The organism is Saprospiraceae bacterium (genome assembly GCA_026129545.1).
GTDB lineage: Bacteria > Bacteroidota > Bacteroidia > Chitinophagales > Saprospiraceae > M3007.
The window spans coordinates 1227411-1342753 of record JAHCHX010000001.1 but is presented as its reverse complement, the minus strand read 5'-3'; the positions used below and the strand labels follow the sequence as shown (position 1 = coordinate 1342753).

Sequence of the window (115343 nt, the reverse complement as noted above, 5' to 3'; positions counted from 1 at the left end):
TTTCATACTGCGCAAAGCGGTCGAACGGTTCAAAAGTCTTGTCGGCCCGGTCCGAGAGGATGAGCGTCGCCCTCGGTATCCAGTCCGTTTTTTCTCCGTGGAGTAGGTGGCCGACCACATCAAACACCGACCAGGTGTCCGGTCCTTCGTTTTGATAGGTCCAATCCTCAGAAATTTGATGGAGCATGGTGTGTAGCGCATCGGGAGTTCTTTCGAGGATTTCCAGCGCTTGTGTTGTGGAAAATGTCATGGCTGTAATTAGTGATGTTGTATTTGGACCTTTGGCATGCCTTACTCCGCCAAGTTTTGAGCATGATTAAAAACGCAATCTGTTCAAAGCCAAAAACATCAATCATGGTGAAATGACAAATCTTGGCGAATCAAGATATATATTAAGCGGGCGTCTGCGTTGGCTGCCGCGCATAGACGCAGGTAGCGTTTGAGGCAAAGATAAGAAGTACGGTGTATGGCTGGGAGTGAGCGAAAAAAGTAGAGGCGTATGTGATACCTACATTGAGTTTTCTTGCTGCTGTTGCCTTGCCATGCTTAGCACACTACCTTTATCACAACAAAATATGCGGGAGTTTGAGTATTGCCGCACCGCACCCAAAACAGAGGAAATACGCCCACGCTTGCCGAAAAGTGGTAAAAGAAGTGGGCACATCAAAAACTTCTCACAATGAAACAATCATATTCTCAAGCCTAGGAGATGGTACGGTTTCTTCACGACCCGTTCAAACTCCTGTCAATCTAGCTTTTTGCGTTATTTTTGACCGTCACAACCTCTGACGCGCAGCAAGCATCCCAAAGGTTAAAGCCAGTGCCCCAAAATGTCTTAAACCTCAAAGAGCACAAAGAATTCTTCCAAAGCGCTAAACCGTTTTCAAGCGTTGTGGACGTGGACGGCATGGAAGCCTCTTTGCGCGAGCAGAGTCAGGCAGTCGGTTTTCAGCCCGATTTGGCAGTGCTGGCTAAAACACAGCGAGAAAAACCAGATTTTCTAAGTATTCGGCTGCCGGAGACCTCCTCCGAAGCAATTGAACTTCACTTGTACCGTATGGCTACCTTTTGTGGCAACAGTTACCTAGGATGGGGAAGAAATTGATCTATTCCCATTCAATCATGATTACAGGGGGACGACGAATTATAGATTATTGGCAACCGCTGAAGGAAATTATTTGACATCGTATATTTACTGTCCGGAGCCGGGTTGCAACGGTTACAATACCACAGGGGGGGCTGATGCTCATGAACCCCTACGGAGGGGTCATTTGGCGCAAGGAACTGTCGACAGTATTTGCGCCTTACACCTGCAACGTTGAGCAGATTGGCGCAGACGATTACATCTATCAGTGGTATCACACGCAGTACCTCAGCCCTCAATGGGAGATACATCCGCCCGGGCTGTATTATATGAATGCACAGGGAATAGTGTATGACTCTCTGATTTTCCATAACCAGACGGGCAAGGACGTGCTTTACACCCATGCTATCTGGGATAAAGGCATAGTGGGTTGTGGCTTCCAGACGCTCAACAAGACCAACCCGAATTCTGCGACCTGGATTCGCTCGGGCTGGATATTCCGGGTGGATGAGCACAAGCAATTGCTCTGGGAGCGCAATTATGCCGACACGACAAATTCCGGGTTTGTGCATGGGATTTATCACATCAAAAAAACAGGAGATGGCGGCTACATCGCCTGTGGCGACATCACTAATCGCATGACGGGGGTGATTGAGACACACGCCTAGCTGTTGAAGCTGGATTCTCTGGGCTGTCTGACGCCCGGCTGCGGGGAGGTTAACATCATTACGGGCGTGGAATCGGCGGTCTTCGCGCAGGAGGCGGAAATCCGCTGTGCCCCCAACCCTGCATCGGTTGAGACCTACGTCACCCTGCCCGCCGACCTTCCCGAACGGGATGTGATAGTCGTACTGCTCTCGCCGGAGGGCAAGCCGCTGTACCGGCAGGCCTACGCGCATCCGGGCATCCGCATACCCTTACACGGCGCGAGCAGCGGGATGCACTATGTGGCGGCGTATCGGCAGGGGCGGCTGCTGGGGGTGGCGAAGTTGGTGGTGCAGCGGTAGAAAGAAGCCCTACAGACAAAGCTGGAAGGGAACTCAGAGAGGTCGTTCTTCATACCTTGATTTGTCAAAATTTGTCAGACGACTATGATTTTCGTTGCTTTGAACAGATTGCGGTTTTTATCACGCTCAAAACTTGGCGGCACGAGGTATAAGTCCCTCGCCCCTTTGTGCCTCTTTGGAAAAATTTAGTATAGCTTTACCACCGCCCCTTCCGCAACCGCTCTTCCAAATTCCCCGCACCTTCCGGCTTCGCCCCCGTCTCATGCCCCCGCTCGAATGCCGCTCGGTCGAGTAGCGGGATGGGTGCTTGCTTGGCCTTTTGCAAGGCGGCGTTCAGCGCGGCCAAGTCTTTGCCGAAATAACCGTCGGCCTGAGCGCTGGCTTGTTGGAGCTCGCCGCGCACAACCTGCATTTTGTCGAGCACAGACTGCGTAGGCAGTTCGTCGGAGATTTCCGTGAACACATACAGCCGCCCAAGGCGGGCGCGGAGCTGCTGTTCACCGGTGATGCCTTTGGATTCGATGGTCTCGGTGAGTGTTTTGCGGAATGCTTCGAGGTCGGCGCTAAAGCGGTCGAGTTTGGTTTTCAGGGCCTTGTCTTTCACCACGGCGGCGCGGCGGTCGGCGCTGTCTTTGGCGTTTTGCACCTGCGCCACCAGCAGGCCGAGGGTTTCCACCATGCCGAACAGTTCGTCGGACAGGGCGCGGCGCTTGGCGTAGTCAAGGTCGGGCTGCACGGGGTCGGGGATGAGCGTGAGGGTGCCCGTGTCGCTGTACTCGCCGACTGTGAGGCGTACAGTGTAGGTACCCGGCATGGCCATTTGGCCGAGGAAACCCGCGTACACCCCGAACTCGCCTTGCAGCAACAAGCCCTTGGCGGCCTTGGGCGGCGCGGTGCGCAGGTCCCAGCGCACCATGTTGATGCCTTTGCGCTTGGTGCCGGGCATGGAGGCCACTTTTTTGCCGGAGGGGTCGAAGATTTCAAGGGTCACGTCGCCCGTGTTTAGACGGTCTTTGAGGTAATACTGAATGACGGCGTTCTCCGTGGGGTTGGGGCCAGCGTAGGCATCCGTGTTAGGGAATGCCTGCCCGTAGTGGCCCGTGGTGACGGGCGTGGGCCGCGTGGGCAACAGGGCCACCGGGCGCTGGAGCAGGTCGGGCGTAAGGCGGCGGAAGGGGGAGATGTCGTCGAGAATGAAGATGCCGCGCCCGTGCGTGGCTACGACGAGGTCGTTGGTGCGGGGCTGGACGACAATGTCTCGCACGCCCACATATTCCGGGAAGTTGGACTTGTACAGTACCCAGTTTTGGCCTCCGTCGTTGCTGATGTACAGGCCGAACTCGGTGCCGAGGAACAGCAGGTCGGGGTTTTCCAAATCCTCGATGATGACGTGGGCGTAGCCTTGCAGCACGTCGTCGGTGCTGATGGACGACCAGGTGCGGCCGCCGTCGTCGGTGCGAGCAGCGTAGGTGCGCATATCGCCATAGGCGTGGCGGTCGAAGGTGGCATAGACGCGGTTGCGAGCGTGGCGGCTGGGGGTCACGCGGCTCACCCAAGTGCCGGGGGGCACGCCGGGGATGTTTTGGGAAATGAGGGTCCAAGTTTTTCCACCGTCGCGGGTGACCTGGATATTGCCGTCGTCGGTGCCCACGAAGATCAGGTTTTCGTCGAGCGGCGAGGGGCCAATGGAGTAGATGGTGCAGTGGTTTTCGGCAGAGGTGTTGTCCACGGTGAGGCCGCCGCTGGCGTACTGCTGCTGCTTGACGGTGTCGTTGGTGGTCAGGTCGGGCGAGATGCGCGTCCAAGAGTTGCCGCGGTCGGTGGTTTTGAACAGGAACTGGGCACCGCAGTAGAGCGTGCCGGGCTTGGCCGTGCTTTTCACCAAGGGCGTGTTCCAGTTCCAGCGGTACTTGGGGTCGCCCTGTTTTTCTTGGGGCTGGATGAACTTGTTCTGCCCGGTTTTTAGGTTGACGCGGTTGATGTTGCCGCCCTGGCTTTCGGCGTACACGATGTCGGTGTCGGTGTCGTCAGGCTGCACCCAGAAGCCGTCGCCGCCGTTGAGCGATTCCCAGTCGCGGTTTTCGATGCCGCCCTTGCTCTGGGAGGGGCCGCGCCACGAGCCGTTGTCTTGCAGGCCGCCATAGACGTTGTAGGGCGTTTGGTCGTCGGTGGCCACTTGGTAGTACTGCGACACGGGCAGGTTTTTCAGGTGCGTCCACGATACGCCGTGGTCGAGGCTCATGTACACGCCGCCGTCGGTGCCGAGGTAGAGGTGATTGGTGCTGTTGGGGTTGATCCAGAGGGCGTGGTGGTCGGCGTGCACCCAGCCGCTGGTGCGCCCGCCGTCGGAGAAAGAGTAGCCGCCGTCGGTGCTGATGGAGAGGGAGAAGGCGGGGCGATAGACGCGCTTGGGGTCTTTGGGGTCCACTACGAGCGTGCTGAAATAGAAGGGCCGGGCCGTCACGTTGGACGTGGCGCTCTGGTATTTCCACGATTCGCCGCCGTCGGCGGAAATGAGCAGGCTGGTGTTTTCGCTCTCGACGATGGCAAACACGTTGTCGGGCGCGCTGGGCGCCAAGGCCAAGGCGATGCGGCCAAATTCGCCGGTGGGCAGGCCGTTGGTGATTTTGCGCCAAGTTTTGCCGCCGTCGGTGCTCTTGTGCAGGGCACTGCCGGGGCCGCCCGACGCGAAGGAATAGGGCGTGCGACGCACCTGCCACATGGAGGCCAACAGCACGTCGGGGTTGCGCGGGTCTTGGAGGATGTCCGCGCAGCCGGTCTTTTCGTCGGTGTAGAGGATTTTCTCCCAAGTCTTGCCCCCGTCGGTGGTCTTGTAGAGGCCGCGGTCGGGGCTGTCGCTCCACAGGGGGCCGGGCACGGCCACATACACGGTGTTTGGCTCGGTGGGGTGGATGACGATTTTGGAAATATGCTCGCTTTTTTCGAGGCCCATGCGGTTCCAGTTGCGCCCGCCGTCGGTGCTCTTGTAAATGCCGAGACCGATGGACACGCTGTTGCGCATGTTGCTCTCGCCAGTGCCCACCCACACGGTGTTGGGCTTGACGGGGTCAATGGCCAAAGCGCCGATGGATTGCGGGTGCTTGTCGAACACCGGGTCGAAGGTCATGCCAGCGGTATTGGACTTCCACACGCCGCCGCCCGCCGTGCCGACGTACAGCACCTTGGGGTCGGTGGCCACGCCTTCGATGGCCGTGATGCGCCCGCTCATCACCGCTGGGCCAATGCTGCGTGCCTCGATGGCACCAAAGGTGGCGGAGGTGAGTTGGGTTTGGGCGTGTGCGTTGGAAAGGAGGGAAAGGGCAAAAAGGAGGAGGAAGTGCTTCATAGATGAAAATGTATGCTATTCAGGCGGTGGTTAGCAATCACCGCCTGAATATGTGCTTTAATATCTGATGCTCAAAAATTTCAACCCGTGATTTGCATCACTATTTATACCTCGCGTCGCCAAGTTTTGGGCATAGCTGCAATCGCAATCTGCTCAAAATCAGGGGTTTAAATCATGTTCATCTGACAAATCCTAGCGAATCAAGGTATAACAATCACTTCTTCGGCATTTCAAAAATCTTCTCGTCCACTGTTGGGTTGAGCGTGACTTTTGTCAGAGAAATAGTGGTGCTGCCCATCATTGGGTTGGCTTGTTGCATGGTATAGGGCATCGTGATGCCGTCCACAGCCTTGAAATTGGAATATATTGTGGCGGTTTCGACCTCTTGGCCATCCACGTTGTCCACCCGGACGTTTTTGATTTCGTAGTAGCTTTCCGGGTCGTAGAGGAGATACTCCAGTTTTCCTTCGCCCTTGTCCACCTTGATTTTGAGCGCCTCGGTGCCTTCCACGTCTTCTTTGCCGACATATTCCACCTTGTAGCCTTTCTCCTTATATCCAATGATAGTTCCGTCAATGTCGGTCTGGTCCATCATGTTTTTGACTTGGTCGGGGGTGAGCGGTTCGGCAGAGGTCTGGCCAGCAAAAGGATTGATGGTCCAGCCTTTGTCGCCGTTGACGACAGAAACTTGGTTCATGCCCATCACCGACACGTCCATGCGAGCTGCTTTGTCGCGGATGGCCGTCATGGAGTAGCTAATAGTCATTCCGGCGGCTGCTTCAGCAGCAATGGTGGCCTCCATTTTTATGGAGTTCACTTTACTCCAATTGTCGCCACCAATGGCTTTGATGTGTTTGGCAATGATGTCCTCGGCGCTTTGAGCAAAAGCAAAAGCGTTGAGCAAAAAAAGAGATGCTGCGAGAAAGAGCGATTTTTTCATGACAGAAATTTGATTTGAGTGAATATTATTCGTGAAGGTTTTCAAAATTGAATTGCAAAACAACGGGAAGCAAGAGCCGATGTTTAGAAAAATTCGATAAGCAGAAACAGGAAAACGATGCAAACCTCATTTGAGGGGCAAATGTCAAAACGTAGTCTGCATCAAGCCAATGTTTGCAATAGCTGTCGTTCAAGGAGCTCGCTGCCACTCAATACGGATTTTTTATCCAGCATTGCCAGTGCCTGTTGAGCCAATCGCTTTGCTTCGGCCAATTCTCCATTTACTTTTGACAGTGCGGACTTGATACGCAGCGCCGACACATCCTTCCTTCGGGCCAATTGCTTTTCGATTTTTTTCCAACAAGCATTTGCGCCTTCCGAGTCATTTTTCAAAAAAGCGGCAGCAAAACACACTTCTTTCAACAATTCGGCTTGAAAAATTGGAGGCATCTCGTCGGGCAAATCGCTCAATCGTTCGGCCACTTGCAAGGCTTGTTCTGGCTGATGAGTGGCCAAGTAGTGGGAGTAAGCGTAGAGGTCGGCGTAGATGGCGTAGTCCTTGTCTTGTCGCACGGTGTCAACATCGGTCATGTCGAGCGTCGCCAAGGATTTGCCCGAATGGGCGTGCGCTATCAGCGAGAGCATGGCTCGTTCTATCTCGGATGTTTGGCCTCCGGCGGTCAGGCGAAAATAACGCGCCCGATCCGTGAAAAACATTCCGGTTCGGCTTGGTACCGTGGTGGCCAGAAACAAAAAAAACGAGGTGATGGCGCTGACAAGGAAAAATACCGCGAGCCATCGCAGTCCAGCCGATTCGGCGCCCGTCAGGTGCCATCCAGCCCAAGCGCCCACTACCGTCAGCAGCAAGGAGCCTATTGGCCCCGCTACGACCAGCCGGGCAAAACGTCGGGTGAGGTCAGGTGTGTTCTCGACAGGCAGGGTCGCTGCCACACCGCCGAAGAGTTGTGGGTCGGTGTTGAAATACACGACCACACGCTCCGTTTCCGGGTCGCGGCGTATGCCCAAGAATCCAGCTACATAAAGATGAAATCGAAACCCCTGCCGCAGACCTGTGGCCAGATGCGCCATCTCGTGGAACGCCAGCGCAAACCACAACGCAAAAAACGCCGTGGCGATGGTCACGACCTTTTGAAACAGGTTGTCAGTAGGGGCGAAATGCCCCAAGTGCTTGCCCATCTTCATGCCGACATACCCCCCCAACGCGCCCAGCATTAAGCCAGCCAACATTTGTGTGAGATGCTTCTTCTTGATTTTCATATTTGCCAATTGTTTCCCTGTCAGTGTTCGCGGGATAATCGCAAATTACATAGGCATTGGATATTTTTTGTTTTTCACAAAACAAGCAACCGCTCAAACTTCCGCCGTTTTGCCACTTTTGGATACCATGTTTGACCGAGCATCTGTCCGGCGCAATCAAATTTTATTTTTTTTTGAAAAAAGGAAAAAATTTTCTCCGATAAGTTGACTTAGTTTGCCCCTCTGTTTTTCACTCATCGTTTTATCGCTCAAAAAAATGCCCACACGTCGCCGCGTACTCAAATCCATGCTCGCCGGAGCCGCCGCCCTGACAGCTTCGCCCGCGTTTTCTTTTACAAAAATATCTGAGAGCGAACGAACGATGGTGCGAAAAGGCAATATCCGCCATTCCGTCTGCCGATGGTGCTTCAACGACACGCCGCTCGACGAGCTCTGCATTTTCGCTAAACAAATCGGCATCACGGCCATTGACCTCGTGGGGCCGAAAGATTGGGACACGCTGAAAAAACACGGCCTCGACTCCTCCATGTGCAACGGCGCGGAAATCAACCTTGTGGACGGCTGGAACGACCCGAAATTCCACGACAAACTCGTGCAGAATTACTCAGAAATGATACCACTTGTGGCGAAGGCGGGCTATAAAAACCTGATTTGTTTTAGCGGCAATAAGCGCGGCATGGACGACGAGACGGGGCTGAAAAACTGCGTGATGGGGCTGAAAAAAATCATGTCGCTGGCGGAAAAACACGGCGTGGTGCTACAAATCGAAGTGTTCAACTCCAAAGTGAACCACCCCGACTACATGGCCGACAACACTCCCTGGACAGTGGAACTTTGCAAACGCCTCGGCTCCGAAAATTTCAAAATCCTGTGGGACATCTACCACATGCAAATCAACGAGGGCGACGTGATTCGCACGATTCAGAACAATCACCAGTACTTCGGCCACTACCACACCGCCGGGGTGCCGGGCCGTCACGAAATTGACGAAACGCAGGAACTTTACTACCCCGCCATCATGCGGGCCATTGCAGCTACGGGGTTCAAAGGCTATGTGGCGCAGGAGTTTATCCCGGTGGCAACGGATAAATTGGGTTCGCTGGCGAAGGCGATTGATATCTGTGATGTGTAGTTTGGTTGTTTGTTGTTCGTTGTTTGTTGTTCGTTGTTTGTTGTTTGTTGTTTGTTGTTTGTTGTTCGTTGGTGGTTGTTCGTTGGTGGTTGTTCGTTTTTGGTTGTTGGTTTGTAGAGTTGACCACGTTTTTGAAAAGGTTTTATTATGGCAAAACTTACTCACTTTGAAGAATTGGAAGCGTGGAAAGCCTGCCGTGAGGTCGTGCGATGGGTGAGGAAAATCGTCAAGGAAAATTTCCCGAAAGACTACGATTTGAAAGACAACATGAGCCGTGCTGCTCGCTCCACTACTCGAAATATTGCCGAAGGATTTGGAAGACATCATCACGGGGAGAATATTCAATTTGTGCGAATTTCACGAGGTTCGCTCTACGAAGTTTGGGACGATGCCATTTCAGCCAAAGAGGACGGCTATCTGACGTCAGAAGAATTTTCAGAAGGCGTGAAAAAAATTGAAACTGCTATCACCATTGTAAACGGCTACATTCGTTATTTGAGTTCTTTGCTCTAAAAATCAACTTTTAAACTCTACTCTACCAACCACCACCCACCAACAAACAACCACCAACGAACAACCACCAACGAACAACCACCAACGAACAACCACCAACGAACAACCACCAACGAACAACCACCAACGAACAACCACCAACGAACAACCACCAACGAACAACCACCAACAAACAACGAACAACGAACAACCACCAACGAACAACCACCAACGAACAACCACCAACGAACAACCACCAACGAACAACCACCAACGAACAACCACCAACGAACAACCAACAACCAACAACGAACAACAAACAACCAACAACAAACAACCAACAACCAACAACGAACAACCAACAACCAGCAACCAACACTATAACACTCATGGCAGAGAAATACGACGCAATTGTGGTCGGCTCCGGTATCGCCGGAGGCTGGGCGGCAAAAGAACTCACCGAAAAAGGTCTCAAAACCATCATGCTAGAACGCGGCAAAAACGTCCGACATGTCGTGGACTATCAAGCCGCAACGAAGAAAATCTGGGAATTCCCGCACCGGGGCAGGCTCACCAACGAGATGAAAGCCACCCACCCCGTGCAAAAGCGCGACTACCCCTACAACGAGTTCACGCCCGACTGGTGGGTCAACGACCTCGAATGCCCATACACCGAGGTGAAGCGTTTCGACTGGTATCGTGGCTTCCACGTCGGCGGCAAATCGCTCATGTGGGGTCGCCAAAGTTATCGCCTCAGCGACTTCGACTTTGAGGCCAACGCCAAAGAAGGCATCGCTATTGACTGGCCGATTCGCTATGCCGACATTGCGCCGTGGTACGATTATGTGGAAGAGTTTGCTGGCATCAGCGGCTCGTTGGAAGGACTGCCACAACTGCCCGACGGCAAGTTTTTGCCGCCGATGGAACTCAATATCGTGGAAAAAGAAGTGGCCGCCCGCATCAAGGCGAAATGGGAGCATCGCCGCATGATAATCGGTCGTGTGGCCAACCTGACCCAAGAGCACAAAGGGCGTGGCTCTTGCCAGTATCGCAACCTGTGCGCACGCGGTTGCCAGTTCGGGGCGTATTTCAGCACCCAATCGTCCACCTTGCCTGCCGCTGTCGCCACCGGGAATTTGACCTTGCGGCCATTCTCCATCGTCAATCAAATTCTTTATGACAAAGACAAAAAACGGGCGAAAGGCGTGCTGGTCATTGATGCCGAAACGATGCAAACCATTGAGTACGAAGCCAAAATCATCTTCGTCTGCGGCTCCACGCTCGGCTCTACACAGCTGCTTCTGAACTCCATCGAGATGGGCGGCCTGCCCGACGGCATCGGCAACTCAAGCGGCCAACTCGGCCACAACCTCATGGACCACCACTTCCGCTGCGGCGCTGGCGGCATCGTGGAAGGCTACGAGGACAAAATCACTTACGGCCGCCGCGCCAACGGCATCTACGTCCCGCGTTTCCGCAATCTTTTCGGCGATAAACGAGATTACTTGCGTGGCTTCGGCTATCAAGGTGCTGCCAGCCGTCAGGGCTGGAGCCGCGAGGTGGCCGAACTCAGCGTTGGCGCTGCTTTCAAAGAAGCGCTTTGCGAACCCGGCCAATGGAGCATTGGCATGGGTGGCTTCGGCGAAATGTTGCCGTACTACGAAAACAAGGTCACGCTCGACAAAACACGGAAAGACAAATGGGGCCAGTATGTCCTTGCTATTGACTGCGAACTCAAAGAAAACGAGTACAAAATGCGCAAAGACATGATGGCCGACGCCGCCGAAATGCTCGAAGCCTCTGGCGTGAAAAACGTCAACACCTTCGACAACGGCTCCTTCCCCGGCATGGCCATCCACGAAATGGGCACGATGCGAATGGGCGCCGACCCGAAAACCTCCGTGCTCAACCGCTGGAATCAGATGCACGATGTGCCCAACGTATTCGTCACCGACGGCTCTTGCATGACCTCCATCTCCTGTGTCAATCCCTCGCTCACCTTCATGGCGCTCACGGCGCGGGCGGCGGATTATGCGGTGGGGGAGTTGAAGAAGGGGAATTTGTAGCGGCGGATTTGCAAATCCGCAGTACAACCTTGTGTCGTTCCTTTCTGCTGGCTGGCGGAGAGGAATGACCAATTGGAAAACTCAGTGCCGTTGTCAACTGGATGCCAACAACGGAAAAAATAACTCTAAAACCTTGAAACCTATTCACTCACTCGCACATTCACTCACTCAACATGAATAGAAGAGAACTTCTCCAACGCACATCCCTCCTCATCGGCGGCAGCCTGCTCGGCGCCGACAGCCTGCTGGCAAAAAACATTGACTGGGATGCCCTCGACGACCTGCCCGAAGACTACGCGGGCATCGGCCTGTTCAGCAAAAGTCAAATCAAGCTCATGAACGAAGTGGCCGACACCATCATCCCCACGACCGACACGCCAGGTGCAAAGGCTGCCAAAGTCGGGCAGTTCATGGCCGTCATGGTGAGCGACTGCTACGAACCCGACGACCAAAAACGCTTCATAGACGGCCTTGCCACTTTGGAATCTGAGTGCCAAAAACGATACGGCAAAAAGTCGTTCACGAAACTCTCGTCGGCGCAACGCACAGAGTTTTTGACAGCTGTGGACAAGGAACGCCGGGAATTTCAGAAAAACAAAAAGAAGCGGGAAGACCCGAATCACTACTTTCAGGCATTCAAAGACCTCGCGCTGTGGGGCTATTTCACCTCCGAAATTGGCGCGACACAGGCGCTGCGCTTCGTCGAGTATCCCGGCAAATACACGACGGTTGACTACAAAAAAGGCGACCGCGCGTGGGGAGGGTATTGAGCTTTGAAGGCTTGCCCAGCCGCTCCGCTTGGCCGGGCAAGCCTTCAAACCACTTGAAAACCATGCACATACGGGTCATCATCGTCGAAAAGGATGTGATTGAACCCATGAACAATTGCCCAGCCTTCAATGCTGGGCACAATGGCCGGGCGGGCGGCCAAGGTCGTTTCTTCTTCTATTCGGCCTATGAATTGTGAGCCGATGATGCTCTCGTGTATGAATTCCTGACCCAGTTTTAGTTTCCCTTTCGCGTGCCATTGCGCCATGCGCGCCGAAGTACCGGTGCCGCAAGGCGAGCGGTCAATCGCTTTGTCGCCATAAAAAACGGCGTTGCGAGCTGTCGAGTTGGCGTTCAAGGTTTTACCCGTCCACTGTACATGGCTCATGCCTGAAATCGTCGGGTTTTCAGGGTGAACGAACGTGTGTTTTTCATTCACTCTTTGGCGAATTTCCCGTGCCCATACGACGAGCTGTTCTGCCGTAAAATGCTCCATACCGGGAAAGTTTTCCTGCGGGTCAACGATGCCGTAGAAGTTGCCGCCGTAGGCCACATCAAGTTTCAGCCTTCCCAAACCCGAACAGTCGACTTCGATGTTTTCGGAGTGCAAAAACGACTTTACGTTCCTGATTTTCACCGACTTAATTTTTTTACCCTCCTGCTTATACTCAGCCAAAATTTCCCCAGCCGGAACTTCAAGTTTCAAAAAACCGGGCTGCTTCGGCATTACCAAACCCTGCTCAATGGCGACGGTGACCGTGCCGATGGTGCCATGCCCGCACATGGGCAGACAGCCGCTCGTTTCGATGAAAAGGATGCCTACGTCGTTTGCCGGGTCACTCGGCGGGTAGAGGATGCTGCCTGACATCATGTCGTGACCGCGTGGCTCAAACATGAGTCCACGCCGAATCCAATCGAATTCGCGCAGGAAATGCTGGCGCTTTTCGCTCATGTCGGTGCCTTCGAGCACCGGGCCGCCGCCCGCGACGACGCGCACGGGGTTGCCACAGGTGTGGGCATCAATGCAGAAGAATGATTTGATAGCCAAAATCTGGTGATTTGTTGATTCTGTTATCTGTTAGTCTGGTTATTTCACTCGTTCGAACAAGGCCATGTAGAATCCGTCAAAACCTTCGTCTTGGGGCAAAATTCTCTTTTCTTCCAAAAGTTTGAAGTTTTTGCCCACCTCGCCCGTCAAGAATGTCTCCACTTGTTCTTGATTTTCCGAAGGCAGAATGCTGCAAGTGGCATAGACCATGCGCCCGCCGGGCTTTACGATGGGGCTATACGCTTGTAGGATGTCTTGTTGCGCCACGCGCAGATTGTCAATGGACTCGGTCGTGAGTTTCCATTTTGCGTCGGGGTTGCGGCGCAGCACACCGAGACCGCTGCACGGCACATCGAGTAGCAGGCAGTCAGCAGAGCCATAGAGTCGTTTGATGGTTTTGCGATTTTCGATAGGGCGGGTTTCGATGTTGGTGGCTCCGGCGCGGCGGGCGCGGTGTCGGAGTTCGTCCAATTTCCATGCGTGGGTGTCGAGCGCGATGAGGCTGCCGCGATTTTGCATGAGGGCGGCGAGGTGGAGCGTTTTGCCGCCACCTCCCGCACAAGCATCCACGACACGCATCCCTGGGGCGGGGGCAAGCATGAGCGCAACTTGCTGACTGCTATAATCTTGCACTTCAAACAAACCGCTTTTGAAGGCTTTGGTCTGGAACACGTTTTGGCGACGAGTCAATAGCAAGGCATCGGCATCGCCTACTGGAAGTGTCTCTACGCCTTCCTCGCGCAAGGTTTTTTGCAAGGCGGCGCGGTCGGTTTTCAGGTGGTTGGCACGAAGCACGACTTGGGCGGGCTGATTGAGCGCGGCGAGCGTGTCGTCCCAAAGGAGGCCGAGTTCGCGGCTGCCCATTTCGTCGAGCCAATCGGGGATGCTTTCGCGGAGCGCCCTAATGTGTTGGGCTTGTTCCAACTTGCTTTTTATCTCGTTCATTTTCAGGGTTTTGAATTCTGTCCAGTGGGGTAGGGGAGTGTCGTTTTTCACCAGGTGCACGCCGATGGTTTTCCAAAAATCAACTTCGGAAAAAGGTGTCTCCCCCAAAACTTCGCAGTAGAGGCGATAGTGTCGCACGACTTCGTAGGTGGTCTCGGCGATGAACGCACGGTCGCGGCTGCCTGCCTTGGGGTTTTGCTTGAGCGTCTGCTCAATCACTTTGTCGGCGTGGCGATTTTCCCTAAAAACACTCAGTAGCGCCTGTGCGACGGCGCGGACGAGGAGCGGGTGAAGTCTGGTCGGATGGTGCTGCACTTAATCTTCCTTTTTCCGCACGGTGGCGAAGGTGGCTAGCATTTTTCTGTACAGGCGCTCGTGTTGGGATTTGGGATATATCGCGTTGATATTGAGGGTGCTAAGTTTGTCCCATGAACGGATGTACATAATGCCGTAGAAATGTTCTTGCTCCGGCTCGTCGGCAGGTGGGGTTGCTTCGGTGACCATTAAGTAGCCTGCAAGCCCACCAACGGACATGGTATCTTTCGAAATCAGCTTGATGTCGTCTGGCATCGTGATTTCCATAAAATCCGCCAATACGCGCTCGTAAGGTGCCGGCAAGGCCGAGCAGACCAATTTGGCGCGTGTCGCTTCTTCTTCCCAGCCTTGCTCTGTCGCTGTAAAAGTGGCATCGGGTGCCGCTATTTCAAACTTCATGTTGAAAATAGCCAGCATTTTTTCTGCGGTCATTTCCTCTTCCTGTCCGCGAACGGCCAAGCAGAGACACAACAGCAGAGGGGCAATTATCAACTGTTTGACTGAAAAGTTTTTCATTGAGATTGTGATTTTTACCACGGTTCGACAGGATTTGTCGGACGGCCATGATTGATGTATTTGATTTTGAGCAGGTTGCGGTTGTTGCCATGTTGAAAAAAAACGTCGTGCCGAACTTGTGAGTCAACCTTTCCACCGCACGAACGCTTCCATTGCCTCGTATTCCGCCAAGCCAAGTGCCCGGTAGGTGTTGGCAGTTTCTTTGTTGCGGTATTCCGCTCGTTGCCAGAATTCTCGGTCGTCGCCACCGGGGAATGGCGGATGGTCTTTTTGGCTTTGGTGCATGAAAATCGCCTGTCGCTTGCGGCGCAGCTGTTGTGGACTCATCGGCACAGCCATTTCAATTTCGTGGACGGCCCATTCGTGCCATGCGCCTCGGTAGAGCCAAAGCCAGCAGTCCTTTATCCAAGATTCTTTTTCAAGCTGTTGGTATGCGCCAAAGATGGCGTCAAGGCAGACTCTGTGGGTGCCGTGCGGGTCGGCCAAGTCACCCGCGGCATACACTTGGTGTGGTTTCACGCGCAACATCAAGTCCGCGATGATGCGAATATCCTCCTCTCCAAGCGGTTTTTTGCGGGTGCGCCCTGTTTCGTAAAATGGCATATCGAGGAAATGAATGAACTCGTCGGTCAGCCCTGTGAACCGAGCGCCCGCACGGGCCTCACCCCGGCGTATCAGCCCTTTGATGCTCCGCACTTCGGGGCTGTCAGCATCGCCGGAATGTTTGTTCCGCAAGAAATGGATGACGCGCTCATAGCGTTGGCGCTCTGCGTCGCTGACGCTGCCGTGATGTTCGGAAAACTCGAGCATGAATTCCGCGTAGCGCAACGCATCATAGTCGTGTACTGCAATGTTGCCGGAAGTCTGATATGCCACATGCACCTCATGTCCTTGGTCCACCAGACGCTGAAAGGTGCCGCCCATCGAAATCACGTCGTCGTCGGGGTGGGGGCTGAAGATGATGACGCGCTTTTGGGCAGGTTTGGCACGTTCGGGGCGGTTGCTGTCGTCGGCGTTGGGCTTGCCGCCGGGCCAGCCTGTGATGGTGTGTTGCAGGCGGTTGAAAATGCGGATATTCAGTTCATAAGGTTTAGCCTCCTCTATAATCAACTCGCTGAGACCGTGTTCGTTGTAGTCCTCATCAGTGAGTTTCAGGATGGGCTTGCCGGTCTGTTGTGAGAGCCAGACGACGGCTTTGCAAATCAAATCGTCCGTCCAATTGCAGATACCAGCGAGCCATGGAGACTTCATTTTGGTCAGGTCACTTGCGGCGCTTTTGTCCAAAATCACCTTGACGTTGGGGTGTTTTTGCAAAAACGAGGCGGGCACCGAATTGCTGATGTCGCCCTCGATGGCCTGTTGGATGATGCTGGCCTTGTGAGGCCCCCAAGCCATCAGATAGACCGTGCGCGCCTTGAAGATGCTGCCTACGCCCATCGTGATGGCGCGGTATGGCACATCATCCTCGCTCTGAAAATCCTTGATGGCATCGTGGCGCGTGAGGTGGTCGAGTCGCACCATGCGGGTCGGCGATGTTTCCCAAGCGCCCGGCTCGTTGAAGCCGATATGTCCTGTGCGGCCAATGCCAAGCAATTGGATATCAATGCCTCCGGCGAGGTCTATCAACTTTTCGTAGCGTTCGCAATACGTCGCCACTTGCTCCATGGGCAAAGTGCCGTCGGGGACGTGAATGTTTTCCGGCTTGATGTCCACATGGTCGAAAAGATACTCGTGCATGAAGCGCCAGTAGCTCTGTTGCGCCTCTTTGGGCATGGGGTAATACTCGTCGAGATTGAACGTGACCACATTCTGAAAACTAAGCCCTTCCTCCTTGTGCAGCCGCACCAATTCTTCGTACACTTTGATGGGAGTGCTACCAGTAGCTAGCCCCAACACGATTTTTTCGCCTTCCTGCTGACGCTGCCGGATGGCCAATTCGATGGAGCGGGCTACAGAGCGGGCGGCGTCTATGGCATCGTCCCAGATTTTCACGGGCATTTTTTCGTAGCTTTTGAGCTCGTATTTCAGGTAGCCGGGAGAGGTTTTGTCTTTGGTAGTGGGCGTTGTGGCGGCAGAGGAGGTAGGCATCTGAACGGTGAATTTGTTGACGACAAGGTGTTAACATTCGGGGTCAAATGTAGTGCGTGTTTGGGTGTGGAAAAAGAATTTTGCGCGGCGGAGGAGAATGTTGCGGCCCTGCTCTACCTTCCCAAAATCGCATCCCTTTCTTCTGGCGTGTTGGCGTTTGTCAAAGATTCGGGCGAGGGCGCGTCGAGTAGGTGGATGAAAGAATTTATCAGCACTTTGCGCGGGCAACTCACTCCCTGCGCGAGGAACCGGAGCAGGCGCGCATAACTTTTCGGCTCCCATAGAGCGACCAAAGGCTCGGGAAATCCCGCCTCGTCAGACGGTTGGCGAAAGGCCGTCGCCACAGCCGACGAATTGCGATTGGAAAGTAGAAATTGGAGTGTCGCTTCGTCGAACAAAGGCAGGTCGCAGGCCAACACCAGCCACGCTGCGTTAGGGTCGTGGCGAAAAGCAGAGAGGATAGCGCCCATCGGCCCTAAATCTGCAAATGAGTCGGTTATGACTTTTTCTCCCACAAAATACTCGGCCTGCTCCAACCGGCAGGAGATGTAGACCTCGAGACCATTTTTGCTCAATAAATTTTTCAAAAACTGCCAGTGCGGTTGCTCGTGATAAGCAATGGCGAATTTATCCTGCCCCATTCGGGTACTTTTCCCACCCGCGAGGACTAATGCTCTTATAGCGGGAACCCCGATGTTTTTTTCTAAAAAAATAGCGATACGATTGGCCGCGGCTATGTCGAGCACGGGAATACCTGCCCAATCAGGTAAATGATTTTTTAGAAACTCCGGCATTTCGGCTGGTATCACGAAATGCGAGTCGCTGCTTTTTGTCAACAACAAATCCACTTGCTTCAGGCGTTCTAATTTGCGCGTCAGGCTGTCGAATTTCCGGCTGTCGAGCGCCAAAATTTGCCGAGCGGCTTCAAAATGGTTGCCGTTTGCCAACACTATGTCCAATTCGCTCATCAAAGCGCGTTGCTCCCACAGGTTGGGCGTTTGCAAAAAATCAAGGCGGTGAAAGCCGATTTTATCCGTCCAGCCAAGCGAGAAGGGCGAGTTTTGTTTGCTCTCATTCACTTCTTTGTGGTCGGCATCCACATATCCCGTCTTCCAGCGCGGCGACAAATGTGCGCATACTTCTTTTGCCAGCGATTGGATATTGCCGCACGTCGTTCCGAGAATGGCCCATTCCGCTCGCGCCCATTGACCGAGGGCAGGCTTGGCGAGTTTGCTGTGTTTTTGATGTTTCATTCACGAAAGGCAATTTCTAATTTTTTTAAATGCTCGTTTATCGGCCGAGATGGGTAAAGGTGGGCGAGGATGAGAAAGTATTGAAAACAAAAGTCTGTAAAAAGCGTCACATTCGCGGTGTTTTCATTTAAGACAGCCTTACCCTTTTTTCAAGTATCAACGCCATGCTCAGCGTCGCCGAAGCGGAAAAAATCATTTTGCAAAATGTCTTCTCGCCTGCCGCGGAAGAGGTGGAGCTGATAAATTCTCTGGGGCGGGTTTTGGCTGAAGACCTCGTGGCTGACCGCGATTTTCCGCCGTTCGACCGCGTGGCAATGGACGGCATTGCCATTAGCCATGCGGAATGGGATAAGGGCCGGCGGCAATTCGCCTTTGAGGGCGTTCAGGCTGCAGGAGCGCCTCGCATGACGTTGGGGGACCTCGCCAACTGTTTAGAAGTCATGACGGGTGCGATGCTTCCCGATGGTACCGACACGGTTGTTCGCTATGAAGATTTGCGAATTGAAAAAGGAATGGCGACCGTTTTATGCGAGACAGTATTTCCTCGACAAAACATTCATTTTCAGGGAATTGATAGGCAGGCTGGCACATTGATTGTTCAAAAGGGACAAAAAATAGGCCCTGCGGAAATTGCCGTCGCCGCCACTGTTGGGAAAACAAAACTTCGGGTGGCGCGCCTTCCCCGAACGGCCATTGTGTCCACGGGCGACGAGTTGGTGGATGTCGGCCAAACACCTTTGCCACACCAGATTCGCTCATCCAACGTGTTCGCTTTGCGCGCGTTGTTGGAATGTGAATTCAAAATGGAGAGTCAAATTTTTCATTTCCCCGATGATAGGGAAGTGATTGCGAGGGGATTGGAGAAGATTTTACGCGAATTTGAAATTGTCGTTCTAAGTGGCGCGGTCTCGGAAGGCAAGTTCGACTTTGTGCCTCAGGTGCTCAATGCACTTGGTGTCGAAAAGTGCTTCCACAAGGTGTCGCAGCGACCCGGCAAGCCTTTTTGGTTTGGGCGGATAACCGAACGGGCGGTCATTTTTGCCTTGCCAGGCAATCCCGTTTCGGCGTTTTTGTGCGCTTGTCGCTATTTGTTGCCGTTTTTGCACAAAAGTATGGGCGAAGCACCGCGCCTTCCCGAAATGGCTGCATTGAATGAAGCAGTTACGTTCAAACCCGCGCTGACGTATTTTCTGCCTGTCCGGCTGACTTGGTCAAACGACGGCTTGATGCGGGCGCAACCTTCGCCGGGGCACGGCTCTGGCGACCTCGCCAATCTCAGCGATGCCGACGGTTTTTTAGAGCTACCTATGGAAAGAGATGTTTTTCAGGCTGGCGAAGCGTTTCCGGTTCATCGTTACCGATTTTATACTTCGCGCCGTTAGGTTTTGGGCATGGCTGCAATCGCAATCTGCTAAAAATCAAGAACATCAATCATGTTCATCTAACAAATCATAGCGAATCAAGGTATAAATGTATCGCTAACGTGCGCAAAGTGCTCACAATACCCCCTCCATCAACCCATCTGCTTCATTTACAAACGGCTGGTGTCTGAATCGTTTGCCCATCGCTTTGTAAAAAGCGTTCGCTACCGCGCCGCTCAGCGGGGGCAGCGCAGGCTCGCCGAGGCCCGTCGGGTCAATGCCGTTGTCCACAAAATAGACTTCCACTTCGGGGATTTCGTGGATGCGAATCAGGCGGTAAGTGTTGAAGTTCTTTTGCTCCGGCTCGCCGTTTTTGAAAGTGATTTGCCCGTACATCGCGTGTCCGAGGCCGTCCACCACGCTTCCCACCACTTGGTTGAGTGCGCCGCTCATGTTCACAACGATGCCGCAATCCACCGCGCAATAGACTTTTTGCAGGGTGAATTTGCCTTTGCGTTTTACCACTTCGGCCACCTGAGCCACATACGACAGATGGGAGTAGTAGATGCTGAAGCCCAGCGAAACACCTTTTTTCCGTTTTTTGAACCAGCCCGATTTTTCGGCAGCCAGCTCGATGGTTTTGATGAAACGTTCCGGGTCGTAGGTCGGCCTGCCCTCATTGTTGAGTGGCGGTTTGGCTTGTCGGAACAGTTCGAGCCGCATGGTCACGGGGTCTTTCCCGGCGGCTTCGGCCACTTCGTCGAGGAAAGTCTGCTCCGCGCCCGCGAGGAAATTGGTAATGGGTGCACGCCAAGGGCCTGTTGTGATGGGCGAGCTGTGTTCCACCGATTCGATGAGCACATTGGGCACTGCGCCTGCTGGGAAGTTGTGCTCCCGCACAGGGTTGCCGGTGTTGATGCCCACGCCGCGGAGTTCGTAGCCAGTGATGTTGCCTGCTTTGTCCAAAGCCGCACGGAAGCGATAGCGCGCCGCCGGGCGATAGATGCCGCCCGTCATGTCGTCTTCGCGGGTCCAGATGACTTTCACGGGTGCTTTGATGATGCTGGAAATTTCTGCGGCTTCCAGCGCGAAGTCGGGGCGTAGCCGCCGCCCAAAACCGCCGCCCATGCGTGTCATTTCCACCGTTATTTTTTCTTCGGGTATGTCCAATAGTTTGGCGACTTGTGTGCGGGTGGAAGCGGGGACTTGTGTGGGGCCGATGAGTTCCACTTTGTCGGGACGCACATCGGCGAAGAAGTTCATCGGCTCCATCGGGGCGTGGGAGAGGAAGGGGCATTGGTATTCTGCCTCGACGATTTTGGCAGCGGCGGCAAAGGCAGCGGCGGTATCGCCGTCCTTGCGGCGCGTTTGAGCCTCGCCTTTGGCCATCAGTTCCTTGAAGATTCGGTCGTGGTCGGCGCTGCTTTCCAATGCAGCGGCTGGCTCATATTCCGCTTTGAGCACTTCGCGGGCTTTCATCACTTCCCAAGTGGACCTACCGACGACGGCCACATTGTTTTTGAAAGAAACCACGTCCACGATGCCGGGCATGGCCTTGGCTGCCGCGCTGTCGAAAGATTTGAGCTGCAGCCCAAACGCGGGTGGGTGCTGCACCATAGCGTGCAACATTCCCTCGCGGTAGAAATCCATGCCGAAGAGGGGTTTGCCCGTGATAATCTCGTGGTTGTCAACGCCTCTGACGAAGGTGCCGATGATTTTGAAATCTTTGCGGTCCTTGAGTGGCACGTCGGTCGGTGGTGTGAGTTGGGCGGCATCGGCGGCCAATTCTCCGTAAGTTGCCTGTTTGCCATTGGGGTGACGCACCACACCATTGTCGGTTGTCAATGTATGGGTATCCACGCCCCAACGGTTGGCAGCGGCTTCCATGAGCATTCGACGGGCGGTGGCGCCAGCTTGGCGCAGCCGCATCCAAGAGTGTGGGGTAGAGTAGCTGCCTCCTGCCACTTGGCGGTCGAATTTGATGGTGTCCAAGGGCGCTTGCACCACTTTTACTTTCGTCCAGTCGAAGTCCAACTCTTCGGCCACCGTCATCGGGAACGAGGTTTTGACCCCTTGGCCGACTTCTGGGTTGGGCGAAAAAATGGTCGCCGTGCCGTCGCTGTTGATGGAAAGATATGCGTTGAAATCGAACGCGCCTTCGAGCGCGGGGTTGGCCACCGCTGCGTTGAATTTGCCTGCGCCTAGCAGGTCGAATCCGAGGAATAGCCCGCCGCCGATGAGGGCTGAGTTTTTGAGGAAGTCGCGGCGGCTATATGTTGTGGAGTAGGATTGCATGGCAGAATGATTTTGAAAACCTGAAAAGGGTTGATGAATGTTGATAAAAGTTGATAGGGTTGATGAAATTGACAGGCCGTGGTTCACTTTACGTTATCAACTCCATAAACCTTTATCAACCCTCATCAACTTTTCTTCGCGGCCAACTTCACCGCATCGCGTATGCGATGGTAAGCGCCGCATCGGCAGAGGTTGCCGAGCATGGCCTGTTCTATTTCTTCGTCGTTGGGATTGGGGTTGCGACGGAGCAGAGCGGCAGCGGACATGATTTGACCTGCTTGGCAGTAGCCGCATTGGGGCACATCCACTTCGTCCCAAGCGCGCTGAACAGGGTGGTCGCCTTTTTCGGAAAGTCCTTCGATAGTGGTGACTTTGGCCGATTCGACGGAAGAGACAGGCAAGACACAGGAACGGACCGCCGCGCCGTCGAGATGGACGGTGCAAGCGCCACACGCCGCGATGCCGCAACCGTATTTGGTGCCAACGAGGCCGAGGTGGTCGCGCAAAACCCACAGCAGGGGAGTGTCGGGCGCCACGTCAGCGCGATATTCACGGCCATTGATGTTGAGTGTGTAAGTTGCCATGTTCGACAGAATTTTGACTTAAAAGTGGCGAAAGGTAAAGTTTTTTGAGGGATAGGGCAAATTTAGTTTGCTCTCATTTGTCAGAAAAACAACTCTATACTTTACGCCGTCAAGTTTGGGGCATCGCTAAAGGTGCAATCTGCCCGAAATCAGGGAGCAATCATGTTCATCTGCCCAATCCTGTGGCCTTTTCTCTACTAAAATCTCCTTTTCAGCACTTCAAAGTCCGCTGCTGTGTCGGCATCCCTCAAAATCGAATCGCTCGAAACGGGGACGCGCACCACGCATTCCCGGTTTATTTGCACTACGGGTTTGCAGCCTTCGGGGTGTTCGAGCGCCAAAATTTCATTTTTAAAAACGGCAGAAAAGATGACAGGGTTGCCCGGTGTGCCTTCAAAGACTGGCTGGACGATAATTCGCGGCTCTCTTCGGGCCTCTTCAAAAAAAATCTTTACTAATTGGCTATATATCGTTGAGGTAATAAGCGGCATATCCGACAAACAAATCATAAAGCCAGCAGCGTGCGGCAACGCGGCTCGAACACCTGCCTGAATGGAGGAGGTCATGCCCGTTGGGTGGTCGGGATTGTGAACTGTTTTTACCGACCTGTCGCCCAAGATGGCTTGGATGCGTTTGCTGTCGTGTCCCAAAACGACTACAATATCCTCTAGCCCTGCGGCGAGTATGTGGTCGAGTGTGGTTTCCAACATCGTTTTGTCGCCGAATGGAAGCAGCAGTTTATTTTCGCCTTCCATTCGCCGCGACATTCCGGCGGCTAATACGATTGCTGTGAGCATTTTATACCCTGATTCTATGGGATTTGTCAGATGCCCATGATTGATGTTCTTGATTTTTACCAGATTGCGCGTTGGGTCGTGCCCAAAGCTTGGCGGTGCGAGCTATATGCCTTGATTCGTTAGGATTTGTCAGATGCCCATTTTGATGCACTTCTAAAACAATGGTTCGTCAAGAATTCAGGGCATTTAAATAACGGGAAAGCAGCCTTTTGAGCCTTTTGGTATTTTTTATGAGGTCTGGGGACTTCCCAGACACGCAAAAAATTCGACAGAGATTAAAACCCGAACTCTACGCCTCTTTAAATCATTGAAAGTCAGGCATTTTTTCGTAAAATGCCGCATCTAAACTCTTTACGAACCATTGTAAAACATCGTTGGAATGTTATTCCGGCGGGCAATCAACAAAGCAAATGATAGAAGATAAACTTGCTGAACTCGGATTGTCGCTTCCATCACTTCCTGCCTCCAAAGGTATTTACAAAAGTTGTCTTGAAGTCGGCAAACTGCTCTACGTCTCCGGTCATATCTCCGTTAACACTGATGGCTCCTACATAACGGGCAAATTGGGGAGAGATTTGGATGAGGCGCAGGGACAAATTGCCGCCCGACAATGCGGCCTCGCCATGCTTGTGTCCATCAAAAAACAACTCGGCGACTTGGACAAAGTGAAGCGCGTGGTCAAAATACTCGGAATGGTGAACGCCACACCGGAATACGAAAAACACCCCGTTGTCATAAACGGTTGCAGTGAACTGTTCGTGCAACTTTGGGGTGAAGACAACGGCAAAGGTGTGCGCAGCGCGGTGGGCATGGGGTCTTTGCCCGGCAATGTGGCGGTGGAAATCGAGGCGATTTTTGAACTCGAGTAACGTCAACTTTTAGTTGGCGTGTCGTGTCCTCGCCAACTGGAAGTTGGCGTTACTGTGTCGCATCCCGGCAACAAAAAAGTTGGCGCTAACATGAATCATGGCTTGGTATCAAATCTCTGAAATCGAACAATTGGACTCTCCCGCGCTTGTCGTTTTCCCCGACAAGGTGCTAACCAATATCCAAACGGCCATCCGAATGAGCGGCAATGTGGCGCGTTTGCGCCCTCATGTCAAGACCAACAAATCGCCCGACGCGACCCGGCTGATGCTCGAAGCGGGCATCGAGAAATTCAAATGCGCGACCATTGCTGAAGCCGAAATGTTGGGAATTTGCGGTGCGAAAGATGTTTTGTTGGCTTACCAGCCGCTCGGCCCGAAGTTGAGAAGGTTTGTCGAACTCATTAAAAAATACCCGGCCACGAAATTTTCCTGCCTTGTGGACAACCTCGCGGCAGCGACGGAGCAGTCGGCGGTTTTTACTGAAAATGAATTGATTGTACCGGTTTTTATTGACCTGAATATCGGTATGAACCGCACGGGCATCGTGGGCGAGGAAGCGGCGATTCGTCTTTACAAGGCTTGTTCGGCTTTGCCGGGCATCGAGCCGGTGGGTTTGCAAGCCTACGACGGGCACATTCGCCAGGCAGATTTTGCTGTTCGAACTGCCGCTTGCAACGAGGCGTTTTCCGTGGTTGAAAAAATAGAATCCGAATTGGGAAAAGCGGGGTTGCCTACCCCCACGATTGTTGCGGGTGGCTCGCCGACTTTCCCCATTCACGCCAAACGCCCCAACGTGGAGTGCAGTCCCGGCACCTTCGTTTACTGGGACAAGGGTTACGGCGACGCTTGCCCGGAACAAGACTTCTTGCCCGCCGCCGTGCTTGTCACAAGGGTCGTTTCCTTGCCTCAAAAAACGCGCGTTTGTACCGACCTTGGCCACAAGTCCGTTGCTGCTGAGAACGACCTCGACAAACGTCTCTTTTTTCTGAATGCAAACGACTTGACCCCTGTCGGGCAAAGCGAGGAGCATTTGGTGTTGGAAGCGCCGGAAGGCCACGCTCATAAAGTCGGGGAGGTGTTGTATGCCTTGCCCTATCATGTATGCCCCACCGTTGCCCTATATGAAAAAGTGTTTACGGTGGCTAATGGCAGACTGACGGGCGAGTGGAAAAATATAGCACGAGACAGGAAAATTAGTGTTTGACGGGATTCAGCTGATTTGAAGGATGTCGAATGAATCAAACCAATGAAAAAATCAAATCAATTGCCCATGTTCACCATAGACGCTCATCTTGACCTTGCCATGAACGCGATGGAATGGAACCGCGACTTGCGGCAGCCCATTTCGGCCATTCGTGCACGAGAGCAGGGCATGACCGATAAGCCCGACCGGGGCAACGCGACGGTATCTTTTGAAGAATTGAGAAAAGGGAACGTTGGCTTCGTGGTCGCCACACAAATCGCTCGTTATGTTGCGCCGGAAAATCCCTTGCCGGGTTGGCATTCGCCCGAACAGGCTTGGGCGCACACGCAGGCGCAACTCGCTTGGTATCAAGAAATGGAACGCCAAGGCGAAATGTTTTTGGTGAAAGATTTGTCTTCGTTGGAGACGCATTTAGCGAATTGGTCTGATGAAAAAAGTCTTGTGAAAAACCCCGTGGGCTTCATGCTCAGTCTCGAAGGTGCCGATTCGCTCGTGACTTTGAAGCATCTCGAACGCGCTTGCGAATACGGTCTTCGTGCGGTTGGACCAGCACACTACGGCCCGGGACGCTATGCCAACGGCACGGATTCCACAGGCAAAATGGGGGTAGCGGGGCTTGCCCTGCTCGATGAAATGGAGCGGCTGGGCATCATTCTCGATGTGACCCACTTGTGCGACGATGCCTTCTGGCAGGCCATCAAGCACTTCAAAGGGAATCTGTGGGCGAGTCATCAAAATTGTAGGAGCCTCGTGCCGCACAACCGCCAATTCAGCGACGAACAGCTCAAGGTTTTGATTGAAAGAGAGGCGGTCGTGGGCTTGGCGCTCGATGCTTGGATGATTGTGCCCGGCTGGGTGCGCGGCCAATCCACCCCGCGTTCGATGGGGTGCGACTTGGAAAAAGCACTCGCTCATCTCGACCATATTTGCCAACTGGCGGGCAACAGTTTGCACGTTGGCATTGGCTCGGACTTGGACGGCGCGTTTGGCACGGAACAATGCCCTTCCGACTTGGAGACGATCGCCGATTTGCGGAAAATACCCGATTTGCTGCACCAACGCGGATTTTTGGAAAAGGACATTGCAAATGTCATGCACGGCAATTGGCTGCGATTTTTAGAAAAGGCGTGGGCGCAACAATAAAATTCCGTTCATTTGCCAAACAATAAAATATCTATCCGAAAACCATTTTTTTTAAAAAAAAACACTTCAACCATGAGCTCACTCAGACTCGGCGTATGCGACAGCGGCGCCATTCCCGGCAACAAGGCCCAATTCCTGTCTATTTATCACGACACTTTTGGGGAAAAACTCAAACCCAAACTCGAGTTCCGCGACGAGTCGGGGTGGCGGGGCTTCACTCAATTGGAGACACAGGGCTCGAGGGTCAAGGAATTGCAACGGTTTTTGAAAGACACGGGGTTCATGCCCAAGGCAAACGTGGATGGCGTTTTTGGGTATGCTACCCAATCCGCCGTGCGGCTTTTTCAGGAATACTTGCGCACGGTGGAAGGAATCGCGGCCATCGGCGCGCCAGACGGGGTGGTGGGGCCAAACACGATGAAATATGTCGAACAATGGAAAAAGGAAAAAGCAGGCACGGATGCCTTCGTGTGCGAATGGGGTAGGGCGAGCGCCCGCAAGCCAAGCCCGGAGTTTAGTCGTTGGATAGAGATATTGAGGCGGGCAAAGGAAAACTTCCTTAATGAGGAAAACCCTATCGCGGACTTGGTAAACCGATACAACAAACCCACAGACACGCGAAAAGTGGCTGATTGGGATACTTCACCAGATACCATTCACCTGATTGGGTTGCGGTCCAACGAGTTTATCGGCGACGAAAAGCGGCTCAACGACGACTTGTTCATCCTGCTTATCAATGGCATGATGTTCAAGTTTTGGGGCTCAACCGACCCAAACCCCAATTTGGCCAAACGCTCGGACATTCCTTTTTTGGTGGAGGGCCAACACGCCTACCAATTCGGCTGGCACCACATCAACGACCCGTTGAAAATACAACGCGCCATGCGCCCTGCCACGAAGGGTGTGCTTGTGTTCCGCGACCAAAACAAAGACCGCCGACTGACGGACGAAGATGTGGTGAAGGGGCTTGACCCCAATCCCAACACGACCATCAACATTCACTGGTCGGGCTTGGGCGGCTACAATTTCTCGTCCGGCTGCCAAGTAATCGCGGGAAAAAGCTACGTCAACCATCAAGGTAAATTGGTGGACTGCTCGGCTTATACGGCGAACAACGACGCGGGATTGGGAGGCACCAAAGGGCGGGGCGCTTTCAATGTGCTGGGCGACCTCATCTTGACGTACGCACCGCCGGGCGTGCGCACCATCGCCTACACGCTGGGACGCGACCGCACCCTTGCTCGGTTGGACCCCGGCAATACGGATTTCGTGGCAACCTCCGTGTCACGGATGCAAAATAGCAGGGTAGGGTAGGGCAAGACGGGAGACTGTATGACAAGTCAAATTTTGCTCGGCCTGACCAGATTTGCAGGATTAGCGCCCTTTTTCGGGAAAAGCCCTGTAAATCTTGCCGAGCCCGCCAACCAAAATCGCTTGTGAGGCATTCTCCCTCAATTGTTCAGCATCACGGGCATCACGAGCATCAATATCTCGCGGTCTTTGTTTTCCTCCTCCACTGGCGTGAGAATGCCCGCACGGCTGGGCGTGCTGAATTCCATTTTCACTTCGTCGGAAGCAAGCACACTCAGCATTTCCACCAAAAATTTGGCATTGAAAGCGATTTTCATAGGGGTGCCTTCAAAGGTGCAGGCCATTTGTTCGGTTGCTTCATTGGAGAAGTCCAAGTCTTGGGCACTGACGGTCAGGCTTTTGTCGGTGATGTCCAACACCACTTGATTGGTGGTTTTGTTGGCGTAGATGGCGATGCGCTTGAGCGAGTTTTGGAGGTCCATGCGGTTCACCGTCATCATGTTGGGGTTTTCCACCGGAATCACGGCATTGTAATCCGGGTAACGCGCATCAATGAGGCGGCACACCAAGCGGATATCGGCAAATGCGAAAAAGGCATTTGCTTTGTTGAACGAGAGCGTGACACCGTCGTTGGCGGGGAGGGCATTTTTGAGCAGGTTGAGGGCTTTTTTGGGCACGATGAATGAAGTGCTCACATCGCCTGCAAGATGGTGCGTGGCGAATTTTACCAATTTGTGCGCGTCAGTTGCCACGCAGATTAACTTGTTCTGTTCCACCGAAAAATACACGCCAGTCATAGCTGGCCGCAATTCGTCGCTCGAAGTGGCAAACACCGTATTGTTGATGGCATCCAATAAATACTGACTGTTGATTTTTACCGTCTCCACCGAGTCTGGCTCCGGGATGTTGGGAAAATCCGCGCCGTTTTCGCCCGCCAGTTTATACTTTCCGTAGGAAGAGGTGATTTCGATACCCCAGTTTTCCTCGTTCACCGTGAAAGTGATGGGCTGTTGCGGCAGCGCCTTTAACGTGTCAAGCAGGATTTTTGCAGGCACGGCCACGGAGAAATCGTCGTCAGCGAGCACCTCAATGGAAGTGGAGATGCTCGTTTCGAGGTCAGTAGCGGCGATGGTAAGTTTTTTATTTTCGATTTTGAACAAAAAATCTTCCAGAATAGGCAGCACTGGGTTGGAGCCAATGGCACCGGAAGCGATTTGGAGTTGCTTGAGAAGCTCGGAAGAAGAGACGCTGAATTTCATGGATAAGAAGTTTTGCAGGTTCTCGGCATGCCCACTTTGAGTTGCCGCAGGGACGTCGGCGCAGGCTCAGTTATTCGCGGCAAATGTATGCGCAACCTTTTGCCTTTTTATTTGAAAAAACTAACAACTTGTGGAAAAATGGAAAAAACTACCTTTGACCCCCGTTTGCGATAGCAGCGCCTCAAAAGCGTGGCGCGACGCTCTAAACCAGTGAGTCCCGACACTCCCATCATCACTTCCGTTTGGCATGATACTCAATCGAAAATCCGCTCCGCATATTCATCAGGTTAGCAATTTGGTGCTGCCCGACCCGCGTTTGGAGCGGCTCGACAATGGCATACCCGTATATGTGCTCCATTTCCCTGAGCAGGAGATTATAAAATTGGAGGCCGTTTTTCGAGCTGGTCGCCCCGAGGAAGACAAACGGCTGGTCGCACGCGCCACTTCGCGGTTGCTGCGCGAGGGCACCTCGACCCATTCGGGTGCCGATATTGCCGAGCACATAGATTTCTACGGCGGCTCCCTGAGTGTGCCCACCAATCTGGACACAGCAAATTTCATCCTGTTTTCCCTCAAAAAGTACGCTGCCGAGCTCATCCCGGTTTTTGCGGAATTGCTTCAAGAGCCTTCCTTCCCCGAATCAGAACTGGAAAATTTCAAGCGAACCAGCATTCAGGAACTCTTGGTCGAGCTCGAAAAAGTGGAAGTGCTGGCTTATCGGAAAGTGACCGAGCTGATTTTTGGGGAGGCGCATCCTTATGGCTACAATTCTATGCCCTCCGACTACGAGGCACTTCAACGCGCTGATTTGCAGCAGTTTTTCGATACATGGTACACCCCCTCCAATCTCACGCTTTTTGCCAGCGGCAGTGTGGACGATGAGACGCTGACGCTCCTAAACCGTTATTTTGGACAAAACAAAAAAACAGGCAAAACACCTGCCCGCGTATTGTCGCAAGCCGCTCCGTCGTCCCCAGCTCAACCCGTACGGATGAGCCATGCTGGCTCCCTCCAAACGGCGATAAAAATCGGTCGCCGCACATTCAATCGCCACCATCCTGACTTCAATGGTTTGTTCGTGCTCAACACCGTGCTTGGTGGCTACTTTGGCTCGCGCCTGATGATGAACATTCGAGAAAAAAGAGGCTTTACCTACAACATTTACTCCACCTTGGACACCTATCTCTATGATGGTTGCCTCTACATCGCCACAGAGGTGAATCCCGACAAGGCGGCCGCGACGGAAAAGGAGATTTATTCGGAAATGAAAAAACTGCGCGAGAAGCCCATTCCTTCCGATGAATTGGACATGGTGCGCAATTATTTGCTCGGGATGCTCCTCAACGGTCTCGATGGGCCGCTCAACACTTCCGATGTGGTGCGCGGTCTCATCACGGAAAGCCTCCCTCGCAATGCTTTCGACGCGCTCGTGCACACCATCCGATACATCGCTCCCGAGCAGCTGCAATCTTTGGCCGACCAATATCTTCGCTCGCAGGATTTCTGGACCGTGACTGTCGGGTGAGAGACGATGTGCGCATTAGCGGCGCGTTAATTTTTTTCCGGGTTTTATTTTCACAAAAAATCCTCAACAATCTGCGTAGTTTTGCCCGATTTTTGGAATAAACACCAATACACACCTCACTTTTTAAAATAATCAAGCATTGAACTTCTTTAAGTTTTTCAGACAGGAATTAGCTGTTGACCTAGGAACCGCAAATACCCTCATCATGGTGGACGACCAAGTGGTTGTGGACGAACCCTCCATCGTGGCAATGAACCGCCGGACGGGAGAGACCATCGCCGTCGGCCACCGGGCGATGCAGATGCACGAAAAAACCCACGAGAACATCAAGACCGTGCGACCACTCAAAGACGGCGTGATTGCCGATTTTCAGGCAGCGGAGGCGATGATTCAACACATGATAAAGATGGTGGGGCGAAAAAACAGTTTTTTCAGCCACCTGAAAATGGTGATTTGCATACCCAGCGGCATCACAGAAGTGGAAAAACGCGCCGTGTTTGACTCTGCTGACCATGTGGACAGCAAGGAAACCTACCTCATACACGAGCCAATGGCAGCGGCACTTGGCATTGGCCTGAACATCGAGGAACCTGTGGGCAACATGATAATTGACATCGGCGGCGGCACCACCGAAATTGCCGTGATTGCCCTTTCGGGCATCGTCTGCGACGAGAGCATCCGCATCGCAGGCGACGAACTGACCAACGAAATCATGGGCTACATGAAGCGCGAGCACAATATCCTCATCGGCGAGCGCACTGCGGAGCAAATAAAAATACACGTTGGCTCAGCCCTCCACGAGATTGACAACCCACCGCCGGACTATGCCGTGAATGGCCGCGACCTGATGACCGGTATTCCCAAGCAAATAAAAATCAGCTATCAAGAGGTTGCCTACGCATTGGACAAAAGTGTGAGCAAAATCGAGGATGCCGTATTGCGCGCCCTTGAGTCCACGCCACCAGAGTTGGCTTCCGACATTTACAAGACAGGCCTGTATCTCACGGGCGGTGGCGCATTGCTGCGTGGCTTGGACAAACGACTCGAGCAAAAAACAAAACTTGCCGTACATATCGCCGACGACCCCCTTCGCGCAGTGGTGCGAGGCACTGGCATGGCTTTGCGCAACACCCACCAATACTCATTCCTCATAGACCGCAAAAGTGTATAATCACGAAAGATGAGCAACGGGGAACTGACCCACCCATTCCTCGTCGCTCATCTTTCGTTTTGTTCTCCCTTACATGGGCCAGCTGCTCCGACTAATTCTCCGCAATGGCGGCTTCCTCACTCTATTGTTGGTGGAAGCCTTTGCCTTTTATATTATTGTGCAATGGAACACGAAACAAAATGCCATCTTCACGCACTCTATGGGGCTTTTTGCAGGCAGAGTGTTGGATAAACGGCAACAGATGTCGGACTATACATCCTTGAAAGAACAGAATAGAAAATTACATGATGAAAACACAAAGCTGCACGAACAATTGAGGTTCCTTAACTCAATAGAGACATCTAAAAAGGATACTTCTTTTATCACTGTCAAGTTAGATACTATTCGATTGGGCGACTCGTTGGCTGTCTCCAAAATTGTGCGACCACAATATCGCTACATCGCAGCAAGGGTCATCGGCAACTCCATTGATGGTGCCAACAACTGGATTTACCTCAATCGTGGCAGCGACGACGGGCTTCGCCCGAATATGGGAGTGCTGACGGGCGACGGGATTGTTGGCATAGTCAGACATGTTGACCGCCATTTCTCCGCAGCGATGTCAGTATTGCATCGCGAGGCCAAAATCTCTGTGAGTTTGAAAAAACAAAAAGCCTTAGGCTCACTGATATGGGATGGCGGCGACCCAACCATCGCGTTTCTTAAATTTGTGCCCAAGCATTTTGACGTGAAGGAGGAGGATGAAATCGTCACGAGCGGCTTTTCCGATGTTTTCCCCAAAGGCATCCCTGTCGGCAAAGTGTTGGGCGACCCGCGACCAGACAAGGAGAACCAATACTTTTGGGACATAAAAGTGCGCCTTAGCCAGGATATGTCGTCTATCAACGATGTGTATGTGGTAGCCAATATCTTCTCTGTCGAATTGGATAGCCTGAAACAGAAAGTACAAAAATGAGCAACAGTATTTTTCCGAATATCTGGCGATTTTTGGGACTGGTGGCGACACAAGGCTTGTTGCTGCATCAGGTCGGATTGGCTGTCAGCGAGTACTTCAATATCATCCTGTATCCCCTTTTCATTTTGCTGCTGCCGATTCAGTTGTCCACCACTGCGGCAGTGCTTTTAGGCTTTTTGGTGGGCTTGGCAGTGGATATGTTCTATGCCACACCGGGGGTGCATGCCAGCGCGGGAGCGTTTTCGGGCTATGCGCGCTCCATCATTTTGAAAGGCTTCAAACCCAAGGGCGATTACACAGGCAAGGAGCCGATTCCTTCGCCAGTGTATTTTGGCTGGCCTTGGTTTTTGAAGGTGTCGGGCGCGTTTTTTGCCGCGCATTTGTTTTGGTACTTTTCGGTTAGCGAATTTTCGATTATCTACTTCACAACCATCAGCGCGAAAACAATTGCATCTTGGCTGCTGACCATGCTCTTTGTGATACTGTATTGCATTATGTTTGTACCTAAAAACTGATGTCATGAACATAGGGGCGCTAAAGCAACGCTACATTCAAATAGTGTTTATCGGAGCCGCTGTGGCTCTGGTGGCACAGGCTGCATATTTGCAACTTATCAATGAAACTTACCGACAGCGTGCCGAGCGAACCACTGTTGAAAAACTCACCGTTTATCCGCCTCGCGGCTTGGTTTATGACCGCAAGGGCCGCCTCATCGTGAACAACGAGGCCATGTTCGACCTCATGGTGATTTACAATCAGGTGGACTTCAATAATATCAATATCAAAAAATTTTGCCGCTTGGTAGGCATAGACGAGGCTGGGTTTTGGAGTCGCTTGGACAAGGATTTCAAAAGTGGGCGATTCTCGCGCTCCGTCCCTTTTGTTTTTGAGAAAAAACTTTCCATAGAGCAATATGCTCGCTTGCAGGAGTGCCTATATGAATTTTCGGGATTCTTTGTGCAACCGCGCAATATCAGGGGCTACCCATATAACGCTGGTGCCCATGTGCTGGGCTACATCAATGAGGTGGACCCGCGCGACATCGAGCGATTTAAAGACAAAGAAACCGGCATCTCCAAATACGAATCGGGGGACTATATCGGCGCGGCGGGCCTTGAATCGCAGTACGAGGATGATTTGAAGGGCAAGAAAGGGTATAGCCTGTTGCTCAAGAACAACTTGGGGCGCATCGTGGGGAAATACGCAGGTGGCAACTTTGACTCAACCGCAGTGCCGGGGCGCGACCTCATTTCATCTATTGATATTGACTTGCAACAGTATGGCGAGTTTTTGATGCAAAACAAGACTGGCAGCGTGGTGGCCATAGAGCCTCGCACGGGTCAAGTGCTTTGTATGCTCAGCGCCCCCTATTACAACCCCAACCGGCTGGCTATGACGCAGGAACGCGGGAAGATTTTTAGCGAACTGCTCAACGACACGCTCAAACCGTTCTTCGACCGCACCGTGATGGCCAAGTATCCGCCCGGCTCGATTTTCAAGACCGTCGTGTCATTGGTTGGGATGCAAGAGGGCACTTTAAATCCCAACAGGGGCATGAGTTGCGGAGGCGGTTATTTTTACGCGGGGCGGCTCTATAAGTGTCACGGTCATGGACATATTGGCAATGTGGTGGACGCATTGGCCTACTCGTGCAACACTTATTATTTCAATGAATTTCGCAATGAGATAGACAAGTTCGGGTTTTCCAACTCTGACAAAGGGCTGGATATGTTCGTGGACTATTGTCGGCAAATGGGGCTTGGCGTAAAACTTGGCATTGACTATCCGAACGAAAACGGCGGCAACGTCCCGACCACTGCTTACTATGATAAAATATATCCCAAAAAACTTGGTGGTTGGCGCTCGCCCACCATCATGTCGGTTGGCATCGGGCAGGGAGAGCTTCAGTTGACTACTTTGCAAATGGCCAATCTCGCGGCCTGCATTGCCAATGGAGGACACTGGTACACACCCCATTTGGCAAAGGAGTTCAAGGATGGCCCCATTCCCAAGAAATATGTGGAGCGACACGATGTGAACATTGACAAGCAATGGTTCAAATTGGTGCAAGAAGGCATGGCCGAATGTGTCAACAGGGGCACTGCGCGTATCGCCCAGGTGCCCGGCATCCAGGTATGTGGCAAAACGGGCACCAGTCAAAACCCACATGGGAAAGACCACTCGGTTTTTTATGCCTTTGCGCCTAAGGAAAACCCAAAAATCGCTATCGCAGTCTATGTGGAGAATGCGGGCTGGGGGGCTTCTTACGCTGCGCCCATCGCGGGTTTGATGATTGAAAAATATCTCAACGATACCATTGCCACCGCTCGATTGCCCGTGCAAGACCGAATGGTGAGAGCAGACTTGATAGGCAGAGGCAATGCCGACAAAATCCAAGCGCAGGCACCCAAAAAGCCTGAAACGCCCGAAACACCCACTGATATGCCGGACAGGTCTCCGGCCTTAGGCGTAAACACGGGTGATGGGCAAAGGCGGCGGTGAGGGCAGTTGTATTGCCTCATTTCGCCCACAACACCGTCCCTGCCCGCTTGGCAATCTCGTTGCGCGTCTCGTTGAGTTTTTGCTGGATTTTCATGTACCGAATCATGGCTTCCATGTCACCTGCGTCCGAAGCGGCTTTCACACGCCCCAGATTGAGGTCGCACATCTTCTGGATTTTGCGCAGTTTGAATCGGTCGAGCGCCTGTCGCATATCAAGGTCGAAATTCAGGTCGGGTATCACCTGATTTTGCAGCGGATAGTTCCATTTTTCCTCCCAGTTGGGCGATAGTTCCCACGGAGATGCCAGCAGGTCAATGGCCAAGTCGCTAAACTCCTTTTCTGCGTGATGAAGAAAGTAGTTTTGGTCGAATGATTGGCCTGCCACTAACAGCGCGTGACATTCGGCTGCGATTTTGCCATAGAGCAGGTTGTCGAAGTCGCCCAACGACTCCTCTATGTCAGCGAGCACATACTCTGCCACGGTCAGCCCTTCCTTGTCGAGCATTTGGTGGCCGTATTGTACCAGTAGCCTGATGATGTCGCGTTCTTGAAACTCGTCGCCGCGCACAAGTGGCTTTTCTTTGGCCAACGGGACAAATGACTCGTTTTCGGGCGTGCCGGGCGGCATCTCGGTAGCCCAACCGAAGTCGCCGTCGGCGGGGCCGGGCGAGTCGCTGGCAGCGCCCGGTTGGCGTGCCGCTTTTTCCTCGCGTTTTTTGAGCGTGGCCGTTATCAGTTTGTTCGTCTCGCTGTGCAGGGCTTTCTCATCCACCTCAAGCAGCGATGCACATTCTTTCAGATAAACGCTGCGCTTGATGGGGTCGGGGATTTTGGCGATGCTCGACACGATGTCTTTTATCAAAGCCGCCTTTTTCACGGGGTCGCTCCGCGTTTCCGCCACCAACAACTGTGTTTTGAAAAGGATAAAATCCTTGGCGTTTTCGCCCACATACTGCTTGAAGGCATCCCCGCCAAACTGCTGCACATAGCTGTCAGGGTCGTGTCCGTCAGGTAGCAGACAGATTTTCACGTTCATATCCTGCTCGAGCGCGAGGTCGAGGCCTCGCAAGGCGGCTTTGATGCCTGCGGGGTCGCCATCGTAGAGGATTTTCAGGTTGTTGGTGTTGCGTTTGATGAGTTGCAGCTGCCCCTCCGTGAGGGCGGTGCCAGAGGATGCCACCACGTTTTCGATGCCTGCCTGATGGAGCGATATCACGTCCATGTAGCCTTCGGTGAGCAGACATTCGTCGTGCTGGCGAATGGCTTTTTTGGCTTGAAAAAGGCCGTAGAGCGTCTTGTTTTTTACATAAATCTCCGTCTCGGGGCTGTTCACATATTTGGGTGTCGTCTTGTCTGACGACATGGTGCGCCCAGCAAAGGCGGCGATTTTCCCCGACAAGTTGTGAATGGCGAACATCACACGGTCCCTGAAAAAATCGCGGGTGCCATCCTGACTGCACAGGCCATTTTTTTTCAGCAAATCAAGGTTGTGACCAGCGGCTTTGGCGCGTCGCAGGAGCAGGTCGCGCTGGTCGGGCGCATAGCCAAGTCCAAAGGTGCGGATGGTCTCTTCGCGCAGGCCGCGCTGCTTGAAATAGCCCAATGCCACCGACCGACCCTCGTCAGTATCAAAAAGTTGTTGCTGAAAATGTTCGAGCGCAAAATCGTTGACGATGTAGAGCGATTCGGCCAATTGTTGCTCGGCCACCTGCTCGGGCGTGCGCTCCACCTCCCTAACCTCGATGTTGTATTTTTTGGCCAACCAACGCAACGCCTCCGGGTAGGTCAGGCTCTCATGCTCGCGCAAAAAAGTGACCGCGTCGCCGCCTTTGCCGCAGCCGAAACATTTGAAGATGTTGCGCGTGGGATTGACGTTGAACGAGGGTGTTTTTTCGCTGTGAAAAGGGCACAGCCCAATCAAGTTCACCCCGCGTCGCCGCAGATTGACGAATTCGCCAACGACATCCTCGATGCGCACCGCATCGAGGATATCTTGCACCTGTTTGGGTGAAATCATGTCGGCAAACTTACATGAAGTTGATGAGGGTTGAGAAAAAAAATTGGGCCGTGTGCCCAGTTGGCCGACAGGTTTTCTTTTCAGTGTTTTGGACAACTTGACAGGGACAGTTGCTTGGGTGGAAGGTGGAGGTAAAAGGTTCACGGCCCTTTACCTTCCGCCTTCTACCCTCCGCCTTAGTTTTTGGTAGGTACTGTGCTCACATTTTCTTCAAAATCAGCACATCATCGCTGCCGCGCCCCTCGCAGGGGTCACTTACTTTGGTGAAAGTGAGCGTGTCGCCATCCAGCGCGTAGGTATAGACCCCCTTTTGGTCGCTGGGGCAAGCGAACTCGCCACTGACGTCCCACACCGTGACGCGATTGCCCTCGGTGACGTGCTTGCCGACGACATCAACCTTCCCTTTCATGCCCATGTCAACTTCATAACCGTCCTGGCTGATGGACATTTTGAATTTGACCACTTGGCCATCGGGCATCTTGCTTTCGCCGACCCAGTCACCAGCAAAAGCCGTTTGGGAGAATCCAGTGAACGAAAAGGCTAAAAGGAGCAACGCGGACAAGAGTGATTTTTTCATCTAAATCAAAAATTTGGTGAATAAAATAGTTTGAAGTGCGAATATAATTTCAATATCCGTGAAAAAATCAAAATAAAGCACATTTTTAAATGAAAAAAGGGTGCTTGAAATTGATACGGGCTGATTTTCAGCGCGATATGTCCAATGCGATATATATGCCTCGCCCCGTCAGGTTTTGTGCATTCGGTTGGCGACGTTTACTAAACTTTCAAAGTTGAAGTGCTGAGACAAAATTATTCAAGCATTTCACACGACGACACAACGGCACAAAGAATTGATTATCAGAAAAATAAAATCGCAATGTCGCCGTGTCGTTGTGTGAAATAAATCTGTCCGGGTACTTAGTAAACGTATTTTCGGTTTGGACCATGCACAAAACCTAGCAGCGCGAGGTATAGCATTCTTCTCCAACTATCTCCAAAAGGCGAGCTATGCCGCCATGAATGGCAAAACCCCGATTGTCTCGTTGGGCTTTTGAGGTTCGCCTTATTTTAGCGGCTGTAATCACAATTTTGCTTGCATGAAAAAAACAACACTACTTGCCCTCGCTGTGCCCGCGTTCGTTGGTGCTTTGGCATTTTTTCCTGTCGAAAATCAAAAGCCAAACTTCCATACAGCGGCGGAAATGGCATTTTTCAAGCAACATTTCAGAAAAAGCGCCCATGCGCCACATACTGACCCTTCCGCACACGGGATGCTGGTGCCCATTGACTCAAATATCCTTTTTCCCACGGCCTCTCTCTGCTCTGGGTGTCATGGTCACGACCCCAACGGCAAGGCGATGGTGCTTTCCGATGGCACCGACGTGAATATATACGACGACTGGCGCTCTTCCATGATGGCCAATGCGGCACGCGACCCTTTCTGGCGGGCCAAAGTGAGCCATGAGATACTGACCAACCCGGCGCACAGCCTTGAATTGCAAGATAAATGCACCTCATGCCACGCACCGGCTGGCCATTACCAAGCTAAACTGCGTGACCATAAAATGGTCTATACGCTTGCCGATTTGTACGCCGACACTCTGGGTTTGGATGGCGTGACGTGTCAAACCTGCCACGCGCAAGCGCCTGCCCTGCTGGGCAGCCTGCATTCGGGCAAGTTGAACTACGACACCAATTACATCCGAGTCGCTTATGGGCCTTTCGAGTTTATTTTCGAGCCACCCATGCGGGAGTTTGTAGGCATCACACCCGTCTATGGCGAACACATTCTCGATGCGGGGCAATGCGCTGGCTGCCACACGCTTATCACCAAAACGGTGGACAACAGCGGGACTTATACAGGCAATACTTTCGTGGAGCAGGCGACCTATCACGAGTGGCTCAACAGCCGATACGACAAAGACCACGACAACGTCACATGCCAAAACTGTCACGCGCCATACCTGCAAGAGGCGGTGGTGATTTCCGCGAATTACCAGTTCCTGACCAACAAATTCCCCTTTGCGGTGCACGAAATGGCGGGCGCCAACGTGACCATGCTGAAACTGATGAAAGAGCATCGCACGACACTCGGCATCCCGGCGGAACCCCAACACTTTGACAGCACTATCGCCGCCACTTTGCGTATGTTGCAGCACCAAACCCTCGACCTCTCGATAGAAACAGGTGCCTTGCACGGCGATTCCGCGCTGTTCAAAGTTAAAGTGGCGAACAAGGCGGGGCACAAGTTTCCCTCTGGCTACCCCGCACGGCGGGCTTGGTTAGAGTTTGAAGTAAAAAACCAAATTGGCCAGGTGGTCTTTCATTCGGGGCGCTGGAACCCCGACTTCAGCCTGCCCGACGAGGACAGTAACTTCGAGCCACACCATGACCTGATAGACCAGCCCGGCCAAGTCCAGATATACGAATTAGTGCCGGGAGACGTGAACGGGCAATTCACGAGTGTACTTGAGCGAGCGCACATTGCCCTGAAAGACAATCGTCTCGTGCCGCAAGGCTTCTCGCTGAGCGACCCTGCCTATGACACCACGCGCATTGTGGGGGCTGCCCTGCAAGACCCTACTTTCAACCTTTCCGAAGGCTCCGATGTGGTGCATTATCGCATCTCGACCCACGGCTACACGGGGCTGCTGTTCGTGACGGCGCGTGTGTGGTATCAGAGCCTGCCGCCCAAATGGATGGCACCGATGTTTGCCTTCAGTTCGCCAGAGATTGATGCCTTTAGGGCGATGTTCGATGCAGCCGACCGTTCGCCTGTCTTGGTGGCCGAGCATGTGTTAGACCCTGTTTTCGTGTCGCCAGTTTCAATAAAAGACATTGATAAACAGGAACTTGTAAAGATTTATCCCACGCTTAGCCGCGATGGTCGGGTACTGGTGGAGGCCGCTTCGGGTGTTCGGGTGCAGCGAGTGCAGGTCTGGGATACAGCAGGAAGGCTGGTCTGGGACAAAACCGATGCGCAACAGCCGCTTCATCTGCCCGAAAAGAGAGGGCTTTATTTTGTGTTGGTGACCACCCAGCAGGGTAGGGTAGTGGAGAAGGTGGTGCGGGAGTGAGTGGGGGATGCCTAACCGTTAGGCCCCCATTCACGAGGCATACGGCGAATCATACCCTAAAATTCGTAGCATAGAATCGGCATCCTGCTCCTGGAAAACTTCCCAGTCGGTGAACTCGCCATAGTAGTTTTTGTCAATGAGGATATGCTTGGGGGATGGGAGGAGGCAGTGTTTTAGCCCACCGTAGCCGCTGAGTGCCTCTTGGTAGGCACCCGTGTGGAAAAAACCCAAGTAGAGTGGCTCGTCCTTTTCCTCATTGTAGGCTGGCAGATAGACTTGGTTGATGTGCGCTTCGGAGTTGTAGTAGTCCGCGTTGTCGCAACTGATGCCGCCGATGTTCACCTTTTGGTACTCCTTGTCCCAGTGATTTACTGGTAGCAGAATAAATCGCTCCTTGATGCCCCAACTATCAGGCAGGGTATTGATGAGAGAGTTGTCGAGCATATACCACTGTTCGGCATCGTTTTGTTGTTTTTTGCCAATGACGGAGAAAATCGTGGCGCCGCTCTCGCCCACGGTGTACTTGCCAAATTCGGTGTAGATGTCAGGTTCTGGCACCCCTTCGTCGTCACAATACTCCTTGATGAGGCGCACGATTTCGTTCACCATGTATGGATAGTCGTATTCAAAGCCCAGCGAGTTTCGGATTGGCATGCCGCCGCCGATGTTCAGGCACGATAGGGTAGGGCAGACCTTCCGAAGTTGGCAGTAGGTCTTGATGCCTTTTTTGAGTTCCGTCCAATAGTAGAGCGTATCCTTGATGCCAATGTCCACAAAAAAGTGGAGCATTTTGAGTTCAAATTTTGGATTGGGTGCCACTTTTTCCTGATAAAAATGCACCACCTCGCTCTGCCGGATGCCCAACCGCGAGGTGTAAAACTCAAAATTCGGCTCTTCCTCGGTCGCCATGCGGATGCCTATGTTGCACTTTTGCTGCTTTTGGAGCAATTCGTCATATAGGGCCAATTCATTGGCGTTGTCGCACACCGGGATGACGTTCTGGAATCCTTCCTCAATGAGGCGCACGATTTTTTCGGCGTAGGCGCGAGGCTTGTAGCCGTTGTTGACGATGGTCGTGCTTTTGTTGATTTTCCCCAACTTGTAGAGCCGCCATATCAGGTCAATATCAAAGGCAGAGGAGGTCTCCAACTGGGTGCCGTTTTCCAGCACCTCGTTGAGGACGAAGGCGAAATGCGAGCTTTTGGTGCAGTAGCAATAGACGTATTTGCCGTTGTAGTTGTATCGCTGGATGGCATCACGGAAGAGTTTTCGGGCAGTCTGTATTTTTTCGCCAATCTTCGGCAGGTAGGTGAGCTTCAGCGGCGTGCCATATTTTCGGATAAGTTCATAGATGTCAATCTCATTGAACAGAAGACGGTTGTCTTTCAGGCTGAAGCCGTCTTGCGGGAAATCAAAGGTTTGGGCGACGAGGTCGTAGTATGAGTTTTTCATTGAAAACCAATCAACAGAGGGATAGCGCAAATTCCTTTAGCCGAAAATGCGCACAAATGTAACGGATGGCGCGAAATTGGGGGGGGGTAAAGTTTTTGCGCTTTTATTTAACATAATATAAATTATAGGAAAATTTGGAAAACAAAAAGTCAACTCTTTTTCTTGAACCAGTTGGTCGCGCCCGCAATCATGTCGCTGAACGAATCGTAGTCCTTGCGAAAACTGATGCCGAACCCGTACCGCGCCCTGCGTTGGCCGCCTGCTATGTCCGGTTCTGTGCGCTGATACACTTTGAGGCGCCATTGGCGATTCTCGGTGAGTTGAATCTCGACAGTGACATCCTCACCCAAGAATCCTTCTTGCACGGCGGTGCCGGGCTGGCCCAAGCCGAACTGTGAGCCAAATTGTACCGTCACGCGGTCGTTGGCAAATCCGCTGGTAAGGCGCAACTGCAGCTCACGGCCCACTTGGGTCGTTTGGCCGGGGTCGGTCAAGGCATTTTGATACTCATTGTAGGCAATGTCGAATTCGATACTCGAAACCGCTCCCCCAAACCATTCAATGGCCAATTCAGACAAATAGTTTGATAATTGGTTGCTCAGCACTTGGGTCAGGGTATTGAACGCGGATGCCAGATAATCAGAGTTTTGAATGAAGCCGCCAGCATTGGACGGAAGGAACGACCCTACCACCACCAACCCAAATACTTGTCGGTTGAGTTCGTTCTGGTCTTGGCGCAAGAGGCGCACCTTGTTTTCCACCAACGACCGGAGCTGACTTGAAATATTGGGGAAATCCAAGTCAAAACTGATGGTGGGTTTCATCAAATCGCCTTTCAAGTGCATCGTCACAACGACCCGTGTGGCTTTGCTCGCCTCATTAGCGGCGTTGGGTATCAATTCAATCACATCTCGCAACAGGTTGTATAGCGACGTGTTTTCCTCGTAAGTAGCGTCAAGGCTGATTTGAGCGCCATAAGGGTCGCCATACCAATTGATGGTACCTCCGTTCAGCACGTTGAAGGGTTTATTGACCCAGTTGAGCAAAGTGAATAGGTATTCCCCTCGTCGAATTTGATAACTGCCGTACATCTTGAACTCCCCTGCTCGTGTCATCACCAAAGTAATGTCGCCCTCTCCCCTACCCTTTATGATGTCGCCGCTTTTTTCGTCGAAAATCAATTGAACCTCGGCATCCTCTGTTATGGTGAGATTCATCTCGATGTTCAGCCCATCGTCATTTGATTTGACACTTTTTATTTCTTTTTCGACATCTTCTGCTTGGCGCTTGGGTTTGTAGTTGATAAAATTCGCTCCTTGTGCATCGCTTGCCGAAGTGATGGGGATGTATAGCCGTGTATCCTTCCCGGTCGTGGCATCCACCACGATGTTCGTTCGCACAAACGTGCCACTGAATACGGCCTTGAATTTTCCTATTCCCTGTCCGTAGTAGAGCGCGTTGTCGTCGGGCAATGTATTGAGTACCAAAAAGTTGTTGTTGACAGAAGCCACTTCACAGGCCACAGCCCAATCGTGAAAATGATTGTGAATCAGCCCGCCATTCACGATGGCCAAGTTTTTTTCTGTGGCATCCCATATCTCCACGCTGTCTGCCCATATTTTGTATTCCGTCAGGCTTACTTGCTGATTTTTGATGTGGAACATGGAGCCTAGGTAATCCATCTGGAATTGGCCATTTAGGATTTGGGCACTGCCCCGCACACCAATTTGTTCAAAAGTGCCAAAAAGTGTGGCATCGGCATTGAACTTGCCTGCCGTTTTCGATATGCCGGGTACGATGGTCTCGAGTATGGCTAGTTGGAAACTGTCTGCCACCACCCTTGCTCTTACTTCGCCGGGCGCGATGTCAATGCGTTGTTGCAAGAACTCGATTGTTTGCGGTTCGTTGCTCGGGGGTAGCCATGTGCCCAAAAAACGCAAAGTGGGTTGCTCGATGCCTTTTTGTGTCACAAACCGCCATTGAAGCGGCGCTTTTATGTGTGGCATTCTCACAAATCCGTAGAAACTGCTGTAAGACTTTTCCTTTATGAAGAGCTCGTCAATATCTATGTTGGCCTCAATGTCCTGCAATTGGTATAATTCCTTGATGGTGACATCGAACCCGGCTATCCTGCCCTTAATGTTCAAGGTGGTGTCGTTGATGAAATCGTTGACAAACTTGACATCGAAATTGGCCAAGCTGAGCCGGAGGCCTCGCCCTTCGTTGTGCTTTTCCACACTCAGGCGCAGGTTGCCGCTCATCAAGTCAAAGTTGTATGGCTCGAACACATCCTTGCCAAAACGAATGTAATTATTTTCGTCCATGTACCAAGATGTGTTGAACAATGCAATCTCGGACGCATTGAATTTGACTTGCCAAAGCGAGTCCACTATGTTGAGCAACCCGTTGAGGTGAATACTTTCCACAATGGCGCTGCTATCTTTTGCGTCAAAGTTGAAAGCCAAGTCCTCGTCGGTCACAAAGCCGTCGAGTCGGAGTGGTGGCAACTCGTATTTGCCTGACAATGTGGTGATTGGAATGCGGAGGTTGTAGAAAGATGTGTCAGGTTCACCTGTCCATTTGAAATAAAGGTCTTGTATCTGGACACCGCTGTATTTGATGGAAGGGGCGGTTATTAGCATATTTGTCAGTCCTTTTCTCGCCTCTACCGCTGCGGTGGCGCGTACCCCCCGCAGCGTGTCGAGGTCGTCGGAAAATAGCCGCGTAAAGCCCTTAGTGTCTTTGACTTGAAGCCACATCGTGAAATTGTCGGTAAGCACCGTGCTATCGGGCAACAATCCAATTCGCTCGGCAAAGGCCGGGTGTTGGCGCGCAAACAACTGCCCCAAGGTGTTAGGCAAGGTCGGCATATCGAAGTAGCCGTTCATGTCCCCATCCAATATATCGGAGCGAATAGAGAAAAAGCGCGTGCCATCGGGGCGGTAGCCCGACGCAAATCGCAAGTCGTCCATGCGATGAGTTTGCTCCCTGTCTTGCAGAATCATAAAATCGCTCAACTCGATTTCGCCTACCACGTCTTCTATACGCCTCGCTTTCAAGTAAATACGTTCAATATCGGCGGAAAGCACCCAATCTTCGTCGAGTAGGTTGAGGGCGCCGAGGTCGAGGCGGGAAAGTTTGGCGCTAAAGTCGAACAGGGGCACCGAGTCGCGCAGGTTGATGTTGCCTTTCAGGTCAAAACGGATATTGTCGTCGTTCACGCCGAGGTCGCCTTTGAACACATATTCCTTGAAATTGCCGTTCAGGCTGATATTCTGGTAGTTGTAATTTCGGAAGCGCACGGAATCAACCTTCCCTATCACGCTCGCATCCAAAGTTTTGAGGGTTAGGCCACGAGAAGGTTCTTTGATTCGTATGTCGAAACTCGTTGGGCCAAAGTCGGGGTTGTCTGTCCAAGTGGCGAGGTCAAAATTGGCCATGTTGATATGGCCCGAGTAAACGGCGTTGTCACGGCCTGCCGAAAGGTCGAGCTTCAAGTCAACTACTCCTTCGCCAAGGTCTGTGAGCAGTTTGCCTTCGAGGATGTGGTCGTGGCCATAAAAGTTGTCGTAGTGGCCACTGAACCCTATCTGACCAAGCCGATAAAAATAGTCTGGCGCGGAGAAGCCCGGAATGATACGAGTGATGGTGGTGAAATCGGAACGCAGGGTTTCAAATTTTAGGCTAATTATCTGAGGGCCGGGGTCGCTGCCCGTCAGGTTGTTCCCATCGAATTTGCCCTTCATGTAGGTTCGAGCATCCAATTTGATGTCCAATTCGCGGCCTTTCAGGTTGTTCACCTTGTCGTAGATGAACCCCGATATTTCAGCCACCTCTTCCGCGTTTTGAATAAAAAACGGGTTGTTGGCCACAGCCTCACTAAAATAAGAAATATCCCCAATGCGCAGTTTGGAGCCTTTGTCCAACTGTATGTCGAGCCGCACTTTGTCGGGAAATCTTATGAAATCCCGGTAGGTATTGTAGTGGAGCGCGATAGTGTCGCCCAAAGAGGTGCCCGGGGTTTGCAAGGTCGCGTTGTAAAGCCCGACCAATGTGTCGCAGACCACTACCCTCTCTGCTTCCACATGGCTTAGGTGGAAACCCGATTTTTCTTTGGCGGACAAGTTTTTGAGAATGCCGCGAAACACCAAGTCGTCGTCGAAAACAATGCTGTCTGCTTGGAGGCTGATGTCGTGCACTCTCAGATGTTCATAATCCATCACATCCGGTCTAAGGACATAATCCGGCACCGCATCGTACTTGTCCAAAGAAAACCGCCCGTCTGTGAGCGAAAAGCGCCCAATGGAGAATCGCAATGGTCTCTTGGGTTGTGCATTTTCGATGGTGTCAATGGCGGATGCTATGGCTTGCGCGACGGGGACGACGCGTTCGGGCAATGGCCTCGAGGGACTTTCTTCCAGCGCAAAGGACAACCCCTTGATATCGGCTGAGCGAACGTCCACGATTTTTGATGACAAATCAAGATTGTTGACCCGAATGGTGGCGGATGGCAGTTTGAAATGCATTCGTTGCCCTCGCACTTCGTCGTCCTGTAAAAACTCTACGTCGCTTAAGTGCAGATTTTGAATGCGAACCCGAAAAGGCGTGGGCTTCTTGGGCGGCGTTTTAGGCTCGGAGTCAAAATAGTCAAGGATGAATTGCAGGTTGTTGTGGTATTCTCCCGTTTTTCTGCGAATGTTGAAGCGTGCCTTTGTGAGGCTTATTTCGTTGAATTCCAACTTGTTGCTGAACAAGGTAAAAACGTTGGTGTTCAACCCCGCGACCAGTTCGCCGGCGTAGAGGAGGGTGTCGCCTTTCAAATCCTGAACATAAAATCCTTCCAACACCAAATTGTCGAAAAAACTGATGTTGATATTGCGCACCTGTACGGTGGTGTTCAATTCGGAAGAAAGGTAGGCCACCACCTTGCGAACCAGCCAGTTTTGCACTGCGGGCATTTGCAAAACCAAGTACAACACGATGAGCGTCAGCACAATGCCAAACACGATGTTTTCAATGCGCCGCCACACCATTTGCGAGAGCGCCAGTATGCGCTGCAATGGTCTTTTTTGCATTGGAGAATCTTGTGTTTGAGGCTGCTCGGCCATTTGCTTGAGAAAAAATCAGGCAAAGAAACGTCGAATCTGCCCGATATGTGATGAATATCCCCAGATTAAAGAGGATTTGAGCCTGCCCATTGGGCAAGGCATGAATATCTTTGATTGATTTGCATGATTTTCAAATGGTTGCAAGGGTTGTTTGTTAAAAAAACACTTCATATTCCAAGGGCTTGCTCGACCAAGTGAAGCGGACGGGGCTGATTTGTGTTGACAGCAAAATGGTTTTATAGAACACACCTACCTTCGCCTCTATGTCCATCATACTCAAAACAGACGTTCTCATTATCGGAGCAGGTCCGGCAGGAGCCACCACCTCTCTTTTTTTGGCGAAAATGGGCATTCCCCACCTCATTTTGGATGCCGCTGTTTTTCCCCGCGACAAGGTCTGTGGCGATGGCCTCGACCTCAAGGTGGTGCGGGTGCTGCGTCATCTCGACCCTAACATCGTGGAGCATGAGCTCCCCAACAACCCAAATTTCACTCCGTGTTGGGGCACACGATTCATAACGCAGAATGGCCGCCGTGTTGATTTTGTTCATCGCTCCCATCCGCAGGCCCCCCTACCCCACCCTCTCTTTTGGACGGCCAAACGTCTTTACTTTGACGAGTATTTGGTGAAAAAGTTTGACGAAACCTGCGCCGATTTTCGACAAGGCACCCCGGTGAAGCATCTTGTTCGAGATGGTAATGTTTGGCGGGTATTGGCTTCTGCTCAGTCGGGCGAGGAATTGGAAATTAGAGCGCCCTTGCTTATCGGAGCGGATGGCGACCATTCGGTGTTGCTCAGGCATTTGGGCGAGCGAAAAATTGCCCGGTGCCACTATGCGGGCACACTGCGACAATACTGGCATGGTGTAGCGGAGATGTCCCCTCAGAACCTCATCGAAGTCTATTTTCCGCCTCGCTTGCCTATGTCTTACTTTTATATTTTTCCGCTGCCCAATGGTGAGGCCAATGTAGGTTATGGTATGGTGAGCAAAGTGGCAGCAAAAGGGGGGCATAAGTTGCGCGATATTTTCCAAAAACTCATTCTGGAGGACCCGGTGATTGCGCCGCGTTTTCAAAGCGCCACACCTTTGGAGAGGCCTGTGGGTTGGGGGCTGCCGTTGGCGTCGCGTCGGCGAAAGGCCTTTGGTGATGGCTACTTGTTGGTGGGCGATGCCGCGTCTTTGGTGTGTCCCACGAGCGGCGAAGGGATTGGGACGGGCATGATTTCGGGATACATCGCTGCGAAGTTTGCCCACAAAGCATTGACGGACAGGCGCTTTGATGCCGAGCAGTTCAAGCACTACGACCGCGAAATATATCGTCGGCTACATGCCGAAATCAGATTGTACCATTTGATGATGGCGCTTTCTCCTAAAATCTATGATGCGGGTCTGAACTGGCTGGCTCCCAACCCTCTCTTCCGGTGGACATTCAAACATCGGGTAAATGGCTGGCTGAAGACTGCGTATCAGCGCGAAATTGAGGTGTTTTTTTGAAGACAAATTCGCTGGTCAGTTCTTCATAACGAATTCGTCCAAATTCATCACCGCATTTGCGACCAATACCAACGCCGCTTTTTCGGGTGTGTCGTGTCGCGGGTCGCAGCCGACCATTTCGCCGCGAGCGGCTGGGTTGCCCCGATATGCTTGCAGCGCGGTGTCGTAGAGTTTTTGCAAATGCCCCAATTTGCCTGCCGTGATGGGTTGTCCGGTGGCTTTTTCATAAAGGCTTGCTATGAGCGTCTTGGCCTCTCGATTTTCATTTTTATCCCATGTTTTCAAGGCCAGATGCAACGCCGTCTCCACATAAACGGAGTCGTTGAGTGTAACCAATGCCTGCAAGGGAGTGTTGGTGCGAATGCGCCGAGCGACACAAACTTCTCGCGCCACGCCGTCGAAAGTGAGCATGGAAGGGTAAGGGCTGCTGCGCTTCCAATATGTGTAAACTGCCCTTCTATATTGGTCTTCTCCTTCGCTTTGTTGCCAAGAGGTGCCATTCCACGGGGACTGCCACACACCATGAGGCTGGTAGGGGTAAACGCCTGCACCGTACATTTTCTCGCAGAGTAAGTCGCTGACTCGCAGCGCTTGGTCTCGAAGTTGCTCTGCTCCAAGTCGTACCCGACTACCGCGAGCGTATAGATGGTTTTCAGGGTCGTGCTCAAGTAGTGTCGGCGATGTTTTGGACGACTGCTGATAGGTGGCAGACAAGACTATTTCGCGGAGCAGCCGTTTGATACTCCATTGATAATCATTCATTAACTGCCACGAAAGCCAGTCCAACAGATCTGGATGAGTGGGCGCTATGCCCTGCGAGCCAAAGTCTTCAAGGGTCTCCACGATGCCGTGCCCGAACATTTGTTCCCAAAGGCGATTGACCAAGACACGGGCAGTCAGCGGGTGTTTTTTATCGGTAAGCCATTGCGCAAGCCCCAGACGATTGGAGGGGGCGTTTGCCGGGAATTTTGGAAAAATATCCGGCACGTCCGGTGTCACCTTTGCTCCCTTCACCAGCCAATTGCCGCGTTCAAAGACGTGGGTCTCGCGCATCATGTCTTTTGGATTTTCGAGCATGATGGGCGTGAAGGCTGATTCCGCACGAAGCAGGTGCCAGAAATCGGCCTCGACTGTTTTGTTTTTGACTGGAAAAGATTCGGAGAAGTGAAACCAATCGAAACTCATCCCTGTGTCTTCCTGCTTTTTCAGGTTGGGGTTTTCGTAAAAAAACCAGAGGTCGTGGGTTTTTAGCCCTTCGTTATCAAAATCAAGTGACGTGATTTCCCGCTTGCCTTTTGTGTTTTTCACTAAGGTCGAAAACAACACCGGGCCGTCGGGTCGGTCGAGTCTGACCGTCCATCGTCCGCCATTCACGTTGCTCCAATAGCGCCAGAGCAGTTGGTTTTTTCCGGCGAGCGCGACATTTTTCAGGCGGCTTACGGCATGGTTGCGCATGGTGAGCCATTTGGTATCGTACAGCTCGCAATTGGTAAAGGAATCTGCCGCGATGGAATAGATGGCCGGCTGCCAAGTTTTGACAAACAATTTTATTTCGGCTGCCTTCTCAGGTGAAAGGTTTTCCCCAAGCCATCCAGCGAACTTGAGATACTTCACGCTATCTGCTTCGATGGTGAAGTGGCGCAAGGCTGGGTAATCTTCCCAAGTATCCTCGTCGCGGGTGTTGTTGAAAAACGCCATGAATCGGTAATAGTCTTCGTGGCGGAATGGCTCGTAAGGATGTCCGTGACATTGGGTGCAGGCAAATGTGGTGCCCATCAGCGCCTCCCAAGTCGTGTTCACGCGGTCGAGAACGGCGGCGATGCGAAACTCCTCATTGTCGGTGCCTCCTTCGTCGTTGGTCATTGTGTTGCGGTGGAACCCCGTGGCGATGTATTGGGCATCGGTGGGATTGGGCAACAAATCACCCGCAAGTTGTTCTGTCAAGAATTGGTCATAAGGCATGTCGTCGTTGAACGCCCGGATGAGCCAATCTCGATAACGCCAGATGAAGCGCGCTGCGTCGCGTTCATAGCCCTTCGTGTCGGCGTAGCGGGCGAGGTCGAGCCAGACGGCGGCCCAGCGTTCGCCGAAGCGCGGAGAGGCGAGCAGTGAATCCACCAGTTGGGTATATGCCGCTGAGGATGTGTCGTTTAGGAAGCGTTCGGCCAACGAGTCGGGCGCTGGTAGGCCAAGCAAATCAAGGCTGACACGGCGCAACAAGGTGCGTTTGTCGGCACGTTCGGAAGGCTCCAATCCTTCTTTTTTCAAACGAGCGAGGATGAACCAGTCAAGGTCGCTTGCTGCCCAATCGTTTTTATCGGGAGCCAACAGGCCGAATAAACGGCGCGACGGCTTGGGGACTTCCGGCCGTTCCACGGGCTTGTAGGCCCAATGCGTTCCCCATTCGGCACCTTCCTTTATCCATTGTTTCAGAATGGCTATTTCCTCGTCGAGAAGCGGCTCTTCATGATAGGGCATTCGCTCCTCTGGGTCGTGGCTCATGATGCGCCGGATGAGCTCGCTCTGACTTGGTTTGCCCGGCACAATCGCTGGTTTGCCCGATTCGGTGGGCGCAAGCGCATCCGCGCGGGTCATCAGGCTGAAACCCGCTTTTTGCTTTACTCCGCCGTGACAGGAGATGCACTTTTTGTTGAGGATAGGTTTGACCTGCGTGTTGTAATCTATTCGGTTGGTTTTCAGCAGGGAAGGCAAAATGAAAAGTGCCGCCACGAGCAAGGCCGCAGCGAGGATTTGTTTGTGGCGAAGCCTTTTTAGCCAGAGATTCATCGTCGCAATTTTCAAAAAATGAATTGGAAACGATGTGTTTTCGTTTCCAAAAAATCAAAGTTTACGATGACTACGCTTCGGTCGGCGCTTCCTTTTAAAAAGTCAATTACATTTTGAAGATAGGTGGCAAAGGCAAGCGCCATTAGGAAAAGGACAGAAAATGGTTTCATAACAAAGAAGGATTGTGGAAATGACCTACTTTTCGCCCAAAAGTAATCAAAATGGATTTTGGAAAGTTGCCTTCCGTTGACAAAGTGGATTTTGCCCTTGCGCCAGAGCCACCTCAAAACGCGGAATTGTTGGCTGCCCTGCCGCCGCTCGCCAAACCAACGATTTATCTCGGCGCGACTGGCTACAACATGAAGTCTTGGGTCGGCCAATGGTATCCGCATGGAACCAAGGAAAAAGATTTCTTGCGCTGTTACGCCACGCAGTTCAATACCATCGAACACAACACTACGCATTACCGCATTCCCGATGCCGCCACAGTGGCACGTTGGCGCAAGGACACGCCCGCCGATTTTCGATTTTGCCCCAAAATACCCCAAACCGTCAGCCACGCCCGCGATTTGGGGCTGAACGGCAGGGAACTGTCCCTTTTTTGCGAAGTCATTGCTGGCTTGGAGGAGAAATTAGGCTGCTGTTTTTTGCAGTTGCCGCCTCATTTCAGTGTGCGAGAGTTGAATTTGCTCGCTCTTTTTTTAGACCATTTTCCTTCGGATGTGCCGCTTGCCGTCGAGGTGCGGCACGAGTCGTTTTTTCAAAAAACAGCTGCGGCGGAAAGTTTTTTCCAATTACTTCAAAGCCGTAACATTGCGACCGTCATCACCGACGTGGCAGGTCGGCGAGATGTGTGTCATCTCCGATTGACCCACCGACAAGTGTTGATTCGTTTTGTGGGGAATGCTCTCCATCCGACGGATTATCAGCGGGTTGCAGATTGGGCGAACAGGTTGAGAACATGGCTCGATGGCGGCTTGCACGAGGTTTATTTTTTCGCCCATGAGCCAGACAATTTACTTGCGCCCGACTTGGCTGCGTTTTGCGCCGACAAATTTTTGAGTAAAATTCCCGGCGTGACTTTGCGCGGGCCTCAAAAAGTGGGCGGGGTGCAGGGGGTGTTGTTTTAAGCAACCCATTTGTTCGGTGTTAAATTTACGTTAGCCTTCAAGCATTTTTTTTGAGCGTCTTCGATATTCTCTTCGAAAATCTCACATTTGCACGTTTTCAAAATTCATCAAATCCAGCTTGACTCTTACATCTCCGCAATGGAATCCCTGCCCTACGTCCACCGTGATATTTCTTGGCTCTCGTTCAATTACCGTGTGCTTCAAGAAGCCAAAGACCCCGCCGTGCCCCTCTTGGAGCGTTTGAAGTTTTTGGCTATCTATTCTTCCAATCTCGACGAGTTTTTTCGCATTCGCGTGGCGGGCATTCGGAACCTCAAAAAGGTGGGCAAAAAAACCAAGGCGCAACTTGACTTTGACCCGCGCGTGGTGCTCAAGGAAATACACCGCATCGTCAATCGGCATCAAGAAGAAATCTCGGAGATATTCGAGCAACAAATCGTGCCGGAGCTCCGCAAGCATCACATCCACATTTTGCGCAGGCTCGACCTGAGCCTCGAGCAGCAGCAATTCGCCGAAGGTTATTTCCGCGACAATTTGCTTCCATTCGTGATGCCCGTGCTCTTGGTGAAGCGTCGCATCCGGCCTTTTCTGGCCAATGCGCACCTCTATCTTGCCGTGCATCTGCGCCAGAAAAAGAGACCGCTCGCCGATAGCGAGTATGCGTTGGTGAAAATACCATCCGACCAGCTTCCCCGATTCATCCAGCTCCCCTCATCCGGCGACCGGCACGATTTGATTCTGCTCGACGACATTGTGCGCAACTCGGTGTCGTGGCTTTTCCCGGGTTACGAGATTCAAGATACCTACTCTATCAAACTTACCCGCGACGCGGAACTCTACATTGATGATGAATACTCTGGCGACTTGGTTCAAAAAATAAAGTCGAGCCTTCAGAAACGGCAGGTCGGCCCAGCCAGCCGTTTTGTCTATGACCGTGAGATGCCATTGCATCTACTTGAATATCTGCAAGATACTTTTGACTTGGGCAAAAATGACATGCTGCCGGAGGGCCGTTATCACAACAATTTTGATTTTTTCAAATTTCCCGACTTCGGGATGACCCACCTCAAAAACAAACCGCTTCCAGCCCTCCACCACCCTGCCCTCCACGACGCGGAAACCCCTTTTGCCGTTATCAGCAAAAAAGACCAACTGCTTCACCCCCCATACCAATCCTATCAGTCGGTCATCCATTTTTTTGAAAAAGCTGCGGACGACCCCGCCGTGACGCACATCAAAATCATTCAGTACCGGGTGGCGCGGCACAGTCGGATATTGGAAGCCTTGATGAAAGCCGTTCGACATGGCAAACAAGTGTCTGTTTTTGTGGAAATCAAGGCTCGGTTCGACGAGGCTGCCAACCTCGAATGGGGCGAAAAACTCGAAAAAGCAGGCGTGCGTGTCCATTATTCCTTTCCCGGCGTGAAAGTACATTCCAAGTTGGCCCTCGTCCGTCGTGTGGAAAACGAACAGCCAAAACTGTATGCGTATCTCGGCACTGGCAACTTCCACGAAGAAACCGCCAAAATTTATTCGGATTTCAGCCTCTTCACCGCAGACCCTCGGCTGACGACCGAAGTGAGCAACGTCTTTTCTTATCTGGAAAACATCAAACCCCCGAAGCAAGAATTCGAGCACTTGTTGGTTGGGAAATTCAATCTGCGTCCGGCGCTCTACCGATTGATTGACAACGAAATCCAAGCAGCCAAACGCCGGAAGCCAGCTAGCATGATTCTGAAAATCAATAGTTTGGAAGATAAGGAGATCGTGGCCAAACTATACGAGGCCTCCAAGGCGGGCGTTAAAATCAGGCTTATCGTGCGGGGCATCTGTTGCCTCGTGCCGGGATTGAAAGGCTTGAGCGACAACATTGAGGTCATTAGCATTGTTGACCGTTTTCTCGAACACGCCCGTGTGTTTGTGTTTCACAATGGTGGCGATGAGCGCATTTTTCTCAGCAGCGCCGACTGGATGGAGCGCAACCTGAGCTATCGCATCGAAACGACTTTCCCGGTGTACGATGCAGACCTCAAACGCGAAATCAAGGAGCTCCTTGCCTTGCAACTCAACGACAACGTGAAAGCCCGCATTATAGACCGCTACGACCAGAACGAATACCGCCGAAGCAACACCGATATACCTGTGCGAGCGCAATTGGAAACCTATTTTTATTTCAAACGAAAATTGGACGCAAGCATGCCGGAGTGATATTCCGAATGGTGCTGCCGAGCCTACATTTGCGTTATGAGTCCATTCACCGAACAAGAACGACAAGAAATACAAGCGTTTTTTGGAAAAATGCCAGAACACTTGGAAGCGGGGCATTTCAAAAAAACGTTGCGCGAGCTCCGCGCCAAATACCACCCTGACAATTTTGAGAAATTCGGTGACGACACCGTGCGCCAACTTGCAACCGAACGTTTCCAGCGCATCGAGCGACTGGCGGAAAAAATAGAGCAGTGGCTTTCAGGCGGCACGCCCAACGAACAACTTCCGTCCATCAGCAAAGACCCCATTCATCACCCGCAGGCTCGCTTCGCTTTTCGCGAAATGAAAATCGAGATTCGCACAGGCGACAAGGATTTGAAATACCACTTGTTTGGCACATTTTATCGTTGGCTTGCGCTGGGCGAACGTTTCAAAATACCTGAGAGCAAAGCGTTTTTAATCGCCGATGAGGAACATCTGGGGCGCAGCATCGGCTTTGTGGAGTCCATCCGGGTATATCTGACTTTTGAAGAGGACGACTCGGTAGAGACCATCGCGCATTGGCTGCACTCGAAAATCGAAGGTCGTGCCGATGCTTTGCTCATCGAGGGAGCGTTGGTGCCGATAGACTATGATGCTATTCTGACAGAGATAAAGCGGCGTTCTTTCAAATTGCTTTCTGCCGAGACGGCATAAGTTGTCCCTGAAAATCAGGCGATTGAAACAAAATGTAATTTTTTTTGAAAAAACATTTGCGCACCTGAAAACTGCGCTGCTATCTTTGCCGCCGCTAAACGCCGGAAATAAAGATTTCGGCATCTACTATGCGGAAGTAGCTCAGTTGGTAGAGCGCAACCTTGCCAAGGTTGAGGTCGCGAGTTCGAGTCTCGTTTTCCGCTCCATTCAAAGCCTGCGACAGTCGCGGGCTTTTTTGTTTGCGCAACGTACTGCTGGTTTTCTTATCTTGCCTAACTTTGCGCACACAGCCCGGGTGGTGGAATGGTAGACACGCAGGACTTAAAATCCTGTGGCTGTAGAGGCCGTACGGGTTCGAGTCCCGTCCCGGGCACAAGTTGGGGGTACTTCTCTCGGAGTGCTCCTTTTTTATTTGTTTCCAATATGAACGCAGCTTTTTTCCGCCGCATCGCCGACAGTCGTTGGTTCAATCTTATTGTGCTCGGAGTGATACTCGGAGCCGGGGTATTGGTAGGAGTGGAGACGTATCAGCAAGACCCGGACTCGCCGTGGAGGGATACCCTTGCATGGTTCGATTTCCTTGTGCTAATTGTCTTTACCCTTGAATTTGCCATCAAAATTGGCGCAGAGGGCGACCGACCTTGGCGATACTTCAGCGACCCATGGAACGTGTTCGATTTTGCCATCGTGGCTATCTGCTGGCTGGCACATCTCACCCCCAGCGTGGACGCCAGTTTCGTGGCGGTCATCCGTTTGGCTCGAGTCCTGCGGGTATTCAGGTTGGTGCATGCCTTGCCCCAGCTCAAAATGCTCGTGAACGCCATGCTAAAGAGCATCCCATCTATGGGCTATGTGGGCCTTATGCTTTTGTTGCTCTACTATATTTATGGCGCTATGGGCGTGTTTCTTTTTGGAAAAAACGACCCCTTGCACTTTGGCACCCTGCACACAGCCATGCTCACCTTGTTTGAAATCAGCACGCTCGAAGGCTGGGTTGACATACTGAAGGTCAATATGTTTGGCTGCGACCATGCTGTGTGGGGGTACGAGGAAGGTGCCGACTGTGCCAACCCCAATGCTCAGCCAAACGCAGCGGTGTTGTACTTCGTCTCATTTGTGCTGTTTGGCACCATGATTATCCTCAACCTATTTATCGGGGTCATCATGAACGCTATGGACGAAGTGCGTGCCGAACAATCGCTGGAAGAGCGGCAAATGAGAAAAATTGCTGGTGTTCAAAATCTGGAGGACGAAATCGTGGAAATACATCAACAATTGGACAACATCAAAAAACAATTGGATTACATCGCGTTCCGGCTCAAGAAGTGACCTCCAATCATTTTAAGCGCAAGATGTTCCCCATTTGATAACACGAACGGCAACGCGGCTCGTAGTGGCCTTTTTCTCCCAACAGCACGACTTCCTCGCCAACTGCCAGCCGATAGGAATGTGTGGCTAAATTGCCACAATGCACACAAATTGCGTGTACTTTGGTGACATATTCGGCTATTGCAAGCAGACTGGGCATCGGGCCAAAAGGCACTCCGCGATAGTCTATGTCCAAGCCAGCCGCAATGACCCGGATGCCTCGCAAGGCTAACTCGGCACACACTTCTGGCAAGTCTTGGTCAAAAAATTGCGCCTCATCAATACCAACCACTGCCGTTTTGTCATTGACCTTCAATAATTTGGAAGAATGTTCGACGGGTTGCGCCAACACAGATGTGGTGTCGTGCGAGACGATGGCCGCTTCGTCGTAGCGCGTGTCGGCACGAGGCTTGAACACCTCTACCTTCATTTCGGCGATTTTGGCTCGTTTGAGTCGGCGTATGAGTTCCTCTGTTTTGCCAGAGAACATACACCCGCAGATGACTTCTATCCACCCGCTGCGCTGACCTTTGAAATGCGGCTCAAGAAACATGCAGGAATTTTTGTTTGAAATGTCTAATGGTTCTTCGCATTTTTTTGAACTTCGCCGCAAAAGTATAAATCCCCCCAAGCCTTCATAAATCCCTGCCATAAAATCAGCACCTACCACTTTCACCATAACCGTCCCGCTATCGGGATTGACTGCATTACATGGATTTACTGAAAACTAAAATCTTTCTTGACAAACTACAGCGAGAGTTCAATCGCCTGAGCAAAGACCCCGAAAACATCGCCCGTATTGATGTTGATATCATGGCATCTTATGTGCGCGATTTGTACGACGCGCTCCACTCAGAGGAAGCCGCCGCCCCCACAAAGCACCCAGCTTCGCGCCGACACACGCACGAAAGACCAGCAGAAGTAGTTGTGACTCAAAGCGCACCACCGCCGCCGCCTGCCTATGTGCCACCGCCCCCCCCACCCCCTCCGCCACCACCATCTGTTTACGAGGAGGCCGCTCCTTCCGCGCCACCGCCCCCTCCGCCACAAGAAGAAAGGCCAGCGCCCGCCCCGGCGGCAAAATCACACCATGCGCCACGCCACCACCACGGTGATGCGGAACTACTTTTTGAGGAAAAACAGGCGAAGGAGCTTTCCGAGAAGCTCGCAGAGCAACCCATCGCAGACCTGAAGAAGGCCATTGCGCTCAACGACAGGCTGTTGCTTACTCGCGAACTGTTTGCGGGCGATGGCAAAGTATTCGAGACGACTGTTCATGCGCTCAATCACTTTACCAATTTCGACGAGGCTAAATCTTATTTGATTGAACATTGCGTGACCCGCTATCTATGGTTGGATAAAAAGCGCGTGGAAGAGGCCAAAAAATTTATCAAACTCGTGCGGCGGCGCTACAAACAATGAAATTTCTAATTGTCGGGCAGGGCATCGCTGGCACCCTATTGGCTTGGGCGCTACGGCGCAGCGGTGCATCCGTCCTCATCGCCGACGGGGCGTTGCCCGGCAATTCATCGCTGGTAGCCGCGGGTGTCATCAACCCTGTGACAGGCAAACGCTTCGTCAAGTCATGGCGTTTCGATGAGTTTTTTCCCGTCGCGCGTTCCACTTACCGCTCACTGGAAATAGCGCTTGGCATACGGATATGGATGGAGCAACCCATCATCCGGCTATTGGCCACGCCCGAAGAGGCCAATGATTGGTCTGCCCGCTGTGCCTTGCCTGATTACGCCTCCGTGCTCTCGAATGCGGATGACGCGGGCGAATGGGCGGGTTTGGTACGTCCAAATTTTCAGTTTGGCGTGATTCATCAAGCCGCACGGGTTGATTTTTTCAGTTTGCTCACAACGTTTAGAAAAAAAAACGACGACGCAGGGCTTTTTTTAGCAAAAAACGTGACCTATAAAGAAGCGGAAAGAATGTCGGACAATTTTGACGGGGTGATTTTTTGCGAAGGGTGGCGCGGGAGAGACAATCCATATTTCCCGCGTTCGCCGTGGCAGGTAGCCAAAGGCGAGGCGTTGATGATTAGGCTTGATGAAACACGAGGGGCACACATCAATCATTTGCTAAAAAAGACAGTGACGCTTGTCCCAATGGGCAGCAGTCTGTTTTGGGCAGGAGGTTCGTACCAATGGCACTTCTCGGATTTGTCGCCAAGTGAAAGAGAGCGAGCGTTTATCCAAAAAAATCTGGACGATATGCTCGCCGCGCCTTACACCCTTATTGACCACATCGCGGGCGTTAGACCTGCCGTGAAAGACCGCCGTCCCTTGATTGGAAAGAGTGATGCGCACCCTAAAATGCACATTTTCAATGGGTTTGGTTCTAAGGGGGGCTCACTTGCTCCCTTTTGGGCAGCACATTTTGCCGCGCACTTGTTGCGCGGGGAGCCACTTGATGCAACAGTGGACATAAAACGATTTTCAGCCGCTCTATGAGGTGCTTTATCGGGGTTTGCTGAAAAATTTGTGAAAAAAAACTGCTTGGAAGTCAAGTGCGTTGCCCCAATAATCGCCAGTGTGTCCGCCCGGTCGTTCCGTGTATTCGTGTGGGATTTTCTCCTCCAGCAGTCGGTGGCGCATGGTGCGGTTTGCCTCAAGAAAAAAATCGTCCAAACCACAATCAATGATGATGGAGAGCTCTGCTTTCTTTAACAAAGGCACCAGATTGACCACCGAGTAATTTTCCCAATTCGACCAGTATGCGTTGGGCTTGCCAAGCACTCCTTCCAAATCCCAACTGTTTTTCTTGAAGGGGCGCAAGTCCAGCCCGCCTGCCATGCTTCCAGCCGCGCCAAAGACATCGGGATGTCGAATAGCCACTGACATGGCACCGTGCCCACCCATGCTCAGCCCGGCAATGGCACGTCCTCCCCTACTCCGCCGAGTGTGGTAATAGTAGTCAATGTACGACACCACTTCCTTGGCAATATGTGTGTCATAGCGAACAGTCGAATCTACCGGACTATCCAAATACCAGCTGTCATAACCCCCGTCGGGGCAAACAATGAGCATCTGATAGTTGTCGGCATGCTGACTCAATTGAGGCGCGTCGCCAAGCCAACTGGCAAAATTGCCACTCCACCCATGCAATAGGTATAGCACTGGATAAGGCTCGCCCATGACACTGTAATTGTCAGGAGCGACCACGAGGCACCTGATATGTTTCCGCATGGATGGGCTATAAATTTCCACCGTGTCCACGCGGCCAGCAAACGCAGCATTTGCCATCAGTAGGCTGAAAATGAAGGCAATGAGTTTCATAAAGCACCGTAAAAAATGCTTTTTCAGAATTTTTGGTCAATCACATAAGGCAACATGGCACGCCAAGTGGGCCAGTCGTGTCGCATATCTGGCCCCCACACGTCGAGGTCGTGGCCGATGCCTTTGGAAGTGAGGATGCCTGCCAAATTGCGCGAAGCCTCGGGGTCTTCGTAGTCGCCAGAGCCACTCAGAATGTGGATGTGCCCACTTTTGCGCAGCAGATATAGCAGATGCTCATCGTTCAGGTTGGGCAAATAGTGACAGGGCGAGTTGAAATAAACATCTTCGTCGTAATAGCCCTTGGTGTATGAAGTCAAATCATACACACCCGACATGGCTATCGTGCCTTGAATCAAGTCGGGGCGACGGAAAAAAAGATTGGCAGCGTGCAAAGCGCCCAGCGATGCCCCGCTCGTGATGATGGATGTGCTTTCGCTCGTGTGTGTCCGAATGAAAGGCACTACCTCATTTTCCACATAAGCATTGAATTGCTGGTGTCTGATGGCCTTGTGGCGTGGGTGCATCCGGTTGTTGAGCCATGCTTCCGAGTTGATGCTGTTGATGGAAAAAACTTTGACTTTCCCTGCATCAATGTAGGGTTCAAGCGCCCCAATCAGGTGGAATCGCTCGTATTCCAGATAATCGGCGGCTGCGGTAGGTAGCAGCAAGAGTGCAAAGCCAAAGTGCCCGTACATGGCTATTTCCATGTTTTTGTTGAGGCGGGGGCTAAACCATTGGTGGATTTCTCGATTCATGTGCGATGTAAAAAGTTGATTCGAAGGTTTGATTTGTTCTGAACGTAGTCCGGCAAATGTAGAAAAAGAATTTTCAGAGAAAAATAAACATTTTGTTTGTGCTTCTAAAACAAAATGTAAATCTTTGTGCCGTCTTGGCTCAACCGCCCTTTTGAAGGGCGCACAGCCGTTGAACTGCAATTTTTCACTACTAAAAATTTTTTTCTATGGAATTCAAAAACGCCATCAGCTGGTTTGAAATACCGGTTGTCAACTTCGCCCGCGCAAAAACCTTTTACCAAAAAATCCTCGACTTCACTATGGAAGAGATGGAGATGAGTGGCATCCGCATGGGTATGTTGCCACACGACCGCGAGAACGGCGGTGTGGGCGGTGCGATTTGTTTCGGGGAGGGCTACGCGCCATCTGGCGAGAATGGTGTGAAAATTTACTTGACCGCAGGCAAAGACCTTAATGATGTCTTGAATCGCGTGGAAAATGCTGGCGGCAAAGTGATACTGCCCAAAACGGAAATTGCGCCAGACATGGGGCATTTTGCTTTCTTTGCCGATACAGAAGGCAATGTGTTGGGGCTTTATTCGTAGAAGGCGCTGCCCGCGTGATTTAAGGTTTGCCACAAAGTCGCGGAGGCGCAAGGTTTTGGGAAACAATGTCTTAATGGCTTTGCGACTTTGTGGCGACATTGATGAATAAACTTCGCGCAGCCAAATTGTGGGCATGGCTAAAAGCGCAATTTGCTAAAAATCAGGGAGAGCGAGCATGGTGTGCTGGCAAATTCTAGCGAATCAGGGCATAAATTCAGTTAGCCCCCCCTAACAAACGCGATTTTGAGTAAATTTTTGGTGGTCTCACTCACCCTGAAACGCTCGTCGAGCCGATAACCCACCACCCAGACGATGGCACCGTCCCCATTTTCGAGCACTAGGACTTTTTCTTTGTCAAAGCGCGACAGCTTCAGGTTGGTAAACAAGTCTTGCAATTTTTGGCTGCGCCCACCCATGCCAAACGGCTGAAAAACATCGCCCTGTTGCCATGAGCGCAGATGTAGCGGGAATCGCAATTTCTCGGCATCCACCACGATTGCTTCTTTCCCATCGGGCAAATTGGAGGCGTCGAATATGGTGGTCAAAATCATGCGGCCTCCCTCTGCGACGCTCACCATCAAGTCGTCATGATGAATAGTGTGGCTTTCGACAGCGGAATGATGAGCGTCGGACAGCAAAATCAGGTCGCGGTCGTTGAGCAACCGCCAGCCAGTTTTGGACTGAATCTCGATACCAATGTGGGAGAGATTTTCGGCTATTTGGCGGGTTTGCTCTTCCGTGAAGCCTTGTTTTTTCAGCAATGCTCGTAAAGCGAGGTGAGGCGAAGGAAGCAGCGAAAGTTTGTGTTTGTCAATGTGAAACACCCTTTCCCCTTCTTCTTTTCCATCAAAAAAATAGCGCCACAGCAAAAAGTGCAGGTTCTCATCGGTCTCTCGCAAACGAGTCAGATTGCGCGTTGCCGTGCCCAAAAAATTTGGGTTGAGTTCCTCCAACAAGGGGATGACACGGTGACGCAGAAAATTGCGGGCATAGTCCTCGGTGGCGTTGCTGGCATCTTCTCGCCAAGAAATACCTTGGCCTTCGGCATAATCTTCCAATTCCAAACGCGACGCGAAAAGCAGCGGACGAATCGCGCGCCCCGTCTTGGTCGCTATACCTTTTAGCCCACTTAGCCCTGTGCCACGCACAAAATTGAGCAAGGCAGTCTCCACCGAATCGTTCAAGTGATGGGCTGTGGCTACGCAGGCAAATCCATTTTCCGCGATGACTTGGCGGAACCATTCGTAGCGCAACTCGCGAGCGGCCATTTGGGTCGAAAGGCCGTTCTGCGCTGCGTACTTATCCGTTTCAAAACGTTTCGAGAAAAACGGAACGCCCCAGCCCTCCGCAAGCGTTCGAACGAACTGCTCGTCGCTGTCAGACGCCTCGCCTCTCAATTGGAAATTACAATGGGCAATGCCAAACGGCCATTGAGCCGTGTGAAACAAATACGCCATCACCGTCGAATCGAGACCTCCGCTCACAGCCAAAAGAGTCGGCCTCGCTTCGTCGAGCAAGTGTTCGGAGCGGGCAAAGGCTTGAAAACGTTCGAACAGATTCATTGCTCAAAGGTAGGCGGGAATCGCTTTTTCTTAATGTTGTTGCTCTTATTGAAGGTTGAGTTCACAGTAAGGAGGCTGTTTACTGTGTACATTTAATTCAGAAAATGCGATGTAAATTTACCACCGCAAAGACAAACCTGCATCATCACTACCCTATTGAGCCGCCAAACCAGACAAATTTGCAGGACAAATGTTTTTGGCAAGGCTTTGGCTAATGCAGAGCGTCTGATAATCCTTCGCCTCCCCCACCTCGGTTTCACTTCAACAGTGTAAATAAACCATGAGGAAATTTTTACTGCTGCCGCTTTTAGGTTTGCTTTTGGCTTGCCACCATGCATCGGGACAACAAGACCCGATGTTCACCAACTATTTTTTCAACAGCCTGATTTTCAATCCCGCAGTGGCTGGAACAAATAACCATCTGACCGCTCATCTCATTCATCGCTCGCAATGGCTTGGCTTGGAAGGTGCGCCCACGACACAATCGCTGAGCGTCCATTCGCCCATGAAAAACGAACGAGTGGGCTTAGGCTTGAGTTTGGTGAATGACAAAATCGGCGCAAGTGGCACATTCGACCTCAACGCAGCTTACGCTTATCATTTTTCAGTAGGGAAAAAGATGAAACTATCCATTGGGCTTCAAGGGGGAGTGACCAACTGGCGCGGCACTTGGTCGAAACTCCTGTTGGAAGACAGAACGGACGATGTGTTCATCGAAAACTTAAACATCTGGAAACCCAACTTCGGGACGGGGCTTTTTTTGCATGGCGAGCGTTTTTTTGCTGGTTTGGGCTGCCCCCGGCTGCTGGAGCATGACCTGCGAGCCAATGACGGCAATACCAGTGTCAACGCCCAAAACTACCGCCACTACTACTCCATTATCGGAGCGGCTTTCCCGCTCGGCAGCGAGTTGGTGGTATTTCGCCCATCAGCCCTGTTGAAAACAACTGGTTTGTTCAGCAAGATGAAGGACAATCAGCAGGCTCTTGGCGCCCCGACAGCTTTGGACGTGGACGCTTCGTTTTTCTTTCACAAAATGCTTTGGGTGGGTCTTGCCTATCGCACGGCACTCGAACTGAGCAACTCGTCGAACGACTCCGCCGACCTCTGGACTGCCCTGTATTTTCGCAACGGGCTTCGCCTAGGCGCGTCCTATGATTTGCCCCTGAGCAAGCTCAACAAAGTCAATAATGGCTCGTTTGAGTTGATGGCTGGGTATGAATTTGACATTAAAGTAAGGCGTGTGACCTCTCCGCGTTATTTTTAGTCAAAAGCCCTCCTTTCTTGAGCGTATAACCTAGCAACCGATACATGAACTGCAAGAACATTCTCACGAGTCTTTTTTTGGTGCTGAGCACTAGCCTCTCCGCGCAGAACTTTTTGCTAAAACAAGCAAACGACGCCATGCGCGACCTTGACTATATGACTGCCATTTTGCTGTATCAGCAGGTGTTGGAAAAAGACAAGCACCCGGAGGCCCTCATCAACATCGCCGAGTGTTATCGCAAAATCAACGACAAACAAAACGCCGAATTCTGGTATGCCAGAGTGGTACAATTGCCCAGTGCCAAGCCAATCCACAAGCTCTACTACGGAATGATGCTTCAAGCCAATGGCAAATGCGAGGTGGCTAAGGCATGGCTCAACCAGTACGTCAAGGACGTGCCGGACGACGCGCGGGGGCAACACTTGGCTCGCGCCTGTGAGATAGAGGAAGAATTAAAAAGCAAAAGCAGAGGAGTTTACGTCATCAACCCCATGCCTTTCAACTCAAACTTGGACGATTTCGCACCAGTCATTGTTGGCGATAAAATTGTTTTTGCCAGCGACCGCACGCAGACAGGCCCGGTGAAACGCACCAACATGTGGACGGGCAGCCCCTTTGCGGAGCTTTATGCAGTGCCATTCAAAGCGAAAGGTGGCACGCCCGGCACTTTCCAATACGGCGAGGCAGAAAAGTTCTCAAAAAACATCAGCACAAAATTCCACGAGGCGGCAGCGGCTCTGTCTCCAGACGGGAGAACCATCTTTTTTACTCGAAACAATTTTTCGCAAGGCAGCACCGGAAAAAGCGACGAAGGGCTGGTGAAGCTGAAAATCTACGCGGCGCAGTCCGACGGTCAAGGTGGCTGGCACAACGAGGCAGAACTGCCTTTCAACTCCAACGAATACAACGTGGCACACCCCAGCATGAGCGCCGACGGTCAGCGCCTCTATTTTTCCAGCAATATGCCCGGCGGCTATGGAGGCATGGACCTTTATGTGAGCACGTTGGAAAATGGCGCGTGGGGGCCTCCCATCAACCTCGGCCCAGTGGTGAACACCGAAGGCAATGAAATTTTCCCCTACATAGACCCCAACAACCGCCTCTATTTTGCTTCCAATGGGCATATCGGTCTGGGCGGCCTCGACATCTACTACTCCACGCCAGCCTCCAATGGCGGCGACTCGTGGAATTTCCCGGTCAATCTCGGCTACCCCATCAACACCAACGCTGACGACTTCGGCATCACTTTTGGCAAAGACCTTACATGGGGCTTTTTCACTTCCGACCGCGATGGCGGGGCTGGCCGCGACGATGTCTATGGGTTCCTAAAAAGCGCAGCGTCCTTCGAAGTATACGTTTATGACAGCAACACAAAATTGCCCGTCAGCGGCGCAACAGTCGCCAACAGCAAGACTGGCTTGACCATGACTACCGGGCCTGACGGAAAAATCGCTTTTGATATGCGGGCCGCCGAATGTGCCAATTTCACGGTGGAAAAAAAGAATTATGAACCAGCTTCCAAAAGCGGGTGCGGCGACCCATCCAATCCCAATGCCATCACCCGCATCGAAATCCCAGTTGCCAAGCAATTGAACCTCTACCTGCAAGGCATCGTGTTCGATATGACCGATGGCTACCCGGCAGAGGGTGTGCGTGTTATCCTCACGAACAATTGCGGCAAAGAGATACCCGAAGCCGTATTTACAGGTTCCGACGGGCGTTACAAATTCAAATTAGACAAAGAATGCTGCTACACGGTGCGGGCAGTCAAAGATGGATTTATCGCGGGCACAGCTGACCGCATCTGCACGAATGGACTGACTAAAAACTCAACCCTGAAATCCAATCTCACCTTGCAACCCTATTTGGATGGCGAGGGCTTTATCGTTGCTGGCAAAGAGAGCAAGCCCAATTTCAATCACGTCAGCGGCTTGTACGAAAACCGAGACGGTACACCTGCCAGTTTTGTGATTGGAAATGGATTGGAAGTCCGCAATGGCATCTTGTTCGACAATGGAGCGCCCAGCAAACCCGAACGAGCGACATGGGAGCGCGGAAAGGAAGGTTTTCTCGTACACCTATATTATGATTACGGCCAATCCAACGTGAACGACGAATCCTTGCCAGAACTGGAAAAGCTGCGCAAAACCTTGCACGAAAACCCCGACCTGCAAGTAGAAATCTCTTCGCACACAGATTCGAGAGGCTCCGATGAGTACAACCTTGACCTTTCTCAACGCCGTGCGGATTGGGTGGTAAGTTGGCTCGTTCGACAAGGAATCGCACGAGAGCGGCTTGTCGGGAAAGGCTATGGCGAAAGCAAACTCGTCAACCGTTGCAAAGACAACATCCCGTGTTCCGAAACCGAACATCAACTCAACCGGCGTACCGAATTTCGCGTCACGGGAACAGGTGTCACTATTTCACAGCCCAAGCCAAACCTGAAGGCTGGCCCATGCGATGGATGCCCCTTCTAAGTCGGAAGATTGTTCACCAACCTTATCATATTATGAAACAGGTACTTCTTCTTGCACTCCTAATGACCGCTTTGAGTTGTACCTCACAAAATCCCAAGCCCAAGGTTACCCTTGAAGGGCGTGCGTTCAAAATCGAGAATTACACAGGCGGGAAACTTGACGGCACCGAAACAATGGCGTTCAAGAACGGAATGGTCGAAAACGACGAGTGCGTCAAGTGGGGCTTTGCCCCCGGCGCTTACAGTAGCGACGACGAAGGAAATTTCAAATTCACGCTCCTTAGCGAGCAGGAAGGCAAGATGGAATGGGAAGGCCAAGTCGCTGGCACCGCTGTCAGCGGCAAAATGGTCTGGACAAAAGCGGGACAAGACGACATACACTACAATTTCAAAGGGAAGGAAATCAAAAATTGAGCAAATGCTTAGCATACCTAAAAAATGCCCGCAGGGACCACAATCCCAGCGGGCATTTTGCATCGATAGCGCAATCGCTCGGCGGCTCAGGCAGCGAACGAAGTCCCGCACCCGCAAGTAGAAGAAGCGTTCGGGTTGTTGAACGTGAAACCACGATTCTCCAAGCCATTCAAAAAATCAACTTCCATCCCGAGCAGGTAAATCGCGTGAGCCTTGTTCATAACGACGCGAATACCGTTGGCTTCAAAAATATCGTCGTTGTCCTTTGGTAGGTCGAAACCCAAAACGTAGGAGAAGCCAGAACACCCTCCCCCCTTCACACCTACGCGCAAACAGTATTCGGAGGGTATGTTTTCCTGTAGGCGAATGTTGTTGAGTTGTTCGACGGCCCCTTCTGTAAGAAAAATGGGAGCCGCGACCGCTGGAACATCAAGCAAAGTTTCCATCAAAAACACGTTGAATTTAGTGGCAGCAAAATTACGCTGACAAAACGAAAACAAGACAAAAATGTTTAGCCCCCACCAACTACCTTTGCCGCCCTTTAAAAAACGAACCTGAACGAACAACGCAACGGGTTCGCGCAATCCAACCCTCTTCTGATTATGGAAATGTTTTTGGAACTCCTGAAATACACCATTCCCGGACTGGTCGTGTTTGTCACTGCTTACTATTTGCTAAAGCTGTACTTGGACGACAGGCTGCGTTACGAGATGAGCAAACAACGCAACGAAACACTGAAAATCACCCTCCCCTTGCGGCTACAGGCTTACGAACGGCTCACCCTGCTGTGCGACCGGGCAAGCATCCCCAACACCTTGTTGCGCATACGAATGCCCGGCATGACAGTGAACGAACTGCGCGGAGCGCTGATGCTCGCCGTGAGCCAAGAGTTTGACCACAATACTTCACAACAACTATATGTGTCGGACACCCTTTGGCAAATCATCACACTCGCCAAAAACGACACGCTTCAAACGGTGGCTCAAACCGCTACCGAACTCGACCCAAAGGCGGATGCTGAATTATTGGTGAACGCCCTGCTCCATGTGATAGACGAGCAGCAAGGAGCCACCATGCTACAAAAGGCTTTGGTCGCCATAAGAACCGAAGCAGGTCAGTTGTTTTGATGCGAATAAGCACCCATTCGACACTAATGCGTTGATAACGATGCGCTTGAATCGAGAGGCAAGTCCCTAACAATACAATTACGACATCTTTCTCCCTTTTCCCATCGGTTGACCTCGTTTTTGGGGTCATTACTTACTTCTCCGAAATCTACTTTTGATACTGCCCTGAGCAACATGACATCGTTTAAAACCTTACTTCCTGAACGTCAGTTCATTGGGCATTAGACAAGTTAAAATAGCAGCGTTTTTGCCGCTAGATATGCAAAAGGAGCGAATCTGCCACAAGGCTCAAAACACCGCTCTTTCAAAATTTATATTTTCAAATAAAATTCTTCTCAACATTTTAAATTAAAATTTCCACATTTTGCCAACATTGCCTTTGCCTTGTCTCCAGCCAAACCACAAACGCCCGCCTCATTTTGTGTTCATTTTGTCCCTGTTTTAGGCCTTTTTCGGACCTCAAAAATTTTTTGTCGAAAAAAGTAAAAATCTCTTTCGTGGAGTTGGAGGAAAAGCCAATCTTTGTCTCCCTGCTCGACTGAACAGCACTCAACACACAAAACGGATAGGAACTTTTCCCGCTTTCCAAATGCGCCATAAGGTATGACAAGCGACTACCAAATGGTATGGGACAATTGTCTGCGTACCATCAAGAAAAACGTAAACCCACAGAGCTTCAAAACTTGGTTTGAGCCAATCAAACCCGTATTGCTGGACCGCGAAGTTTTGACCATCCAAGTCCCGAACAAGTTCTTCTTCGAATGGCTCGAAGAGCACTATGTACAGCTATTGAAGAAGAGCATTCGTCAAGAGCTGGGCGAGCGTGGGCGCTTGGTTTACCACATTCCCGAAAATGGCAACGGACACGATGCGCTGAAATCGGCACTGCCCAAAGTCAGCACCAAACCGTCGTCGGAAAAAGACAGCGAGCCAGTGCCCGGCGCTTTCGATGCAGAGATGATAAAGAACCCCTTTGTCATACCCGGCATCAAGCGCATCAAGGTGGAGCCACAGCTCAACCCCAACTACATTTTCGATAATTTTATCGAAGGCGATTGCAACCGCTTGGCCCGAAACGCAGGGCTGGCCATTGCCAAAAAGCCGGGCGGCACCGCCTTCAATCCCTTGGTGATTTTTGGGGAAGTGGGTTTGGGCAAAACCCACCTCGCACAAGCCATCGGCAACGAGGTTGTGAGTCGCTTCGACAACAAGGCAGTACTCTATGTGTCGGCTGAAAAATTCACCAACCAAATCATTCAGGCCATCAAGAACAACTCTGTCAATGATTTTGTCAATTTCTACCAGATGATTGACGTGCTTATTATTGACGATATCCAGTTTTTGTCGGGAAAACAAAAGACACAAGAGATTTTTTTCCACATCTTCAATCAGTTGCACCAAAACGGCAAGCAAATCGTATTAACCTCCGACCGTGCGCCAAAGGATTTGGAAGGCATCGAGGACAGGCTCATATCACGGTTCAAGTGGGGCTTGAGCGCCGATTTGCAGGCACCCGACTTGGAGACACGGATGGCCATATTGGAAGCTAAAATGGAAGACGAGGGAGTGGACATCCCAACCAATGTGTTGGAATTTATCTGCTATAACATCAAAAACAATATTCGCGAGCTCGAGGGGGTGATGATTTCATTGCTCGCACAAGCCACGCTCATTCGCAGAGACATTGATATTGAATTAGCCAAAGAAGTGATTCGCAACTTTGTGACGACCATCAACAAAGAAATCACGGTCGAATTCATACAGCAATTAGTCGCGGAGCATTTCAACGTGCCAGTGGAAAAATTGCATCACGAGACCCGCAAACGCAACATCGTCATCGCCCGGCAATTGTCCATGTATCTTGCCAAGAAACTGACCAACAAGTCTTTAAAATCAATCGGTGAGCAGTTCGGCGGGCGCGACCACAGCACCGTCATTTATTCCTGCAAAGCGGTGCAAGACATGATGGATACGGACATGATTTTCAAAGACACGGTGGAAGAGGTGGAAAAGAAATTGAAAATGAGCCTAAACACCTGAGAAAAGACCGTTTTGACGACACACTTGGCAGATATGCCTCCTTTCTGAACGCCCTGCGCCCGATATGCGCAGGGCGTTCACTTTTTTTGCATGAAATTTTCGATAATAGCGCAACCCCTCCTCTGGCTCTAATCGTACTACATCCACATAACACCCTTGTCGTCATGCAAACCCCTCGAGCAAATGGCGGCGAGACCACTGAATGGTGAATAAGAAGTGAGAATTGAACACCTAATAGAAGGTTGCCGCCAAAACAAACGGGCAAGCCAACATCGCCTATACGCGATGTTTTACAACTATGCCATGACAATTGCTCGACGCTATGTAGGCAGTGTCGAAGCGGCGGAAGAAGTCGTGAACGATGCTTTTTTCAAGGCTTTCACCAAAATTCACCTCTACAACGAGGCACAACTGTTTCGTTTTTGGCTGCGCCGCATCGTCATCAACACCGCAATTGACCTTCTGCGCTCCGGATTGAGCCAAGTGCTTGTAAACGAGTTGCAGCCATGGCACGACTCCTCTGAAGAGCCAGATGTGGTGGAAGACATGACCCGTGAGCAGATAATATCCATGCTCGATTTGTTGCCTCCCTCTTATCGAGCGGTGTTCAATTTGTTTGTGGTGGATGGCTTCTCGCACGAAGAAATCGCCGACACATTGGGCATCAGCGTCGGAGCCTCCAAGTCGAACCTATCACGGGCGCGACAACACCTGAAAACCATATTTGCGGACGATTTTGAATTTTCGAAAAAAACATGAGCAACTTCGATGATTTTTTTGCTGAAAAACTTGACGAAGAAGGCCGCTACCCTCGTCGTGAAAAAAATTGGAAGGCGCTTTCCAAGAGACTTGAAGCCTTCGATATAGGAGCGGAGCGATACCTCGTGCGTGCGAAGTCACATCTTCGATATTGGCAGACCACCGCGGCTTGTGCAATCATGGCTGCGGTGTTGCTGGGCTGGAAAACAATAAGTACCCAGAGAAAATACGCGGAAGCACAGCGCGAAATAGCAACCCTTCAAGTCCAGCGACAAGCGGCTGAAAATGAGATTTCTAACTTGAGAAAAAGTAGGCCGAACAAACAAGAACAGACTAGCGACAACCAGACAAATACACGCGGGAATGAGACCTCCTCCTTTGCGAAGACAGACACCGACAACTCGAAACAACCCAAGACCATGATATTGCACAAAAGCCAAGGCAAACCAATAAAACTCCAACCCACTACCGACGAAAAGGGAAAAGCAATTGTCGTTTTCATCGAGAAGGAATCCAACCCCGAAACACCAGTCGCAAACGACGCTGCTGACATGGGAGCGGAAAAAGGCATCGGCGTGACCATTGCGCCAATAGACATGCTTCTTGCCAACAAGCCCTTTCGCTTGGCTAAATCCCAGTTTGCACACCCCCTTCCTTCTTTTCCCGAAATAGACACCATCGCGACAATGAAAACGGTCGCTAAAACCCTAAAACCAACCCGCGATTTTTCACGTTTTCGTGCGGGTATCCAAGTGCTCGGAGGATTGCCCGCCCCCTCCAAAAGCGGCATCTCTCCATTGAATGGGCATGGTGTCGCGTTGGAATACAATGTACTGGGCAACTTTTGGCTGACAGCCTCTGCTGACTGGCTGAAGTTCGACATATCCACCGAAAAATATCATCCTCAATTCCACCCTCCGCACAAGCCAGTAAACGACCCATCGCCCAACCCCAATCCCGGGCCTCAGCCGCCCAAGGAAAAATTGGTCAAGGTGGAAAGCACCCAACGCCAACAGCACTACGGATTGGGCTTGCGCTACGCCTTCCCAACCTATGGCTGGGTGAGGCCATCCGTGAGATTGACCCACACATGGAATCGGGTATCGCCCGAAACCATCACTTTCAAATTTCAACCCAAGGCACAGAGCACCCCGCCCCATCCGCCCATGGGAAAGCCGAGATATAAAGTGCAAAAATCCGACGCTCAATTTCTAGGCGATGCGTGGCGACTTGGCGCAGGCTTGGAACACGAGACTCGTAGCTGGGCCTTTGGGCTTTGGGCGGATTATTCAAAAAATTTCACTTCGGGAGCGCCTTCGTTTGACATGCTTTTGCTGAAAGCCAGCTTGCAATATCGCTTCCAATGAAATCAGCGGCAAGCAACCTTGTGTTCCAAAACCTCGTGTTGTTTTCGTGTATCCAACTTCCACACATTCATAACATACGGTTACGTTTCCATGCCCCCGAAATAAGGTTTTCGGGGGCATTTTTCAACCTTCCACCATGCGCAATTTTATCCTGTGTCCGCTCCTAACCCTTGCCGTTCCCTTCTTGTGGCTATCCACGTTGTCTGCCCAAACACTGCCCGATGCCATGTATTTCTCCCCAACGGAACACATTCTGTACACCAACGGGCGTGAATCGTGGGGGCTTTACGACGAAAGTCAAATTCGGACATTCCACCTCTGGTTTTCACAGCCCAATTACTGGCAACAACTACAGGCGAATTATCAAATCAAAACAGATTTACCCGCTACTTTGGTAGTGGGCACCGACACTTTTCCCAACGTGGGGGTGCGCTTCAAAGGACAGACCTCCTACATGTTCATTCAGAATGCCGACAAAAAATCATTCAATATAACACTGGACTACGCCGACCCGGAACAAAATCTGGAAGGCTACACCACCTTGAACCTGAACAATGCCTATGAAGACCCCTCTTTCATGCGGGAAGTATCATACTTGCGCCAGATTCGCCGACACATCCCTGCTGCCAAGGCCGCATATATCAGATTGTTTATAAACGGCCAGAATTGGGGTCTTTATCCGCATATTCAGCAGATAAACGGCGACTACATCAGAGAGTGGTTTTTCAGCAACGACGGCTCCCGATGGAGGGCTGACCGACCCGAAGGCACACCGGGCGGGCCTGGAGGCGGGTGGGGCGATGGCACTGCCGCGCTCAATTATCTTGGCGCTGACACTACCCAGTACAAGCAATACTACACCTTGAAAAAAACGAAGCAGGAAAACCCCTGGGACGACCTTGTGCGCGTCTGTGCCGTGCTAAACAACACACCCCTCAATGAACTGGAGGAGGCCATCAGACCTGTGCTCGACCTCGACCGGACACTCTGGTTCTTAGCTTCGGAAATAGCCTTTTCCGACGATGACAGCTATGTCCACAAAGGCAAAATGGATTATTACCTCTACTGGGATGCGGAAACCAAGCGCATCACGCCACTCGAATTTGATGGCAACAGCGTGATGAAAAACAATGCCGTGAACTGGAGCGTATTTTACAACGCCAACAAGGTGAATTATCCCCTGCTCAATCGTCTGCTCGCCGTCCCTTCCATTCGGCAGCGTTATTTGGCGCATTTTCGGACGCTTGTCAACGACGCGATGAATCAGATGGAATTCAACGCGCTTGTTGACCAATACGACGCACTCATCGCGGCGGAAGTGCAAGCCGACCCTAAAAAACTGTACAGCTACGCGCAGTACAATTCCGAAAAGCAAGCGCTGAAAAACTTTTTGCAAAATCGTCGCAACAACTTGCTCAACAACCCTGAGATGAACGTCGCAGCGCCCGTCATTGACAATGTCAGTATGAAAAGCAGCGGCGGCGAATGGGCGGAGCCATCTTCGGCGGAACCTGCTACTGTGACGGCGAAAATTAGCGCATCGAATGGGGTAGCTGCCGCTCATGTTTGGTACTGCCCATCGCTACACGGCAATTTCACCAAACTTGAAATGTTTGACGACGGGCAACATGGCGACGGAGACATAGGCGATGGCATATATGGTGCATGGATTCCAAATTTTAGCGCCGGCACCTATGTGCGGTTTTATGTGGAGGCAAAATCTGCCAACACCGCCGGCACCGTCTCCTTTGCACCAGCTGGCGCGGAACACGATGTATATCTGTACAGGGTAGGCGCGGGATGGGCAACCGAGGCGCCTGTTGTCATCAATGAACTGTTGGCATCGAATCAAAATGCCGAAACCGACGAAGCGGGCCAGCACGAAGACTGGATTGAACTATACAACAACAGCAACCAAGCATTCGACCTAAGCGGCTATTACCTGACCGACAATCCATCCAATCTCACCAAATGGACATTCCCCGCCGGAAGCATCATCCCCGCAGATGGCTACATGATTGTTTGGGCCGATGAAGACCAAGCGCAAGGACCTTTGCACGCCAACTTTAAACTGTCTGCTTCCGGCGAGTTTCTCGCGCTACTCGACCCACAAGGCAATTTTGTGGACACCCTGAATTTCCCGCAACAAACAACAGACATGGGCTTCGCACGGATACCAAACGGCACTGGCCCGTTTGTCATACAGCATCGCACATTTGCCGCCAACAACTCACCCTCTTCCACCACGACATTGGGGCAAGGCGATTGGGCAAAGCTATGTCCGACTCTTGCGAACGATATCCTCAATATTGAATTATCCAATGTCGAGGGCGGTCAGCTCAATGTGTTTGATGCCTTGGGCAAAAAAATGCTTGAGCAAAGACTTTCCTCTAAAATCAATCGCGTGAATGTCGGCGCATGGCCTCAAGGGGTTTATTGGGCGCATGTTTTTGCCGGAGGCAAGACCTCCGTGCAAAAATTCATCGTCATTCAGAAAAACTAAACAACCAATTCAAAGAGTCCAGAAGGTGCGAGGTTTCTTCATTTGGCACAACCCCATCCCTATGCTTGACGAGCTTTGATTTAGAGAATGGAACGCCAAAACACTTATATCACGAGCGGCTGCGTTTGAGGTTCAAACATTCCGTATTTATGGCAAAATCGCAGTTCCATTCTCTTTTCCTGCTTTCCCCCTTTTTGCTCTTAGGTCAAAAAACGCCAGCCCAACAAACAAAATACGATTTGGCCGAGGCAGTGAAGCAGAATCTCATCTCCCTCCACGCTGAAGGAGCAGGAGGGCATCAAGGCGAATGCTTGAAGGTCGTCCTCAAAAATTTGCATGGCAAACCCTTGCGAGTGCACATTCCTCAAGGGCAATTCATGGAGCCTTCTGATTCGAGTTTTCAGACCCTCGTGGTCGCGCAAGAACAAACGTTGGTGGTCGGCACCAGAGTCCCCGCTGAGGCTGTGCTGACAACTTTTTGCGCTGAGGCAGGCGACCGTTCGCCCCTTGCTGGTGCGGCGTTCACGGCGGGAGCATTGGGCGCGGAACATCTGCGCAGCCTGCTCAAATACATTGTCGAAAAAGGCAAACTTGGCAAATCAGAGGCCCAGGCAGCTGTCTGGTGCATCACGAGTGGCGGCTCGCTCGGCAGCATTGGCGACGCGGAATTGACCAAATTCACCGCCGACCTTCTGGGAAAAGACATGCCTGGCTACAAAATAAAGTACCAAACGGTGCAAGCCGTGCCGGGCGAACGCGCGGCGCTCGGCAAGGCCCTTGTGGTGGAGGGCAACTACCGATATTATTTGGAAAAGGACGAAAAACTGGTGATGAACCTACTGGATGCCGACAGCCAGTTCATCAAGCAAATTTCAAAAGAAGAGCTCATGAAAGCGGGCGAGCATCGCAGCAGCTTTCACCTGCAAGTTTGGAATTTGCCGCCCGGGAAATACATAGTGCGCATTCAGACAAAAGACGGTCGAGTGCTCAAGGATATTGAGGTGGAGTTTTAGGGCAACGTCACCTTTGCGCTACATTTGCCCCATCGCGTTCACCAAAATCAAATTTTCATGCATCGTTTGTTCTTCCTTTCTTCGTTGTGTCTCCTCCTGACCAATTGCCCGCTTTACAGTCAGGAACTTGTGTCCGCCACGTTGCTTGGCACTCGGACACAAGCGCAGTTGCTGACACAATTTGGGGTTCCATTCATTCAATTTGGAGCAAAATTTTACAAAATAACCTACACGACACCAGATGTCCAGGGCATCACGGATACTGTGTCAGGGCTTTTGGCCATTCCCGACAATCCCAACAAAGTCTATCCGCGGCTCGTCTATCAGCACGGCACATCCAGCTCGAAGCAGGATGTGCCATCGGTGACTTACAATAGTGGTGGGGAAGGCAGTCTCGGGTTGCTGTTCGCCGGATTGGGCTATGTGGCCTTGCTTCCCGATTATTTGGGATTGGGCGTTTCAAAAGGATTCCACCCTTATGTCCATGCCGAAAGCGAGGCATGGGTAGCAGCGGATATGCTTCGCGCGGCGGCTGATTTTGCGTTGGAAAATGGCGTGCAGACCAACGCACAGTTATTCATAACGGGCTACTCGCAGGGAGGCCACGCCGCGATGGCCCTACACCGGGAAATCGAGAAAAACCTGAGCGACGAATTTGTGGTCACGGCGGCAGCGCCCCTGTCGGGGCCTTACAGCATCGGCGAGGTGATGCGGGCACTCATACTAAGCGACACCATCTACAACTATCCCGCCTATCTGCCCAACACCGCACTCTCATATCAGACTGTGTACGGCAACATTTTCAACGAGTTGACAGATATTTTCAAACCCGCCTACGCCACCACGATTGGTCTTTTTTACAACGGCCAAATCACGCTGTCTCAATTGAATAGCGAACTCATCGCTACTTTGGTAGCCAACGAGGGGGCGTCGCGGCCTTTTAGGATGTTGCAGGACAGCACCGTGCAACTCGTCATCAACGACCCCACGCATCCCATCAACGTCGCCTTGACGGCCAACAACACCTATAATGACTGGACCCCGAAAGCGCCCATGCGCTTGTTCTACTGCATGGCCGACGACCAAGTGCCTTTTGAAAACAGCGTTCTCGCTCGCGACACATTTTTGTCGGTCAATGCCCTAAATTTTATGGCACAAGATGTCAACCCCACTGCCGACCACGGCGGATGTTTTGTGCCAGCGCTAACCAACACCTTGCTCTTTTTTCTTGGTTTTCAACAAATTGGAGACGTGACACCTACCATTTCGATAAATCTTCGCCCCTTAGAGTTATACCCCAATCCAGCCAGTGCCCATATTACCTTGAAAAATTTGCCCGCCCAAGGACAAGTTCTTATCGCAAACAACCTGGGACAAACCCTCAAATCCGTGTCGGTAGAGGAAGGCGACTGCACCCTTTTCGTCAATGACTTGCCGAATGGCATTTTTTGGGTGCAATACTTCGCTCAAGGCAAAGTTTGGCGGGAGAAATTGGTCGTGCAGCGGTGAGCCACGCACATAAAAAAAGGTCAGCCCTTGTCGGACTGACCTGCTCCAATGAGGAGAATGTGCATGGGATTATAACGGGAAGGTTGCAAGTGAGAGGGTAGGTGGATTAAAGGGAAATGGCAGAATCAAGTGATGGTTGCTTAACTGGGTGTAAAAGTAGGCGACTCCCCGATGTCGAACAACTGCACTCAGCCAAAAATGTGCCACTATGTCGTTTAGTTGGCAATGTTTCAAATAAGCAATTCACACCCCGATTGTCCGTCAGCTGCATTTTTTTCCTTTTTGGAAGGGCTTGTTAAGCGGTTTTATTTTTCACAAAAAGCCACTCCCACTGCTTGCTAAACGCGCCCATTTTAAATTCCAAAATAGTAATTTTAAAAATTAGAACCACCGTCCCGCCCAGTTTTTTCATTCCATGTTCTGCAAGCCCATACTTTTCATCCAACCTTTTTTCTTCACAACAGGGAAAAAATGTTATTGGTCAAGAAGAGATTTAACCCCCATTTTTGTCCCGTTCAATTTTGGTTATTTCACAATCAAACTTTTTGCAGCAGCTTATGGCTAAACCTGTTACAATTAAAATCAAGAATGGCACAGTCCGCGTTTCGAGCAATCGCTAATCCGAATCCATTCTGCCCCCAACTACAGGTGAGACACGCATAGCCGCCCCTAATTTGAAAATGTTCATGGGAATATAATTGCAAAGCTCTGTCAAATGAGACAGGGCTTTTTTCTTTTTGGCCTGTCCCCGAATGCCCGCCCCTCCCTACCTTCGCGCCCAATTGAACGTTATGAGAAATCTGAAATCTGCCCTTGCCCTTTTTCTGTTTGCCCTTGTAGTCGGTTGGCTCCCCGCTCAGACAGAGGTGGCCGACACGACAATTTACGAACTTTCCGACCGAGCGCCCTACCCTATCTTGCGAAGTTGCAACCCCGAATTGCACAAAGGCTGGACGGATGATAGCATTCGCCGCTGCGCTGAAATGCAACTGTTATCCTTACTTAGCCAAAACATACTTTACCCCGAAGCGGCGCGTGAAAAAAACACTCAAGGCACCGTGGTGGTCTCTTTTGTGGTGGAGCCGAATGGCCGCATGAGCAGCTACAAATTGCTCAAAGACATCGGGGATGGCTGTGGCGAAGAGGCATTGAGGGTTTTGATGGCTCTCGACACCGTTGGGTTGCGCTGGCAACCTGCCTTGCGCGGGGGAGTCCCGGTCAGGATGAGGCAATCGCTGCCTTTGCGGTTCAAGTTGAGAGAGGCCCTACCTTACTATGTGACCGCCGACAACGATACCATTTACACCACTGTTGACCTCGACCCGGAATTTGAAGGAGGGGTGGACTCGCTCATTTCATTCATCCACCATCGCCTCCAATACCCGCAAGCCTACTTGGATAGCTGCAAGACCGGTGTGGTGGAAATGTCGTTGTTCATTTACGACGACGGCTCAGTGGAGGTGGAAAATCAACTTGATTTCATGAATTTAGGCCCCGACTTCCAATGGGAAGCCTTGCGCCTTGCCAACCGAACCGATGGCCGCTGGACACCCGCACAGTACCACGAGGAGGCCGTGACCACACTCCAGCCCTTGAGGGTCTTTTTCAAATCGCCCAAGCCCGGCTGTAAGGCAGCAAACGAACGATTCGACAGGGCTACTTTGCTCGCCGAGGAGGGGGCCTTCCTGCTTGCTGAAAACAAGCCAGAGGATGCCGTGAAAAAATGGGCAGAGGCGCTGAAAATAGTGCCCAACAATACCGAATGGCTCTACTACCGAGGCACCACCCTGCTCAATCTCAATCGTCGCGAAGAGGCGTGCGCAGACTACAATCTAGTGAAAGAACTGCTGGGGGTGACGTGGTTCGAGGATATTCGAAGGGTCATTTGCGGGTGGTAATGAGGTGGTAATGAGGCTCAGAATTTTTGGAAACTTAACACAGACTTAAACTTGCCCCCAAACAGGGGCGTTTTGAGTGCCTCTACCTTTGCCCGAAATCAAACGTATATGAAGGACAACGCGCCTGCGAAAAAAATCCTTATCGTGGACGACGAGCCGGATATCCTCGAATTCCTCCAATACAACCTCAAAAAAGAAGGCTACAAGGTGGTGACCGCCAACGACGGACGGCAGGCCATCGAGGTGACAGAACGCGAGAAACCCGACCTCATCATACTCGACATCATGATGCCGGAACTGGACGGGGTGGAGACTTGCCGCATTCTGCGCAGCCGGAAAGAGTTCGCCATGATTCCGGTCGCCTTCCTCACGGCTCGCGACGAGGATTTTTCTCAAATCACCGCGCTCGACGTGGGCGGCGATGACTACATCACCAAACCCATCAAGCCTCGCGTCCTCATCAGTCGCATCAATGCCCTTCTGCGGCGCTCCTCTCGCATGGCAGATGACGAGCGGGAAACCATAGAACTGCACGACTTGGTGATTGACAAATTGAAGGTGCTGGTGTTCAGGCAGGGACAAGCCATCGAATTGCCCCGCAAGGAATTTGAAATCCTTTGGCTCTTGGCGACCAAGCCGGGGCGCGTGTTCACCCGCGAAGAGATTTTTGACAAAATATGGGGCAGCGATGTCATCGTCGGCAACCGTACCATAGATGTGCATATCCGAAAACTGCGCGAGCGACTCGGCGAAGACTATATCAAGACCATCAAGGGAATCGGCTACAAGTTTGATTTTTGAATTTTAATTTTGCCACGAAGGCGCAAAGAAAACCTTCCCGGCCCTGCGCCTTCGTGGCGACCTCAAAAAACTTCGTTTACGCTGCACTTGAAGAAGAATGTTTAAAAACCAGACACCCCAACAACTCTCGTTTTACGTCGCTGCCGTCTCTGCCGTGCTAATGGCGCTGCTCGCCCTGTTTTGCAAGCTCACCCACATTCTCGTTATTTCATGGGAAAGTATCGGCTTATTGGTGCTCGGGGTTTTCACTATCGCTTTTTTGGCGAATTTTTATTTGGTGCGTTACTACATTTTTCGACGTATCAAATTGATTTACAAAATCATACACCGTCACAAGCTGCCATCCGACTTCAAGGCTGGCAAAATTGACATGGGCAAAAACATCCTTGATGAGGTGGAACAAGAAGTGGATGCTTGGGCCGAGCAGAACGAACGCGACATAGAAGAACTGGAAAGATTGGCAACCTATCGCCGCCGCTTCATCGGCGATGTTTCGCACGAACTGAAAACCCCTATCTTCAATATACAAGGCTTCATACACACCTTGCTTGATGGCGCCATTCACGACCCCGCCGTGAATATGCAATACCTGCAACGCGCCGCCAAAAACGTGGACCGGCTGCAAGCCATCGTGGAAGACCTCGAGACCATCAACAAGCTGGAAGCTGGCCAGATGATACTTGATTTGCGCGAGTTTGACATCCACGACCTCTCCGACGACGTGTATGCCGACCTCGAGATGCGTGCCCGCGAGCGCAATATCCGACTGACTTACAAGGAGGGCGCCCACCAACATTTTCGTGTCCGGGCCGACAAGGAAAGCATCCGTCAGGTGCTTATCAACTTGGTACACAACTCTATCAAATACGGGAAAGAGGGTGGCATCACGAAAATCAGCTTCTACGACGTGGAGAGCTACATCCTCGTGGAAGTCAGCGACAACGGCATCGGCATAGAGCCGGAGCATCTTAAACACGTTTTCGACCGCTTTTATCGCGCCGACAAGCACCGCTCACGAGAGGCAGGCGGCACCGGGCTAGGGCTTTCCATCGTCAAGCATATCATAGAGGCGCACAAACAGACAATCAATGTGCGAAGCACGCTGGGGCAGGGCAGCACTTTTGGCTTTACGCTGGAGAAAGCATAATGAGTTGCATTATTCTTTGACAAGTGTTCTTAAAGACACTTCGTCGTTCGAGCGTATCAGCACGATATAGGTGGCTGCTGGCAGGTTCCCAATATAAAGCGACGTCAGCCCATCATTCAACTTATGTGCCTGCACCACCCTTCCCCATTGGTCTCTAATCTCAAGAGTTGCGTTGTGAGGAGTTGCTTTTTGGGCATAAAGCCACTCTTTCGCGGGATTGGGATAAATGCCAAACGCGCCTTCTGTCACTTCATCCGTGTTTATCAGGCATTGTGCTTTAAGTTCTGTGATGTCGGTGCATCCGGTGGCATTTCCACTGACTGTGCCGGAGCCGCCGTTGGCGAGATATTCACAGATGCTTTGCACCGCACATTCAGAAAGCAGGCCGGAATTGAGAATCGTCAAGCCCAAAATAGTGGATGGGCTGATATTGTCCAAGCCTGCCAATGTTGTCAGAGCACCATTTAGTCTTATGGAGACCACCCCATTGATGGTGCTCAAATTGCTTAATCCTGTCAGACTGACCAACTTGGGGTTGTTTTCTATCCACAAGTCGCCGCCAATGCTGTTCAATGCCGAAAATCCATCCAAAGTTTCAAGACTATTTTGGGATTGGATTCTAAGATACCCACCTGTTGAAGTGAGCGAGCTAAAAGCGGTCAAATCAGTCAATTCGGGATTTTGGAACAAGAAAAAACTGCCACCTACCGTACTCAACTTCTCCAATCCTTTCACAGAGGCCACACTATTGTCCTGAAGCCTGAACAATCCGCCTATTGTTTCAAGGGCATTCAGCCCTTCCAAGTCATCCAATGCCTTATTGCCTCTGATGAACAGGTAGCCCCCAATCGTGGTCAGTGCGCTCAAGCCGTTCAAGTTGGAAATGGCATTGTTGGGCGTAGACTCTATGATAAGGTTTCCGTTAATCATGTCGCAGCCGGCATACAAAAGCGCAAAATTGTCAACCTGCTCCTGCGTTTTAAGTTCGACATTGCCCGGCGGGCAAGGATAAGCGTCGCAGGCTGCCTTCACTTCTGCCACACTGTTGCAACCGGGGGCGTTATTAGTAATGATGGCGGGTTTTCCCGCATCAACGTAGTCGCAGATATTTTGCACGACGCAGACACTCAGTTGGCTCATGTTTTCGAGTGTCAGATGGGTGATGCTGTTGTAGTCAATATTCTCTAACGCTTTGAGATCGTCAAGCGAAGCATTTCCCCGCAATATAAGCGTGCCTCCCAGATGCTTCAAGCTATCCAGCCCTGCAAGATTGACCAACGCGCCGCAGTTTTGGATAGTGAGGCCATTGCCGAATGCCTTCAATTTTTCAAAACCCGATAGATGCGTCAGCGCTTGACTAGTAGAAATAGACAATCGCCCTCCCAGATACTTCAGCCTATTGGGCTGGAAGAGTTCTGTTAGCAAGGCGTTGTTCGTAATGCTTATGGTGCCCATGACGGAGTCGAGGCTCGATAAACTATTGCAATTGAGAATTTGTGGGTTGTTTGCGACAACAAATTCGCCACCAATGGAAATCAGAGCGCCCAAGCCAGCAAAGCTGGACAATTGAGTGTTTTGGATTATCCTGAGATTACCAGCAATATGCGTCACGCTGTCAAAACCAGTGAGAGTGCTCAGTTTCGAGTTTTGCATGATAATGACATTGCCCATCAATCTGGATATGCCTTTTAGCGCGCTTAATTCAGTCAGAGCCGAATTTCCTTGCAGGGTTGTGCCGCCTCCTATTGTTTTGAGGGCTTCCAATCCTGCCAGCGTTTCGAGATTGGTGCAATTTAATATGGCGAGATTGCCTCCCATCGAGTCTATGTTGCCCAGTGCGGCGAGGCTCGTGATGTTGGATGATTGAATGGTCAGGTCCCCTTTAATGTTGGAGCAGTTTGGATAGTTGGTGACGAAGTCGTCCAGTTGACCTTGACTCGCAAATGTGAGGTTGTCCGATATTGGGCAGGGCAGCGCGTCACAAGCATTTTTTATGGCGGTTATCGTGGCGCATCCAGAGCTATTTGAGAAAATGCTGGCAGGTTTGTCCTGTTCCAAATAGCTGCAAATGCTTTCAACCGCGCAAAAATCAAGCATATATGATTGTTGTATGATTAAGGAATCAATGGAGACGGGGTCAAGGTTGTTTAGCCCCACCAAACTTGTGAGGCTAAGGTTTTGAGATATTTGCAAAAAGCCACCGATGGATTCGAGTTTGCTCAATCCTTTCAAATGCCTGAGCGCGTTATTGTTTGTGATTTGCAAATAGCCTCCAACAGATTCGAGGGAAGACAATCCATTGAGTGTCGCCAAATTTGAGTTGGCGTTGATTAACAAGTGTCCACCGATAAATTTCAAGTTGCTGAGCGCGTTCAGGTGCGTGATGTTCGTATTGCCTGACAGCTCGACGTTTCCGGGGATGGAGGTCAAATTGTTCAGACCGGACAAACTGTTCAAGGTGTTGTTGTTGTCTATTTGCAAATAGTCTCCGATGCTTTGGAGCGAGCCAAGCGCCTGTATGTTTGCCAAAAACTTGTTGTTGGTCAATTGAAGCCCCCCTCCAATGAAAGCAACGCTACCCATTCCATTAAGCGTGCCGATGCTTGCGTTGCTCAATAGTCGCAAACTGCCTTGAATGTGCGTTAAAGCGCCCAGGCCTGTTAGGTTGAGCAGCGCCGGGTTGTTGTCAATATCAAAGTTGCCACCTACTGATTCAAGGCTGTCTAAGCCTGTGAAATTTGACAATATCTTATTGTCTCGGATTACCAAGCTGCCTTGCACCGATTTGAGGCGGTGAAGGCCGAATAAACTCGACAACGCATTGTTTTCCTGAATCCATAAAAAATCGCCGACGGATGTCAGAGCGTTCAACCCTTGCAAATTGGTGATGGAATTGTCGGGCATTGATTGAATCAAGACATAACCCTCTATCGCTGTGCAGCCCGGGTAGTCATTGGAAAAGTTGTCAATTTGCGATTGAGTCGAAAATGTGATGCCGCTCGCAAGGCAAGATTGCGCGACGATGCGAGCCGACTGGCAGTAGACAACAAAGGATAGGGAAAACAGGAAGGACAGTTTGTGCATGGCTGAATCAAAAAAAGGTGAACGAATAAATTACAGACCTGCACAGTAAGGATTGGATTGGCCGCTCGAGGCGTGCACACGGCAAAAATAACAAACTTTCGATTTCCCCAAAAACTTTATTTTCACCACGCAAAACACACAACACACGCCATGCGCCCTCTTTTATTCTTCTGTTTCCTTTCATTCCCATGCTCGATTTTTTCTCAAAAAATGCTGTGTTCCGGCGAGTGGTGCGCGGCGAGAAAAAACTTGCTCCCCACGTCTTTGTCATTCGCTGCCGACACGCGCAGCGATTCGCTCGACCTTTTGCACACCGAGATAACGCTCAACCTGCTCAACGCTCCCCAAATCAGCGCCCAATGCAACATTCAATGGACGCCCCGCGTGGCCGAAGTCTCGGAGATTCGCTTGGATTTGCAGGGATTCACCATTGACTCGGTGTCCGTGAACGGAAGCCCGGCATCTTTCACGAAAACCGCTGACCTGCTGACAATAGATTGCCCGACACCTGTGGCATCGGGCGACACGGCTTGGCTGAGCATCACTTATCACGGCCAACCAGCAGCCGACGCAAGTGGTTGGGGTGGCTTCTACAACCAAAGCGGCTACACCTTCAACCTCGGAGTGGGCTTTGCCGCCGACCCTCATTCTTTCGGGCGGGCTTGGTTCCCTTGTTTCGACAATTTTGTGGAGCGCAGCACTTTTGAGGTCAGCATCATTTCGCAGGCCAACAGGCCGGGGTTTTCCAACGGCGTATTGGTCGAGGAAGCGCAACAATCGGGACAGGTGCGGCGACGCTGGCGCATCGAGCAGCCTATCCCTTCCTACCTCGCCTGCTTTGCCGCCGGGCCATACACTACATGGAGGCGGGAATACGATGCCATCCCGGTCGAAATAGCAGCCGCCCCCGCCGATACGGGCAAAGTGGCCGCCACTTTCAAAAACCTGCCGGACGCGCTCGCCTGCATGAAACACTGGTTTGGCCCCTACCTGTGGCCCAAAATCGGTTATTCGCTTGTGCCATTCAACTCGGGCGCGATGGAGCATGCCACCAACGTTGCCATCGGGCGTTCGTTCATTGATGGCTCACTGAACTTTGAATCTTTGTGGGTGCACGAGCTGTCGCATCACTGGTGGGGCGATTTGGCGACTTGCTCCACCGCCGAGGATATGTGGCTCAACGAGGGTTGGGCGGTCTATTCAGAACATCTTTTCGCCGAATGGATGTACGGTCAAGACAAATTCCGTGAAGAGGTGCGAACCAATTTTCTCAACGTGCTGGAAAACAGTCACGTCGCGGAAGGAGGCTACCGCGCCGTGTCGGGGGTGCCTCACGCCTTGACGTATGGCCAACACGTCTATAACAAAGGCCCTGTGGTGGCGCACAACCTTCGCGGCTATCTTGGGGATTCTTTGTTTCGGGAAGGCGTTCGCTCGGCCTTGACGCTCACCCAGTTCGCCGATTGGAGCAGTGCCGATTTACGCGACAAAATGAACGCCGCCACTGGCCAAGACCTGACGGATTTCTTTGAAGATTGGGTTTTTAGCGGGGGCTTCCCGCACTTTTCGGTGGACTCTTTTCGCATTGAGGTGCCTGTGATTGATACCTATTTTGTCTGCCGGATATTTGTGAAACAAAAACTGCGCGGTGCCCCGCATTTCCACCAGAACGTGCCGCTTGAGTTCACCTTTGTGGATGAAAACTGGCAGCGCCAAACGCGAGCTGCCACTGTGAGCGGCGAACATTCGGAAGTGGTCTTTCACTTTCCCCTACCCCACCCCGTGCCGAAGTTTGTCTGGATAAATACCGAACAAAAACTACTCTTCGCTCGCGCCGAGAAGGAATTGGTGGTGAAAACGGGCGGCAGCAAAAACTTTGCCCCCGCCAAAATGAATATGAACATCAGCGCCTTGCCCGATTCGGCGCTTATTCGGGTGGAACACCACTATGCCATGCCCGACACCGGCGGCCTCTCGAATCCCAACAATTATGTGCTCAGCAACCGCTATTGGAGCATCGAAGCGGACTTGCCGCAAGGGTTTGTGGGGAGCGCCAGCATTTTTTACGACGGCAGAGGCCAGCTCGACCAGCTGGACACCGAACTCTTCGCCCAGACAAGCCCCAGCGAGGACAGCATCTTGCTCTTGTTTCGTCCAATGGTTGGGATGCCGTGGACAGAGTACCCAACTTACCTGCTCAACAAAATAAATTCTTCTAACGACAAATATGGGTTCATCAGAATTGACAACGTGCAACCCGGGCAGTACACCATCGGGAAAGGCGTTTCCACCGTAGCCACCAAAACCCCCACCCAGAGTTCCGTCCAGTTGAAGGCGTTCCCCAATCCGGCCAGCAACACGATAAGGCTAAAAGCATCGGAATCCTTTGATAAGGTTTTGGTTTTCAATGAAAAAGGCCAAGCTATGCGGGAAACGAGCATAACACCGACAAACGAAACCGAACTCATGGTGACAGGCTATCCGACAGGGCGATATTGGTTCGTTGTGTTCACCAAGCGGGGCGCTGTGTCTTGTTCGGCAGTGATTGTGCCCTGAAAAACCGGGAGCGGAAACCTTGGCTGAGTATCCGGTGGTATTTTGGAATGGTACGGCCTTTGCAATCTCAAAAATACGGCAGGCAAAAAATGATGTAAAAAGCGGTTACGTCGTAGTTTTGTCTCGTCTAATCCCTCGTTTATGTAATCAAATGCACTGCTAATTATGAATCTTCTCACCCACACCCGAATGGCGCTCACGTTGAGCGCAGCAATGCTCACTTTTGTCGCGACATCCAACGCCCAAGATTCTACCCCTCGCACCACCGTGCTGCATGCCAAGAAAGCGGCCTCATCCGGCCTCGATTCGGCTATGGTACGTTCCATTGCCCAAATGATTTCCGATTCCTTCGGTGCCGCTGTGCCGCTCATCGAAGAATTCATCTATGAAGCCAAACAATTGGAAAAGGACGAAAAGGTGCCTGCCACAGCCTTCATCGGCATTGCCATCCTCGAATCCACCGGCTTCACCAGCTACCTTTATCAAAATGCCAAAAACCCCTTCGGGATGCGAGCCACCTCCATCTGGAAAGGCCCGACTTTCATCATGTTTCACGAAGGCAAGGACTCTAAGTTCCGCAAATACGACACGCCCCGCGATGCCGTGCGCGACTTCGCCGTTTTTCTCAATAGCCGAAAGTGGTTCCGAGATGCCTTTGAGTGCGAAGTGCTCGATGTCGAGTGTTTCATCAAAGGCTTGAGTCCCAACTGGAAAAAGAAAGAGCCAGGATATGCCAGCGACCCGGAGTGGCCAAACAAGGTGCGGCGCGTGATTCGTACCTATAAGTTGGAGCAGCTGAAAAACTGACGTGCTCCCTCCGAGAGGAGCGGGGGGCAAATTTTCCTCACCAAGACTGATTCCAAAACGGCGGAATGATGCGGTCGTTTTGTTCCTGTTGTCTTCGTGCAGCCTCTTCCTCTGCCGCGCGTTCACTTTTTGTCTTGTCAAAAACATCGCGAGGCAAAAAGTATTGGCGCTCCACGTTTCTTTCGTCGGCAAAAGGGTCGTGTCGCGTCGCCTCATCGTCTTCAAGCTCTTCCTTGTACCAAAAAGAGGCGAGGATGCCTGCCAAGCTCCCCAGTAAATGGCTTTCCCATGAAATACCTTCTTGGTCGGGCAAAATACCCATGAACATTCCGCTGTAAAGCAACATCACCACCGCTGCCAGAATGATGGAGCGCAGACTGCGCCGAAAAATGCCATTCCAAAAAATGAACGCGACCAATCCATACACCACCCCACTAGCCCCTATATGCGACACCGGACGAGCAAAAACCCAAACGGCCAATCCCGTGAGCAAGTAAATCATCCAAAATGCGCGAATCGCCACTTTTCGATAAAAGTAGAGCGAAATACCCGTCAGCACAAAAAGCGGGAAAGAATTGGAGATGAGATGCCCCCAACTGCCATGCACCAAAGGCCCCGTGAGTATGCCGCGCAATCCCCACAAACGCCGAGACATGATGCCGTATTCGCCGGGGTCGAACCCCACTGCCACTTGATAAAAATGCACAAGCCAGAGCACCGCAATAGCAAATAGCGGGAAGCGCATGCTTTCGTAAAAATGCCTGCGGGTGAGTTCGAGGCTATCGGATTCGCTTTCGAGGATGGATTTCACGCCTTGACACTATGGGCTTGAAAAAGAAAATTGGTGTGTGGGTGATTTTTGCGGGCGGCTTCTGCCGAACTGTAAACTCACACCCGCACCAAAAGTTGCGCCCAATCCATAAGTTGTTTCCATTTTTGGCCGAAAACGCAAGCTCAGGTTTTCGCTCACATCAAAACTGTGCAGGTGCGCGTCCACGTAAGCATCGGTCACCTGCATCAAATATGCCACCCCCAGAAGAATGGAGTTGATTTCCACATAGCGTCGCCATTGGTCGCGGTAGTTTCTCAAACTATTGGCGTCCAGACGATTGTAGGGCGGTTCGGTGGGATTGGTGTCGGGGTCATCGTCCACCAGCCATTTGTAGTTGTCGCGCAGCGCCCGATATTGCCTGATGTTGTCAATCTCGAAATACAGCACGGTTCCCAAGCCGACATACACGATGGGAACCTTCCACCATTTCTTGTTGTAAACCTGACCCGCGCCCGGCAACACGAATGCAAGCAGGGCCGCTCGCCTAGGATTGGGGTAATCCTTAGACCAAAAGCGTTTTACAAACCGCTGTTTGGAAGCGGGGGCCATGCTGTCACGTTGCACCACCATAATAGAGTCAGGAAAAACCAGCAAACTACTATCCGGTTCTTGTGCTTCTGCAAAAGAAACTGACAGCACCAGCATTAAGGCAAATGCAAATTGCTTACGAGACCTCATCGGGCAAAAGTAACGCCGGACGAGGGAAAAACGTTGCTCGATTGGCACAAGTTGATGTTTAATGCAAAAGTATCGGCTTGGAGGCAATCCGCTTACCCTGCTTGTTTATCAACGACACAAAATAAATCCCTTCCGGCAACCCACCCAAATCCGCTCGCCCCTCGCGCGTCGTCGCTTGCAGGCACAGCCGCCCCAAGGCATCGTGCACCTGCACCGTCACCTCCTCGCCCTCCTCCACACCGCCCCACCGCACCTCGCCCGCCGTCGGGTTCGGCCACAGTGTCACTCCCCCTCTTTTGGAGGGGGCTGGGGGGAGGCCAGGGAGGCTTGTTGTTTGCTCCACCCACACGGTTTTGCACTTGGTATCGCTGCCGTATTGGTTGCTCACGGTGAGGCACACCTCGTAGGGGCCTGCGGCGGTATAGGTGTGCGCGGGGTGTTTTTCGGTGCTGTGGTTAGCCGGGCCGCTGCCGGGGTCGCCGAAGTCCCACCACCAGTCGGTAGGCTCGTACCACGACACGGAAGTGAAGTCCACGCCGAGGCCGGGCGTGCGGTCATAGCGCCAGTTGGCTAAGGGATGGTTGTCTATGCCCAGTGAGTCGCAAGGCGAGCCGTCTATGGGGCCGAGGCGGAAGTTGGGGAAGTGGGGGAGGCCGTCAAAAGGGTAGTCTAACTGGAAATAATTTTGCTCGAAGGCGCAAGCCGTTCCTGCCCGTTCGGGGTTTTTCATTCGATGGAGGCACTTTTGGCCGTTGAATGGACTGCAATAAATCATGCCGTCGGGGCCGAGTTCCATGATGCCGATGCTGCCGCTCAGAGGGCAGAGCGGCGGGTCAGCCTCTGCAACCAGCACCATGCTCCCAGCGATGTCTGAAGCCCAAGCGTCGAACTGCAAGAGCCTTTGCGCTTCTGCTGTGTAGATGTAGCGGCTGTCGGCAGACCAAGCCAGGCCTGCCAAAATTTCAATGTCGGCTTCGTCTTGGATAGGAATATGCACAGGGTTGGAGAGCGTGCCCGTGCAGCGGTCGAAGTCGAAGATGCGCAAATCGTCGCGGGTATCGAAGCGCGCTACCTTGCAGCCATCCGGAGAGAAGACCATTTCACCGCCGTACACCACACCCACATCTACAGGGCCGATTTCCTGATATTTGGTTTCCACGCCGTCGGGAGTCAGCAGCAACAGGTAGTAGCGATTGCTGTATATTTTGGCCGCTATGATCCACCAGTCACGCCCGTTGGCATGGCGCACCGCATGTATGCCATGCCGGTGGATCGTGTCTGTCGCCACTATCTGATTTTTGAAAAGTGTAGTCCCGTTGCCATTGTTCGCTGACATATCTACCACTGTGTGCAATACATTTTTCACAAAAGATGGAGCCACCAACGGTATATGAAAAAAATGAAACAGGTCAGGATTGCCGGGGTCGGGCAACAGCACTATGCTTTGGGAAAGCCCATATCCATAATTGTCAGAGCAAAAAAGGTTGTATAAAAAGCCAGGGTTCATTCCTTCGCTATTTTCTACCTCTATCCCATCGGCGGTCTCCACATAACACCCGTTGCTGTAGAGCAGCAGGTTGCCCAAAGAATCGCAGATAGAGGCATTGGAATTGAAAAGCCCCATTGGTCTTTTAGGGTATGAAATCTGTAGCGAATCGTCAAAACGGAGGTGTACGCCTTCTGCCAATGCGTCGGTGGGGTCGTAATTGTAGCCAAGCACCCATACATTGTCCTGCCGTTGGGAGTGCGCGGTTGATAAAACAGCCGAAACTATGAGTATCGGCAAAAAAAACAACTTCATGTCAGTGGAAGGATGAAAGCAGCCTGCACAGTATCCGGGTCTGCACAGGCTGCTTTGTGTGAGAGAATTAGTGTTTGATAAACAGCACTTTTTGCGAAATCAGCAACGTTTTGTCTTGGGCATTGAGCAATTGCACCTGATAAAGACCTTCTGGCAACTGGCCGATTTGAGCCGATGAACCAACAATGACCTGCTCCATTTGCAACTGTCCCATCGCATTAAAAATTCGCAGAACGACTGGCTGGCCAGCAATGCCACTCCACGCTATCTGACCTGTCGTTGGATTCGGATAAAGCACAACAACTTCACTTTCAGACGATTTGCTCGGCTTGTTTGGGCGTTGCCCGCGCTCTGTATCCGCACACACCTCGGCATCGTCGAAATCATCCCCGGTGAGATAGGTCACAAAGGCCCGCGCTTCGTAAACTGCGTCGCCGCCTTCTAATGGGCATTGCTCAGCGATGCCAGCCAGTGTGGCAAGGTGGCCCGAGGCAAGCGAATCGGCCAGCAAAAGTTTCAGGACGATAAAGTTCAAGGTTTTGTGGTTCGCATCGGGCGTCAGGCTGGTGCTGGCGGCGGCGTTGAGCGAGAGCAGGGTCTGGATTTTTGTCTGGCGGGTTTGCGCCAAACTATCCAGATATGCTTCGTATTCGTCTTGCGCGTCCGCACTTTCTTCCACCGCATTCTCGTATTGGGTTTGATTGACCGATGCGCCAGCTTGCAGTAGGCTGTCCAACTCGCGCAGCCCGTCTATCCGGTGTTGCCAGAGGACGCGGCGGCTTTCCAAGATGGAGTCCTCCGTTGCGCTCAAAGCAAACAGTTTGGCCTTTTCCTCAGCAATGTAAGCCAATTTGCCGCTCGAGAGGTTTTCATGGTCGTCCATAAAGTCGGCATAATCCGTTGCATAACTTTCGATGGCCGGTTGGCGCAATATTTTGCGGTAGAGGCGGTATTTGCCCTTCCAAGTCATTTCGTTCTCGAACACATCGGGGGAGAATGCGTCGGTGGCGATGGCGTTGTCCATACTCGTCGGCACACTGCCCTCCGTCACCCGGGGTGGGGCTTCCGAATTGGGGAAATCGCAGGAATTGCAATTGGTGAAGGTTGTGCCAAGTTCATCAGTAAACCATCCTGACGAAGGTGAAACAGGCGGATTCAGTGAAGGGTTAGCAGTGCCATTGACAAAAAATCGAGAAGCGGTCGGGTCTCCATAGTTTACCCCCCCGAAGCAACCCGGTTCGATGGCATCAAGGTCCCAGATATTGCCAGTATGGTATTGCCAGCCGATGGAAGCGCCTCCGACGGCACCCGTGCCGAGCTGCAGACCCACGCAGTGGTTGTTCAGTCTGTTGCCGCGCACCGCATCGGTGAAGTCCGCCATGTCGTAGAACTGCATCCCCACGTTGGTGTTGTCCACGCAATTGCACTGGAAAGTGTTGTTCCATCCCGCGCTGCTCTCTATGCCCGTAGCCAGCCCAAGCCCAGTCGAACTCGACTGATTGACCATGTTGTCGGCGATGTTGCCATACAAAGCACCTTCCACTTTAATGCCCGTGTAAAGGCTCGGCAATGCATTGTTAGTGACCGCGTTGCCCAGCAATCTGCCTGCCACTCCATTGCGATATAGGATGCCGCGCCCACCTGCCGACAAGGCAATAGGATTTCGAACAACCGTCCATCCGGTAAAATCCAAGCCAAATGCCCCTTCTTCCATCTCGATGCCGGTAAAGGGCTTCACTGCGTCACTTGTGCCAGTGATGTTTATGGTATTGTCCCGAATCGCGCTAATGGGATGCACCGGCTCATTCAAGAACGAGCGAATGCCATACCGCCGCGCCGTGATGGTGTTGCCGTCGAGCACCACATCCTTGGTTTGGCATTGCGCCACGTCAATGCCCACGTCCACGCTGGTCATGGTCGTGTTCTCGATGTTGAGCGCGTGCTTGAAGGCATAGATGCCGGTTTTGCAATCGTCGAAGGTCATCGTTGTCCAGAACTCGTTGAGGTTGAAAAACAGCGGGCGGGTGGTCCTGCCCGACAGGTGGATGCCAAAGCCCTCCAACCCGTAAACGCTGGCGTTGCCATTCATGTCGGTGAAACTCATGTTGCCGAGGTTGCCGCTGGAGTTCCACGACAGGATGCCGTTGGCCAGCCGCTTGAAATCGTTGCCGCCCCAGAGGTTGAAGTCGCGGTAGTTGCTGACCGATATGCCGCACAGCCCCCGAAACGCCACCGCCTCCGGCATGCCCGCGAAAGGCGCCTTCAGGCCGTTGTCGGTGGAAAACGAGTTGCCGCCAAAAGCGTTGATGAGCACGCGGTTGGGCGTGCCCTCCATGTGTAACCGCGCGCCGATGTAGTTGTCGGCGAAGGCGGTGTTCGTCACGGAAATGGTGGAACCTTGCTGCGCATCAATGCCAAAACGCGAGTCGGACACCGTGCAACCGTCCATGACGAGCGTGGCGCCCGGCTCCACGACGATGCCTTGGCCGAGCTCTGTGCCACAGGAGAAGATGTTCATGTTTTGCAGCGTGAGCGTGTTGCCACTTCTTACAGTAACCTTCGCGCCCGGAAACAGCGCGATGCTGCTTGGCAACGACGGACTGATAAAACAGTGATCCTGGTCAATATCCAACTCATCATCAATCAACACATTGTCCGTCGTACCCGCACCGCAGGGCAAAATCCACTCGCTCAGCAACATCACCGCTACCGAATTGGTTGGCAATATGGTAAGGTCGGTGTACGCCGCGCAAAACAAGGGGGGATTGAACGTTGCCAGCAAAGAGGGGTCGCAAATCGGGTCGGTTAAAGTGTAAGTTATCCGCTTAAACTCGAAATTGTCCCACCTCTGAAGTCTTTTCATGTGGAAAAGCAAGCTTGCGCCTGACACGACTGGGTCTGTTACTGGCGCGGTATAAGTTCCCGACACAACAATGTTGTCGAATATATCTGTGGTGATTATCAAATCTGTCAAAGCAGGAGTTGTACCCAGAAAATCGAAAAAGAGCGGGTCAAAGGTTATGTTTACCGTGTAGTCGTGGGCGGATTCGTAGGAATGTTGAAAAGTCAAGTTTGCCGCAAACGACAAGTCGCATATTCCAAATTGTACGGGAAAACCCAAACTTGGCTCATAGTTGAGTTCAATATTTAGGGCCGGGTCACAGCTAACTTGGGCGAACGACTTGATTGACATTGGCAAGAGCAAAAAAAACATTAAATACTTAGCGATAACGACTTTCCAAAACGTTATAGCTTTAAGTGTTGCGTGTTGCGTGTTGCGTGTTGCGTGTTGCGTGTTGCGTGTTGGGCATCTCATGCCCAACATCGGCGGGGGAAAAGGATTTTTTCATCGGTGGAAAAAATGTTTTGATAACTAAATTGGGTGAATGCGCGCCAGCGGCAGCAGCTTCTCGAATCCCGGACACTCTCAAAGGCGACAACCGGCTAAACCTCGCATGAGAAAACAAGGCGATTATACCTCGCGCTGCTAGGTTTTGTGCATGGTCTAAACCGAAAATACGTTTACTAAACTTTCAAAGTTTAGTAAACGTCTAAAACCTGACGGCGCGAGGTATAAAAAAGAACTGGCACTAAGGTAGCCCCTCTGCCTACATACCCAAAACCACTTTTTTGCAATAGTCAGGCTTGTGGCGGCGGCGGCGCGTCGGGAAAGCGGTCGCCTTCGCCGGGCAACGGCGTGAAACAAGCCTAATGCGGCAGGCCCGGCACCGGATAAGTCAGGTTTCCAAGCCGAAAAATAGGGGAGATTAAGTTTTTGTGAAGTCGGGGAAATACCTGTGCGGTGCTTAAGAACATAAAAACGGTCATCCACAGCAATCAGCTGTTGGACGACCGTTTTTCGCCAGAGGCTTTGCATCAAAAGTATTCCTACTGCACCTTCACGTCGTCGAACCGACAAGTCGTGGTGTTGGTTGTTCCGTCGCCGACATACTTGAAGCCTATGTAACCTTTGCCATTGTACTGGGGCAGCGGGATGTTGCCCGATGGGACAAAATCGGAATATCCGCTGGCATTGACAGGCGGTTTGGTATAGTTGAGTTGCGTCCAAGTGGCCGTGGCGGGATTTTGGCCATTGAAGTCGGATGACACCCATACAGAGAGGCCGTCGTGGCGCCAGAATCCGGCGGAGGACTCAAAACTGAGCGTTTTTTGCGTCCGAAGGTCGAGCGGTGGCGAGATGAGCCACGTTTCCATAGCTGGCAAATTCGATTGGAATGCGGTGGCAGAGGCAAACTTGTCGCCAGAGAAAGTCGCGCCGCGCCAAATACGGTTGCCTTGCACGGCCACATTAACCCAGCCGGGCAAGTCAATGTCCTGATTGTTGGTGGTAGCATCGAATTTTTCATTCAGACTGGAAAGGCCGGGGCCGTTGGGGTCTATCGCGCCGCAGCGCAGGCTGTCCATTTTCACGCCGTTCTGGTCGCGCAGGTATAGTTGATAGGTGTTGTTGAAAACACCCAACACGCCTTCCACCGTACCTTTTCCGCCGGGTGTTTTGACGTTGGCGAAGTCCGAATAACCGCTCGTGCGGATGATGAGCTGTTTGCCAGAGCAATCTTGCAGGGTGCGGTTGAGGCTAAATTTGGTCACGGCATCCGCATACGTTTTACCCGTGTCTGCTTTGATGAACTCCACATCGGTCAATTTGATGAAGGTGCTCAAATGGCTGGCGTTGATGTTGGCGATGGAAATTTCGCGCGGCGCGACAGGTGTGGCGTTGTATGCCCCTTTCACCAGTTTGGTGCGCACTTGCGTTTCCGTCAGGCCGACTCCCTTTAGTTCGCCGCCTTCTTCCACCGTGCCGCCAGTGAGTTGCGTCAGCCCCGCATAATCGGTGAGCAGCAAGTCTTTGCACCTAATATAGATGGTGCGGCCAATGGGCAGGGTCTGGTACAAGAAACCGTCGTTGAACTTGATTTCCAAGCCGCCCGAAGCATCTTGGATGACCAATGTTTTGTAATAGTTGCCAGAGCGGTCATCCATCACTACTTCGCCGCCTATGATGTAGTCATCCGTGATGCGGTCGTAGCCGCCCGGTGTGGTGTGCAGCGCCTTCAACTCGGCGATGGTGATATTGGGGTCGAGGGTGTTCGGTTCTCCCCCTGCTGGCGGTTCGTCGAATTCGGTTTTTACGCAAGCCACCAAACCGGAGAGCAAAAGCAGCGTCAAGGCTGCGAAGCGGTGATTTTTATTTTTTGAAAAAAACATGATGTTCGTGTTTTTTAATTTGAAATGACGGAATAGAGGTTTGAGGGGTTACCCTGCCAAGCGCAGCGGGCGGGGTTTGAGGGTTGTTATATTCGGAGGGCGAGCATGACAAAGTAGTTGCGCCCAAAAGCGTAGAGCAATTCGGAGGTGTAGAAACGCGGGTCGCGCACATCGTTGCGAAAAGCATTGCGATAAACTTCGCGGCCCGAAATTACGATGTCCTGATTGTCCAAGATATTGCTCACGCCTACATTGAGGTAGAGGAACATATTGCGACGAACGCGCCATGATTTTCCGCCAAAAAAGTCGAGGGTGTATTGCGCGGGTGCTTTTTGTTGCTCGATGATGGTGTTCCAAATTGGCTCGTTGGGGGTCAGACCACTCACAAAGCGCGAGGTGCGGCGCACTCGGTCAAACTCATACCAGAAATTGTCGGCGTAGTTCAGATTGAGCGAGGCAAACCAGAAACGGCGCGACTCGTACTTCACGCCGACGGTGGCAGCGGTTTGTGGGGTGCGCGGCACATAGAAGTTCTCTTGATAAACCACTCCCCCATCAAGGACTTGCTTAGCGCCTGCGTCGAGCGAGAGCAGGAGCTTGGGGCGGGAGGTGTAGATATATTGGCCCAACGAGGCAGCTCCCGTAAATACCCAGCTGGTGAATGGCCGCGCCTCAATGGCCAACTCCAATCCAGCGTGGCGGCGGTCAACTCCTTGCAGCACCACCGAGCCGAAAAAGTTGGGTTGCTCTAAAAAAGCATCGCTGCCCCCTGCTTCCAACACACTGCCCAAATCGAGCTCGTCAATGACGCGGTTGACCGACCAGACGCTGGCGAAGATATTTTCCGTCTCATTGTTGAAATGAGTGAGATAACCCGTCACGCGTGCCTTGTACTTGGGCGAGCGCAGTATGTAGCCCCCTTCAAGGCTCTGTATTTCGGAAACTTCCAGATTGGGCACCACCAAATCGCGGGTGCGCGGCGCGATGAACGCATTGCGGAACAACGGCGCGCGGGTGCCGTAATAGCCATTGGCGTAGAGATAGTGCCGCCCCGTCACTTTCCATGTGACACCGCCTTTGGCGGAATAGGTCGTGAATGAAAGTTTCTCCGAATCGCCCAAAGAGTTGTCAGGGAATCGCCCGTTTTGCATATATCCTGTGCGCTGAAGGGTGGTCTGTCCTGCTTCGCCGCCCACAAAAAACTGGAAATGGGGCAACGAATACTGCATTTGCGCCCAGCCGTTGGCGCGTCGGATATGCTCGTCGTAGTCCCAGCCAAACACCTCTCCCTCGCGCACCACGTTGTTTTTCACCTGCAAGTCGCTGTTGCGCCCGTCGGGATTGTTGGGGCTGTCGAAATTGCTAAAAAAGTCATAGTCCGTCCAGAAGTCCCCTCCGAGCAAGTCGTCGAGCAGTTTGTAGTTTTTGCCTTTGTACCATTGATATTGAACCCCTCCATTCAGGTTAAGACGTGGGTTGAAGGTGTGGTTGACAAATATATTGGTGCCGAGTTCGGTATTGTCCGAACGCTGGTTTTCAATGACATAAATGGATTGTTTGCCGCTGACCGTGTTGCCTACGATGCCGTCAGCATCTTGCACGGTGACAGGGTTGTTCAGGTTGGACTCGTACAATTCGGCCCAGTTCACTTGGCGCAATGCTTTGTCGTTGGCCAAGAGGTTGGCCCATGCGGCGGCTTGTTCGCTATCGAGCAAGCTGCTTGGCAAGCGGCGGTTGAAGTCGGGAGCGGGGTTTTGGCCGTTGATGAAATTGATGCGCGTGAAGTCGTTTCTGCCGCGCTGCCCATAAGTGGAGACCATTAGGTTGGTGTTCGGGGAGGGTGTCCAATCGTAGCGCAGCACTGCTGTGGGGGTGTGATTGAAAGTCGTGGAGGAATTGCGTTTTTCGCCATTCCAATAGCCCCAGAGCGGGTTGTAGTAATTCGAGCCTGATATGTCGAACATTTCCTGAAAAGAGTCGGCGGCGCGACCTCGTCGGGTGGGTGCGCCGAACACGGTCAGGTTCAGGTTGTGTCGCTGGTTGAATTTTTTGTCAACCGCCAAAAAGTAGGAATAGCCGTCAAAGTGTGTGCCTTCCACATAGCCTTCTTGAGCCCACCGCTTGCTGCCTGACAAGGATACCGCCCAACCACCCGGCATAAGGCCAGTGTTGGCAGTCAGCATCACGCGATTGCGATAGATGCGGTTGCTTGCGGAATAGGAGGCGCGTATCTGTTTGCGCTGGATGCTGGCGCGGGTGTCAATGAAGGTGGCGCCTCCCACGCCGCCAAAAGCGAACTCGGAAGGCTCGAGGCCGACAGCGGTATTGCGGATGCGCAGCACATCATTGAGGCCGCCAAATTCGCCAAACGGGGTGAAGCCCGTTTCCAAATCATTGAAGGGCACGCCGTTCATGAATGTCTGGAAATGCCCTCCATCGTAACCGCGCTCGCGGAAACGAAAAGTGCTCCAGCCAAAACCAGAGACCGTTTGGAAAACATCGCGTGTTGCCACCAGCAGGTTGGCGATTTCGCCGATGCTTTCAGACACCGCCTCGGCTTCCTCAAGGGTGATGGTGGGGATGTCGGTGGGCTGGATTTCCACGTTAGGGATGCGGCGCATCGCTATGCGCAAGGCGGACTCGGCGGTTGCTTTGTCGTTGATTGCCAAGGTGTAAGGCTCGTAGCCTGTGTGAGTGACGCTGAGCGTGCAGACGGGGCAGGCGGCTCCGCGAAGCCAAAACTTGCCGTCTTGCCCAGTAGCGGCTACTTGCCCCGTGCCAGTCACAACAATGGCCGCATCTGGCAATGGGCGCCCAGTCTCGGTATCTGTTACCCTGCCGCGCAGGGTGATCGTTTGGGCATGAAGCGCCTCTCCCGCAAGCAGGAACAGGCAGACAAAAAGGATTTTTTGAAACATTAAAAGGTGGTATGTTAAAAATTTGGTTGCAGCAATCGGTGCGGGTGAGCAGTCACAGGGTTTTGAATAAGCGCCCAAAGGTAGATAAGGGGTTTTCAAAGGCGATGCATATTTCATTAAATAATTGCTAAGTGCGCCATTTTTGCTCATAGATTGCTGTTCCTTTGCCGGGAAAAAATTGATAGATTATGAAATTCTCGTTTCCCGCGTTTCTGTTGCTGCTCCTGTTGTTTGCCCCACATCAAATTTTTTCCCAAAAAGACATCAAGCCCGAAGAATATAAAGTAGCGGCGATTGGTTTTTACAACCTCGAAAACCTTTTCGACACCATAGACTCTCCCACCACCAACGATGCCGATTTTTTGCCGGGCGGGCGGCTTGCTTGGAACACGGAAAAGTATGTGTCCAAACAAAAAAACATGGCAAAGGTGATTAGCCAATTGGCTACCGAACTCACCCCCGATGGCGTTGCGCTGCTGGGCGTAGCGGAAATAGAGAACAGAAAAGTGCTTGAAGATTTGGTAGCGCAGACCGACCTCAAAGACCGCAACTATCAAATCGTGCACTTTGACTCGCCCGACGAGCGTGGTATTGACTGTGGCATTCTTTATCAGCCAAAGTACTTCACGCTCGCTGGCGCGAAAGCATATCCTGTTTCGCTCAAAGACCCCAAAACCGACAAAGAGGATTTCACACGCGATATTGTGTACGCTGCCGGCACCTTCGACGGAGACCTTGTCCATATCATGGTCGGGCACTGGCCTTCCCGCCGGGGGGGAGAGTCCGCTTCCGCATGGGCGCGCAAAGCCGCGGCGGGCGTGTGTCGGCACATCACCGACAGTCTGCTGGCCATAGATGCCGATGCCAAAATCATCATCATGGGCGACCTGAACGACGACCCAACCAACAAAAGTGTGACGGAGGTGCTAAAAGCAAAAGGCTCCACCGAGAAGATGAAAGAGGGTGATTTGTACAACACGATGTACGACCACTTCAAAAACGGAAACGGCACCTTGGCCTACCGCGATTCATGGAATCTGTTTGACCAAATGATTGTTTCTCAAGGACTTGTTTCAAAAAAGGTGGGAGGCTGGCAACTTTATAAGTCTGTGGTTTTTCGCAAACCCTGGCTCTTGCAGACCGAGGGGGCATTTCGCGGCTACCCGTTCCGCACTTTTGTCGGTGATATCTTTATCAATGGATACAGCGACCACCTTCCTGTTTATTTGTTTCTGCTGAAAAAGAAGTAGGGGACTGCCTCATTTTGACAGAGAAGGTTTTTTGACAAGATTGACATGATTTATAGGAGAAACAAAGGGCTTTGTTGGAAAAGCCTGTAAATCGAGAGTGTTCAGAAAACTGTGTCATCCCAAGGGAGACGATAATAAAACACAGAGGCAAGAAGGGCACAGGGTTGTTTTGGTTTTCAATAATTTACATTCCTTTAAGCGCGGCGTGTATTGCGTAAAAAGAAAACATCCGGTATGGTTTGACACGCTTTTCTGAACCCTCTCTGTAAATCTTGTCAATCCTGTCGAAAAAAACAAAGAGACAGTCTTCTCATCGGCGATATACCCGCACTCGAAAGGTGCCATTTTCGATTTCGGCCATTGTGCCTGCTCCGCTCAACAAGACTCCCGAAAATGTGCCGATAATGGTGTCGTTTCTGAATGCCGTCACCTCGACGCTCAAATCGCTGCTGACGGAGTTGGTCACGCCAGTGTAGTTCATCGTGTCACGAGTGTCGAACTCTACCCCACCCCATCCGAAGTCTTTGAGTTGCACTGCCGCGAAGGTTGGCTTGTAGGGGTATTCTTCCATTTCTTCGTCGAAGTCAAAACCCAACGCCAGTCCGATAGTGGGATGTGTGGGATGGTCTTGGCGAATGATTTCGACATATTGTCTTTCCACGTCGTACCAATTGCTCAATGAGTCCAACTTTTTGTTACTGAAATTGCCACGCGAGAAGTCTCGTGGCATATAGTTTCCCTTGCCCTTGCGCATGGGGTGCAGCAACAGCATTTCCCGCTCCTTGAATCGGAAGTATATGCCTTTTGGAGGTTCTGCCGCCCAAAAGAGGAGGATAACAAGTAGAATGAGATAATTGGACAATGCGCCAATGTGATAGTTGCCAAAAAGGAAGTTACAACTTGGCAAGGCTTTCCTTCAAAATAGCGATGCGGGCGAGGCCATCGGCGAGTTTTTTTCGCTCGTTATCCACTACCTGTGGGGGCGCGCTGCTCACGAATCGTTCGTTTGAAAGTTTTGCCTGCACTGACTGTACGAATTTTTCTTGGTGTTCCAGTTCGCCAGCGAGTTTTTTCCGTTCTGCTTCCACGTCAATCTTTTTTTCCAACTCGACGTAGTATTTCTCTGTGCCTGAAATGAACGATTGGGCATTGGTCGGCTCTGTCGTCACAAGGCTGAGTTCCTTCAATACTGCCAGTTTCATCACCATTTCTCGCAAGCCCTCTTGCGCAAAGAGTGCCTGCGCGGTGTCGCTCTGCTGCACGAAAACCGTCAATGGTTCGCGTGGCTTGAGTTGATGTTGATTGCGAACGTCGCGGATTTTTCCGATTGCGTCCTTGGCAGTTTCCATCTGCTGTATCAGCGAATGAGCGGCCGGGGCGGCTTGTGGATAATGCTGCCTCATGCAATCATCGCCTTCCTTGCGGTCCCGAAGTTGGTGCCACAACTCTTCCGTGATGAAGGGCATGAAAGGGTGCAAAGCCACCATCATTTCGGAAAATATGTCGAGCGTGGCTTCGTAGGTGGCGCGGTCAATTTGACCCTCGAAGGGGGGTTTTATCATTTCGAGGTACCATGAGCAGAAATCGTCCCATATAAACCCATAAAGGGTGAGCAGCGCCTCGCTGAGCCGGAACTGCTGAAAGTTGCTTTCCACATCGGCCAAGGCCGCCTTGAACTTCTCGCGGAGCCAGTGTGCGGCGAGTTTGTTTTTTCGCCCGGTATCCTCATTTTCGGGGGTTTCGGCGACCTTCCACCCCTTCACAAGCCGCAGGGCGTTCCACAGTTTGTTGCAGAAGTTGCGGCCATTTTCGCACAGTTTTTCATCGAACAAAATATCTCCGCCCGCCGCTGCGCTCGACATGAGGCCATAGCGAACGCCATCGGCGCCGAAGTCTTCCAACAATTTCATGGCATCGGGCGAGTTGCCAAGTGACTTGGACATTTTGCGGCGCAACTTGTCGCGCACCATGCCAGTGAAATAGACCGACTGAAATGGCTTTTTCCCTTTGAACTCATAGCCCGCCATAATCATGCGCGCTACCCAGAAAAAAATGATGTCCCACCCGGTCACGAGGACGCTCGTGGGGTAATAGTAACTGATTTCGCCGTCTGGTTTGTCAAAACCGTCGAAGACAGAGATGGGCCAAAGCCACGAGGAGGCCCAAGTGTCGAGCACGTCCTCGTCTTGCCGTAAGTCGCTCATTTGCAACTGCGGGTTGGCAGTTTGACTTCTGGCGATTTCCAAAGCCTGCTCGGCGGTTTCGGCCACAAACACCTGTGTTTCTTTGCTTAGCGCCTCTGATTTCAGGTACCAAGCCGGGATGCGTTGGCCCCACCACAGTTGGCGCGATATGCACCAATCTCGCAAGTTTTCCATCCAGTTGCGATAGAGGTTTTGAAAACTCGAGGGGTAAAACTTGATTTCCTCATCCACCACCGCTTTCAGCGCAGGTTCTCCCAGCGAGCTCATTTTCACAAACCATTGGAGCGATAGTTTTGGCTCCACTACCGCGTTGGTTCGCTCCGAGCGGCCAATGTTGGTGCGGTAATCTTCTATTTTGACCAAGTGGCCGCTTTCTTCCAACGCGGGTTTCATGTGCTTGCGAGCCTCAAAGCGGTCAAGCCCGACAATGGGCGTGTATGCGCACAGCTCATTGATTTTCCCATCGTCGGCGATGGTGTCAATCACTTCGAGTTGGTGACGTTGTCCCACTTCGTAGTCGTTAGGGTCGTGGGCGGGCGTGATTTTCAAGGCGCCCGTGCCGAACTCTATGTCCACATAATCGTCGGCAATGACGGGTATGGCTCGGTTGATGAGCGGTATCAGCACTTTTTTGCCGACAAGGGTTCGGTAGCGAGGGTCTTTCGGGTTGACGGCAATCGCCACATCCGCGAAAATAGTTTCAGGCCGTTGAGTGGCGATCGTAATTCCTTCGCTATCAGAGCCTTCGAGCAGATATTTGATGTGGAAAAGTTGGGCGTTCTCCTCGTTGTAGAGCACCTCTTCGTTGGACAAAACTGTTTTTGCCTCAGGGTCCCAGTTCACCATGCGCAATCCTCGATACAATTTCCCTTTTTGGTAAAGGTCAATAAACACTCGAATCACGTCGCGGTAATAATTCGCATCCATCGTGAAAGCTGTGCGCTCCCAATCGCAGGAAGCCCCCAGTGTGCGCAACTGGTTGAGAATGATGCCCCCGTATTTTTCTTTCCATTGGTAAGCATATTCCATGAATTGTTCCCGCGTGATGTCTGCTTTGCGGAGTTTTTTCTCGTCGCGCAACCAACGCACCACCTTCGCTTCGGTGGCGATGCTGGCATGGTCGGTGCCGGGCACCCAGCAGGCGTTTTTGCCGTCGAGCCGGGCTTTGCGAATAAGTATGTCCTGAATCGTATTGTTGAGCATATGCCCCATGTGGAGCACGCCCGTCACGTTGGGAGGCGGGATGACGACGGTGAAAGGCTCGCGTTCGTCGGGCAGCGAGCGGAAGTAGCCTCTGCGCTCCCAGTGGGAATACCACCGTGTTTCAATATCGGCGGGGTTGTAGCGGGTAGAAATATCAGTCATTATTTGTGCGCAAAAAAAGTTCGGTATTGAGCGGGTGCAAAGGTATGCCTTGATTCGCCAAGATTTATCGGATGCCGATGAATGATGTCTTTGGTTTTGAATGAGCCAGAACCTCAACTATGCCGAAAACTTGGCGAAGCGAAGTATAAAACGGGGGTTGGCAAATCACAGATTTGGGCTAAAACATGCCGGAACAAATTATTTTTCCGATAATCGCCGTTTATTTCAGTCAGCCAAATTTTACACGAACGATGACCAAACTTCCCCTGTTTTGCTTGTGCCTTTTGAGCCTGTCAGGCCAACTGCCTGCCCAGTACACCGACTTGATGAACGACCGCAACATCAGTTGGGTCGCGGAATACACCACCGATTTCAATTTCAATCCGGTTGACATTGGCTCGTCATATTTTTATGCGGACAGCGAACCTAACAACGATGTCAACGTGCTCCAGTTGAGCGCTGTCCCAGATGCGAACGGCTTGTTCAAGGAGCGGCAATTGGAGTCTTTTTTTAGCAAAAAAATGCTCGACGCGATTCGGGCGGGGGTGTTCTCGGTTTTTGAGGACGAACAATTGGAAAAACCCATAGCAAAGGAAAAGTTGCCTCAATATCTCCAGCGAAGATATGTGGAGTTTAACAGCGAGCGCTACGATGAACCCAAAAGCATCGTCAGCAGTGAGGTGGTGGCTTCGGATATTGGTTTTTTCAAGGTACGTCAGGTGTTTTTCTACAACAAGCAGGATAAGGTGTTCGGCTCGCGGGTATTGGCCATTGCCCCTGTCATAGAGACTTTCGATGTGGGCGGGATGTATGAATCCGTCACCCCTGTTTGGGTCAAAATTGATTTGCCAAAAAACGCCGCCAAGTATATTGCCACCGAAGTGGCATACTCTTTTGAAACGAAGATGAACCATAATGCCCCCAGCCTGAACAGTTTCGCCAATCAAAAAGGACGGATGGATTTTTTGCAATGGGTGGTCAGCGAAGTGGCCCAGCCTTCCCATTCGGTGCTGGACCGTTATTTTCAACCCATTGACCCTTCCAAAATTCAGGACTATGTGCTTCAAACGGACACCATCACGACTTTCGACGCAGAGACGTATGAGGAGCAAGTGCGCATTGTGGAGTCGAATGCCATCAAGGATTTGGACGGAATCGGCTTTGTGCAGCACTGGTTTTTCGACGACCGAAAAGGGCTGTTGTTCAATCGCGTGGTGGCCATAACGCCCAAAGTGGCGGTAAAAGACGCGGACGGCAACAAGCGCGGCAGCAAGGTGCTGTTTTACCTTTTGAACAAGTAAATTTGACCCTCGCCCTGAACTCACGATGCTTCGACTTGTTCTCCCTGTTTCTTTCAACGTTAACCAAACTGTTTTCCCAATGCGAATTCTACTCCTTTCCGTTTTGCTTGTTGTGCTTGGCAGCTTTTATGTGCTTGAAAAGCAAGATGCCAAGCCAATGGTGATGTGTCATGCTCCCAACAATGCACTTGACGCTTTCGCGTCGTTGGCCCATGACAAAAAATTCCGCGACGCGCACCCGTCCCCCCTGCCAACCGAAACCGCTCATGGCGGCACCATGATAGAGTTCCCGGTGCAGGGTGGCCCCAACGGAAAAGCCTACTTCGTGAAGGCGCACGGCAATACGGACAAATACCTTTTCATTTTTCAGGAATGGTGGGGGCTGAACGATTATGTGAAAAACGAAGCGATTCGATGGAGCCACGACTTGGGCATCAACGTGTTGGCCCCCGACCTCTACGACGGGAAATTGGCCACCAATGCCGAAGAGGCTGGCAAGTTGATGCAAGGCTGCGACAATGCTCGTTTGAAAGCCATCGTCGAAGGAGCGGCGAAGCATGTCGGCGATAAGGCGGACTTCCGTACGCTTGGCTGGTGTTTTGGCGGTGGGTGGTCTTTGCAGGCGGCGTTGTTGCTCAAAGACAAGGCAAAAGGCTGCGTCATGTATTACGGGATGCCCGAAAAAGATGTGGAGACCTTGAAAACGCTCAGCACCGATGTGATTTTCATCCACGCTTCAAAAGACCAGTGGATAAACGACGCGGTGGTGGCAGAGTTTGAGGCAAACATGAAAGCGGCAGGCAAGACACTAACCGTACACCGCTACGATGCCGACCATGCCTTTGCCAATCCATCAGGTGCGCGCTACAACGATGCCGCTTCCAAAGAATCGCGTGCGGTGGTGAGGGCTTACTTACAAACGAAATAACCGTTGAGGCTGCCAGACAAAAAACAGCTTTGACCGAAAATATACCTTGATTCGCTATGATTTGTCGGATTAGCATGATTGATGCCCCTGATTTTGAGCAGGTTGCGATTGCAGCCATGCCCAAAACTCGGCAGCGCGAGGTATAATTTATCCGACAGGATTCGCAAGATTGACAGGCTCTTTATCGGCGAAACCGCCTCATTGAACCTATCAATCTTGCAAATCCTATCAGAAAGAACAACCTTGCCTGTCAGCCACAATCTATCGGGCAACCGCACTAGCACTAAAACCCATGAAACTTGACTGTATATGGCAACAACTGAACAAGGTTCCGAAAGCAGCACCATATTTGGCAAACAGGTGTTGTTGTTGGCGCTCATTTGCATCGCAGCGGCTTTACTTTACAACGTTTGGTCGGATGATGGCTTTTCTTTTTTTAGCTCGGCCAGACCAGTGCAACTGACCTATGTGCCAGCCGATTTTCAGCCCAATCTGGACGAGGAGCGCACCCTGCGCATTCTTGCCCAGCCGGAAAAATATCGCCGCGAGTTCGATGACATGGTCTATAACTTCAACATGGCTTTGCTCTATCATGTCGCCAATCGCATGGCACTGCCCGACAGTTTGCGCCGTCGGTTGGAGCCGGAGTACAAAAAACACCATGAGTACCTCAGCCGGCTTTATTTCAATGACTTCGTGTCGCTGAAAGACACCACGGCCACCCTGTACGAAACTTGGTACAACGACAACACCAACCAAGCGGTGCAGGTATTCAACGAAGTCGCGGGCAAATACACATGCTTTTTCGTCACCCAAATCATGGCCACGCTCATCAACGCCGAAGGCGGGAAGCTCATGGCAAAAGGCAAAAATGTGGAAACTCCCTGCGGCATCGCCATTCAAGAAGGCTTGCACCCGATGATGTCTCGGCTACAGAAACGCGCCGAAATCATTGATTTCAGCGCCTCGCGGGGGCTGCTCAAGGAACGGGTGCGCAAAGGCATCGCCGAACTCGCCACCTACGAGCTGCGCAGCCGCATGGGGGTTGACAAAACACTGCAATACAAACTTTTGGGCTTTTCCATCTCCGAAACGGACATCCGAGTGGAGGCCATCAGCGTCATCAAGGCGGGTTTCAAACTCGACCAGTATTTCGATGTGACGTTTAGCCCTAGCAAAGGCGTTGTGTATGTGAAGCTGCCGCCACCCACCATTCTTTCCCATGAAGTATATCCGCGAGTTGACAAACTCGACGTGGGCTTTTTGGCTGGCGTCAATGAAAAAAACATGAATGAGCCGTTCAACGAGTTGCGCCGCGAATTCCGCCGCGATGCCATTGAAAATGAAAAAGTGCTGGACAAGGCTAAAATGCGTGCCGACTCGGTCATGCAGTTGTTGCTTGGCCCCGTGGTGAAATCCATCAACAAAAAATACACTTTGCAGGTGCGCTTTGAAAACGTCCCGGAAACAATGACGGAAGATGAGTGGCGCCGACGCGGCGAGGATGGCGCTATGCCGCCTGCCGACATACGCAAGACACCGAGGGACAAGGAAAAAGTATTGGCCAACTGACTACGACAGATACTTGCCCACAATAGGCATTCGCCTACCCATACCGAAGGCCTTGCTGCTCACGCGCAACACCGGTGCCGCCTGCTCGCGCTTGAACTCGTTGGTGTTCACCAATTTCAACACCCGCTTCACCAAGGCTTCGTCGAAACCTATCTCCACCAACTCACGAGGCCCTTGCCGACGTTCAATATACTGATAAAGCACCCCGTCCAACACTTCGTAAGGCGGCAAACTGTCCGTGTCCTTTTGGTCGGGACGAAGCTCCGCACTGGGAGGCTTTATGATGCTGTTTTGAGGAATGACCTCGCCATCTTTGTTGATGAACGCTGCCAACTGATACACCTCGGTTTTATACACATCGCCCAATACGGAGATGCCGCCGCACATATCTCCATAGAGGGTTCCGTAGCCCACCGCCATTTCGCTTTTATTGGTCGTGTTGAGCAAAATGTGCCCAAACTTGTTGCTCATGGCCATGAGCAAAATGCCCCGGACACGGGCTTGGATATTTTCTTCCGTCACATTGAAAGGCGCACCCTGAAAGTGCGGTTGCAAGGTTTGTTCAAAAGTTTCAAAAATAGGCTTTATGGGGACAATGTCGTATTGGATACCAAGGCGTTCGGCGAGTTGCCTGGCATCGTTCACCGAATGGTCGCTGCTGAACTGGCTAGGCATGAGCAGCACCCGGACGTGTTCTTTTCCCAAGGCTCGCACCGCCAACACTGCCGTCACCGCCGAATCAATGCCACCCGAAAGCCCGAGAATGGCAGTTTTAAAATTGAGTTTTTGAAAATAATCGCGAATGCCGACCACCAGCGCATCGTGGATGAGTTGAATTTTGTCCTTAGATTGCCCGGCTTCGCGCCCGCCCCGAATCACCTCCTCTAAATCGTACAGTCTCAATCCTTCCTCGAAATAAGGCATCTCATCATACAGTTGTCCCCCGTCGGCAGCAGAGAACACGAGGCTGCCGCCATCAAAAATAATGTCGGTCTGCGCCCCAACGTGATTGATATAAAACATGGGGATGCCATATCGCTGCACATTGGTTCGCACGACATGGATGCGCTCATCAGCCTGTGTGTATGAAAATGGCGAAGCAGAGATGTTGATGATAAAATCTGGCTTTTCGTGCATCATCTCGTCCAAAGGGCAAATGGTGTAGAGAGGGTTTTCGTTGCCCACGTTCCAAATGTCCTCGCATACCGACAGGGCGATTTTTTTGCCCATGAAATCTACTGTGCGAAACTCCGACGCAGGCTCGAAGTAGCGATATTCATCAAAAATATCGTAGGTCGGCAAAAGTGCCTTGTGCTGCACCCCCACCACTTGCCCATCGTGGAGGAGATAGGCAGAGTTGTAAAGGTCTTTGCCCTCGAGAAAAGGATTGCGCGTGGGTGCCCCGACGACGATGCCGATGCCCCGGCTGGCATGGCGAAGCGCCTTGATGGACTCATAGCTCTGCCTGATGAAGTCGTCGAACTCCAAAAAATCGCGGGGAGGATAGCCACACACGGCGAGCTCGCCAAAACAGACCAAATCGGCACCTTGAGTTTTGGCCGATTCGACGGCGGCGAGCATTTTTTGGAGATTGCCTTCAAAGTTTCCAATGTGGTAATTGAGCTGGGCTATTGCGATTTTCATACTAACATTTATTTGTGGTCAAATTTCAAAATTTCCATGCTAACGGGTGTTTGGTTGAGTTTTGCCTCCAGCCACGCAAACACGAGCGCATAAAGGTACTTGGATTGGTCTTTCTCCATGTCTGCTTTAATATCGCTCATCATTTTTGGGAATGAATCTTTATGTATGCTTCGAGGGTTGCGAAAAACGTTCTCCACCGCAACGAGGATTTTTTTCACAAAATCGTCGTCCAAACGAGCCTTGTGAAGCGAGCGTCGGAGGTTTTTGACGGGGCTGCCAAGGTCAACATACCTTGTGAATGCGCCATATTCCCAGAGGCATATCAATTCGAGCGTTTTGCACAGCACCGACAGGTCGGGGCGTATGTCTGTGCGCATTTGAGCGGCTTTGCCAAACCAGTCGCTGGCACGGTCGAAGTCGTCCAAGACGTAACAAACTTGACCGATGCTGAAACAGAGCGCCATGTAGCGGTTCTCCTGCATCCGATGCTTGTGCTTTTCGACACCCTCGGCGATATGATTTTCTTCCACATACCCTCGAGCCTTCTCGAATTCATTTGCTGCCAAATAGTGTAGCAAGTGGTGGTAGGCAAGATGTTGATATTTTGCCAGTTCGTTCCGCGTCCCTTCCATTTCGGCTTCCAATTGCTCTACCAAATCAAAGCGGCCCAATCGGAAACATCGGTTGATGTAATTGCTCACGGTGATGGAGAAGAGGGTCTGCTCTTGCTCGGCAAAAGCCTTGTGTTCCCGAAACAGTTGGATGGCTTCTCCCTGAATCCGAACGGCCCGCTCCAGCATGGCTTTCTTGACCAACCCGCCTGATGTGCTTTTGTTGTGAGTGTGTTTCAGATCGAAGGCATCGCTCAGAAAGTTTAAAGCGCGTAGCCTTGCTCGCGGGGGCATCGGGTCAAGTTGTCCTTGTTCATGCTTTTCCAAAATCTGCGTGAACTGCTCGTCGAGCGCCTCAGGCAAGGGGGTTCGTTTGCGCAAGAATATCTGTGTTTCGGTGGCAATTGCGTTGAGGTGTGTCACATCTGCCAGATGACGCAACACGATGTCTTGTTCTTGTTTCCATTCGGCAAAACCCACCACACCTTCACCGCCAATTTTCCAGCCGAACAACTGGCCTTTCCACCAAAGCAGCTCCAACTGGTAAGCGGGCTTGTCCAGCGTTTTGGCAAGTTGCATCGCTTCTTCGATGAGGGAAAGACAATCCTCAAACAGGTTTTTGCTGTGGAGAAAGACGATGTCCTGCATCAAGGCATTGAGGCGTGTAAGATGAGGTGCCTCGTCAGGTGTAGAGCGCATACTCTCCAATATCTTGCTGTAGAGGTAACTGGCAGGATGGGTGAGGTCGCCGGGTTTTGTACCCATTTTTTTTTGTTCCAATAGATGCTGCATAAGCGCATCCAAATCCCGGTCGTTGGATATAAATTCATTGACTGCATCGAATAGCAGTATGTATTTTTGAACCCTCTCCCCTCCCCAAAACTTCACATACTTTTTAAAATCCCCTTTCTGGACGGGTGTCAACGACCTGATTAGGCTGACAAGCTTGCTTATCAACGGAGAATTTCTTGCTTTTTTAGCGACAGATTTTTCCTTTCCGACTTCTTTTTTCATAAAAACTTAAATAATTGATAAACAATGCAAAATAAAGCAATTCATATTGCCCGACTAATAGTTGGACAAATATCTTGCAAGGGCACGGATCAACCATGAATAAATTAGGGATGTACTTTTGTTGCACCCATAAACTTCAAAATCAAATTTGCCCATGAGCATCACAAAAACCACCTACTCCCCAACGCACTCCATTTCGACCCGTTACCTGCGCATCGAGAAGGATGCAAGCACCGATATCATTATCATTGACGATTGTTTGTTCGACAACAGCGTTGCGGTACATACCGAGATTGACAAGGATACTGTGTGGCTAAAAGTCTTGCCGGGTTTTGAATTGACCATCTTGGACGATGAGCCATCGAGTATCAACGCATTCAGCCCAAGCCATGAAAATTGGAGCGCAACGCGGGTTTTTGTTCAGTCCGCCGAAGCCTTCGTGGTCGAATACACCGACTCTACAAAAACCACGCAAGCATCGGTGACCGGTTATGGAATGGGTAGCAGTGATGTGATGCACATAAAAATAGAAAGACAATCAGGTACCGTCACGATATTCCAATAAACACAAAACGAATCATCATCGGCTAATCTTCCAAGCTTATGAAAACGTTCTTCCAGTTCGCCGTGGGTTCCGGCATCTGTGCGGGTGATGCGCTGACACGTCTGGTTCTCTGCCCTGTGTAGCGTCAAGAGATGTTCGAGTGAAAAACAAGTTGCGTGTCATGAAGCAGCTCGACACAGTTTGCCGGCCCCTTTTTTGTTTAGTAGTTCATGATAAACTCGGTTAGGTTGGCCTCTTCGGCCAGCCCGATTTTTTTGCGCAAACGGTAGCGCTTGTTCTCCACTCCACGCACCGTGATATTAAGCAAGGGGGCAATTTCCTTTGATGAAAGGTTCATTTTAAGATATGCTGCCAAGCGCAAGTCGCCAGGGGTCAGGTCTGGAAACTCGTGCATGAGACGTTTGAAAAAGTCGTCGTGCACGCGATTGAAAGACTCCTCGAAAATTTCCCAGTCGTGGTCGCCATCAAGATGCTGGTCAATGAGGCGAATTATTTTTTGCATGGAGCGCGGCTCATTTTTGGCCACCATCAAGTCATCTCTCAGGCGCTGGAGCACCTCGTTTTTCCGAATCAGGTTGAGCGCCGCGTTGGAGAGCTCCCTGCTTTTGTTTTCCACTTCCAACAACAACCGCTCGCGCTCGGCTTCTATGCGCTGACGCTGGAGTTCGCGCTGCTTTTCGGCCACCAATCGGCGGCGTTGCCATTCGAGGCGACTCCTGTTGAATTTTTCCACCCCCAATATGGCAGCCATGGCCAGTAAAAAATACGCGACGAAGGCCCAGACAGAACGATACCACGGCGGGGCAATGCTCAGGGCAAGTGTAGTTTCTTGCTCATTGGTGTCGGTGCGCAGACGGAAAATGTATCTGCCCGGCGGCAAATTGATAAATTCTTTTTCCGGGTTGCTTTGCCACGGCGACCAGCCATTCGAGAAACCATCAAGTCGCCATGAGAACTTGGGCGCGCGCTCAAAAAATGGTGCGGCAAAGCGAAATCGAAGGCTATTGTGCCGCCATTTAAGTTTCAAAGGCTGGTTGACAGAAAAATACTCACCCGATGACGTTTCTATCGAACGAACGATGGGGCCTGTCATGCTTTTAGGGAGCGATTTTTCAAGCAGGCGCTTGTCGAGCATGGCAAATCCGTTTTCGAGGCAAAATAGGTATTTGGATTCCGACAGCGCGATGGCATTTTCAAACATCGGCACCAGTGAAAAGGGAAAGTGGCGCGAGTGCTCACCCATGTACAGGTGCACACCGCTGCTGTCCACCGCAAGAATCTCATCGTCATAACCGGGCAGCAGCTTGCGTCGCGCGAACGTGGAGGCCATCGGCTTGAAATGAATCGCTGATTCATTGACCACGATTTCATGCGGCACAGGTGCCACATTCACGACCAGCTGGTGCCCGAATGAGGCAAGGTCAAGGTAGAAGTCGGTCGGCAGGCCATCTTCTCTGGTGTATGTTTTAATTTCACGGACTTGCTCAAGCGCCGCGTCCAAGCGCAAGCGAAACAAGCCCTTGTTTGGATGTGCGCCCCATACATTTCCCGCGGTGTCGAAGGCAATTCTCCTTAGCGGCTCGCCAAAGCCGCGAACACGATGACTAAATTCCCATGCTCCTCTACTGTTTTTTCTTAACACGCACAACCCCGTGTAGGTGCTTTGTAACAGATACGCATTGTTGCCGGGCACTTGCACGATGCACCAACCGCCCGTCAAATCGGAAATTTTTTGTGCGTAGTCGTTTTGAATGACAAATGTGCCGCCGTTGTGCCCGCACAAGAGCTCATTGCCAAACACTTGCAATTGCCACACCTGCCCTTGTGTGCCTTCCACCAATTGGAACTTGGCGTGGCATACCCCTGCCGCAGGGCAAATTTTGCGAACAAACACCCCTTGATTGGTGCCGATGTAAAACCGGCCATCATGTTCGGCAGCCGTGTAAACCGTGCCGATACGCCCCGTCTGGTCCGTAAAAATGGTCAAAGGGTCGCGCAAGGCCACCAAGTCAATGCCCCTGTCGAGGCCGAGCCATATACTGCCGTCGCGGTCTTCATGAATGGCCAGCACGGTGTTGTTTTGCAGGCCGTTCTCACGGTGCAGATGAAATTTTACAGCGCCCGAAGCATCCAAAATGTATGCGCCGTTGAGTATGGTGCCGATGGCCCAGCCCCCATCACTTATCGCTACCGCCTTGTTCAATTGGTATTTCTTGAATTCCGCATTGAGCGGACTGTCCCATGCGCGGCAACCGCCATTGTTGATTTGAAAAATGCCGTGATTGGTAGTGCCTGCCAAAGCGCCCCCCAAACCGTCGGCCACAAGGAATTGCACTATTTTATCGGAAAGCACCTCTGTGCCTTCCATGAAGCGAAAGGTGTTGTCGGGCAACAACTCAAACAGCCCTCGTCCGATGACCGGGAGCCAAACGCGCCCACCCACCGCTTGCGCAAACATGATGGAACTGGGCGGCTGCAACACCACAACCTTCTGATAATCATATTTGTAAATCGTGGAAAAGGACTGAAACAAAACATAGTCCTTCATGGGGAGGATGTGCCATATCTCCTCTTTTTCCAAATGTTCCGCCCGCACTCGATGACTAAGCGACGTATATCTCATCTGCCCCCTTGCGTCTTTTTCCCAATAGCCAAACTCGGCAAATCCCCCACAAAACACTTCGCCATGCCGTCCTATAGCCACGGCTCGCACGGTTTGTTTTTCGGGCATGGAAAAGTGCCCCCAACTCGCGCCGTCAAACTCATACAGCCCTCCGTTGTTGCCCACATACATCCACCCGTCGGTGGTTGATTGTGCCAGCGACCAATTTTGGTTCTGCCCGCCGTAGTCGGAAGGAGTGAAGTTTCGAACACGCGGTACCTCCTGCGCGATGCCACCCATCGGCGAAAGGAACAGGCAAAGAAAAAAATAGCGAAAGGATTGCAGCACGTGGCAAAGAAACGCGGTTCGAATCAAAGTCCGATGAAATGCTCCGTTCGAGTCATGCTTTTTTCCCAAACTTCTCGACCGCCCTCGGGTCGTATTTTACGTTGATATTGAGCCACATCAAGCGCGAAATACGAAAAATGTAAATGAAGTTGCTCGCCAAAAAAGCAATGAGCAGGCCAAAAGAAGCCATTTGGCTCCAACCTAACAACCAATGGAACAAAGCGATGAACAACAAGCAAAACCACCCCGTCCAAATATACGAGATGAACATCGCGCCGTAATAGTACCCGGGTTCGGGGAAGTAGTTCAGGTCGCATTGGGGGCAGCGTTGGAGCATGTCTATCGGCTTGACAAACGACCAACTGCCCGTCTCGAACGTCTCGCCTTCGTGACAGCGCGGACATTTCAAATAAAAAATGCTGAAGGCTTTGGAGCCTTTTTTGAATAACGGCATGGGTTAGTGTGGTTAAAAAACAATGTTGTTTTAAGGTGAAAACGTGGCCGTCTCACAAGTTTAAATTTCGACAGGATTAACAAAACTTACAGTTTTTTTTACCCGAAAAAAGGGCGCGAATCTTGTCAATCCTGTCAAACAAACATCACTTGTGAGGCATCCTCCTGAAAAGCCAAAAATAGAACGAAGCGAGGTATTTTTGCGGGTCGGGCAAATTTCCGCTTGGTTGTGTCGAGGAAAGTGTGACCAAAGTCACAAACCCGGTTGATGGTGGTCATTTGGCTCAATACGCACCGAGATGCAATTTTGTGACGCAAACAATTGATTTTCAAAACTTAATTCGAGCGTCATGATTATTGAAATACTGAAAGACAAAACCATCGGCCAAATACAGGAAGAATTCTCGAACACATTCCCATATCTGAAACTTGTTTTTTTCAGCAAACCACACAAAGCCTACAAGGGAAGCCCTGCCAAATTCATCG

The 115343-nt window shown here is 51.7% G+C and carries 83 protein-coding genes and 2 tRNA genes (2 of these 85 cut by a window edge); 49 read left to right on the top strand and 36 right to left on the bottom strand.

The features are described from left to right. Window positions 1-250, bottom strand: partial view of a DinB family protein gene (locus tag KIS77_04935; GenBank protein MCW5921666.1) — the start only. The gene continues 272 nt to the left of window position 1, outside the view; 250 of the gene's 522 nt are visible here — the first part of the coding sequence; it begins with the start codon at window positions 248-250; its stop codon lies beyond the left edge, outside the window. 570 nt (window positions 251-820) lie between these two features. Here KIS77_04935 and KIS77_04930 point away from each other — a divergent pair. The 3 genes from KIS77_04930 to KIS77_04920 all read left to right on the top strand — a co-directional run bounded on the left by KIS77_04930 (window position 821) and on the right by KIS77_04920 (window position 2091). Then, window positions 821-1105, top strand: a complete 285-nt coding sequence (locus KIS77_04930) for a hypothetical protein (protein MCW5921665.1) — start codon at window positions 821-823, stop codon at window positions 1103-1105. A 137-nt stretch (window positions 1106-1242) separates the two neighbouring features. Beyond that, window positions 1243-1752: a hypothetical protein gene (locus KIS77_04925; protein ID MCW5921664.1), complete on the top strand. Its 510-nt coding sequence runs from the start codon at window positions 1243-1245 to the stop codon at window positions 1750-1752. Between the two features lie 171 nt (window positions 1753-1923). Continuing rightward, window positions 1924-2091, top strand: coding sequence for a hypothetical protein (locus tag KIS77_04920; GenBank protein MCW5921663.1), 168 nt, complete (start codon window positions 1924-1926; stop codon window positions 2089-2091). Window positions 2092-2287: 196 nt separating this feature from the next. Here KIS77_04920 and KIS77_04915 read toward each other — a convergent pair whose 3' ends face one another. From KIS77_04915 to KIS77_04905, 3 genes are all read right to left on the bottom strand, one after another. Further along, a complete protein-coding gene (locus KIS77_04915) occupies window positions 2288-5437 on the bottom strand; it encodes a hypothetical protein (protein ID MCW5921662.1) in 3150 nt (1049 codons plus the stop codon). Window positions 5438-5651: 214 nt separating this feature from the next. Beyond that, a complete protein-coding gene (locus tag KIS77_04910; GenBank protein MCW5921661.1) occupies window positions 5652-6377 on the bottom strand; it encodes a hypothetical protein in 726 nt (241 codons plus the stop codon). Between the two features lie 161 nt (window positions 6378-6538). Next, window positions 6539-7654 carry a M50 family metallopeptidase gene (locus KIS77_04905; protein ID MCW5921660.1) on the bottom strand — a complete coding sequence of 372 codons (1116 nt, stop codon included), beginning with the start codon at window positions 7652-7654 and terminating at the stop codon, window positions 6539-6541. 256 nt (window positions 7655-7910) lie between these two features. Here KIS77_04905 and KIS77_04900 point away from each other — a divergent pair, with 256 nt between their 5' ends. From KIS77_04900 to KIS77_04885, 4 genes are all read left to right on the top strand, one after another. Then, window positions 7911-8786 (top strand): TIM barrel protein, encoded by an 876-nt coding sequence (locus KIS77_04900; GenBank protein MCW5921659.1) that lies wholly within the window; start codon window positions 7911-7913, stop codon window positions 8784-8786. A gap of 147 nt (window positions 8787-8933) precedes the next feature. Then, window positions 8934-9299, top strand: a complete 366-nt coding sequence (locus tag KIS77_04895; GenBank protein ID MCW5921658.1) for a four helix bundle protein — start codon at window positions 8934-8936, stop codon at window positions 9297-9299. Window positions 9300-9667: 368 nt separating this feature from the next. After that, the gene (locus KIS77_04890) at window positions 9668-11344 is read left to right on the top strand and encodes a GMC family oxidoreductase (GenBank protein ID MCW5921657.1); all 1677 of its coding nucleotides are present in this window, start codon (window positions 9668-9670) and stop codon (window positions 11342-11344) included. 173 nt (window positions 11345-11517) lie between these two features. Continuing rightward, window positions 11518-12114, top strand: a complete 597-nt coding sequence (locus KIS77_04885; GenBank protein MCW5921656.1) for a gluconate 2-dehydrogenase subunit 3 family protein — start codon at window positions 11518-11520, stop codon at window positions 12112-12114. Window positions 12115-12158: 44 nt separating this feature from the next. Here KIS77_04885 and KIS77_04880 read toward each other — a convergent pair whose 3' ends face one another. The 5 genes from KIS77_04880 to KIS77_04860 all read right to left on the bottom strand — a co-directional run bounded on the left by KIS77_04880 (window position 12159) and on the right by KIS77_04860 (window position 18277). Beyond that, window positions 12159-13187, bottom strand: coding sequence for a 4-hydroxyproline epimerase (locus tag KIS77_04880; GenBank protein ID MCW5921655.1), 1029 nt, complete (start codon window positions 13185-13187; stop codon window positions 12159-12161). Between the two features lie 12 nt (window positions 13188-13199). Next, a complete protein-coding gene (locus KIS77_04875; protein ID MCW5921654.1) occupies window positions 13200-14420 on the bottom strand; it encodes an RNA methyltransferase in 1221 nt (406 codons plus the stop codon). Next, complete coding sequence (locus tag KIS77_04870) at window positions 14421-14936, bottom strand: hypothetical protein (GenBank protein MCW5921653.1); 516 nt, start codon at window positions 14934-14936, stop codon at window positions 14421-14423. A 123-nt stretch (window positions 14937-15059) separates the two neighbouring features. Then, on the bottom strand, window positions 15060-17024 hold the full coding sequence (gene nagB / locus KIS77_04865; GenBank protein ID MCW5921652.1) for a glucosamine-6-phosphate deaminase: 1965 nt from the start codon (window positions 17022-17024) through the stop codon (window positions 15060-15062). A gap of 113 nt (window positions 17025-17137) precedes the next feature. Continuing rightward, window positions 17138-18277 carry an NTP transferase domain-containing protein gene (locus KIS77_04860; protein ID MCW5921651.1) on the bottom strand — a complete coding sequence of 380 codons (1140 nt, stop codon included), beginning with the start codon at window positions 18275-18277 and terminating at the stop codon, window positions 17138-17140. Window positions 18278-18441: 164 nt separating this feature from the next. Between KIS77_04860 and KIS77_04855 the strand changes: the two genes are divergently transcribed. Then, on the top strand, window positions 18442-19659 hold the full coding sequence (locus KIS77_04855; GenBank protein MCW5921650.1) for a molybdopterin molybdotransferase MoeA: 1218 nt from the start codon (window positions 18442-18444) through the stop codon (window positions 19657-19659). 114 nt (window positions 19660-19773) lie between these two features. Here the strand turns inward: KIS77_04855 and KIS77_04850 are convergent, their stop codons facing one another. The 3 genes from KIS77_04850 to KIS77_04840 all read right to left on the bottom strand — a co-directional run bounded on the left by KIS77_04850 (window position 19774) and on the right by KIS77_04840 (window position 23314). After that, entirely contained in the window at window positions 19774-21933 is a 2160-nt protein-coding gene (locus tag KIS77_04850) for a xanthine dehydrogenase family protein molybdopterin-binding subunit (protein MCW5921649.1), read from the bottom strand. 125 nt (window positions 21934-22058) lie between these two features. Further along, window positions 22059-22517 carry a (2Fe-2S)-binding protein gene (locus KIS77_04845; GenBank protein MCW5921648.1) on the bottom strand — a complete coding sequence of 153 codons (459 nt, stop codon included), beginning with the start codon at window positions 22515-22517 and terminating at the stop codon, window positions 22059-22061. A gap of 197 nt (window positions 22518-22714) precedes the next feature. Next, entirely contained in the window at window positions 22715-23314 is a 600-nt protein-coding gene (locus tag KIS77_04840) for a nucleotidyltransferase family protein (GenBank protein MCW5921647.1), read from the bottom strand. Between the two features lie 410 nt (window positions 23315-23724). On the opposite strand from KIS77_04840, the gene KIS77_04835 reads away from it, so the two are divergent. From KIS77_04835 to KIS77_04820, 4 genes are all read left to right on the top strand, one after another. After that, window positions 23725-24183 (top strand): RidA family protein, encoded by a 459-nt coding sequence (locus tag KIS77_04835; protein MCW5921646.1) that lies wholly within the window; start codon window positions 23725-23727, stop codon window positions 24181-24183. A 97-nt stretch (window positions 24184-24280) separates the two neighbouring features. Then, window positions 24281-25387: a D-TA family PLP-dependent enzyme gene (locus KIS77_04830; GenBank protein MCW5921645.1), complete on the top strand. Its 1107-nt coding sequence runs from the start codon at window positions 24281-24283 to the stop codon at window positions 25385-25387. Window positions 25388-25429: 42 nt separating this feature from the next. Next, window positions 25430-26530 carry a membrane dipeptidase gene (locus tag KIS77_04825; protein MCW5921644.1) on the top strand — a complete coding sequence of 367 codons (1101 nt, stop codon included), beginning with the start codon at window positions 25430-25432 and terminating at the stop codon, window positions 26528-26530. Window positions 26531-26602: 72 nt separating this feature from the next. Next, a complete protein-coding gene (locus KIS77_04820; protein ID MCW5921643.1) occupies window positions 26603-27844 on the top strand; it encodes a peptidoglycan-binding protein in 1242 nt (413 codons plus the stop codon). Window positions 27845-27981: 137 nt separating this feature from the next. On the opposite strand, the gene dnaN is transcribed toward KIS77_04820, so the two are convergent. Then, entirely contained in the window at window positions 27982-29100 is a 1119-nt protein-coding gene (dnaN, locus tag KIS77_04815) for a DNA polymerase III subunit beta (protein ID MCW5921642.1), read from the bottom strand. A gap of 247 nt (window positions 29101-29347) precedes the next feature. Here dnaN and KIS77_04810 point away from each other — a divergent pair, with 247 nt between their 5' ends. From KIS77_04810 to mrdA, 5 genes are all read left to right on the top strand, one after another. Then, window positions 29348-30625, top strand: a complete 1278-nt coding sequence (locus tag KIS77_04810; protein ID MCW5921641.1) for an insulinase family protein — start codon at window positions 29348-29350, stop codon at window positions 30623-30625. A 139-nt stretch (window positions 30626-30764) separates the two neighbouring features. After that, window positions 30765-31796: a rod shape-determining protein gene (locus KIS77_04805; protein ID MCW5921640.1), complete on the top strand. Its 1032-nt coding sequence runs from the start codon at window positions 30765-30767 to the stop codon at window positions 31794-31796. Window positions 31797-31869: 73 nt separating this feature from the next. Beyond that, the gene (mreC, locus tag KIS77_04800; GenBank protein MCW5921639.1) at window positions 31870-32751 is read left to right on the top strand and encodes a rod shape-determining protein MreC; all 882 of its coding nucleotides are present in this window, start codon (window positions 31870-31872) and stop codon (window positions 32749-32751) included. Further along, on the top strand, window positions 32748-33266 hold the full coding sequence (locus tag KIS77_04795) for a hypothetical protein (GenBank protein ID MCW5921638.1): 519 nt from the start codon (window positions 32748-32750) through the stop codon (window positions 33264-33266). Before mreC ends, KIS77_04795 begins: the two co-directional genes overlap by 4 nt. A gap of 4 nt (window positions 33267-33270) precedes the next feature. Next, on the top strand, window positions 33271-35253 hold the full coding sequence (gene mrdA / locus KIS77_04790; GenBank protein ID MCW5921637.1) for a penicillin-binding protein 2: 1983 nt from the start codon (window positions 33271-33273) through the stop codon (window positions 35251-35253). 16 nt (window positions 35254-35269) lie between these two features. Here the strand turns inward: mrdA and dnaG are convergent, their stop codons facing one another. Next, window positions 35270-37270 (bottom strand): DNA primase, encoded by a 2001-nt coding sequence (dnaG, locus tag KIS77_04785; GenBank protein MCW5921636.1) that lies wholly within the window; start codon window positions 37268-37270, stop codon window positions 35270-35272. Window positions 37271-37469: 199 nt separating this feature from the next. Continuing rightward, the gene (locus KIS77_04780) at window positions 37470-37847 is read right to left on the bottom strand and encodes a hypothetical protein (protein ID MCW5921635.1); all 378 of its coding nucleotides are present in this window, start codon (window positions 37845-37847) and stop codon (window positions 37470-37472) included. Window positions 37848-38367: 520 nt separating this feature from the next. Here KIS77_04780 and KIS77_04775 point away from each other — a divergent pair. Then, complete coding sequence (locus tag KIS77_04775; GenBank protein ID MCW5921634.1) at window positions 38368-40347, top strand: hypothetical protein; 1980 nt, start codon at window positions 38368-38370, stop codon at window positions 40345-40347. 30 nt (window positions 40348-40377) lie between these two features. Here the strand turns inward: KIS77_04775 and KIS77_04770 are convergent, their stop codons facing one another. Further along, on the bottom strand, window positions 40378-41799 hold the full coding sequence (locus KIS77_04770; GenBank protein ID MCW5921633.1) for an arginine decarboxylase: 1422 nt from the start codon (window positions 41797-41799) through the stop codon (window positions 40378-40380). Between the two features lie 149 nt (window positions 41800-41948). Further along, the gene (locus KIS77_04765; protein MCW5921632.1) at window positions 41949-46874 is read right to left on the bottom strand and encodes a translocation/assembly module TamB domain-containing protein; all 4926 of its coding nucleotides are present in this window, start codon (window positions 46872-46874) and stop codon (window positions 41949-41951) included. A 296-nt stretch (window positions 46875-47170) separates the two neighbouring features. On the opposite strand from KIS77_04765, the gene KIS77_04760 reads away from it, so the two are divergent. Beyond that, window positions 47171-48403, top strand: coding sequence for an NAD(P)/FAD-dependent oxidoreductase (locus KIS77_04760; protein MCW5921631.1), 1233 nt, complete (start codon window positions 47171-47173; stop codon window positions 48401-48403). A gap of 15 nt (window positions 48404-48418) precedes the next feature. On the opposite strand, the gene KIS77_04755 is transcribed toward KIS77_04760, so the two are convergent. Further along, window positions 48419-51190 carry a DUF1553 domain-containing protein gene (locus tag KIS77_04755; GenBank protein MCW5921630.1) on the bottom strand — a complete coding sequence of 924 codons (2772 nt, stop codon included), beginning with the start codon at window positions 51188-51190 and terminating at the stop codon, window positions 48419-48421. A 221-nt stretch (window positions 51191-51411) separates the two neighbouring features. Between KIS77_04755 and KIS77_04750 the strand changes: the two genes are divergently transcribed. From KIS77_04750 to KIS77_04725, 6 genes are all read left to right on the top strand, one after another. Continuing rightward, a complete protein-coding gene (locus KIS77_04750; GenBank protein ID MCW5921629.1) occupies window positions 51412-52320 on the top strand; it encodes a DUF72 domain-containing protein in 909 nt (302 codons plus the stop codon). Between the two features lie 138 nt (window positions 52321-52458). After that, on the top strand, window positions 52459-54528 hold the full coding sequence (ppk1, locus tag KIS77_04745) for a polyphosphate kinase 1 (GenBank protein ID MCW5921628.1): 2070 nt from the start codon (window positions 52459-52461) through the stop codon (window positions 54526-54528). Between the two features lie 90 nt (window positions 54529-54618). Then, window positions 54619-55224 (top strand): hypothetical protein, encoded by a 606-nt coding sequence (locus tag KIS77_04740; GenBank protein ID MCW5921627.1) that lies wholly within the window; start codon window positions 54619-54621, stop codon window positions 55222-55224. 130 nt (window positions 55225-55354) lie between these two features. Further along, window positions 55355-55430 (top strand) — tRNA-Gly (locus KIS77_04735). Window positions 55431-55513: 83 nt separating this feature from the next. Continuing rightward, window positions 55514-55597 (top strand) — tRNA-Leu (locus KIS77_04730). Between the two features lie 50 nt (window positions 55598-55647). Then, a complete protein-coding gene (locus KIS77_04725; protein ID MCW5921626.1) occupies window positions 55648-56553 on the top strand; it encodes an ion transporter in 906 nt (301 codons plus the stop codon). 7 nt (window positions 56554-56560) lie between these two features. Here the strand turns inward: KIS77_04725 and KIS77_04720 are convergent, their stop codons facing one another. Continuing rightward, entirely contained in the window at window positions 56561-57145 is a 585-nt protein-coding gene (locus tag KIS77_04720; protein MCW5921625.1) for a thymidine kinase, read from the bottom strand. A gap of 158 nt (window positions 57146-57303) precedes the next feature. On the opposite strand from KIS77_04720, the gene KIS77_04715 reads away from it, so the two are divergent. Both KIS77_04715 and KIS77_04710 read left to right on the top strand, forming a co-directional pair. Then, entirely contained in the window at window positions 57304-58014 is a 711-nt protein-coding gene (locus tag KIS77_04715; protein MCW5921624.1) for a hypothetical protein, read from the top strand. Continuing rightward, complete coding sequence (locus tag KIS77_04710) at window positions 58011-59048, top strand: FAD-binding oxidoreductase (protein ID MCW5921623.1); 1038 nt, start codon at window positions 58011-58013, stop codon at window positions 59046-59048. Before KIS77_04715 ends, KIS77_04710 begins: the two co-directional genes overlap by 4 nt. A 6-nt stretch (window positions 59049-59054) precedes the next feature. Here KIS77_04710 and KIS77_04705 read toward each other — a convergent pair whose 3' ends face one another. After that, complete coding sequence (locus KIS77_04705; protein MCW5921622.1) at window positions 59055-59873, bottom strand: hypothetical protein; 819 nt, start codon at window positions 59871-59873, stop codon at window positions 59055-59057. A gap of 23 nt (window positions 59874-59896) precedes the next feature. Beyond that, complete coding sequence (locus KIS77_04700; protein ID MCW5921621.1) at window positions 59897-60628, bottom strand: esterase family protein; 732 nt, start codon at window positions 60626-60628, stop codon at window positions 59897-59899. Window positions 60629-60834: 206 nt separating this feature from the next. Between KIS77_04700 and KIS77_04695 the strand changes: the two genes are divergently transcribed. Continuing rightward, window positions 60835-61212 carry a VOC family protein gene (locus KIS77_04695; GenBank protein ID MCW5921620.1) on the top strand — a complete coding sequence of 126 codons (378 nt, stop codon included), beginning with the start codon at window positions 60835-60837 and terminating at the stop codon, window positions 61210-61212. 218 nt (window positions 61213-61430) lie between these two features. Here the strand turns inward: KIS77_04695 and tilS are convergent, their stop codons facing one another. Then, complete coding sequence (tilS, locus tag KIS77_04690) at window positions 61431-62774, bottom strand: tRNA lysidine(34) synthetase TilS (GenBank protein ID MCW5921619.1); 1344 nt, start codon at window positions 62772-62774, stop codon at window positions 61431-61433. Window positions 62775-63054: 280 nt separating this feature from the next. Here tilS and KIS77_04685 point away from each other — a divergent pair, with 280 nt between their 5' ends. From KIS77_04685 to KIS77_04675, 3 genes are read left to right on the top strand one after another with little or no spacing between them, the layout of a single operon-like run. Further along, window positions 63055-64041 carry a type IX secretion system membrane protein PorP/SprF gene (locus KIS77_04685; protein MCW5921618.1) on the top strand — a complete coding sequence of 329 codons (987 nt, stop codon included), beginning with the start codon at window positions 63055-63057 and terminating at the stop codon, window positions 64039-64041. Window positions 64042-64085: 44 nt separating this feature from the next. Then, window positions 64086-66518 carry a PD40 domain-containing protein gene (locus KIS77_04680; protein MCW5921617.1) on the top strand — a complete coding sequence of 811 codons (2433 nt, stop codon included), beginning with the start codon at window positions 64086-64088 and terminating at the stop codon, window positions 66516-66518. A 32-nt stretch (window positions 66519-66550) separates the two neighbouring features. After that, window positions 66551-66931: a hypothetical protein gene (locus KIS77_04675; protein MCW5921616.1), complete on the top strand. Its 381-nt coding sequence runs from the start codon at window positions 66551-66553 to the stop codon at window positions 66929-66931. Window positions 66932-67017: 86 nt separating this feature from the next. Here the strand turns inward: KIS77_04675 and KIS77_04670 are convergent, their stop codons facing one another. Beyond that, complete coding sequence (locus KIS77_04670) at window positions 67018-67377, bottom strand: iron-sulfur cluster assembly accessory protein (GenBank protein ID MCW5921615.1); 360 nt, start codon at window positions 67375-67377, stop codon at window positions 67018-67020. Window positions 67378-67533: 156 nt separating this feature from the next. On the opposite strand from KIS77_04670, the gene KIS77_04665 reads away from it, so the two are divergent. The 10 genes from KIS77_04665 to KIS77_04620 all read left to right on the top strand — a co-directional run bounded on the left by KIS77_04665 (window position 67534) and on the right by KIS77_04620 (window position 81095). Next, window positions 67534-68058, top strand: a complete 525-nt coding sequence (locus KIS77_04665; GenBank protein MCW5921614.1) for a hypothetical protein — start codon at window positions 67534-67536, stop codon at window positions 68056-68058. Window positions 68059-68661: 603 nt separating this feature from the next. Next, window positions 68662-70098, top strand: coding sequence for a chromosomal replication initiator protein DnaA (gene dnaA / locus KIS77_04660; protein MCW5921613.1), 1437 nt, complete (start codon window positions 68662-68664; stop codon window positions 70096-70098). Between the two features lie 216 nt (window positions 70099-70314). After that, a complete protein-coding gene (locus KIS77_04655; GenBank protein ID MCW5921612.1) occupies window positions 70315-70857 on the top strand; it encodes an RNA polymerase sigma factor in 543 nt (180 codons plus the stop codon). Continuing rightward, window positions 70854-72224, top strand: coding sequence for a hypothetical protein (locus tag KIS77_04650; GenBank protein MCW5921611.1), 1371 nt, complete (start codon window positions 70854-70856; stop codon window positions 72222-72224). Before KIS77_04655 ends, KIS77_04650 begins: the two co-directional genes overlap by 4 nt. A gap of 136 nt (window positions 72225-72360) precedes the next feature. Next, complete coding sequence (locus tag KIS77_04645) at window positions 72361-74727, top strand: CotH kinase family protein (protein ID MCW5921610.1); 2367 nt, start codon at window positions 72361-72363, stop codon at window positions 74725-74727. 149 nt (window positions 74728-74876) lie between these two features. Further along, entirely contained in the window at window positions 74877-75740 is an 864-nt protein-coding gene (locus tag KIS77_04640) for a hypothetical protein (protein ID MCW5921609.1), read from the top strand. A gap of 57 nt (window positions 75741-75797) precedes the next feature. Continuing rightward, the gene (locus tag KIS77_04635; GenBank protein ID MCW5921608.1) at window positions 75798-77249 is read left to right on the top strand and encodes a T9SS type A sorting domain-containing protein; all 1452 of its coding nucleotides are present in this window, start codon (window positions 75798-75800) and stop codon (window positions 77247-77249) included. 791 nt (window positions 77250-78040) lie between these two features. Further along, a complete protein-coding gene (locus KIS77_04630) occupies window positions 78041-79147 on the top strand; it encodes an energy transducer TonB (GenBank protein MCW5921607.1) in 1107 nt (368 codons plus the stop codon). A 108-nt stretch (window positions 79148-79255) separates the two neighbouring features. After that, window positions 79256-79948: a response regulator transcription factor gene (locus tag KIS77_04625; protein MCW5921606.1), complete on the top strand. Its 693-nt coding sequence runs from the start codon at window positions 79256-79258 to the stop codon at window positions 79946-79948. Between the two features lie 97 nt (window positions 79949-80045). After that, window positions 80046-81095 (top strand): sensor histidine kinase, encoded by a 1050-nt coding sequence (locus KIS77_04620; protein ID MCW5921605.1) that lies wholly within the window; start codon window positions 80046-80048, stop codon window positions 81093-81095. 9 nt (window positions 81096-81104) lie between these two features. Here the strand turns inward: KIS77_04620 and KIS77_04615 are convergent, their stop codons facing one another. Next, the gene (locus tag KIS77_04615; protein MCW5921604.1) at window positions 81105-84179 is read right to left on the bottom strand and encodes a T9SS type A sorting domain-containing protein; all 3075 of its coding nucleotides are present in this window, start codon (window positions 84177-84179) and stop codon (window positions 81105-81107) included. A gap of 249 nt (window positions 84180-84428) precedes the next feature. On the opposite strand from KIS77_04615, the gene KIS77_04610 reads away from it, so the two are divergent. Together KIS77_04610 and KIS77_04605 are read left to right on the top strand one after the other, a co-directional pair. After that, entirely contained in the window at window positions 84429-86735 is a 2307-nt protein-coding gene (locus KIS77_04610; GenBank protein MCW5921603.1) for a M1 family metallopeptidase, read from the top strand. A 165-nt stretch (window positions 86736-86900) separates the two neighbouring features. Further along, window positions 86901-87542, top strand: coding sequence for a glucosaminidase domain-containing protein (locus KIS77_04605; protein MCW5921602.1), 642 nt, complete (start codon window positions 86901-86903; stop codon window positions 87540-87542). 37 nt (window positions 87543-87579) lie between these two features. Here the strand turns inward: KIS77_04605 and KIS77_04600 are convergent, their stop codons facing one another. From KIS77_04600 to KIS77_04575, 6 genes are all read right to left on the bottom strand, one after another. Continuing rightward, window positions 87580-88353, bottom strand: a complete 774-nt coding sequence (locus tag KIS77_04600; protein MCW5921601.1) for a rhomboid family intramembrane serine protease — start codon at window positions 88351-88353, stop codon at window positions 87580-87582. Between the two features lie 9 nt (window positions 88354-88362). After that, window positions 88363-89019, bottom strand: coding sequence for a hypothetical protein (locus tag KIS77_04595; GenBank protein ID MCW5921600.1), 657 nt, complete (start codon window positions 89017-89019; stop codon window positions 88363-88365). A 91-nt stretch (window positions 89020-89110) separates the two neighbouring features. Continuing rightward, complete coding sequence (locus tag KIS77_04590) at window positions 89111-90853, bottom strand: PKD domain-containing protein (GenBank protein ID MCW5921599.1); 1743 nt, start codon at window positions 90851-90853, stop codon at window positions 89111-89113. A gap of 67 nt (window positions 90854-90920) precedes the next feature. Next, window positions 90921-93923: a T9SS type A sorting domain-containing protein gene (locus tag KIS77_04585; GenBank protein MCW5921598.1), complete on the bottom strand. Its 3003-nt coding sequence runs from the start codon at window positions 93921-93923 to the stop codon at window positions 90921-90923. 818 nt (window positions 93924-94741) lie between these two features. After that, complete coding sequence (locus tag KIS77_04580; protein ID MCW5921597.1) at window positions 94742-96082, bottom strand: choice-of-anchor J domain-containing protein; 1341 nt, start codon at window positions 96080-96082, stop codon at window positions 94742-94744. A gap of 86 nt (window positions 96083-96168) precedes the next feature. Continuing rightward, window positions 96169-99000, bottom strand: coding sequence for a carboxypeptidase regulatory-like domain-containing protein (locus tag KIS77_04575; GenBank protein ID MCW5921596.1), 2832 nt, complete (start codon window positions 98998-99000; stop codon window positions 96169-96171). Between the two features lie 188 nt (window positions 99001-99188). Between KIS77_04575 and KIS77_04570 the strand changes: the two genes are divergently transcribed. Then, the gene (locus tag KIS77_04570; GenBank protein MCW5921595.1) at window positions 99189-100250 is read left to right on the top strand and encodes an endonuclease/exonuclease/phosphatase family protein; all 1062 of its coding nucleotides are present in this window, start codon (window positions 99189-99191) and stop codon (window positions 100248-100250) included. Window positions 100251-100560: 310 nt separating this feature from the next. Here the strand turns inward: KIS77_04570 and KIS77_04565 are convergent, their stop codons facing one another. Together KIS77_04565 and KIS77_04560 are read right to left on the bottom strand one after the other, a co-directional pair. After that, window positions 100561-101112: a hypothetical protein gene (locus tag KIS77_04565; GenBank protein MCW5921594.1), complete on the bottom strand. Its 552-nt coding sequence runs from the start codon at window positions 101110-101112 to the stop codon at window positions 100561-100563. A 31-nt stretch (window positions 101113-101143) separates the two neighbouring features. Beyond that, on the bottom strand, window positions 101144-103819 hold the full coding sequence (locus KIS77_04560) for a valine--tRNA ligase (protein MCW5921593.1): 2676 nt from the start codon (window positions 103817-103819) through the stop codon (window positions 101144-101146). A gap of 251 nt (window positions 103820-104070) precedes the next feature. Between KIS77_04560 and KIS77_04555 the strand changes: the two genes are divergently transcribed. The 3 genes from KIS77_04555 to KIS77_04545 all read left to right on the top strand — a co-directional run bounded on the left by KIS77_04555 (window position 104071) and on the right by KIS77_04545 (window position 107620). Then, window positions 104071-105120 (top strand): hypothetical protein, encoded by a 1050-nt coding sequence (locus tag KIS77_04555; protein MCW5921592.1) that lies wholly within the window; start codon window positions 104071-104073, stop codon window positions 105118-105120. Between the two features lie 79 nt (window positions 105121-105199). Then, on the top strand, window positions 105200-106048 hold the full coding sequence (locus KIS77_04550; GenBank protein ID MCW5921591.1) for a dienelactone hydrolase family protein: 849 nt from the start codon (window positions 105200-105202) through the stop codon (window positions 106046-106048). 309 nt (window positions 106049-106357) lie between these two features. Beyond that, window positions 106358-107620, top strand: coding sequence for a DUF4230 domain-containing protein (locus KIS77_04545; GenBank protein ID MCW5921590.1), 1263 nt, complete (start codon window positions 106358-106360; stop codon window positions 107618-107620). Here KIS77_04545 and KIS77_04540 read toward each other — a convergent pair whose 3' ends face one another. Together KIS77_04540 and KIS77_04535 are read right to left on the bottom strand one after the other, a co-directional pair. After that, a complete protein-coding gene (locus KIS77_04540) occupies window positions 107621-109264 on the bottom strand; it encodes an NAD+ synthase (GenBank protein ID MCW5921589.1) in 1644 nt (547 codons plus the stop codon). It lies immediately after the preceding gene. A gap of 8 nt (window positions 109265-109272) precedes the next feature. Further along, entirely contained in the window at window positions 109273-110640 is a 1368-nt protein-coding gene (locus KIS77_04535; protein MCW5921588.1) for a hypothetical protein, read from the bottom strand. 403 nt (window positions 110641-111043) lie between these two features. Between KIS77_04535 and KIS77_04530 the strand changes: the two genes are divergently transcribed. Next, entirely contained in the window at window positions 111044-111454 is a 411-nt protein-coding gene (locus KIS77_04530) for a hypothetical protein (GenBank protein MCW5921587.1), read from the top strand. Between the two features lie 199 nt (window positions 111455-111653). On the opposite strand, the gene KIS77_04525 is transcribed toward KIS77_04530, so the two are convergent. Then, window positions 111654-114404, bottom strand: a complete 2751-nt coding sequence (locus KIS77_04525) for a hypothetical protein (GenBank protein MCW5921586.1) — start codon at window positions 114402-114404, stop codon at window positions 111654-111656. A gap of 52 nt (window positions 114405-114456) precedes the next feature. Next, complete coding sequence (locus KIS77_04520; GenBank protein ID MCW5921585.1) at window positions 114457-114858, bottom strand: DUF983 domain-containing protein; 402 nt, start codon at window positions 114856-114858, stop codon at window positions 114457-114459. 349 nt (window positions 114859-115207) lie between these two features. Between KIS77_04520 and KIS77_04515 the strand changes: the two genes are divergently transcribed. Continuing rightward, window positions 115208-115343 carry the 5' portion of a hypothetical protein gene (locus tag KIS77_04515; protein MCW5921584.1) on the top strand. Its footprint extends 275 nt past the window's final position, so the window shows 136 of its 411 coding nt (coding positions 1-136); the start codon lies at window positions 115208-115210; the stop codon falls past the right edge of the window.

Bases quoted from the DNA above. Each gene is read 5' to 3' on its own strand.
- KIS77_04825 (MCW5921644.1), top strand. From the start codon at position 25,430: ATGAAAAAATCAAATCAATTGCCCATGTTCACCATAGACGCTCATCTT.
- ppk1 (MCW5921628.1), top strand. From the start codon at position 52,459: ATGGAATCCCTGCCCTACGTCCACCGTGATATTTCTTGGCTCTCGTTC.
- KIS77_04810 (MCW5921641.1), top strand. From the start codon at position 29,348: ATGATACTCAATCGAAAATCCGCTCCGCATATTCATCAGGTTAGCAAT.
- KIS77_04855 (MCW5921650.1), top strand. From the start codon at position 18,442: ATGCTCAGCGTCGCCGAAGCGGAAAAAATCATTTTGCAAAATGTCTTC.
- KIS77_04520 (MCW5921585.1), bottom strand. From the start codon at position 114,858: ATGCCGTTATTCAAAAAAGGCTCCAAAGCCTTCAGCATTTTTTATTTG.
- KIS77_04850 (MCW5921649.1), bottom strand. From the start codon at position 21,933: ATGCAATCCTACTCCACAACATATAGCCGCCGCGACTTCCTCAAAAAC.
- KIS77_04890 (MCW5921657.1), top strand. From the start codon at position 9,668: ATGGCAGAGAAATACGACGCAATTGTGGTCGGCTCCGGTATCGCCGGA.
- KIS77_04775 (MCW5921634.1), top strand. From the start codon at position 38,368: ATGAAAAAAACAACACTACTTGCCCTCGCTGTGCCCGCGTTCGTTGGT.
- KIS77_04630 (MCW5921607.1), top strand. From the start codon at position 78,041: ATGAGAAATCTGAAATCTGCCCTTGCCCTTTTTCTGTTTGCCCTTGTA.
- KIS77_04750 (MCW5921629.1), top strand. From the start codon at position 51,412: ATGGATTTTGGAAAGTTGCCTTCCGTTGACAAAGTGGATTTTGCCCTT.
- KIS77_04560 (MCW5921593.1), bottom strand. From the start codon at position 103,819: ATGACTGATATTTCTACCCGCTACAACCCCGCCGATATTGAAACACGG.
- KIS77_04640 (MCW5921609.1), top strand. From the start codon at position 74,877: ATGGCAAAATCGCAGTTCCATTCTCTTTTCCTGCTTTCCCCCTTTTTG.
- KIS77_04780 (MCW5921635.1), bottom strand. From the start codon at position 37,847: ATGAAAAAATCACTCTTGTCCGCGTTGCTCCTTTTAGCCTTTTCGTTC.
- KIS77_04755 (MCW5921630.1), bottom strand. From the start codon at position 51,190: ATGAATCTCTGGCTAAAAAGGCTTCGCCACAAACAAATCCTCGCTGCG.
- KIS77_04575 (MCW5921596.1), bottom strand. From the start codon at position 99,000: ATGTTTCAAAAAATCCTTTTTGTCTGCCTGTTCCTGCTTGCGGGAGAG.
- KIS77_04625 (MCW5921606.1), top strand. From the start codon at position 79,256: ATGAAGGACAACGCGCCTGCGAAAAAAATCCTTATCGTGGACGACGAG.
- KIS77_04830 (MCW5921645.1), top strand. From the start codon at position 24,281: ATGGCTTGGTATCAAATCTCTGAAATCGAACAATTGGACTCTCCCGCG.
- KIS77_04705 (MCW5921622.1), bottom strand. From the start codon at position 59,873: ATGAAACTCATTGCCTTCATTTTCAGCCTACTGATGGCAAATGCTGCG.
- KIS77_04740 (MCW5921627.1), top strand. From the start codon at position 54,619: ATGCCAGAACACTTGGAAGCGGGGCATTTCAAAAAAACGTTGCGCGAG.
- KIS77_04725 (MCW5921626.1), top strand. From the start codon at position 55,648: ATGAACGCAGCTTTTTTCCGCCGCATCGCCGACAGTCGTTGGTTCAAT.
- KIS77_04680 (MCW5921617.1), top strand. From the start codon at position 64,086: ATGAACTGCAAGAACATTCTCACGAGTCTTTTTTTGGTGCTGAGCACT.
- KIS77_04700 (MCW5921621.1), bottom strand. From the start codon at position 60,628: ATGAATCGAGAAATCCACCAATGGTTTAGCCCCCGCCTCAACAAAAAC.
- KIS77_04795 (MCW5921638.1), top strand. From the start codon at position 32,748: ATGAGCAACAGTATTTTTCCGAATATCTGGCGATTTTTGGGACTGGTG.
- KIS77_04910 (MCW5921661.1), bottom strand. From the start codon at position 6,377: ATGAAAAAATCGCTCTTTCTCGCAGCATCTCTTTTTTTGCTCAACGCT.
- tilS (MCW5921619.1), bottom strand. From the start codon at position 62,774: ATGAATCTGTTCGAACGTTTTCAAGCCTTTGCCCGCTCCGAACACTTG.
- KIS77_04870 (MCW5921653.1), bottom strand. From the start codon at position 14,936: ATGAAAAACTTTTCAGTCAAACAGTTGATAATTGCCCCTCTGCTGTTG.
- KIS77_04720 (MCW5921625.1), bottom strand. From the start codon at position 57,145: ATGTTTCTTGAGCCGCATTTCAAAGGTCAGCGCAGCGGGTGGATAGAA.
- KIS77_04860 (MCW5921651.1), bottom strand. From the start codon at position 18,277: ATGAAACATCAAAAACACAGCAAACTCGCCAAGCCTGCCCTCGGTCAA.
- KIS77_04895 (MCW5921658.1), top strand. From the start codon at position 8,934: ATGGCAAAACTTACTCACTTTGAAGAATTGGAAGCGTGGAAAGCCTGC.
- KIS77_04620 (MCW5921605.1), top strand. From the start codon at position 80,046: ATGTTTAAAAACCAGACACCCCAACAACTCTCGTTTTACGTCGCTGCC.
- KIS77_04635 (MCW5921608.1), top strand. From the start codon at position 75,798: ATGCATCGTTTGTTCTTCCTTTCTTCGTTGTGTCTCCTCCTGACCAAT.
- KIS77_04595 (MCW5921600.1), bottom strand. From the start codon at position 89,019: ATGCTGGTGCTGTCAGTTTCTTTTGCAGAAGCACAAGAACCGGATAGT.
- KIS77_04925 (MCW5921664.1), top strand. From the start codon at position 1,243: ATGCTCATGAACCCCTACGGAGGGGTCATTTGGCGCAAGGAACTGTCG.
- KIS77_04695 (MCW5921620.1), top strand. From the start codon at position 60,835: ATGGAATTCAAAAACGCCATCAGCTGGTTTGAAATACCGGTTGTCAAC.
- KIS77_04550 (MCW5921591.1), top strand. From the start codon at position 105,200: ATGCGAATTCTACTCCTTTCCGTTTTGCTTGTTGTGCTTGGCAGCTTT.
- dnaG (MCW5921636.1), bottom strand. From the start codon at position 37,270: ATGATTTCACCCAAACAGGTGCAAGATATCCTCGATGCGGTGCGCATC.
- mreC (MCW5921639.1), top strand. From the start codon at position 31,870: ATGGGCCAGCTGCTCCGACTAATTCTCCGCAATGGCGGCTTCCTCACT.
- KIS77_04885 (MCW5921656.1), top strand. From the start codon at position 11,518: ATGAATAGAAGAGAACTTCTCCAACGCACATCCCTCCTCATCGGCGGC.
- KIS77_04710 (MCW5921623.1), top strand. From the start codon at position 58,011: ATGAAATTTCTAATTGTCGGGCAGGGCATCGCTGGCACCCTATTGGCT.
- KIS77_04685 (MCW5921618.1), top strand. From the start codon at position 63,055: ATGAGGAAATTTTTACTGCTGCCGCTTTTAGGTTTGCTTTTGGCTTGC.
- dnaA (MCW5921613.1), top strand. From the start codon at position 68,662: ATGACAAGCGACTACCAAATGGTATGGGACAATTGTCTGCGTACCATC.
- KIS77_04615 (MCW5921604.1), bottom strand. From the start codon at position 84,179: ATGCACAAACTGTCCTTCCTGTTTTCCCTATCCTTTGTTGTCTACTGC.
- KIS77_04905 (MCW5921660.1), bottom strand. From the start codon at position 7,654: ATGAAAATCAAGAAGAAGCATCTCACACAAATGTTGGCTGGCTTAATG.
- dnaN (MCW5921642.1), bottom strand. From the start codon at position 29,100: ATGAAATTCAGCGTCTCTTCTTCCGAGCTTCTCAAGCAACTCCAAATC.
- mrdA (MCW5921637.1), top strand. From the start codon at position 33,271: ATGAACATAGGGGCGCTAAAGCAACGCTACATTCAAATAGTGTTTATC.
- KIS77_04645 (MCW5921610.1), top strand. From the start codon at position 72,361: ATGCGCAATTTTATCCTGTGTCCGCTCCTAACCCTTGCCGTTCCCTTC.
- KIS77_04915 (MCW5921662.1), bottom strand. From the start codon at position 5,437: ATGAAGCACTTCCTCCTCCTTTTTGCCCTTTCCCTCCTTTCCAACGCA.
- KIS77_04835 (MCW5921646.1), top strand. From the start codon at position 23,725: ATGATAGAAGATAAACTTGCTGAACTCGGATTGTCGCTTCCATCACTT.
- KIS77_04605 (MCW5921602.1), top strand. From the start codon at position 86,901: ATGAATCTTCTCACCCACACCCGAATGGCGCTCACGTTGAGCGCAGCA.
- KIS77_04650 (MCW5921611.1), top strand. From the start codon at position 70,854: ATGAGCAACTTCGATGATTTTTTTGCTGAAAAACTTGACGAAGAAGGC.
- KIS77_04675 (MCW5921616.1), top strand. From the start codon at position 66,551: ATGAAACAGGTACTTCTTCTTGCACTCCTAATGACCGCTTTGAGTTGT.
- KIS77_04555 (MCW5921592.1), top strand. From the start codon at position 104,071: ATGACCAAACTTCCCCTGTTTTGCTTGTGCCTTTTGAGCCTGTCAGGC.
- KIS77_04590 (MCW5921599.1), bottom strand. From the start codon at position 90,853: ATGAAGTTGTTTTTTTTGCCGATACTCATAGTTTCGGCTGTTTTATCA.
- KIS77_04570 (MCW5921595.1), top strand. From the start codon at position 99,189: ATGAAATTCTCGTTTCCCGCGTTTCTGTTGCTGCTCCTGTTGTTTGCC.
- KIS77_04530 (MCW5921587.1), top strand. From the start codon at position 111,044: ATGAGCATCACAAAAACCACCTACTCCCCAACGCACTCCATTTCGACC.
- KIS77_04665 (MCW5921614.1), top strand. From the start codon at position 67,534: ATGGAAATGTTTTTGGAACTCCTGAAATACACCATTCCCGGACTGGTC.
- KIS77_04715 (MCW5921624.1), top strand. From the start codon at position 57,304: ATGGATTTACTGAAAACTAAAATCTTTCTTGACAAACTACAGCGAGAG.
- nagB (MCW5921652.1), bottom strand. From the start codon at position 17,024: ATGCCTACCTCCTCTGCCGCCACAACGCCCACTACCAAAGACAAAACC.
- KIS77_04670 (MCW5921615.1), bottom strand. From the start codon at position 67,377: ATGGAAACTTTGCTTGATGTTCCAGCGGTCGCGGCTCCCATTTTTCTT.
- KIS77_04770 (MCW5921633.1), bottom strand. From the start codon at position 41,799: ATGAAAAACTCATACTACGACCTCGTCGCCCAAACCTTTGATTTCCCG.
- KIS77_04535 (MCW5921588.1), bottom strand. From the start codon at position 110,640: ATGGGTACAAAACCCGGCGACCTCACCCATCCTGCCAGTTACCTCTAC.
- KIS77_04540 (MCW5921589.1), bottom strand. From the start codon at position 109,264: ATGAAAATCGCAATAGCCCAGCTCAATTACCACATTGGAAACTTTGAA.
- KIS77_04765 (MCW5921632.1), bottom strand. From the start codon at position 46,874: ATGCAAAAAAGACCATTGCAGCGCATACTGGCGCTCTCGCAAATGGTG.
- KIS77_04760 (MCW5921631.1), top strand. From the start codon at position 47,171: ATGTCCATCATACTCAAAACAGACGTTCTCATTATCGGAGCAGGTCCG.
- KIS77_04845 (MCW5921648.1), bottom strand. From the start codon at position 22,517: ATGGCAACTTACACACTCAACATCAATGGCCGTGAATATCGCGCTGAC.
- KIS77_04545 (MCW5921590.1), top strand. From the start codon at position 106,358: ATGGCAACAACTGAACAAGGTTCCGAAAGCAGCACCATATTTGGCAAA.
- KIS77_04820 (MCW5921643.1), top strand. From the start codon at position 26,603: ATGAGCTCACTCAGACTCGGCGTATGCGACAGCGGCGCCATTCCCGGC.
- KIS77_04580 (MCW5921597.1), bottom strand. From the start codon at position 96,082: ATGTTTTTTTCAAAAAATAAAAATCACCGCTTCGCAGCCTTGACGCTG.
- KIS77_04840 (MCW5921647.1), bottom strand. From the start codon at position 23,314: ATGCTCACAGCAATCGTATTAGCCGCCGGAATGTCGCGGCGAATGGAA.
- KIS77_04900 (MCW5921659.1), top strand. From the start codon at position 7,911: ATGCCCACACGTCGCCGCGTACTCAAATCCATGCTCGCCGGAGCCGCC.